General features: G+C 51.6%; 94 protein-coding genes and 3 pseudogenes (1 of these 97 only partly in view). 59 read left to right on the top strand and 38 right to left on the bottom strand.

Annotation, left to right across the window (positions count from 1 at the left end):
- Nucleotides 1-287, top strand: a 287-nt coding sequence (locus WC7_RS13355; RefSeq protein WP_016152729.1) for an IS3 family transposase, incomplete at its 5' end; no start/stop codon positions are given.
- A gap of 150 nt (nt 288-437) precedes the next feature.
- Here the strand turns inward: WC7_RS13355 and tpx are convergent.
- Complete coding sequence (gene tpx, locus WC7_RS13360; RefSeq protein WP_016153212.1) at nt 438-944, bottom strand: thiol peroxidase; 507 nt, start codon at nt 942-944, stop codon at nt 438-440.
- Between the two features lie 115 nt (nt 945-1059).
- Between tpx and ycjG the strand changes: the two genes are divergently transcribed.
- Entirely contained in the window at nt 1060-2025 is a 966-nt protein-coding gene (ycjG, locus tag WC7_RS13365) for an L-Ala-D/L-Glu epimerase (RefSeq protein ID WP_016153211.1), read from the top strand.
- Here the strand turns inward: ycjG and mpaA are convergent.
- The gene (mpaA, locus tag WC7_RS13370) at nt 2000-2728 is read right to left on the bottom strand and encodes a murein tripeptide amidase MpaA (RefSeq protein WP_016153210.1); all 729 of its coding nucleotides are present in this window, start codon (nt 2726-2728) and stop codon (nt 2000-2002) included. The two genes, ycjG and mpaA, sit on opposite strands and share 26 nt — an antisense overlap.
- A gap of 184 nt (nt 2729-2912) precedes the next feature.
- Between mpaA and mppA the strand changes: the two genes are divergently transcribed.
- On the top strand, nt 2913-4526 hold the full coding sequence (mppA, locus tag WC7_RS13375; RefSeq protein ID WP_016153209.1) for a murein tripeptide ABC transporter substrate-binding protein MppA: 1614 nt from the start codon (nt 2913-2915) through the stop codon (nt 4524-4526).
- Between the two features lie 107 nt (nt 4527-4633).
- On the opposite strand, the gene WC7_RS13380 is transcribed toward mppA, so the two are convergent.
- A complete protein-coding gene (locus WC7_RS13380; RefSeq protein ID WP_016153208.1) occupies nt 4634-5404 on the bottom strand; it encodes a DeoR/GlpR family DNA-binding transcription regulator in 771 nt (256 codons plus the stop codon).
- A 117-nt stretch (nt 5405-5521) separates the two neighbouring features.
- On the opposite strand from WC7_RS13380, the gene WC7_RS13385 reads away from it, so the two are divergent.
- On the top strand, nt 5522-5905 hold the full coding sequence (locus WC7_RS13385; RefSeq protein WP_016153207.1) for a VOC family protein: 384 nt from the start codon (nt 5522-5524) through the stop codon (nt 5903-5905).
- Nucleotides 5906-6119: 214 nt separating this feature from the next.
- Nucleotides 6120-6527, top strand: coding sequence for a cupin domain-containing protein (locus WC7_RS13390; protein ID WP_029139554.1), 408 nt, complete (start codon nt 6120-6122; stop codon nt 6525-6527).
- 201 nt (nt 6528-6728) lie between these two features.
- On the opposite strand, the gene WC7_RS13395 is transcribed toward WC7_RS13390, so the two are convergent.
- Nucleotides 6729-7760, bottom strand: a complete 1032-nt coding sequence (locus WC7_RS13395; RefSeq protein WP_016153205.1) for a mechanosensitive ion channel family protein — start codon at nt 7758-7760, stop codon at nt 6729-6731.
- Between the two features lie 243 nt (nt 7761-8003).
- On the opposite strand from WC7_RS13395, the gene WC7_RS13400 reads away from it, so the two are divergent.
- Nucleotides 8004-8264 carry a DUF2534 family protein gene (locus WC7_RS13400; protein WP_003020403.1) on the top strand — a complete coding sequence of 87 codons (261 nt, stop codon included), beginning with the start codon at nt 8004-8006 and terminating at the stop codon, nt 8262-8264.
- A 48-nt stretch (nt 8265-8312) separates the two neighbouring features.
- On the opposite strand, the gene uspE is transcribed toward WC7_RS13400, so the two are convergent.
- From uspE to ogt, 3 genes are all read right to left on the bottom strand, one after another.
- Complete coding sequence (uspE, locus tag WC7_RS13405; protein ID WP_016153204.1) at nt 8313-9263, bottom strand: universal stress protein UspE; 951 nt, start codon at nt 9261-9263, stop codon at nt 8313-8315.
- A 151-nt stretch (nt 9264-9414) separates the two neighbouring features.
- Complete coding sequence (gene fnr / locus WC7_RS13410) at nt 9415-10167, bottom strand: fumarate/nitrate reduction transcriptional regulator Fnr (RefSeq protein ID WP_003020397.1); 753 nt, start codon at nt 10165-10167, stop codon at nt 9415-9417.
- 194 nt (nt 10168-10361) lie between these two features.
- Nucleotides 10362-10877 carry a methylated-DNA--[protein]-cysteine S-methyltransferase gene (gene ogt / locus WC7_RS13415; RefSeq protein WP_016153203.1) on the bottom strand — a complete coding sequence of 172 codons (516 nt, stop codon included), beginning with the start codon at nt 10875-10877 and terminating at the stop codon, nt 10362-10364.
- A gap of 213 nt (nt 10878-11090) precedes the next feature.
- Here ogt and smrA point away from each other — a divergent pair, with 213 nt between their 5' ends.
- Complete coding sequence (gene smrA, locus WC7_RS13420; RefSeq protein ID WP_016153202.1) at nt 11091-11654, top strand: DNA endonuclease SmrA; 564 nt, start codon at nt 11091-11093, stop codon at nt 11652-11654.
- Nucleotides 11655-11666: 12 nt separating this feature from the next.
- On the opposite strand, the gene WC7_RS13425 is transcribed toward smrA, so the two are convergent.
- Entirely contained in the window at nt 11667-12899 is a 1233-nt protein-coding gene (locus WC7_RS13425) for a GGDEF domain-containing protein (protein WP_016153201.1), read from the bottom strand.
- A 67-nt stretch (nt 12900-12966) separates the two neighbouring features.
- The gene (locus tag WC7_RS13430) at nt 12967-15081 is read right to left on the bottom strand and encodes a putative bifunctional diguanylate cyclase/phosphodiesterase (RefSeq protein WP_016153200.1); all 2115 of its coding nucleotides are present in this window, start codon (nt 15079-15081) and stop codon (nt 12967-12969) included.
- A gap of 410 nt (nt 15082-15491) precedes the next feature.
- Here WC7_RS13430 and WC7_RS13435 point away from each other — a divergent pair, with 410 nt between their 5' ends.
- The 4 genes from WC7_RS13435 (at nt 15492) to dbpA (ending at nt 19586) form a co-directional block, all read left to right on the top strand.
- Nucleotides 15492-16601, top strand: coding sequence for a methyl-accepting chemotaxis protein (locus tag WC7_RS13435; RefSeq protein WP_016153199.1), 1110 nt, complete (start codon nt 15492-15494; stop codon nt 16599-16601).
- 156 nt (nt 16602-16757) lie between these two features.
- Nucleotides 16758-17741 carry a zinc transporter ZntB gene (gene zntB, locus WC7_RS13440; protein WP_016153198.1) on the top strand — a complete coding sequence of 328 codons (984 nt, stop codon included), beginning with the start codon at nt 16758-16760 and terminating at the stop codon, nt 17739-17741.
- A gap of 275 nt (nt 17742-18016) precedes the next feature.
- A complete protein-coding gene (locus WC7_RS26690; protein ID WP_016153197.1) occupies nt 18017-18184 on the top strand; it encodes a proline-rich small protein YnaL in 168 nt (55 codons plus the stop codon).
- 28 nt (nt 18185-18212) lie between these two features.
- Complete coding sequence (gene dbpA, locus WC7_RS13445) at nt 18213-19586, top strand: ATP-dependent RNA helicase DbpA (protein ID WP_016153196.1); 1374 nt, start codon at nt 18213-18215, stop codon at nt 19584-19586.
- Nucleotides 19587-19635: 49 nt separating this feature from the next.
- Here the strand turns inward: dbpA and ttcA are convergent, their stop codons facing one another.
- Together ttcA and WC7_RS25515 are read right to left on the bottom strand one after the other, a co-directional pair.
- Nucleotides 19636-20571 carry a tRNA 2-thiocytidine(32) synthetase TtcA gene (gene ttcA / locus WC7_RS13450; protein WP_016153195.1) on the bottom strand — a complete coding sequence of 312 codons (936 nt, stop codon included), beginning with the start codon at nt 20569-20571 and terminating at the stop codon, nt 19636-19638.
- 49 nt (nt 20572-20620) lie between these two features.
- A pseudogene (locus WC7_RS25515) lies at nt 20621-20975 on the bottom strand (tyrosine-type recombinase/integrase); the annotation flags it as partial.
- A 502-nt stretch (nt 20976-21477) separates the two neighbouring features.
- Between WC7_RS25515 and WC7_RS13455 the strand changes: the two are divergent.
- Both WC7_RS13455 and WC7_RS13460 read left to right on the top strand, forming a co-directional pair.
- Nucleotides 21478-21705 (top strand): hypothetical protein, encoded by a 228-nt coding sequence (locus WC7_RS13455; RefSeq protein WP_016153193.1) that lies wholly within the window; start codon nt 21478-21480, stop codon nt 21703-21705.
- Entirely contained in the window at nt 21702-22307 is a 606-nt protein-coding gene (locus tag WC7_RS13460; protein ID WP_016153192.1) for a serine acetyltransferase, read from the top strand. The genes WC7_RS13455 and WC7_RS13460 overlap by 4 nt, the downstream gene beginning before the upstream one ends.
- Nucleotides 22308-22430: 123 nt before the next feature.
- On the opposite strand, the gene WC7_RS27115 is transcribed toward WC7_RS13460, so the two are convergent.
- Nucleotides 22431-22682 carry a hypothetical protein gene (locus tag WC7_RS27115; protein ID WP_131345881.1) on the bottom strand — a complete coding sequence of 84 codons (252 nt, stop codon included), beginning with the start codon at nt 22680-22682 and terminating at the stop codon, nt 22431-22433.
- Between the two features lie 413 nt (nt 22683-23095).
- On the opposite strand from WC7_RS27115, the pseudogene WC7_RS25510 reads away from it, so the two are divergent.
- A pseudogene (locus WC7_RS25510) lies at nt 23096-23271 on the top strand (transposase); the annotation flags it as partial.
- Nucleotides 23272-23425: 154 nt separating this feature from the next.
- Here WC7_RS25510 and WC7_RS13465 read toward each other — a convergent pair.
- The 5 genes from WC7_RS13465 to nifJ all read right to left on the bottom strand — a co-directional run bounded on the left by WC7_RS13465 (nt 23426) and on the right by nifJ (nt 30732).
- Nucleotides 23426-24316: an EcsC family protein gene (locus tag WC7_RS13465; RefSeq protein WP_016153191.1), complete on the bottom strand. Its 891-nt coding sequence runs from the start codon at nt 24314-24316 to the stop codon at nt 23426-23428.
- A 516-nt stretch (nt 24317-24832) separates the two neighbouring features.
- Nucleotides 24833-25267, bottom strand: coding sequence for a universal stress protein UspF (uspF, locus tag WC7_RS13470; protein WP_016153190.1), 435 nt, complete (start codon nt 25265-25267; stop codon nt 24833-24835).
- Between the two features lie 81 nt (nt 25268-25348).
- Complete coding sequence (locus WC7_RS25505; RefSeq protein WP_016153189.1) at nt 25349-25561, bottom strand: KTSC domain-containing protein; 213 nt, start codon at nt 25559-25561, stop codon at nt 25349-25351.
- Between the two features lie 145 nt (nt 25562-25706).
- The gene (ompC, locus tag WC7_RS13475; RefSeq protein ID WP_016153188.1) at nt 25707-26840 is read right to left on the bottom strand and encodes a porin OmpC; all 1134 of its coding nucleotides are present in this window, start codon (nt 26838-26840) and stop codon (nt 25707-25709) included.
- Between the two features lie 367 nt (nt 26841-27207).
- A complete protein-coding gene (gene nifJ / locus WC7_RS13480) occupies nt 27208-30732 on the bottom strand; it encodes a pyruvate:ferredoxin (flavodoxin) oxidoreductase (protein WP_016153187.1) in 3525 nt (1174 codons plus the stop codon).
- Between the two features lie 274 nt (nt 30733-31006).
- Between nifJ and WC7_RS25495 the strand changes: the two genes are divergently transcribed.
- Nucleotides 31007-31273 carry a putative hemolysin gene (locus WC7_RS25495; RefSeq protein WP_003020360.1) on the top strand — a complete coding sequence of 89 codons (267 nt, stop codon included), beginning with the start codon at nt 31007-31009 and terminating at the stop codon, nt 31271-31273.
- Nucleotides 31274-31286: 13 nt separating this feature from the next.
- Here WC7_RS25495 and hslJ read toward each other — a convergent pair whose 3' ends face one another.
- Both hslJ and WC7_RS13490 read right to left on the bottom strand, forming a co-directional pair.
- Nucleotides 31287-31706 (bottom strand): heat shock protein HslJ, encoded by a 420-nt coding sequence (gene hslJ, locus WC7_RS13485; protein ID WP_016153186.1) that lies wholly within the window; start codon nt 31704-31706, stop codon nt 31287-31289.
- A 112-nt stretch (nt 31707-31818) separates the two neighbouring features.
- Nucleotides 31819-32808, bottom strand: coding sequence for a 2-hydroxyacid dehydrogenase (locus WC7_RS13490; RefSeq protein ID WP_003833196.1), 990 nt, complete (start codon nt 32806-32808; stop codon nt 31819-31821).
- Between the two features lie 690 nt (nt 32809-33498).
- On the opposite strand from WC7_RS13490, the gene WC7_RS13500 reads away from it, so the two are divergent.
- From WC7_RS13500 to WC7_RS13515, 4 genes are all read left to right on the top strand, one after another.
- A complete protein-coding gene (locus WC7_RS13500) occupies nt 33499-36138 on the top strand; it encodes a YdbH family protein (protein WP_016153184.1) in 2640 nt (879 codons plus the stop codon).
- Nucleotides 36135-36326 (top strand): YnbE family lipoprotein, encoded by a 192-nt coding sequence (locus tag WC7_RS13505; RefSeq protein ID WP_016153183.1) that lies wholly within the window; start codon nt 36135-36137, stop codon nt 36324-36326. Before WC7_RS13500 ends, WC7_RS13505 begins: the two co-directional genes overlap by 4 nt.
- Nucleotides 36327-36333: 7 nt before the next feature.
- On the top strand, nt 36334-36657 hold the full coding sequence (locus tag WC7_RS13510; protein WP_016153182.1) for a YdbL family probable chaperone protein: 324 nt from the start codon (nt 36334-36336) through the stop codon (nt 36655-36657).
- A 127-nt stretch (nt 36658-36784) separates the two neighbouring features.
- Nucleotides 36785-36970 carry a hypothetical protein gene (locus WC7_RS13515; RefSeq protein ID WP_016153181.1) on the top strand — a complete coding sequence of 62 codons (186 nt, stop codon included), beginning with the start codon at nt 36785-36787 and terminating at the stop codon, nt 36968-36970.
- A 43-nt stretch (nt 36971-37013) separates the two neighbouring features.
- Here WC7_RS13515 and azoR read toward each other — a convergent pair whose 3' ends face one another.
- Nucleotides 37014-37619 carry an FMN-dependent NADH-azoreductase gene (gene azoR / locus WC7_RS13520; RefSeq protein WP_006684422.1) on the bottom strand — a complete coding sequence of 202 codons (606 nt, stop codon included), beginning with the start codon at nt 37617-37619 and terminating at the stop codon, nt 37014-37016.
- 201 nt (nt 37620-37820) lie between these two features.
- Between azoR and hrpA the strand changes: the two genes are divergently transcribed.
- The 10 genes from hrpA to WC7_RS13570 all read left to right on the top strand — a co-directional run bounded on the left by hrpA (nt 37821) and on the right by WC7_RS13570 (nt 51983).
- The gene (gene hrpA, locus WC7_RS13525; RefSeq protein WP_016153180.1) at nt 37821-41723 is read left to right on the top strand and encodes an ATP-dependent RNA helicase HrpA; all 3903 of its coding nucleotides are present in this window, start codon (nt 37821-37823) and stop codon (nt 41721-41723) included.
- A gap of 85 nt (nt 41724-41808) precedes the next feature.
- Nucleotides 41809-42600 carry a YdcF family protein gene (locus WC7_RS13530; RefSeq protein WP_016153179.1) on the top strand — a complete coding sequence of 264 codons (792 nt, stop codon included), beginning with the start codon at nt 41809-41811 and terminating at the stop codon, nt 42598-42600.
- A gap of 199 nt (nt 42601-42799) precedes the next feature.
- Nucleotides 42800-44239, top strand: a complete 1440-nt coding sequence (gene aldA / locus WC7_RS13535) for an aldehyde dehydrogenase (RefSeq protein ID WP_016153178.1) — start codon at nt 42800-42802, stop codon at nt 44237-44239.
- Nucleotides 44240-44388: 149 nt separating this feature from the next.
- Entirely contained in the window at nt 44389-44919 is a 531-nt protein-coding gene (gene cybB, locus WC7_RS13540; RefSeq protein ID WP_016153177.1) for a cytochrome b561, read from the top strand.
- A gap of 171 nt (nt 44920-45090) precedes the next feature.
- On the top strand, nt 45091-45510 hold the full coding sequence (locus tag WC7_RS13545) for a translesion error-prone DNA polymerase V autoproteolytic subunit (RefSeq protein WP_016153176.1): 420 nt from the start codon (nt 45091-45093) through the stop codon (nt 45508-45510).
- Nucleotides 45511-45512: 2 nt separating this feature from the next.
- A complete protein-coding gene (locus WC7_RS13550; protein WP_029139549.1) occupies nt 45513-46781 on the top strand; it encodes a Y-family DNA polymerase in 1269 nt (422 codons plus the stop codon).
- A 278-nt stretch (nt 46782-47059) separates the two neighbouring features.
- Complete coding sequence (locus tag WC7_RS13555) at nt 47060-48361, top strand: AppA family phytase/histidine-type acid phosphatase (RefSeq protein ID WP_016153174.1); 1302 nt, start codon at nt 47060-47062, stop codon at nt 48359-48361.
- 337 nt (nt 48362-48698) lie between these two features.
- Nucleotides 48699-48974, top strand: a complete 276-nt coding sequence (locus WC7_RS13560; protein ID WP_003833178.1) for a metal/formaldehyde-sensitive transcriptional repressor — start codon at nt 48699-48701, stop codon at nt 48972-48974.
- A 32-nt stretch (nt 48975-49006) separates the two neighbouring features.
- Nucleotides 49007-50125, top strand: coding sequence for an S-(hydroxymethyl)glutathione dehydrogenase/class III alcohol dehydrogenase (locus WC7_RS13565; protein ID WP_016153173.1), 1119 nt, complete (start codon nt 49007-49009; stop codon nt 50123-50125).
- Nucleotides 50126-50294: 169 nt separating this feature from the next.
- Nucleotides 50295-51983 carry a methyl-accepting chemotaxis protein gene (locus WC7_RS13570; RefSeq protein ID WP_016153172.1) on the top strand — a complete coding sequence of 563 codons (1689 nt, stop codon included), beginning with the start codon at nt 50295-50297 and terminating at the stop codon, nt 51981-51983.
- Between the two features lie 45 nt (nt 51984-52028).
- Here the strand turns inward: WC7_RS13570 and pcaQ are convergent, their stop codons facing one another.
- Nucleotides 52029-52952, bottom strand: coding sequence for a pca operon transcription factor PcaQ (gene pcaQ, locus WC7_RS13575; RefSeq protein WP_003020288.1), 924 nt, complete (start codon nt 52950-52952; stop codon nt 52029-52031).
- Nucleotides 52953-53182: 230 nt separating this feature from the next.
- Here pcaQ and WC7_RS13580 point away from each other — a divergent pair, with 230 nt between their 5' ends.
- The 5 genes from WC7_RS13580 (at nt 53183) to rimL (ending at nt 58438) form a co-directional block, all read left to right on the top strand.
- A complete protein-coding gene (locus WC7_RS13580; RefSeq protein ID WP_016153171.1) occupies nt 53183-54085 on the top strand; it encodes a manganese-dependent inorganic pyrophosphatase in 903 nt (300 codons plus the stop codon).
- Between the two features lie 120 nt (nt 54086-54205).
- Nucleotides 54206-55549 carry a 2-oxoadipate dioxygenase/decarboxylase HglS gene (locus WC7_RS13585; RefSeq protein WP_016153170.1) on the top strand — a complete coding sequence of 448 codons (1344 nt, stop codon included), beginning with the start codon at nt 54206-54208 and terminating at the stop codon, nt 55547-55549.
- Nucleotides 55550-55742: 193 nt separating this feature from the next.
- Nucleotides 55743-57398 carry a glucan biosynthesis protein D gene (locus tag WC7_RS13590; protein WP_029139548.1) on the top strand — a complete coding sequence of 552 codons (1656 nt, stop codon included), beginning with the start codon at nt 55743-55745 and terminating at the stop codon, nt 57396-57398.
- Nucleotides 57399-57565: 167 nt separating this feature from the next.
- The gene (locus WC7_RS13595) at nt 57566-57790 is read left to right on the top strand and encodes an HP1242/YdcH family protein (protein WP_003833168.1); all 225 of its coding nucleotides are present in this window, start codon (nt 57566-57568) and stop codon (nt 57788-57790) included.
- 102 nt (nt 57791-57892) lie between these two features.
- Nucleotides 57893-58438, top strand: a complete 546-nt coding sequence (gene rimL / locus WC7_RS13600; protein ID WP_016153168.1) for a 50S ribosomal protein L7/L12-serine acetyltransferase — start codon at nt 57893-57895, stop codon at nt 58436-58438.
- On the opposite strand, the gene ydcK is transcribed toward rimL, so the two are convergent.
- Entirely contained in the window at nt 58430-59410 is a 981-nt protein-coding gene (ydcK, locus tag WC7_RS13605; protein ID WP_016153167.1) for a YdcK family protein, read from the bottom strand. The two genes, rimL and ydcK, sit on opposite strands and share 9 nt — an antisense overlap.
- A gap of 113 nt (nt 59411-59523) precedes the next feature.
- Here ydcK and tehA point away from each other — a divergent pair, with 113 nt between their 5' ends.
- From tehA to WC7_RS13620, 3 genes are all read left to right on the top strand, one after another.
- Nucleotides 59524-60525, top strand: a complete 1002-nt coding sequence (gene tehA, locus WC7_RS13610; RefSeq protein WP_016153166.1) for a dicarboxylate transporter/tellurite-resistance protein TehA — start codon at nt 59524-59526, stop codon at nt 60523-60525.
- Entirely contained in the window at nt 60525-61121 is a 597-nt protein-coding gene (gene tehB / locus WC7_RS13615) for a tellurite resistance methyltransferase TehB (protein WP_016153165.1), read from the top strand. The genes tehA and tehB overlap by 1 nt, the downstream gene beginning before the upstream one ends.
- Nucleotides 61122-61276: 155 nt before the next feature.
- Nucleotides 61277-61951, top strand: coding sequence for a DUF3313 domain-containing protein (locus tag WC7_RS13620; RefSeq protein WP_016153164.1), 675 nt, complete (start codon nt 61277-61279; stop codon nt 61949-61951).
- A 34-nt stretch (nt 61952-61985) separates the two neighbouring features.
- Here WC7_RS13620 and WC7_RS13625 read toward each other — a convergent pair whose 3' ends face one another.
- Nucleotides 61986-62894 carry a DMT family transporter gene (locus tag WC7_RS13625; protein ID WP_016153163.1) on the bottom strand — a complete coding sequence of 303 codons (909 nt, stop codon included), beginning with the start codon at nt 62892-62894 and terminating at the stop codon, nt 61986-61988.
- Nucleotides 62895-63078: 184 nt separating this feature from the next.
- Between WC7_RS13625 and WC7_RS13630 the strand changes: the two genes are divergently transcribed.
- Nucleotides 63079-63948 (top strand): AraC family transcriptional regulator, encoded by an 870-nt coding sequence (locus tag WC7_RS13630; protein WP_016153162.1) that lies wholly within the window; start codon nt 63079-63081, stop codon nt 63946-63948.
- Here the strand turns inward: WC7_RS13630 and WC7_RS13635 are convergent.
- Nucleotides 63931-65097: a benzoate/H(+) symporter BenE family transporter gene (locus WC7_RS13635; protein ID WP_016153161.1), complete on the bottom strand. Its 1167-nt coding sequence runs from the start codon at nt 65095-65097 to the stop codon at nt 63931-63933. The genes WC7_RS13630 and WC7_RS13635 overlap by 18 nt on opposite strands.
- Before the next feature lie 107 nt (nt 65098-65204).
- Between WC7_RS13635 and WC7_RS13640 the strand changes: the two genes are divergently transcribed.
- Both WC7_RS13640 and WC7_RS13645 read left to right on the top strand, forming a co-directional pair.
- Nucleotides 65205-65741 (top strand): helix-turn-helix domain-containing protein, encoded by a 537-nt coding sequence (locus WC7_RS13640; RefSeq protein WP_016153160.1) that lies wholly within the window; start codon nt 65205-65207, stop codon nt 65739-65741.
- A gap of 79 nt (nt 65742-65820) precedes the next feature.
- Nucleotides 65821-67782, top strand: a complete 1962-nt coding sequence (locus WC7_RS13645) for a peptidase U32 family protein (protein ID WP_016153159.1) — start codon at nt 65821-65823, stop codon at nt 67780-67782.
- Between the two features lie 3 nt (nt 67783-67785).
- On the opposite strand, the gene WC7_RS13650 is transcribed toward WC7_RS13645, so the two are convergent.
- The 4 genes from WC7_RS13650 to WC7_RS13660 all read right to left on the bottom strand — a co-directional run bounded on the left by WC7_RS13650 (nt 67786) and on the right by WC7_RS13660 (nt 70744).
- The gene (locus tag WC7_RS13650) at nt 67786-68016 is read right to left on the bottom strand and encodes a DUF2554 family protein (protein WP_016153158.1); all 231 of its coding nucleotides are present in this window, start codon (nt 68014-68016) and stop codon (nt 67786-67788) included.
- A 189-nt stretch (nt 68017-68205) separates the two neighbouring features.
- A complete protein-coding gene (locus tag WC7_RS25480) occupies nt 68206-68331 on the bottom strand; it encodes a DUF2474 domain-containing protein (RefSeq protein ID WP_003020230.1) in 126 nt (41 codons plus the stop codon).
- Nucleotides 68331-69341 (bottom strand): cytochrome d ubiquinol oxidase subunit II, encoded by a 1011-nt coding sequence (gene cydB / locus WC7_RS13655; RefSeq protein WP_016153157.1) that lies wholly within the window; start codon nt 69339-69341, stop codon nt 68331-68333. The genes WC7_RS25480 and cydB overlap by 1 nt, the downstream gene beginning before the upstream one ends.
- Nucleotides 69341-70744 carry a cytochrome ubiquinol oxidase subunit I gene (locus tag WC7_RS13660; RefSeq protein WP_016153156.1) on the bottom strand — a complete coding sequence of 468 codons (1404 nt, stop codon included), beginning with the start codon at nt 70742-70744 and terminating at the stop codon, nt 69341-69343. The genes cydB and WC7_RS13660 overlap by 1 nt, the downstream gene beginning before the upstream one ends.
- Before the next feature lie 310 nt (nt 70745-71054).
- On the opposite strand from WC7_RS13660, the gene WC7_RS13665 reads away from it, so the two are divergent.
- The 6 genes from WC7_RS13665 (at nt 71055) to patD (ending at nt 78162) form a co-directional block, all read left to right on the top strand.
- Nucleotides 71055-72464 carry an aminotransferase-like domain-containing protein gene (locus tag WC7_RS13665; RefSeq protein ID WP_016153155.1) on the top strand — a complete coding sequence of 470 codons (1410 nt, stop codon included), beginning with the start codon at nt 71055-71057 and terminating at the stop codon, nt 72462-72464.
- A gap of 329 nt (nt 72465-72793) precedes the next feature.
- On the top strand, nt 72794-73939 hold the full coding sequence (gene ydcS, locus WC7_RS13670; RefSeq protein ID WP_016153154.1) for a putative ABC transporter substrate-binding protein YdcS: 1146 nt from the start codon (nt 72794-72796) through the stop codon (nt 73937-73939).
- A 16-nt stretch (nt 73940-73955) separates the two neighbouring features.
- Nucleotides 73956-74972 (top strand): ABC transporter ATP-binding protein, encoded by a 1017-nt coding sequence (locus WC7_RS13675; protein WP_016153153.1) that lies wholly within the window; start codon nt 73956-73958, stop codon nt 74970-74972.
- Complete coding sequence (locus tag WC7_RS13680; RefSeq protein WP_016153152.1) at nt 74973-75917, top strand: ABC transporter permease; 945 nt, start codon at nt 74973-74975, stop codon at nt 75915-75917.
- Nucleotides 75907-76713, top strand: coding sequence for an ABC transporter permease (locus WC7_RS13685; protein WP_003020204.1), 807 nt, complete (start codon nt 75907-75909; stop codon nt 76711-76713). The genes WC7_RS13680 and WC7_RS13685 overlap by 11 nt, the downstream gene beginning before the upstream one ends.
- Before the next feature lie 21 nt (nt 76714-76734).
- Nucleotides 76735-78162, top strand: coding sequence for an aminobutyraldehyde dehydrogenase (gene patD / locus WC7_RS13690; RefSeq protein ID WP_016153151.1), 1428 nt, complete (start codon nt 76735-76737; stop codon nt 78160-78162).
- A gap of 195 nt (nt 78163-78357) precedes the next feature.
- On the opposite strand, the gene WC7_RS13695 is transcribed toward patD, so the two are convergent.
- Nucleotides 78358-79485, bottom strand: coding sequence for a multidrug effflux MFS transporter (locus WC7_RS13695; protein ID WP_016153150.1), 1128 nt, complete (start codon nt 79483-79485; stop codon nt 78358-78360).
- Between the two features lie 101 nt (nt 79486-79586).
- Here WC7_RS13695 and WC7_RS13700 point away from each other — a divergent pair, with 101 nt between their 5' ends.
- Nucleotides 79587-80366 (top strand): AraC family transcriptional regulator, encoded by a 780-nt coding sequence (locus WC7_RS13700; protein WP_016153149.1) that lies wholly within the window; start codon nt 79587-79589, stop codon nt 80364-80366.
- Nucleotides 80367-80485: 119 nt separating this feature from the next.
- Here the strand turns inward: WC7_RS13700 and yncL are convergent, their stop codons facing one another.
- Entirely contained in the window at nt 80486-80581 is a 96-nt protein-coding gene (gene yncL, locus WC7_RS25475) for a stress response membrane protein YncL (protein ID WP_071524268.1), read from the bottom strand.
- A gap of 192 nt (nt 80582-80773) precedes the next feature.
- Between yncL and WC7_RS25470 the strand changes: the two genes are divergently transcribed.
- Nucleotides 80774-80947, top strand: a complete 174-nt coding sequence (locus WC7_RS25470; RefSeq protein ID WP_016153148.1) for a GhoT/OrtT family toxin — start codon at nt 80774-80776, stop codon at nt 80945-80947.
- A 19-nt stretch (nt 80948-80966) separates the two neighbouring features.
- On the opposite strand, the gene WC7_RS13705 is transcribed toward WC7_RS25470, so the two are convergent.
- The 3 genes from WC7_RS13705 to WC7_RS13715 are packed head-to-tail and all read right to left on the bottom strand — an operon-like array spanning nt 80967 to nt 87422.
- Nucleotides 80967-83126, bottom strand: coding sequence for a virulence factor SrfC family protein (locus tag WC7_RS13705; protein ID WP_016153147.1), 2160 nt, complete (start codon nt 83124-83126; stop codon nt 80967-80969).
- Entirely contained in the window at nt 83123-86104 is a 2982-nt protein-coding gene (locus WC7_RS13710) for a virulence factor SrfB (RefSeq protein WP_016153146.1), read from the bottom strand. Before WC7_RS13710 ends, WC7_RS13705 begins: the two co-directional genes overlap by 4 nt.
- A gap of 4 nt (nt 86105-86108) precedes the next feature.
- Nucleotides 86109-87422, bottom strand: coding sequence for an SrfA family protein (locus tag WC7_RS13715; protein ID WP_016153145.1), 1314 nt, complete (start codon nt 87420-87422; stop codon nt 86109-86111).
- A 282-nt stretch (nt 87423-87704) separates the two neighbouring features.
- On the opposite strand from WC7_RS13715, the gene WC7_RS13720 reads away from it, so the two are divergent.
- Nucleotides 87705-89303, top strand: coding sequence for an ABC transporter substrate-binding protein (locus WC7_RS13720; RefSeq protein ID WP_016153144.1), 1599 nt, complete (start codon nt 87705-87707; stop codon nt 89301-89303).
- Between the two features lie 17 nt (nt 89304-89320).
- Nucleotides 89321-89554 (top strand): YdcY family protein, encoded by a 234-nt coding sequence (locus WC7_RS13725; RefSeq protein WP_016153143.1) that lies wholly within the window; start codon nt 89321-89323, stop codon nt 89552-89554.
- A gap of 66 nt (nt 89555-89620) precedes the next feature.
- Here WC7_RS13725 and WC7_RS13730 read toward each other — a convergent pair whose 3' ends face one another.
- Both WC7_RS13730 and mddA read right to left on the bottom strand, forming a co-directional pair.
- Complete coding sequence (locus WC7_RS13730) at nt 89621-90070, bottom strand: DMT family transporter (protein ID WP_016153142.1); 450 nt, start codon at nt 90068-90070, stop codon at nt 89621-89623.
- On the bottom strand, nt 90067-90585 hold the full coding sequence (mddA, locus tag WC7_RS13735) for a GNAT family N-acetyltransferase (protein ID WP_016153141.1): 519 nt from the start codon (nt 90583-90585) through the stop codon (nt 90067-90069). The genes WC7_RS13730 and mddA overlap by 4 nt, the downstream gene beginning before the upstream one ends.
- 37 nt (nt 90586-90622) lie before the next feature.
- On the opposite strand from mddA, the gene WC7_RS13740 reads away from it, so the two are divergent.
- Both WC7_RS13740 and WC7_RS13745 read left to right on the top strand, forming a co-directional pair.
- Nucleotides 90623-91198 carry a helix-turn-helix domain-containing protein gene (locus WC7_RS13740; protein WP_016153140.1) on the top strand — a complete coding sequence of 192 codons (576 nt, stop codon included), beginning with the start codon at nt 90623-90625 and terminating at the stop codon, nt 91196-91198.
- A gap of 58 nt (nt 91199-91256) precedes the next feature.
- Nucleotides 91257-92294, top strand: a complete 1038-nt coding sequence (locus tag WC7_RS13745) for an NADP-dependent oxidoreductase (RefSeq protein WP_016153139.1) — start codon at nt 91257-91259, stop codon at nt 92292-92294.
- Between the two features lie 30 nt (nt 92295-92324).
- Here the strand turns inward: WC7_RS13745 and pqqU are convergent, their stop codons facing one another.
- Nucleotides 92325-94445: a TonB-dependent receptor PqqU gene (pqqU, locus tag WC7_RS13750; protein WP_016153138.1), complete on the bottom strand. Its 2121-nt coding sequence runs from the start codon at nt 94443-94445 to the stop codon at nt 92325-92327.
- Nucleotides 94446-94705: 260 nt separating this feature from the next.
- On the opposite strand from pqqU, the gene WC7_RS13755 reads away from it, so the two are divergent.
- Nucleotides 94706-95767: a 7-bladed beta-propeller protein YncE gene (locus WC7_RS13755; protein WP_016153137.1), complete on the top strand. Its 1062-nt coding sequence runs from the start codon at nt 94706-94708 to the stop codon at nt 95765-95767.
- A gap of 136 nt (nt 95768-95903) precedes the next feature.
- Nucleotides 95904-96125, top strand: coding sequence for a YgdI/YgdR family lipoprotein (locus WC7_RS13760; RefSeq protein ID WP_003020157.1), 222 nt, complete (start codon nt 95904-95906; stop codon nt 96123-96125).
- Nucleotides 96126-96166: 41 nt separating this feature from the next.
- On the opposite strand, the gene ansP is transcribed toward WC7_RS13760, so the two are convergent.
- Nucleotides 96167-97609, bottom strand: a complete 1443-nt coding sequence (gene ansP, locus WC7_RS13765; protein WP_003833088.1) for an L-asparagine permease — start codon at nt 97607-97609, stop codon at nt 96167-96169.
- Nucleotides 97610-97889: 280 nt separating this feature from the next.
- Nucleotides 97890-99431, bottom strand: a complete 1542-nt coding sequence (locus WC7_RS13770) for a methyl-accepting chemotaxis protein (protein WP_032947101.1) — start codon at nt 99429-99431, stop codon at nt 97890-97892.
- 516 nt (nt 99432-99947) lie between these two features.
- On the opposite strand from WC7_RS13770, the gene WC7_RS13775 reads away from it, so the two are divergent.
- The 5 genes and pseudogenes from WC7_RS13775 to WC7_RS13800 all read left to right on the top strand — a co-directional run.
- Nucleotides 99948-100946 (top strand): MsnO8 family LLM class oxidoreductase, encoded by a 999-nt coding sequence (locus WC7_RS13775; protein WP_016153135.1) that lies wholly within the window; start codon nt 99948-99950, stop codon nt 100944-100946.
- The gene (locus WC7_RS13780) at nt 100946-102067 is read left to right on the top strand and encodes an amidohydrolase (RefSeq protein WP_016153134.1); all 1122 of its coding nucleotides are present in this window, start codon (nt 100946-100948) and stop codon (nt 102065-102067) included. Before WC7_RS13775 ends, WC7_RS13780 begins: the two co-directional genes overlap by 1 nt.
- A gap of 25 nt (nt 102068-102092) precedes the next feature.
- Nucleotides 102093-104351: pseudogene (locus WC7_RS26965) on the top strand (NtaA/DmoA family FMN-dependent monooxygenase).
- 10 nt (nt 104352-104361) lie between these two features.
- Nucleotides 104362-104871: a GNAT family N-acetyltransferase gene (locus WC7_RS13795; protein ID WP_016153131.1), complete on the top strand. Its 510-nt coding sequence runs from the start codon at nt 104362-104364 to the stop codon at nt 104869-104871.
- A 9-nt stretch (nt 104872-104880) separates the two neighbouring features.
- A protein-coding gene (locus WC7_RS13800; RefSeq protein WP_016153130.1) for an amino acid ABC transporter permease crosses the window boundary here: on the top strand, nt 104881-105046 show its 5' portion. The gene runs 761 nt beyond the window's last position; 166 of the gene's 927 nt are visible here — the first part of the coding sequence; it begins with the start codon at nt 104881-104883; its stop codon lies beyond the right edge, outside the window.

Genomic DNA, 105046 nt, shown 5'->3' with positions numbered 1-105046 from the left:
AGAAGGGCGTCCAGGGCTGGCAGTACCGGACGCCGATGTGGCGTTCAATGCTGGCAGATGCCGGAGTGACCCAGAGTATGTCACGCAAAGGGAACTGCCTGGATAATGCGGTGATGGAAAACTTCTTCAGCCATCTGAAGGTGGAGATGTATCACCGTAACCGGTATGACTCAGTGAATGTGCTGATGCAGGATATAGAAGGCTATATCTGTTACTTCAATAATGAAAGGATCAGCCTCAAAACAGGTATGAGCCCGGTGGAATACCGGGCATCAAGAGAAATGTAAAAAGTGTCCAGGTTATGGGGTTCAGTACAGCGATAGTACCCTTAACACGTTCACAGGTCGTATTGCCTCAGAGAAGTGACAAACATGAGGTGAACGTAGCAATACGCTGGAGGCAACAGATTCATTACCTCCGTATGTGCAAGACGTGGCTTAAGCTTTCAGTACGTCCAGCGCAGCAGTGTAGTCTGGCTCGTTGGTGATTTCATTGACCAGTTGGCTGAAAACGACGTTGTCATTTTCATCAATAACGACCACGGCACGTGCGGCCAGACCTTTCAGTGGGCCTTCAGCGATTTCTACGCCGTAGTTTTTCAGAAATTCTGCGTTGCGCAGGGTGGACAGCGTGATAACGTTGCTCAGACCTTCCGCGCCGCAAAAACGTGAATGGGCGAATGGCAGGTCGGCCGAAATGCACAGTACGACGGTATTGTCGATTTCTGTCGCCAGTTGGTTAAACTTACGTACCGATGCCGCACAAACGCCGGTATCGATGCTTGGGAAAATATTCAGCACTTTGCGCTTGCCTGCGAACTGGCCCAGCGTAACGTCAGACAGGTCTTTAGCCACAAGGGTAAAAGCCTGAGCTTTGCTTCCAGCCTGAGGAATTGAGCCGGCAACTGTAACCGGGTTGCCCTGGAAATGAACGGTTTGTGACATGGTTATCTTCCTGTTTACATATAGTTAACGTCGAGGCTAGTTTATGCCATCAGCAGTTAACACGGCAAACGCTATTTGCGGATATCCGCTTCAGGGACTGCATTAAGGAAAGCAAATGAGAACAGTTAAGGTGTATGAGGAAGCCTGGCCGCTGCACACTCCCTTTGTTATTGCCCGTGGGAGCAGAACCGAAGCGCATGTGGTGGTGGTTGAAGTGGCAGAAAACGGCGTCACGGGTATTGGCGAGTGCACACCGTATCCGCGCTATGGTGAAAGCGATGCCTCAGTGCTGGCGCAAATTATGAGCATTGCCCCACAACTGGAAAATGGACTGACGCGTGAAGAGCTGCAAAAGCTGCTGCCAGCGGGAGCCGCGCGTAATGCTGTGGACTGCGCGTTGTGGGATCTGAGTGCGCGTCAACAGCAACTGTCACTGGCAGAGTTGGTGGGAAGTGAGCTGGCGGAAGTGGTGACGACGGCGCAAACCGTGGTAATTGGCACGCCGGAACAAATGGCGGTGAGTGCGGCTGCACTGTGGGAAAATGGCGCGAAACTGCTAAAAGTTAAACTGGATGCGCGCTTGATTAGCGAGCGGATGGTTGCTATTCGTGCAGCAGTCCCTGATGCCACGATTATTGTCGACGCCAATGAATCCTGGCGGGCAGAAGGTCTGGCGGCACGCTGCCAGCTTCTGGCTGATTTAGGGGTGGCGATGCTGGAGCAGCCGCTGCCAGCGCAGGACGATGCCGCGTTGGAAAATTTTGTGCATCCGCTGCCGATCTGCGCAGATGAAAGCTGCCACACCCGCAGCAGCCTGAAAGCGCTGCACGGGCGCTATGAAATGGTCAATATCAAACTGGATAAAACAGGCGGCCTGACGGAGGCGCTGGCGCTGGCAACCGAAGCCCGCGAGCAGGGATTTGCGCTAATGCTGGGCTGCATGTTGTGTACTTCCCGGGCGATTGGCGCGGCGTTACCCCTTACGCCGCAGGTTAACTTTGCCGATCTTGATGGCCCTACCTGGCTTGCCAGCGACGCGGAGCCGGCCCTGCATTTTACGACCGGACAACTTCATCTCTAGGGTGCCAGCGCAGGAGATTGGACATGGCCAGCAGGTATTTCTCGCTCGCTTCATCTGAAGAGATGGGCGGAAATTCGGCGGTTATACAGTGTAAGTTCAGGTCTGCGCACCAGCTTCCAAATGAGCCGGGCGTTTCATAACCTACGCTGGTGACGAGAGGTAATTCAAACGACTGCGCCAGCCACGCGCCTAATTCGCTGCGCCTGGGATCTTCAATACAGGCCAGCGGATCGTGAAAAGAGACCACCCACGCAGGATGAATTCGGTGAATAAGCTGGCACAGCGCCTGGGTTTCTGGTTCTGAGCCCGGATTTTCGCCGGTCAACAACACCACATCGCGTTCTTCTGCGCTGCTGTTCCAGCGATACACCGTTTCACCCGCTTTCCAGTTGGCAGCGGGAAAGTTACGGTTTAGATCCACTCCGTTCGCATTTGCGCGCAGCCCGAGCTGGCAACCGTCAGGGTTAACCGCCAGCACCACATGGTGACGACGTAAGGAAGGGTTAAGCGTACGCAATGCGCAGGAAAGGGTGACGACCGATGCGTTTTCGTCGCCGTGCGTTCCTGCCAGTATCAGACCGCTTTCGCGATCGGCCGCCATTGCGGGAAACCAGATTAGCGGCGCGCCTAATAATGAACGTCCGTAATGTTCGGTTCCAGGTGGGAATGCGCCGCGCTCGGCACGGGGTCGGGTAACGGTCATAGTCATCTCTGAATGCGTGGATTGTTACTCGCAGTGTTGTGCAAAATGTATGGATAATCAAATCGTTTTCACACACTTATCTTTTCAGATGTAATATTATTTCCTTGTCGAAAGTTAATTGCATTTCCTGCTGGCGATACAAATAATTACACATTCACTTAGTAGCCGGAATTGAGGGTATTTTATGCAGCATTCTGTTTCAGTAACCTGTTGTGCGCTATTGGTAAGCAGCATTTCATTATCCTGGGCTGCTGATGTTCCCAGCGGAACGGTACTGGCAGAAAAACAAGAACTGGTGCGTCATATCAAAGACGAACCGGCGTCATTGGATCCGGCAAAGGCCGTCGGGCTTCCTGAAATTCAGGTTATTCGTGATTTATTTGAAGGGCTGGTCAACCAGAATGAGAAGGGCGAGATTGTGCCCGGTGTTGCCACTCAGTGGAAAAGCAACGATAACCGTATCTGGACGTTTACGCTGCGCGATAATGCGCAATGGGCAGATGGTACGCCGGTAACGGCGCAGGATTTTGTCTATAGCTGGCAGCGTCTGGTTGACCCGAAAACGCTGTCGCCGTTTGCCTGGTTTGCTGCGCTGGCGGGTATTAACAACGCACAGGCGATCATCGATGGAAAAGCCTCGCCAGATAAGCTCGGCGTTAGCGCGATCGATGCGCGTACATTGAAGGTCCAACTGGATAAACCGCTGCCCTGGTTTGCTAATCTGACGGCGAGTTTTGCTTTCTATCCGGTACAAAAAGCTAACGTTGAGAGCGGTAAAGATTGGACCAAACCAGGCAATCTAATTGGTAACGGCGCTTATGTGCTCAAAGATCGCGTGGTGAACGAAAAACTGGACGTTGTGCCGAACACGCATTATTGGGACAACGCCAAAACGGTGCTGCAAAAAGTCACCTTCCTGCCTATTAACCAGGAATCGGCAGCGACCAAGCGCTATCTTGCTGGTGATATCGATATTACCGAGTCGTTCCCGAAAAACATGTATCAGAAACTGTTGAAGGACATCCCGGGCCAGGTTTATACCCCGCCGCAGCTTGGCACTTACTACTATGCCTTTAATACCCAGAAGGGACCGACTGCCGACTCACGCGTGCGCCTGGCGCTCAGCATGACTATCGATCGTCGCCTGATGGCGGAGAAAGTTCTGGGTACCGGCGAAAAGCCCGCATGGCATTTTACGCCGGATGTAACGGCAGGGTTTGTGCCGGAACCTTCACCGTTTGAGCAAATGAGTCAGGAAGAGCTGAACGCTCAGGCGAAAACGCTGCTGCGTGCGGCGGGCTATGGTCCACAGAAACCACTTAAACTGACGCTGCTGTATAACACCTCTGAAAATCATCAGAAGATTGCTATTGCTGTCGCGTCTATGTGGAAGAAAAATCTCGGCGTTGACGTGAAACTACAAAACCAGGAGTGGAAAACCTATATCGATAGCCGCAATACCGGTAATTTTGATGTGATCCGCGCCTCGTGGGTGGGCGATTACAATGAGCCATCTACGTTCCTGTCGCTATTAACATCAACCCATACGGGCAATATCTCCCGCTTTAATAATCCGGCGTACGATAAAGTGTTGACCCAGGCAACCCTGGAGAATACGCAGAAAGCGCGCAATGCTGATTATAACGCCGCGGAGAACATTCTGATGGAACAGGCTCCCATTGCGCCGATTTATCAGTACACCAACGGGCGTTTAATTAAACCGTGGCTGAAAGGGTATCCGATTACTAACCCTGAAGATGTGGCTTATAGCCGCACAATGTATATTGTGAAGCACTGATATCGCTGGCCTGTTCGGGACGTTGCATTGGCGATTTCCCGAACAGGCAAGGCTGTGGGGAAGGTGAGTCATGAAAGCAATGGAAAAGTATCACCCAATAGAATGGGTTACACTGTATAAATACGAATGTCGTGCGCCTGAAACGCCGTGGCATACTCTTTGCTGATATTTTCCTCGACGACAATTACATCGATATTGCTGCTTTCGGTAACAACATAACGGGCGACGGCCGGGATCTTTTCAGCCGTCAGCGCGACAATAGTTTCATTACACTGTTTGATCACCGCTTTTTTGAACTCACAATCCGCGTAATCAAATCCGGTTAAGCCGGATTCTGGCGACATCGCGCAGCCGCCAATAAATCCCTGATCGAATAAAATGCCCTGCACCTGCGAGATAGCGGTGGCACCCACACACCCTCCAGAAGATCGTTGCACCGTGCCGCCCAGCATAATGACATCAAACAGTGGTTTTTTTAGTAAAACGGCGGCAATCTCCGGGGAATTTGTTACCACGGTTAACGCCAGCTCGGCGGGTAGGGCTTCAGCCATCGCCAGATTAGTACTGCCTGTGTCGATAAAAATGCAGCTTCCGGATTTGACCATCCGGGCGCATCTCTGCGCGATATTGCTCTTTTTCGCCACATTAATACTCTTGCGCACGGTGATGTCTTCGGATTCAGGGAGTGCAATGACCGCGCCGCCATAGACTTTTTTACACACGCCATCTTTACTCAGTTCATGCAGGTCGCGGCGGATTGTATGTTCCGAAACGCCTAACCTGCTGGCGAGTTCGGAACAGATGACTCTGCCGTTTTCCTGCAGGATCTGATAGATAAGCGCCTGGCGCTGTTCAGGGAATGCTGCGTAATCGAGCATCAATACTCCAGTGAAATAAACATCGAGCAATAACAAGCATAATTGTGCATTATGGTTCTCGATGTCAACATCCCTTTAGGGAACCTATTGTTTGGATACAACAAGAAGAGGTTAGCTATGAAGGTTGCGCATGTGGCGTTATGGACACGGGATCTTGAGCAACAAGCTCAATTCTGGGTCACGTTTTTTGACGCAAGGATCAACGAAAAATACTGCAGTAAAACCAATCCTGGATTTGAATCCTATTTTGTCAAAATTGGTGAGGATATCGCGATTGAGTTAATGACTAAGCCTGGACTGACAAAACATGCTCCCGACAATAACACCTCAGGCTGGGTGCATCTCGCCATTTCAGTTGGCGGCAGTGAAAACGTTGATGCCATGGCGATGCGTGCAAAAGAACAGGGAATATTAGTTTCTGGCCCGCGCACCACCGGTGATGGCTATTACGAAGCGGTGATACGCGATCCTGACGGCAACTTGATTGAAATTGTGGCCTAAGGCTTCACGCCATCTCCAGTAGAAACGTTGTACCTGTACCGACTATTGATGAGCATGATTCATAAGGTTGTCCTTCTTTTCACCTCTAATCACCCGCCTGTCGAGTCTCTATAATTTTTATAGTTTTCAGCATCGGTGGCGCGTGCTGCCACCGTTTTGGAGAGTCGAAATGCAAAATCAACGGAATACCGTCTCCAGCGCCGGCGCGGAAATTATGAGTCAACAATTTGATGGTAACAGCGTCTTTCCTCGCGGAGAGAAAAATGAAGCGTATGCGAAATATTTCACTGGCGACAGCTATCTGACCATGCTCTCCATGGAAGGCGTGGTCATTGGTAACGTAGCATTTGAGCCGGGCTGTCGTAACTTCTGGCATATCCATCATCAAGGGGGACAAATCTTGCTGGTGACCGGCGGCAGAGGCTGGTATCAGGCGTGGAATCAACCGGCGCGCGAACTGAAAACTGGTGATGTCGTACACATCCCGGCGGGAATGAAACACTGGCACGGTGCTGCGCGTGATAGCTGGTTTGCCCATATCGCTGTGGAAATCCCGGCAGCTGGCGCATCGAACGAGTGGCTTGAACCGGTAAGCGACACTGAGTACAACCTGCTCCCCTGAGCTGTGCGGGGCACGCGTTCTGCAGGTAAAGAATCCGATGCCCGAAGTGAATCAGTTTGAGCTGATTATTGATACAGTCCTGTATCTACATGACCTGAATCCGTATATTCCAACGCTGGCGCAGGTACTGCTTTGTCATTGATATTGCCTCATTGAAATAAGTGCAGAAAAAAGACGCGGATTTCCGCGCCTTTTCTTTTGTTAGTGTGTCGATGGCGATACTTCAGGATTATCCATATACAGCGTCTGGCTGGGGAACGCAAAGTCGGCGTCGTGTGCCTTGACTATCGAAATAATCTTTAAATAAACGTCCTGCTGTACCGCAAGCCATTCCTGCCACACGGTGGTTTTCGTGAAGCAATACACCATGATATTCAGCGATGAATCGGCGAATTCATTAAAATAAACCAGCAGGGTTTGTTTCTGGTCTATTCCCGGATGGTTTTGCAGCATTTCTCTGACCGACTCGACAACGGCACTGACTTTATCAGCATCTTCATATCGTAACCCGATCACCGTTTTGATGCGGCGGTTCGTCATCCTTCCTGGGTTTTCTACGCTGATAGAGGAGAAAATCGAGTTCGGGACATATAACGGACGATGATCGAAGGTGTTTATTTTGGTCATTCGCCAGCCGATTTCCGTAACTGTACCTTCAATATTGCGGTCCGGGGAGCGGATCCAGTCGCCGATGCTAAAGGGTCTGTCGAAGTAGAGCATAATCCCTGAGAAAAAGTTGCTCAGAATGTCTTTGCCTGCCATACCTACAGCGATACCGCCGATGCCGCCGAAGGTTAACAGGCCGGATAAGCTCATTCCGAAATGTTCGCCATACAGCAAAATGATGGCAACCACGATGGTAATCTTGATGATTCGCGACAGGATCCTCGCGCTGGTGATATCTCTGCCTTTATTAATCTGCGTCTTTTCAAACTGATTAATTACCAGAAAAAGTTTGATAGTAAGGATCAGCGCAATCAACGAGGTGCAGATAAAGTCGACCACGCTGGAGGAGATAAATTTCAGGCTGTAATTTTCGATAACGTTATTAGCAATACTGCCTAACGTCCCGATGATAATGGCATAGACAAGAAATTGCGCGGCATGAAATATGAATCCTTTGCAGCGACGCTCTCCACGATGATACCAGACGCTCATCAGAACCAGCGCGGCACAGCAGCTGAGAATTACCGTCAAATTAAACGCATTATTTATAAACAGTTCAGCGATCATGATTCTTCCAACAGCTCCGTGGTAGTGAAATATCTTCTGATATCCTAATCCTCGAATATTTTACTCAGTTCTGGCGGTCAGATCATTAATCCATAGGGGAGATATATAATGCAATTAGCGCTATTTTCGGCGAAATAGCGCTGGTATCCACCCTGAAAGCGGTTTATGTAGCAGACAGTCAGTTGATGTCATGGTATTGTTAGCGCAAAGTAACAAGGTTTTCATCTGCAAAAGGACAGTACTATGATCATGGCTAAGCTGAAGACAGCGAAGGGACGGAAGTTTCTGTTGTGCCTGCTTGGGGTGTTTATTATCGCAGCGTCGGTCGTGACGCGAGCGACGATCGGTGGTGTGATTGAACAGTATGACATTCCGCTCTCCGACTGGACCGCTTCAATGTACGCCATTCAATCGGCAATGATTTGTGTCTACAGCATGGTGTTTACGATTCTGTTGGCTATCCCGCTGGGAATCTATTTCCTCGGCGGCGAGGAGCAACACTAAGCGTTTGTTATGCCGGATGAGATCACCATCCGGCATTGAGTTGTGTGGTTAATCGTCTTCTTCGTCATCCAGTTCAACTGGCGTCTGATATTCATCCGGCTTGATGACCAGCAGGTCGCAGCGTAGGTGATCGATAACCTGTTCAGCGGTGTTACCAAGGAACGCGGCAGAAATACCGGTACGACCGACGGTACCCAGTACTACAATACCCGCCTGCAAGTGCTCGGCTAAATCAGGAATGACCTCTTCAGGCAATCCTTTTTCAACGTGCGTCACTTTCTCATCGATACTGAATTTCTGGCGCAACGCCTTCATGGCCAGCAGATGCTGTCCACGGATCGCGTCGTTATAAACGCTGGGGTCAAACTCAGGTAGTTCAATTGCGATATTGATTGGCGTAACAGGGTAGGCGCCAACCAGATGCACTTCAGTATGGTTAACCTGTTCTGCCAGTTGCAGCGTCTCTTTGACCAGTTTTTCATTGAGCGCGTTGTGATAAGGCTCTTCACTGGCGAGGTTCACCGCAACCAGCGCTTTACCCTCTTCAGGCCATGGCTGGTCTTTAACCATCCATACCGGGCTTGGACATTTGCGCAATAAATGCCAGTCGGTAGGCGTGAAAATTACGGCTTCGAGGCGGTCGTGTTGGTGTGCCATTTTGAGGACCAGGTCATGCTGAGCGCTAATGACTTCCTGGATGATGGCTTCAAAGGGACGGTTATGCCATACCACTTTAATTTCAAGAGGGATCCCTGCTTCGATGTAGTATTTTGCTTGTTCACGGATCCAGGCTGTTCGCTGGCTGATGACCCCCTGACGCATTGCCGTACGCTCATCGGGCGACAGCAGGGTAGTCATTTCGTAGGAAAAGTCATAGATTGGCAAAAAGGCTTTAATTTTGCCACCAATCCGTTGATGCAAATAAACAGCTCGCCGTAATGCTGGTTGATCGTCCTGGTTTGGATCGATGACGACCAGCATATTTTTATACATAGCCATACAGGGTCTCCTTACAACTGTCATCGCAGTTTGTAATTAAAAGAGTAACCCAATAATGTGGATTGAAACAGGGGAGAACCTCCTGCCAGATCAATAAATCGGGAAAATTTAGCGATTTGACAGAAGGATAATAGAAATGCTTGCGGAAAGATTACGCAACGTTACGCGTGTGGCCAGCAAGAACTGCCAGCGCGTCGCTATTCTCAATAGTTATGTATTTGCCTTTCACTGCCAGCATACCGCTTTTCTGGAAACGACCCAACAGGCGGCTGATGGTTTCAACCGTCAGACCCAGGTAGTTACCGATGTCGCCGCGGGTCATGGTCAGGCGGAACTCACGAGGCGAGAACCCGCGCTGGGCAAAGCGGCGAGACAAGTTGTAGATAAAGGCCGCCAGGCGCTCTTCTGCATTTTTCTTCGACAACAGCAGGATCATATCCTGGTCGCCTTTGATTTCGCCACTCATCAGACGCATCATCTGCTGACGCAGATTCGGCATTTTTCCGGACAGGTCATCAAGGGTTTCGAAAGGAATTTCGCAAACCATTGAGGTTTCCAGCGCCTGGGCAAAGCTCGGGTGATGTCCGCTGCCAATCGCGTCAAAACCGACCAGATCACCCGCCAGATGGAAGCCGGTAATTTGCTCATCGCCTTGTTCGGTAATGGTATAGCTTTTAATCGTTCCGGAGCGGATAGCGTAGAGTGATTTAAGTTCATCACCTGCTTTAAAGAGCGTTTGCCCCTTTTGGATAGGCTTTTTGCGCTCGATGATGTTATCGAGCTGGTCAAGCTCATGCTCGTTAAGTGTGAACGGGATGCAAAGCTGGCTGATGCTGCAATCCTGGCAATGGATAGCACAACCGCCAGACTGAATGCGCCGTATAATTCGCTTTTCCGGGATCATAGGTCTGCTCAAGCCGTAATTGATATTTGTCAATTTTAACATCTTTTTGGTGAGCACGTAAGCCTGAGCTACTCCCAATAGAGAATAATTCAGGTATAACCGGAATGAATGTTTGTATCTCCTTGATTAACCGCGTTTAATTTGTGGTCACATTATGCGAAAGTGTGACGAATAAGGCATTAATTGCCTGGAATCTAGAGTAGCAAATAGCCTTCGTGACGCAATAACCACTCTTTTCGCTGTACGCCGCCAGCATATCCAGTCATGGTGCCGTTACGCCCAATGACGCGATGGCAGGGGACCACAATGCTTACCGGGTTGGCGCCATTGGCCGCACCGACGGCTCTTGCAGCACCGGCGCGCCCTAACTGTTCGGCCAGTTGACCATAGTGCATGACCTGCCCACACGGGATAGTGCGTAATGCTTGCCAGACTTCACGCTGGAAAGGCGTGCCAGCCGTTGCCGTTTCCAGCGTGTCAATAATGCTGAGATTCCCGGCAAAATACTCCGACAGTTTATCGCTTAATCCGCCAGGGTTTTTGGCTGTAATACGCTGATAACCTTCTGTGCGGTAATGAATATCCAGCAATTGTTCCATGCGATCGCGGTGCTGATCCCATTCCACCGCGCGCAGGCGAAATTGCTCATCACAAATAACCCACAGCGGGCCCAGCGGCGTGTCGATGGTATCTTCCAGTAAGTTCAGCATCCGTTTCTCTCATTACAGCGTTCAGGCGAGGTTACACATTATCACGCCAGCGACAGTCGCAGCTATACCCCTAAAAACGGATATCTGTATGTCGTGAGTAGATCTTTTCAGCGGAGCGAGCCGGGTGAATTATTGGAAATAATCGTAAACCGTTGTCGGTATAATAGTGCGCGGTTATGATAATGCTCGTCGTAATTCGCTGGAGGAAGAAACATGAATCTTGATGATGCTTCGCTGTTTCTGGATGCTATGGGGGATGTCCAACCGCTGAAGGGCTGCGCCGATGTACACTGGCAGCCAACGCGTAATATCCGCACTCCGGCGCGTATCGATACGCTTCAACTGGATAACTTTCTCACGACGGGGTTTCTCGATATTATCCCGTTGAACGAGCCGCTGGAGTTTCGTCGCGAAGGTTTACAGCACGGCGTGACTGACAAACTGCGAACCGGAAAATATCCGCAGCAGGCGAGCCTTAATCTCATCCGCCAGCCCGTAGAAACATGCCGCCAGATGCTATTCAGTTTTATTCTGCAGGCACAGCAAGATGGATTACGTAACGTGCTGGTGATACACGGTAAGGGGCGTGACGATAACGCTCATGCCAATATTGTTCGCAGCTATGTGGCGCGCTGGCTGACAGAATTTGATGACGTCCAGGCTTACTGCGCCGCTTTGCCGCATCACGGCGGCAGCGGGGCATGCTATGTGGCATTACGTAAAACCGCGCAGGCAAAACAGGAAAACTGGGAGCGTCACGCTAAGCGCAGTCGCTGATCAACGTATTCATCAGGCGGCCAATACTCTGTTCCTGCCTTCGTGCTTGGCTTTGTACAACGCGTCGTCCACGCGTTTGAATAATTCATCAATACTTTCGTTCGTTTCGTGCCGCGCAACGCCAATGCTGACGGTAAAGCGGGGAAGACCAGGAAGAGTAACCTTGGCTACCGTCGCGCGGATCACTTCTGCAAGATTGAGGGCGACATCCAGCGAGGTTCGCGGCAGCAGCAGCACAAATTCTTCACCACCCCAGCGAAAAATAAGATCGTCTTTTCGTGCACAGGATTCCAGTGTGCGGGCCAGAGCGCAAAGCACTTCATCGCCTTTTAAATGACCGAAGAGATCGTTAATGCTTTTAAAACGATCGGTGTCGATCAACAACAGACTGTAGTCCTGCGTCAATGATACCGCATGCGTCTGCTCCGGCTCGGTTACCTGATAAAAATGTCGGCGATTAAGTAATCCCGTTAAAGGGTCACGCAGAGCGGCATGCTCAAGCTCCTGTTCCAGCCGTTTTTGTTCGGTGATGTCATGAATAATGCACAACATGAGTTTATTACCGTAAATTTCAATCGGTCCGGCGTAGGTTTGCACATGACGTGAGGTGCCGTCTGCCAGTTTATGGACAAAGTGCAAAGGCTTATGGCCGCCGGGCAGATGGGCGATTTCATGCATCACCGGCAATATATGGCGGCCCAGCATGTTGATCTCCCAGGTATGTTTCTGGCACATCACATCAAGGTTGTAACCATAAAAATTCAGGGCACTGAGGTTTGCATCAACGATCAGGCCATCGCGGGACGGATCAATCAGTAACATTGGCGCGGAGTTGGTCTGGAAAAAACGCGCATAAAAGCCCTGTTTTTTTCGTTGATAAGTTGCTGAACGGCTGGCTTTCAGACCTTGCGCAGTAGGCGTTTCAATGCCTTCGAAAAGGATAACATCCCCCACGCCAAGCAGAGATTTAATGGACAGGCGGCTGGCCAACGCGATTTCCTCACCATCGCGGTAAACCGTGAGGATCTCAACAACGTGATGATGATTGCTCAAGTCACTGAGATACATGGTTAAATCATTTTGAGAATGCGTTGAGAATATGCCCTTGCGCAGTGGGGAAAAACAGAGATCCTGCATTAGCTCACGTGCAACGATATTAGCGAACACCAGTTCTTCGGTTTGTGGCGAAACAATCCACACCGGAAAGGTTAACAAATCCAGTGAATGCAGCTCGGTTGTGCTCATCGATAATCCCGTTATCTTTATCTGCTGTGTTGCCCGTTTAATGGCGAATATTTTAGATATTACAGTCTCACAAAGTTATTGATTGTCGGTGAGACAAGGGTTGTACGACTGGCTTTTGTTTGATGCTGTTTTCTGATTGGATCAGTTCATGAATCTTATGCGCTGGCAGCGGTTTTGCAAACAGGAAACCTTGCAGCATGCTACACCCCATCTGGGTAAGAAGTATTTCCTGCTCCTGGGTTTCTATTCCTTCAGCCACCACGCGCATATTCATGGAGTGAGCTATGTCAATAATGGTAGACACAATTTTTGTATTTTTACTGTTCTCGCTAATATCTTTGACAAATATCCTGTCGATTTTTAATTCCCGTGCCGGGAGTGACTTCAACATCAATATATTTGAATAACCAGTACCGAAATCATCAATAGAAACGGTGATCCCCAAAGCCGAAAAAGCATTCAGGATTTCAATACTGCGTTTTAAATTTTTAAGTGCAGTGCTCTCCGTGAGCTCCAGCGTGAGAGAGGCAGGTGAAAGTTGGTATTGCGCCAGGGCGTTGCAAACAACATCAATAATATCATGCTGTTCAAACTGGGCGGGAGAGAGGTTAACGGCGAGCGTCCATTCTGTATTCCCTTGTAATGTCCACTGATGCAACTGCAAACATGCCTGTTGGATAACCCATTTGCCGACGGGAATAATCAGACCCGTTTCTTCCAGCGCAGGCAGAAATTCAGCCGGTAGCAGCATGCCGCGCTCCGGATGATGCCAGCGTAATAATGCTTCAAAACCAGTCAGGGAATGATCTCCGGCGGTATATTTAGGCTGATACCATAGCTCAAACTGGTTGCGTTCAAGCGCTTGTGAAAGTTCCTGTAGAAATGTCGGCGGCGTATCAGCGATAGCTTCCATCTGGGGACTATAAATAGCCCAGCCGTTTCTGCCCGCCTGTTTGACATGATACATCGCCATATCGGCCTTCACTTTTAGCTCATGCAGAGTCGAGCCATGTTCGGGATAAATACTGCTTCCCGCACTTAACGAAACCCGAATGGTATGACCGAATAAGGTAAAGGGGTCACCGATCGCATCTGAGATTCGCGCAAGCAAGGCGGAGATAGCCTGCTGGTTGCAGTCTGGAACCAGCAGGATAAATTCATCTCCCCCCAGTCTTGCCAGCGTCATTGAATCATCAAGGCAACTGTAGATACGCTGTGTACTGGCAATCAGCAGTTGATCGCCGATGTGATGCCCCCAGGTATCGTTAACGACTTTAAAACGATCGAGGTCGATAAATACCAACGCGAAATGCTGTTGATGCAATTTGGAATGCCGCAGGCAGGCCTGTAAGCAGGTATCTATTTGCGTTCGATTAGCAAGTCCCGTCAGCGCGTCGAAGTGGACCTGATGTTCAAGCTGGCAGTTCAACTGATGCAGGTTGTCAGCCAGTCGGGAAGTGCGCAGTTGTGAATCCACCATTGAGACGACCAGCATGATACCCAAAATAATCAGCGTGACGGCGCAGACCCAGACAGAGAGTTCCAGCGTACTGAGCCCATCGTGCGCAGTGTGTCCAAAATGGGTGAACGTTGCCGCTCCCATACCGGTGTAATGCATAGAAGCAATTGCCAGCGCCATAATAAGGGCAGCAATAAGTCGGTTAATCAGCACGCGACGGGTGTTTTGGCGTAAATGGAAGGCCAGCCATAAACCTACGCCAGACGCAACGACGGCAATAATTACAGAGAGCAAAATCAGCGAGCGATCCCATGAGATGGCCACATGTTCGATAATGGCATACATGCCAACGTAGTGCATCGTGACAACGCCGGCGCTCAATATGCTGGTGGCAATGACCAGTCGTTTTGTTGATAGCGTATTACCGGAAATAGCGATATTGATGGCGAGAGTTGCAGAAATGAGCGCAATAAAGAACGAAAACGCGGTGAGTGATAGGTGATAATTGATCGGCATAGTCATTTTCATGGCCAGCATACCGATAAAATGCATCGACCAGATCCCCATACCCAGCGTAGCGCCGCCAGATAGCCGCCAGAAGGTAGATTCACGTTTGCTGGAGATTGCTACCTTACCCGCGCTGTCGAGGGCAATAAAGGAGGCAATAAACGCGACAACAAAGGAAATCCCAATCAATACAGGGTCCCACGACACGTGCAACATCTTACTACCTATCGAAAAAAAGCCGTGATGATAAATCTAGCAGGTTTTGTCCAGTTAACCTGATAAAACCAGGAATGTTCTTGTGTTTTTACAATGAGTATTAGAGCGAAGAGCAAGATATTGAAAATGACAAGCCATTACTTATATAAACATTCATAAAAATTATGTTTCTGTGTGTTTTATGCTCGTCACGTGCTCGCCATCACAATAATCTGATGGTGGGGAACATTACCGCCATTGGCGGGATAAAGTGCTGACCTATTATGAATGGCTAGTGTAATTTATTGACTTAAGTAAAAGGTCTGCTGGCTCTCATTGAAAGTTCAGCTTTCGTCACAGAGCAATGGAAATCTGTATTGCAGATGCTATAAAAATAACATCCACGTTATTTCTTGGTGCACAGGGTTAAAATGTTAAATGATATTAGCGTCAGAACCTTTATTATTTTATTTCTGCTCATTACAGCGGTTGCGCTCAATGTTGTTGAAATGATTTTTTCGGCTACCCCAGAAATTATTATTGGCACTAATGCGGTAAGCATTATTTCTATATTATGTTTGTGGTGGTACATGACGAAATATCTGGTCATGCCGATTAATACGGTTAAAAGAAGCATTGAAGAGGTAACATCCGGAAATCTGGCAATCAGTATTCCCGAATTTGGTAATAACTGTGCGGGTAGACTAATTCCTGGCATCAATAGCTTATCAAGTAATATTTCAGCACTCGTTAATGAGATCAGAACATCCTCGCAAACGGCGATGGCGCTTTCTGAACAGCTGGCGGAACGCAGTGCCGAGCTTTCAGTGAAAACAGAACAGCAATCCGGAGCATTAATGCAGACGGCTGCCAACATGGATGAAATAGCGGTTAATACGCGGAATAATGCTGATAACACGCAAATAGCCAGCGCCCAGGCAACAATTGCCACGCAATGCGCCCGTCAGGGTGGCGAATTAATGGTGCAGGTTGCGACAAATATGCGTTCAATCACCGAATGCGCACAGCAAATGACAGAAATTATTACGCTGATAGATGGTATTGCATTCCAGACCAATATTCTGGCATTGAATGCTGCTGTGGAAGCTGCAAGGGCCGGTGAACATGGCAAAGGGTTTTCCGTGGTGGCCGGTGAGGTAAGAATGCTTGCACACCGTAGTGCAGATGCTGCTAAGAATATTAAGCAACTGATTGCCCAAACCCATCAAAATGTTCAGCAAGGCGCTGCTATTGTGCGTGAAGCTGAGAAAAACATGCATGATATTGTCGGGGGAGCCGGGCAATTAAACCAACTGATGGGCGAGATATTAACCACTACGCAGGAGCAGGAGAAAGGAATTATCAGAATTACCCATGCTCTGGCTGAACTGGAGAACGTCACCCAAAGTAATGCCATTATGGTTGATGAGCTTTCTGACTCATCAGGTATCCTGAAAAATCAGGTGATTGACCTTCAATCGCGAACGCATAAATTTCGCTTAAGTCATACGCTTGAATCAGAGAAACGCCAGCGGGCCTGAGAGGGGCATCTCTTAACCAGCGCCGCATTCGTCGGCGCTTTTCTTATTATCAGATACTTTTTATGAATCATTTCAGCACAATGGGACAATGAGATATTGCTTAACATATTCTGACAGCTAGACTAACGAAAAAAGCTGAATGTTTGTGGAGGCGCTGTGGAAGCCATTAAGGGAACGGATGTTAATGTGCCGGATGCCGTGTTTGCCTGGCTGTTGGATGGCCGTGGTGGGGTGAAACCACTGGAAGATAACGATGTTATCGACAGTCAACATCCCTGCTGGCTGCATCTTAATTATACCCATCCTGAAAGCGCGCAATGGCTGGCGACAACGCCTTTACTTCCCAATAACGTGCGTGATGCGCTGGCGGGTGAAAGCACGCGCCCACGCGTAAGCCGGGTAGGGGAAGGTACGTTGATTACGCTGCGCTGTATTAACGGCAGCACCGACGAGCGACCTGACCAACTGGTTGCGATGCGCTTATATATGGATGAACGTCTGATTGTCTCAACGCGTCAGCGTAAAGTCTTGGCGCTGGATGATGTGGTCAGCGACCTCCAGGAAGGCACGGGAGCGGCTGATTGTGGTAGTTGGCTGGTGGATGTTTGCGATGCACTAACCGATCATGCCAGTGAGTTTATCGAACAATTGCACGATAAGATTATCGATCTGGAAGATAACCTGCTCGATCAGCAGATTCCGCCGCGTGGTTTCCTGGCATTGCTGCGTAAGCAGTTAATTGTGATGCGCCGCTATATGGCGCCTCAACGCGATGTCTATTCCCGGCTGGCGAGCGAACGTTTTTCCTGGATGACCGACGACCATCGGCGGCGGATGCAGGATATCGCTGACAGGCTAGGGAGAGGGCTGGATGAAATAGATGCCTGTATTGCCAGGACCGGTATTATGGCGGATGAAATTGCGCAGGTTATGCAGGAGTCTCTGGCTCGCCGAACGTATACAATGTCATTGATGGCAATGGTTTTTCTTCCCAGCACATTTTTAACCGGGCTGTTTGGCGTTAACCTCGGCGGTATCCCTGGCGGCGGCTGGCAGTTTGGCTTCTCACTTTTTTGTATTCTGTTAGTGGTCCTGATTGGTGGTGTTACTTTATGGTTGCATCGTAGTAAATGGTTGTAACAACAACATTTTTTAGTGACTTTTGCGCATGAAAACGTCCTGGTTTTTGAGCGAAGTCAATAAACCATCTACCTATTCGGGGCAATATCTCTCTCGCAGGTGAATGCAACGTCAAGCGATGGGCGTTGCGCTCCATATTGTCTTACTTCCTTTTTTGAATTACTGCATAGCACAATTGATTCGTACGACGCCGACTTAGATTAGTCGGCTTTTTTTTGCCTGCAGGAAATCAGCGTCTACCCTAAAAGAGCCAACCTGAATAACTGGAGGGGTATATGAACTGTCTGATTGCAACGCCGCACACTGATTCGCTACCGACCGACCCGGTTCCCATTCCCGATCCCATACCTCGTCCGCAGCCAATGCCGGATCCGCCACCGGATGAAGAGCCGATTAAATTGTCGCATCGCGGGCGCAGATCTGCGAGGATACGCGCCTGCTGATTGTGAGTTTTTACCGCGAGATTAAATTGTGACCGCTTTTTCAACCCTGAATGTTTTACCTGCTGCCCAACTCGAGAATCTTAACGAGCTGGGTTATCTTGAAATGACGCCTGTTCAGGCTGCTGCGTTACCGGCAATTCTGGCGGGGAAAGATGTTCGCGTGCAGGCTAAAACCGGCAGTGGCAAAACGGCGGCTTTTGGTCTTGGATTGTTACAGCATGTTGATGTCGCGCTGTTTCAGACGCAGTCCCTGGTGCTGTGCCCAACGCGCGAGCTTGCTGACCAGGTGGCGGGTGAGCTGCGTCGCTTAGCGCGCTTTCTGCCAAACACCAAGATCTTAACGTTGTGCGGTGGGCAGCCCTTTGGCGCACAACGTGACTCCCTGCAGCATGCGCCACATATTATTGTCGCCACGCCGGGGCGTTTACTCGACCATCTGCAAAAAGGCACTGTTTCTCTGGAGGCCCTGAATACGCTGGTGATGGATGAAGCCGATCGCATGCTGGATATGGGCTTTAGCGATGCGATTGATGATGTCATTCGCTTTGCGCCGGCTTCGCGTCAGACCTTACTGTTTTCTGCGACCTGGCCGGAAGCCATTGCCGCCATTAGTGGCCGGGTGCAACAAAATCCATTAACGATCGAAATTGATACCGTTGACGCGCTGCCGGCGATTGAGCAGCAGTTTTTCGAAACTTCCAGCCACGGCAAAATTGCGCTGCTGCAAAAATTGCTCAGTCAGCATCAACCTGCATCATGCGTAGTTTTTTGTAATACCAAAAAAGATTGTCAGGCCGTGTGTGACGCGCTGAATGCGGCGGGGCAAAGCGCTCTCTCACTGCATGGCGATCTTGAGCAGCGCGATCGCGATCAAACGCTGGTCCGTTTTGCCAACGGCAGCGCGCGCGTTCTGGTTGCTACCGATGTGGCCGCGCGTGGTCTGGATATTAAATCACTTGAGCTGGTGGTTAACTTCGAACTGGCGTGGGATCCGGAAGTCCACGTCCATCGTATCGGGCGTACCGCACGTGCCGGCAACAGTGGTCTGGCGATAAGCTTCTGTGCACCGGAAGAAGCGCAGCGGGCCAATATTCTTTCTGAAATGCTGCAACTGAAGCTGAACTGGCTGCCAGCTCCAGCTAACGGCCCAATCCTGCCGCTGGAAGCAGAGATGGCGACGTTATGCATTGATGGCGGTAAAAAGGCTAAAATGCGTCCCGGCGATGTTCTCGGTGCGCTGACCGGTGATATTGGTCTGGAAGGCGCCGATATCGGCAAAATTGCCGTTCATCCGGCGCATGTCTATGTCGCGGTTCGCCAGACTGTAGCGCATAAGGCATGGAAGCAATTGCAAAACGGTAAGATAAAAGGCAAGACTTGCCGGGTTCGGTTATTGAAATAACCACTCGTCGGAGCGCCTGATGGCGCTCCGCTTATCCGGTACTATCGACTTACTTCACTTCCACGACGTTCAGGCGCAGCTCATCCAGTTGAGCATCATCTTCTTCTGGCTGCCAGCCCGCAGGCTGCAACGGAATCTCTTCACGATCGAACGCTAAATCACCGCCGTCCACAACCTCTGAACCGTGCCTGATGCCTTTAAAATCGAACAGATTGATATCGCTCAGATGTGAAGGTACAACGTTCTGCATTGCGCTGAACATGGTTTCAATACGCCCTGGATAGCGTTTGTCCCAGTCGCGCAGCATATCGGCAATGACCTGACGCTGCAGGTTAGGCTGTGAGCCGCACAGATTACATGGAATAATCGGGAAACCTTTCGCTTCGGAGAAACGCTCGATATCTTTCTCACGGCAGTAAGCCAGCGGACGGATAACGATATGTTTACCGTCATCGCTCATCAACTTCGGCGGCATACCTTTCATCTTCCCGCCGTAGAACATGTTTAAAAACAGCGTTTGCAGGATGTCGTCGCGATGGTGACCGAGCGCAATCTTGGTGGCGCCTAACTCAGTTGCCGTGCGGTACAGAATGCCGCGACGCAGGCGAGAACAGAGCGAGCAGGTCGTTTTACCTTCAGGGATTTTATCTTTGACGATCCCGTAGGTGTTTTCTTCGACAATCTTATACTCCACGCCCAGTTGTTCCAGATATTCCGGCAGAATATGCTCCGGGAAGCCAGGTTGTTTCTGATCGAGGTTAACCGCAACTAAGGAAAAACTGATCGGGGCGCTTTGCTGCAAATTACGCAGGATCTCCAGCATGGTATAGCTGTCTTTCCCCCCGGAAAGGCACACCATAATGCGATCGCCGTCTTCGATCATATTGAAGTCGGCAATCGCTTCGCCCACGTTACGGCGCAGACGTTTTTGTAATTTGTTCAGGTTGTATTGTTCTTTCTTTGTAACTTGTTGATTTTCTTGCATTATTTACTGTCTCTGACTCCAAAAGGGGCATATAAGGGGCAAAATTTTTTTACAGGGCAAGTTTGGCGTTGAGCATTTTCACCTGTTCGCCGTTCAGTTCTTCAATCCATGCACTGTAAATTTCGTATACCATCTGCGCGTTTACATGCCCCATCTGATTAGCTATAAATGATGGGTTCGCTCCAGCCGATAACAGCCAGGAAGCAAAAGTATGTCGCGTATGGTACGGATTACGGCGACGAATACCAGCACGTTTTACAGCGGCGTTCCATCTGGCACCTATGCTACTCATAGAGTAGTAAGTTTTTTGCTCTCCTTTTCGCATCCAGTGCAGGCTCCAGTAGTTTTATCGTTCTAATCCCGGCATCTGTCTTTGGTGATCCGAAATTTCCGATGATCAGGATGCGCACTCAAAACTAGCGACTATATACGCTGATAGTATTGGTGCATATATCATAATATTCCGAACGAGGAATATAGACCCAAACTTATGGGAAGTATAATCCCTATGACGTGGTATTTCATGACGGAAAGAATCTGGACAGATAAACGGATTCTTGTCGGACGTATCCTTCAATGGATAACTATGGTTGAAACTCAGCGCGCAGGCAATATTTACGACCCAAACGAACCTACAATACCTAAAAACGGGGGGCAGCCTACAATCAAGAGAATTGTGTACTATTGCTTAGTAAGTGATCAGGCTACAATTGTTTAGAATTTTGAAATAAGTGTTGAATGAGCTTAATGTTGATAAGTTAACTTTTATTGTGGCCTCCAATAAACGTAGTGCTGGGTGTGCTGATAAATCTATGTGCAGGGTAAAAATAAAAACTATTTTTTCTTCGCTATTATCTTTATGATATCGAAGGATGAAAATGATCGTATCTCACGTATGGAGATTATATGAAATATATTGCTGTAGCCATCGCGACGTTACTTTTTAGTTTTAACAGTTCTGCTGCTAATGAACTCATTATCGATAATTCACCATTAACAGTTGTTTTGAGTGATGGAAACCAGGCGAAATTATCATCCTGTTCAGATTTTGTCGCTTTGCATAATTCTGGTGAGAGTATCAAGGAGTTACCCGACCTATCCAGATTTGATTCGTTGTACAACGAGATAACATGATGGCATTAGACAAAATTAAAGCCGATACTCACCGCGAATTTGGTTATTTCTCATGGAGAAAACTCTTTGTTGGCACATTAACCCGCAGAACCTTCCGCATCATCGTATTCATGCGGTTATGCCAATTTTGCGCCGTTTCTAGAACACCATTCCGCCTAATGTTATACCCATTTAAAGTATTACATCGATGGTCTGCTCATATGGGGTCAATGGACTTTCCATCAAGAACACGGGTTGGTGCAGGGCTGGCGATTACTCATGGGTGGGGGATAGTAATATCACCGGAAGCCAAAATTGGAGAGAACGTTACTTTGTTTCATGGTGTAACTATCGGCCAACGCGATAAAGTTTTAGAAAATGGAAGCCGCGTAACAGGCTACCCAGTTATTGAGGATGATGTCTGGATTGGTCCAAATGCTGTCATTGTAGGTGGGGTTATTATAGGTCGCGGGAGTAAAATTGCTGCGGGATCATTTGTGACAGGCAATATCCCTCCCTATTCAGTTGTCGTTGGTAACCCAGGCATTATTGTTAAAACAGGGTGTGTTCCTGATGTTATGAATAAAGCTCCTCTGTTGCATAAAAGAGATAGCGAGAGTTAACTCGGCACTAGCGCCGTTCGTTGAGGCATTAGTGAGTGCCAATCAACCCGGATTATGCCGTCGAAACCAGTCGTGCCCTGAACAGTTAAACATGCCGCTTAATGCGGCATGTTTAACTTAGTTTTAATCTGGATTTACTTCATGGCATGTAGCATCTGATATGGAATCAGTCACTCTCTTCACCCAGGCCCAACCACTCATTTTATTACCCTCGTAATCCAGCTCAAGCTCAGTAGCGCTACCATCCGTGAAATGGCGAGCACTTGATTTCGTGGATGAAAAGTAGCATTCAGCATCTACTTTAACTTCTTTTTTTTCATCACACCCAGCTATGAGAATTAGTGATGATAACATCGTAACGAGGATGATTTTCATAATAACAACGGGTGAGCAGTCTATTTTTCTGAAGGAAGGCAATAGTACATATTTTATCCCCCTTGGTCTATACGAAAGGCCACCGCAACCAATCCTCACTACGGGGCATAAGAGTGAGAGAACAACACAATGTCCAAAAGTGACTAATTCCTATGTTTGAAGTGGTTATTCATATATGCAATAGTTAACTCGTAGTTATAATTACTATAATAAATTAGTTTATTTACCGCTGTGTACCGTGATAGCAGCGGTTTTTTTTTGTTTAATCGCACTGTAGTTTTGCTTAAGCATCACACTTCCAGGCAATCATCTGATGTGATTTTTGTCTGATAGTTGAAAATAGATAAATAATGGCTGCTACATGGCGGCCTTTTTCATTGTGCACAGAAAACCTCCAGCTAGGCTGGAGGTTCCGTAAAGCGATTGGCAGCATCTTAAGAAAGCTGTGCGAATAGAGAAGTGTGAATGTTCTAGAAGCAGAATGTGTGCGGATCACATCCATATACTTCTGGAAATCCTACCGAAGATGAGCGTATCCGGCTTTATGGGAGATCTGAAAGGGGAAAGCAGTCTGATGTTGTATGAGCAGTTATAACTCTCGTATCCGGATAGCCCGTTTACGGGCCGTAATTAACTAAGTTTGATGCAAATGTCAGATCGTATGCGCCTGTTAGGACGCGGCTGGTAACAGAGCCTGATAGGCGTATCAGAAAAACCTCCGGCTATGCCGGAGGATATTTTGCTCATTCGAAAACCGGATCGCCGTCGCCGGGGAAAAAATCATCCGCAGGCTTTACCGTGAGATCAATCACAGACGGATCGTATTTCATCGCCAGGAAGCGCTCACGATATAGATGGTAGGACGCTTCGCAGACGTTACTGGTGAAATAGGCGTTATAACCTCCGCCAACGGCCGCGCCTGCGACGGGAATCGTTTGAGCTAGTTTTGCTTTGGTGAGTCGAATCCCCAGACTGTTGGCAATCTGCTTAATAATCTTCACAAACACTTGTTTTTCCAACTCTTCCCAGACCACTTTCTTGGCGACCTGTTGCGATATTTTTACCAGTTGTGCCATGGCGACATTTTTCGCCATAGTCGATGAAGCAGAAGATAGCCCCAAAATATTAAAGGCAAAAAGTCGTTCTTCTTGACGGGTTATATCAAAACCGTAATACGTCGCATATTCGCCAATGGCTCGTAGATTCAATGTAATGAGAGTAGGTATATCGATAGCCATCCCTGCAATCCCCATCATGCCCGTGCCTGCACCTTCCGCCAGTGCGATGCCCTTATACTTAGCTGCCAGCCAGCCAACGGTTTTATCGATGTCCTCAAGACGTAACGTTTCAATATCTTCATATTGATTGATGTGGACATGCCCGTCATTACGGAACTCTTCGAAAATCGCCTCTGGTCGCACTGACCACAGTGCGGCATCGTTACAGACTCCCACCAGACCCTGCACAGAAGATTGAATGGCTTCGCCGACGACTGGTGTAGAAAGCATCAACTCTCCGGCGCTGTTAAGAGGTTTACTGATTAAATCAAATGATTTAGCCAGAAAACCGCGTTGTGGGTTTTTCCAGTCGTGGATTTGCTGAAGTGCATTTTTATCGTAATTGATCAGTTTCATGTTATTCCTTGCCTGCCGGCCATCAGTATTTTATGACGTGAGTTTGATACTAAAGTTATCGGCAATAAAAATGTGTAGATGAGTATTTTTAAGTCCTTTTGAAAACAGACGGCAAAAGCAAAGGAGGGGCTAAGAATCATACAGAATGGTGAGATTAGTTGATGGAAAAGAATACTTAAGATTAGGCATGTAATGCTGCGTCATATTGGCTGGATTAGCTGGGTGAGTGGTTTAAACATTTTGCTGGTGGCTGCAGTCTAAACGAGAGTATTAATGAGTGGCGGTTTATCCCAACTAATCTCTTGATTTTGCGACATTTAATAGAGGCTCAATGCATAGTGTGGCATCAGAAGAGTATGCATCACGCCGGATGGTCCGGCAAAAGAAGTCTGATATAAAAACTGTGGCGTGTATGGTACGGATAAGCGGGAAAAATGTCAGCACATTTAGGACGGGAATCGTGGGGTATAAGAGGTAGAAACAAAAAAGCCCGCAGCGATGTGCGGGCCAGACAGCTTAGCGGACTACCAGTACCGAACACTCCGCATGACGCACCACGGCTGCGGCGTTAGACCCCAGCAGGTAGGTGGTGATGTCAGGTCGATGTGAGGCAATAATGACCATATCAGCCGGTAATTTTTTGGCCATCTCCAGAATCTTATCTTTTGGCGCACCTTCTGTGACATGAACGTGCACTCTGTCCGTTGGGATATTGAACTTCTTGATAATCTCTTCCAGTTGAGATTTTGCTTCGGCTTTCAGATCTTCCATGGCCGGTAACTCTGCCGAGTAGGCCAATCCCAGGGAAGCATAATAGGGCAGTGACGGAATTACGGTCAAAAAATGAACCTGTGCATCGTCAATTTTTGCCTCTGCTTCAACATGGGCAATAACACGTTGAGTTAATTCTGAGTCTGAAATATCGATGGGTACAAGAATCGTTCTGTTCATAAAACCTCCTGTTTAAGTATCCACCCAAAGCTTACCGCGTAATGGCACTTTATGTACAATGACAAAGATCACATTTTGGCATCACTTTATTTTTATTTCAGGAAACTTTCCTTTTATTACTCCATCGTAAAATCGACCTTTAGAAACGACGCTCAGGAAATCACGAAAAATACGAGCAGGGACATGCTGATATTGCAGAGTAGACAACTGGTGAAAGCGAATTTCTAGCGTGCGGGAGGATTCGTCATAGCCGACGGATGCAATACGGGATGATTTTACAGGATGATGATTCATTGCAGGTATCCTCTACTACAGGTCTTAATGCAAGATATCATCTATCAGAGATGTGTTTTAGCGCAACAGATATAATGTTTTGATCTGGATAAAACAGAATTGTTAGAACATAAAGAGAGCCCGCTGTTGCCAGCGGGCTGACGGATTAGAACTGGTAAACCATACCCAGTGCTACTACGTCATCGGTAGAGATGTCGTTTTGGCTGTAGAAGTTTTTATCTTCATCCAGCAGGTTTATTTTGTAATCAACATAGGTGGAGAAGTTTTTGTTGAAGTAGTAAGTAGCGCCAACGGATGCATATTTCACCAGATCCTGGTCGCCATCAGATCCGTTTACACCCAGATCCTTACCTTTAGACATCAGGAAAGAAACTTCCGGACGCAGACCGAAGTCGAACTGGTATTGCGCAGTCACTTCAAAGTTCTGAGTTTTGTTGGCAATCGTATTATCACTACCGTTTGAGCCACCATAAGGGGTCATGTTGCGGGTTTCGGAGTACATGGTTGCCAGGTAGATGTTGTTCGCGTCGTATTTCAGACCGACTGTCCACGCGTCAGCTTTATCACCGCCCGCGGTAGAATCGTTAACCTGCTCGTTAGTACGGTCAGAAGAGGTATATGCTGCACCGAAGCTTACACCCATACCCAAATCGTAGGTCGAGGAGATACCGAAGCCGTCACCGTTGGAGTTCTTCATGTTACGATCGTCGCCACCGTTATTGGTGCCTTCCTGCTCTGGTGACTGATTTTCGTTCGCGCCCTGATACTGCAACGCCACGTTCAGACCGTCAACCAGACCAAAGAAGTCGGTATTACGGTAGGTCGCCACGCCGTTCGCACGACCGGTCATGAAGTTGTCTGCTTTGGTGTAAGAGTCGCCACCGAATTCTGGCAGCATATCGGTCCAGCCTTCAACGTCGTACATTACGCCGTAGTTACGGCCGTAGTCGAATGAGCCGTAGTCGCCGACTTTAATACCTGCGAATGCCAGACGAGTCCAGGAGTCGCCTTTATCACCTTCGGTGCCGTTAGCCTGAACCTGATATTCCCACTGGCCGTAACCGGTGATCATATCGTTAACCTGAGTTTCGCCTTTGAAGCCCATACGCATATAAGTCTGATCGCCATCACTGTTAGTGTCATCAGAGAAATAATGCAGGCCGTCTACTTTGCCATAGAGATCTAATTTGTTGCTGTCTTTATTATAAACTTCAGCCGCGTGAGCAGCGCCTGCAGCCAGCAGGGCAGGAATTACGAGAGCCAGTACTTTTCTGTTCATTGAAATAATCCTTTAGTTTTTTTATTAACCTGTGACTACCCATGTAGGGAGTAAAAGCATGCTAAAGGAGAAGTTCCGTAAAGGGATAAATATGAATTGTTACGCCTTAAGTAAAACCTTAAAGAAATAATTCTACGGAAATGATGATAATTGTGGTGAATGTATGGATGGTAAATATATAAAATAAAAATTATACAAGTGAATTGTGTTGGGCTATTCTGCGCCTGTTATATGCCTTTATTGTCACGTTTTATTTTTCGTTGACGTATTGATAGCTATTATTAATTAGCCAGCGAATAAATTGACAAGCCCGAACAACTGTTCGGGCTTTTTTTTTTGGTTCCAGGTTAATACTGAGATAAACGCATTACTCGGTACCGCTCTTTTCCGCTTTTCCTGCCAACTGCGCAAGGAAGTCGTAGCGTTTTTGCAGATCGGCTGCGGCGTCTTTCCAGAGCTGTTCTGCGACTTCTGGCTGTTGGGCATTCAGGCGACGGAAGCGCTGCTCGTTAAGCAATGTTTCGGCCAGGGCGTCTGACGGTGGGCGAGAGTCCAGCGCCAGCGGCAGCTTACCTTCATCTGCTCGACGTGGATCAAAGCGGTACAGCGGCCAGAACCCGGTTGCCGTGAGCTGACGCATCTGATCATGGCTTAGTGCGAGATCGTAACCATGCTCTTCACATGGGCTATACGCGATAATCAGCGACGGACCTGGATAGGCCTCCGCTTCCTGGATAGCTTTCACCGTCTGGTTCAACTGCGCGCCCAGAGAGATTTGTGCAACATATACGTGCCCGTACATCATCATACTGACGCCAAGATCTTTGCGAGCTTTGCGTTTGCCATGCTCACCAAATTTAGTGACGGCCCCGAGCGGCGTAGCTTTCGACGCTTGTCCGCCTGTATTGGAGTAACACTGGGTATCCAGTACCAGAATATTGACGTTCTCGGTCAGGCTCAGGACGTGATCCAGTCCCCCAAAACCAATATCGTAAGCCCAGCCATCACCGCCAATCAGCCAGATAGATTTCTCGACCAGCGCATCGGCATCGGTTAACAACTGCTGTGCGCCGTCGACATCTTTCAGGTGCTGGCGCAGTGCTGCAACTTGCTCACGGCGCACCTCTGGCGTAGCTTCAGCGTGCAGGGCGTCATTCAGTTCAGCCGGAATGTTATCGGCAAACTGTTCCACTAAACGCATGACGCGTACACGGTGCTGATCCACCGTCAGGCGGAAGCCCAGCCCAAACTCGGCGTTATCCTCAAACAGGGAGTTTGCCCACGCAGGCCCGCGACCATTGGCGTCGGTGGTATAAGGCGTTGAGGGCAGGTTACCGCCATAAATTGATGAACAGCCGGTCGCATTGGCGATCAGCATGCGGTCGCCGTACAACTGCGTAAGCAATTTGATATACGGCGTTTCACCACAGCCAGAGCAGGCCCCAGAGTACTCAAACAGCGGTGTTATCAACTGCGAGGTACGAATATCAATGCGTTCCAGTTTAGTGCGATCGATTTCCGGCAGATTGAGGAAGTAGTCATAGTTAACTTTTTCTTCTTCCACGTGCTCAAGGCGCGACATCATATTGATGGCCTTGATCTCCGGGTTCTGGCGATCTTTCGCCGGGCATACTTCGACGCACAGATTACACCCGGTGCAATCCTCTGGCGCAACCTGCAGGACATATTTCTGACCGCGCATATCGCGTGATTTCACGTCCAGAGAATGCAGGCTGGCAGGGGCATTTTCCATCGCTTCTGGTGAAACCACTTTGGCGCGGATAGCCGAGTGCGGGCAGGCGGCTACGCAGTGGTTGCACTGGGTACACAGCTCTTCTTTCCAGATGGGGATCTCTTCGGCGATATTGCGTTTTTCCCAACGCGTGGTGCCCATCGGCCAGGTGCCGTCTGGCGGCAGCGCTGAAACGGGGAGGGCATCGCCCAGACCGGCGAGCATCGCCGCGGTGACGGTTTTCACGAAATCAGGTGCGGCATCAGAAACCACCGGTGGGCGATTAGCGCTATGTGGATCAACTGGCTGAAGCGCCACTTCGGCGACGGATTCACGCGCCAGGGCCAGCGCCTGCCAGTTACGTTCAACCAGATCCTGCCCTTTGCTGCTGTAGCTTTTCGCAATCGCACCCTGCAATTCAGCCAGAGCGCTGTCGCCTGGTAAGATTTGCGTCAGATGGAAGAACGCCATCTGCATAACGGTGTTAATACGTGCAGCCAGACCGCATTCGCGGGCAATTTTGGCCGCATTAATCACGTAGAAACGCGCCTTCTTCTGATTTAGAACAGCCTGAACTTCCTGCGGCAGACGTGTCCAGACTTCATCCACACTGTACGGGGTATTAAGCAGGAATATACCGCCAGGTTTCAGGCGCTCAGCCATCTGATACTTATCGATAAATTGCAACTGGTGACAACCAACAAAATCGGCTTGCGACACCAGATACGCTGAGCGAATAGGTTGTTCACTAACGCGCAGGTGAGAAACCGTCAGACCGCCTGCTTTTTTCGAGTCATAGACGAAATAACCCTGCGCATACCACGGCGTAGAGTTACCGATAATCTTGATGTTATTTTTGGTGGCCGACACGCTACCGTCACTGCCCAGCCCGTAAAACAGTGCCTCGAGCTTCGCGGTACCGGGCAGGGTGTTTTCCGGTAACGGTAGCGACAGGTTGGTGACATCATCATAGATACCGACCGTAAAGCGAGATTTCGGCTTCGCGCTACTCAGCTCATTAAAGACCGCCATGACGCAGTCCGGGCCAAACTCTTTGGAAGAAAGGCCATAACGCCCGCCAATCACGCGCGGTAGCGTTTCTCGTTCGCCGCAGTTAAAGGCTTCCGCCAGCGCGGTCATTACATCCAGATACAACGGTTCAGCTTGCGCGCCGGGCTCTTTGGTGCGATCCAGGACGGCGATGCTCCGTACCGTTTCCGGCAGGGCGCGCAGTAAATGTCTGGCAGAGAATGGGCGGAACAGACGCACTTTCAGAACGCCAACTTTCTCGCCGCGTGCCAGCAGCTCTTCGACGACTTCTTCACTGGTTCCAATCGCCGAGCCCATCAAAATAATGACGCGTTCTGCCTGCGGATGACCGTAGTATTCAAATGGCTGGTACTGACGGCCCGTCGCAGCAGCGAAATCGTTCATCGCCTGTTCTACGTGATCGTAAACCGCGTTGTACCACGGGTTTGTTGCTTCGCGTGACTGGAAGTAGGTGTCCGGGTTCGCAGACGTACCGCGAATAACCGGATGCTCTGGGTTGAGTGCGCGCGCGCGGTGAGCATCAATTTCCGCCTGCGGCATCAGCCCGAGGATTGTGTCATCAGCCAGCGGCACTATTTTATTAATTTCATGCGATGTGCGAAAACCATCAAAGAAATGAATAAACGGGACCCGGCTTTTCAGGGTGGCCATTTGCGAAATTAGCGCAAAGTCCTGAGCTTCCTGAACGCTGCTGGCGCACAGCATTGCGCATCCCGTTTGGCGCACCGCCATCACGTCTGAATGATCGCCAAAGATGGATAATGCGTGAGTGGCAATCGTACGCGCCGCAACGTGCAGCACAAACGGAGTCAACTGACCGGCCAGTTTGTACAGCGTCGGGATCATCAGCAACAGGCCCTGCGATGAAGTAAACGACGTAGAGAGCGCACCGGTCTGCAACGCGCCGTGAACGGTCGCTATCGCACCGCCTTCCGACTGCATTTCTACGACACGAGGGGTATCCCCCCACACGTTTTTAAGCCCGTTCCCGGCCCAGGCATCCGCCTGTTCAGCCATCGTCGAACTGGGCGTAATCGGGTAGATGGCGATAACCTCGCTGGTACGAAATGCGACCGAAGCAACCGCACCATTACCGTCAATTGTGATCATACTGACACCCTTACATTGCGCAAAAAAAGGGACACGCGTAACAGCGGCGAATCCTGTAGTTATCCTTTTAGTTTAGCAAAAGCGCTAAAGACAGATTTTCGCTTTTGTGTCCCTCGAATAAACAGAATGAATGGTTTGATCAAAGGAGCAGCCAAAAAATTGCCAGAAAATGTAAACAGTGCGCATAAATGCGCATATTGCCTCTCGACGGCGGTGTTTCCGCTGCCTATTATTTATGGCTGTGTCGTTTGGTTAATATTCAGAGGGGAGTAAGATGCGCGCAGCGTTTTGGGTAGGGTGTGCCGCGTTATTATTATCGGCTTGTAGTAGTGAACCTGTTCAGCAGGCAACCGCCGCGCATGTCGCACCGGGGATGAAGGCCGCAATGTCCAGTTCTGGAGAAGCTAATTGCGCCATGATTGGTGGTTCGCTCTCCGTTGCCCGTCAGCTTGATGGTTCAGCTATCGGAATGTGTGCGTTACCCAACGGCAAACGCTGTAGTGAGCAGTCGCTTGCCGCCGGAAGCTGTGGCAACTATTAAGCCACCGCGTTTCCTACATTAAATCCGCGAGTTTATACGTCAGCGTTTGTTCTGCTGTCGCCAGTGTTAACTGGTCAGCAGTCAGATCGACCTGTGCGCCTTGCTTAAACATGTCGCTGACGATCCCGTCGAGCGCGTTAAGCTGCGGATCGGCGCACATCATGCGGGTCATCGCCATATCTTTAACCTTCAACTCGCCGTCGGACAGTTTGCCCTGACCGTGGAATTGATTACACATCTTTCCCGATACCGTCATGTTTTCGCCAAAACTCAATTCGGGTGGGTTATTAGCGACGGTGACGGCTTTACCATTCACGCTCTGCAAAACGAAGCGGTGATGCTGCAACTGTTCGCGATTGACGGAAACTTTTCCATTGCTCACACAGCCAGCCATCAGCATGCTGAGCGCAATCAACGTGACAACTTTTTTCATTCAATTTCTCTACGTTTGTGACGGGAATACATTCAATATAATAATGATACTGAAGATTTTAGCATCGGTGATTATCTGAAAATGCCCCCCTGAATCCAGGGGAGCACAGGGATTAGAAGAGGGCGTTTGGACAGGTTTCGCCTTTAGAGATCTGTGCCAGATTTTGCAGCGTGGTCTCAGAAATGCTGGTCAATGCTTCGGCCGTCAGGAACGCCTGGTGACCGGTGAACAGCACGTTATGACAGGCCGACAGGCGGCGGAACACATCATCCTGAATCACGTCATTGGATTTATCTTCAAAGAACAGGTCGCGTTCGTTTTCATACACGTCCATACCCAGAGAACCAATTTTCTGGTTTTTCAGCGCATCGATAGCGGCTTGCGAATCGATCAATGCCCCGCGGCTTGTGTTAATAACCATCACGCCATTTTTCATTTGCTCAAAGGCTTCGTGATTGAGCAGGTGATAATTCTCCGGCGTTAACGGACAGTGCAGGGAGATGACATCGGACTCCGCGAACAGCGTTTTAAGATCGACATATTCAACGCCTAACTCCAGTGCAGCAGCGCTTGGGTAGGGATCAAACGCCAGCAGGCGCATCCCAAAACCTTTCAGGATCCGCAGTGCCGCAATCCCAATCTTACCGGTACCGATCACCCCAGCTGTTTTGCCATACATGGTAAAGCCGGTCAGCCCCTCAAGAGAGAAGTTGGCATCACGAGTACGCTGATAGGCGCGGTGAATACGGCGATTCAACGTCATCATCATGCCAATCGCATGTTCAGCGACGGCTTCCGGTGAATAGGCTGGCACACGGACGACCTGCAGGCCGAGCTCTTTTGCCGCGTCGAGATCGACGTTATTGAAGCCGGCGCAACGCAGCGCAATATATTTCACGCCATGCTTTTTCAGCTCTTCCAGAACCGGGCGGCTGCCATCGTCGTTAACGAAGATACAGACGGCTTCACAGCCATGGGCTGTTTTGGCTGTTTTCTCCGTCAGCAGAAAGTCAAAGAATTCAAGTTCAAAACCAAAAGCCTCGTTAACCTGCTGCAGATACTTCTTGTCGTACTGTTTTGTACTATAGATGGCGAGTTTCATAAGACTTTCTCCAGTGATTTTGACGTCACATTAATCCAATTCAAATTATTTTACAAAATCTAAAAAGTTATTGATAGTCATAGGCGTAATGAATAATTTCAGCGCATCTGTTGTTAGTGTGGGCAGGTTACTCAATTTCAACAACTGGATATTTTTCCGTCCAACTCAATACCCGTAATCGATGCAGGTAAAAAGCCAGCCGAATCACATCCAGACAGCTACGCTTATACAGGTAGCAAATATCGGGAGGGGTCATGTTAACTCACTCTGAAGCAAAGCGATGGGCCACCTTAATGCTTAAGGCGGCATTATGTGATGGTATGAAACCTGAGGAGATTTCCCGGCAGGTACATCTGGTCTGCGATCATCATGGTAGGGAGTGCCTCGAAGAGCTCATTGAGGAAATTCTGATAGAAGCAGGTCGTTTAGGACCTAAACATAGCGATGGAGAACTGAGGCCTCATTGAGTCTGAGTTCTTTATATTCCCGACGGCACGTGTAACAGCGTGCCATATAAAATCATGCGTTATCTAATTGAATTAACTATTATTTTATTAATTCTCGTTGATTGATAAATAGTGCATATACTTCATGGGAATTTATTCTTAATGTGGGCATATCCTGTTAAACATGCCACAATACTGGCCTAAACCGGCTTAAATTTTCGCTAAATCAGGATATTAACTACCCATGAAGGGTAAATATAAAGCCGCTCTGGCACTTCTCTTATTATTGATTCTCGTGCCGCTGACGTTGGTCATGACGCTTGGCCTGTGGGTTCCTACGCTGGTGGGCGTCTGGTTACCTGTTGGCACGCGCATCGCGCTGGATGAGAGCCCACGGCTGACACGGCATGGGCTGCATATCCCGGAACTCCGCTATCTGGTCGATGATTGCCCGCTAGCGCGCATTACTCAGGCCGATCTTTCCCATCCCAGCCGCTGGTTGCTCAATGTCGGGACTATTGAGCTGGATTCCGCTTGCCTGGCTAAATTACCGCAGACAGAAGCGTCTCCGGCAGCGCCCAAAACGCTGGCTGAATGGCAATCGATGCTGCCCAATACCTGGATTAACATCGACAAAGTTATTCTCTCCCCCTGGCAGGAGTGGCAGGGAAAACTGTCTCTCTCGCTAACGCCATCGACCCAGCAACTGCGCTACCAGGGGGAAAAAGTGAAATTCCAGGGGCGTCTGCACGGGCAAAATCTCACGGTAAATGAGCTGGATATAGCCGCATTTGAAGGGCAACCGCCGGTAAAACTGGTCGGTGAATTTACCATGCCGCTGGTTCCTGATGGACTACCGGTGAGCGGTCATGCGGTTGCTACTCTGAGCTTGCCGCAGGAGCCCTCACTGGTGGACGCCGAACTGGAGTGGCAAGAAAACAGCGGACAACTGATCGTTATGGCGCGGGACAATGCCGATCCGTTGCTCGATCTTCCGTGGGAAATAACCCGCCAGCAATTAACCATCAGCGACGGTCGCTGGAACTGGCCTTATCAGGGATTCCCGCTCAGCGGGCGGTTGGGCATGAAAGTTGAAAACTGGCAGGCCGGGCTGGAAAATGCGGTGGTGAGCGGGCGTCTGAACATACTGACCCAAGGCGATGCAGGTAAAGGAAACGCCGTATTAACGCTGGGGCCGGGTAAGCTGGGTGTGGATAGTAGCGACATGCCGTTACAGTTGATAGGCGAGGCGAAACAGGGTGACCTGATCTTCTACGCCAAATTACCCGCCAGACTCACCGGAAGCCTGAACGACCCGCAGTTGGCTTTCGAGCCAGGAGCGCTGCTGCGTTCGCGTGGACGGGTGATTGACTCGCTGGATATTGACGAAATTCGCTGGCCGCTGGCGGGCGTAAAAGTAACACAGCGCGGCGTAGATGGTCGTCTGCAGGCTATATTACGCGCGCATGAAAACCAGATGGGCGGTTTTGAATTGCATCTGGATGGTCTGGCAAATGATTTTCTCCCTGACGCGGGTCGCTGGCAGTGGCGGTACTGGGGCAAAGGCAGCTTTACGCCAATGCATGCGCGTTGGGACGTGGCGGGTAAGGGCGAATGGCATGACAACACCCTGAAGCTTTTTGATCTCTCCACCGGATTTGACCACCTGCAATACGGCACCATGAAGGTGGAAACCCCACGCCTGGTGATGGACGAGCCGATCGTCTGGGTACGGGATGCCAACAAACCGACTTTCAGCGGCGCGCTGTCGCTGGACGCAGGGAACACTACCTTTACCGGGGGGAGCGTGTTACCGCCGTCAACCCTGAAGTTCAGCGTGGAAGGCACCGACCCGACGATTTTCCAGTTTAAAGGCCAGCTTCACGCGGGCGCGATAGGTCCAGTACAGGTAAATGGCCGTTGGGACGGGAGCCGTCTGCGCGGACAGGCCTGGTGGCCAAAACAATCGCTCACCGTATTCCAACCGCTCATCCCACCAGACTGGAAAATGAAGCTACGTGAAGGTGAACTGTATGCGCAGGTTGCGTTTTCCGCTGCCCCGGAACAGGGCTTTGAAGCGGGCGGCCATGGGGTATTAAAAGGCGGTAGCGCCTGGATGCCCGATAACCAAATTAATGGCGTCGATTTTGTGTTGCCTTTCCGGTTTAGTGAAGGCGCATGGCAACTGGGTACGCGTGGACCTATTTCACTGCGTATTGCGGAAGTGGTGAATCAGGTGACGGTGAAAAATATCGCCGCCGATCTACAGGGGGCGTATCCCTGGAGTGAAGACAATCCGTTACTGTTAAGCGATGTCAGCGCCGAACTGCTGGGGGGCAAAGTCATCATGCAACAACTGCGGATGCCGCAGCACGATCCGGCATTATTACGGGTGCAAAATATCTCTTCCAGCGAGCTTATCAGCGCGGTTAATCCCAAGCAATTCGCCATGTCTGGCCCGGTCAGCGGTGCGTTGCCGTTATGGCTGGATAACGAAAAGTGGATCATTAAAGACGGCTGGCTGACCAACCCGGGGCCTATGACGCTGCGTATTGATAAAGACACGGCGGATGCCGTCGTCAAAGATAATATGGCAGCTGGTGCGGCCATTAACTGGCTGCGTTATATGGAAATAAGCCATTCCTGGACGAAAATAAATTTGGATAATCTCGGTGTCTTAACCATGCAGGCAACCGTAACTGGCAATAGCCGGGTGGATGGCAAAGTGGGGACGGTTAATTTGAATTACACCCATGAGGAAAACGTCTTTACGCTATGGCGTAGTTTGCGTTTTGGCGACAATTTACAGGCATGGCTTGAACAAAATGCAGCGCTGCCGGAATCCCATTGCCCGGAAGGCAAGGAATGTGAGGAACAACAATGAAAACGATAGCTGCCATGCTGGGTCTGCTGGCTTCATCTCTGCTGAGCGGGTGCACACCCAGAATCGAAGTGGCTGCGCCTAAAGAGCCGATCACTATTAATATGAACGTCAAAATCGAGCATGAGATCCATATCAAAGTCGATAAAGACGTTGAGAGCTTATTAAAATCGCGCAGCGATTTGTTCTGAGGTCACGATGAAAATACAGCTTGCAGTGATCCTGGTGGCATTGAGTTTATTCAGTGGCAATGGGTGGGCATTGACCTTGAATGAAGCCAGAACCCAGGGGCGGGTGGGCGAAACGCTTAATGGTTATCTGGTGGCATTGCAAACCGACGCCGAAACGCAGGCGCTGGTGAGTGAGATTAATAAAGCACGCAGCGCCAGCTATCAGCAACTGGCTGAGAGCAATAACATTCCTCCAGATGAAGTGGCGAAAATGGCCGGACAAAAGCTGGTCGCTCGGGCTAAACCAGGGGAGTACGTCCAGGGCATCAATGGTAAGTGGTTGAGAAAATAATAAATCTTCTCTGCACACAACCGGAGAGGCACGACGCTGACTTATTCATCGACATCGCAATAGTTGCCACACGGCATCAAACTGAGGCTGATATAGTTCAACACCGGTCGCGTTGCGGAGTGAAATCATGTGGCTTTTCAAGTGGTATGTCTGGAATCGTTGGATATTCAAGCTGTTAAGCCGGGATGTTGCCGAGCCAGAACAATTTTTGCTGCATTGCTGGGAAGAGAATCTGGCGAAGTGCAGAGATTATGCAACCATCTGGCGCGATATTAACCGCATTCACGGCAAACAGGTGCAGGTAAAGAAGTAAATGCTGGAGAAACCCTCCCACCGGATGGTGAGAGGGTGAATTATCAGGCAGCGACGACGCTGTCGATAGCGGCTTTCGCATCGGACTGCGCTTTGGACGCCACTTCCGGGCCGTACGCAATGCCTTCAGCAAAGACGACGTTCACGTCGGTGATGCCAATAAAGCCCAGGAATACGTTCAGATACGGCGTGATCAGGTCGGTCGGCGTATCTTTATGGATACCACCACGGCTGGTCAACACGACTGCGCGTTTACCCGTCACCAGACCTTCCGGACCTTTCTCGGTATAACGGAAAGTCACACCTGCACGGGCAATCAGATCGAAATAGTTTTTCAGCTGGGTTGGGATGTTGAAGTTATACATCGGCGCGGCGATAACAATCACATCATGCGCTTTCAGCTCAGCAATCAGCTCATCGGACAACGCCAGCGCTTCCTGCTGACGCGGTGTCAGCGGCGCATCGCTCGGGCGCAGCGCACCCACCAGTTCGCCATCCAGTACCGGAACAGGATTTGCAGCCAGGTCACGGACGGTGATTTCATCAGCGGAGTGCTTTTCACGCCACTGTTCAACAAAATAATCAGACAACTGACCAGACTGAGAGTACCCTGCCAGAATACTGGATTTAAGAACTAATACCTTGCTCATGGGTGTTTCCTTTTATGTGTTTGAAGGGGGCGTGCCCCGTTGCTTGTTGACACTTTATTCACAATCCTGTCGCAGTGATAGCGCAATATATCGAATCCTATGTTCGAAATTATTGAACAACACATGAAAAGCGCTGATGTGGTACTCTATACCTATCATCTAAAAGAGATTTAACCCGGCAGAGCACTGCCTTTTAACGCTATGACAGAACAACAAAAATTAACCTTCAACATGTTGCAGCAACAGCTGGATTCACTGATGCTGCGTGACAGACAGCGTTTTGCCCGCCGCCTGCAGGGCGTGAAGAAGGTTAAAAATCCTGATGCACAACAGGCCATTTACCAGGAGATGGCAAAAGAGATTGATCACGCTGCAGGTAAAGTTGTGCTGCGTGAAGCCGCGCGTCCGGTCATCAGCTACCCGGAAAACCTGCCCGTCAGTCAGAAAAAACAGGATATTCTGGAAGCGATCCGCGATAACCAGGTGGTGATTGTCGCCGGGGAAACGGGGTCAGGGAAAACCACTCAGTTACCCAAAATCTGTATGGAGCTCGGGCGCGGGGTAAAAGGGCTGATCGGCCATACCCAGCCGCGTCGTCTGGCGGCGCGTACCGTGGCGAACCGTATTGCAGAAGAGCTGCAAACCGAGCCGGGCGGTTGTATCGGTTATAAAGTCCGTTTTAGCGATCATGTCAGCGACAACACCATGGTTAAGCTGATGACGGACGGTATCCTGCTGGCGGAAATCCAGCAGGATCGGCTGCTGATGCAGTACGACACCATCATCATCGATGAAGCGCATGAGCGCAGCCTGAATATCGATTTTCTGCTCGGCTATCTGAAAGAGCTTCTGCCGCGCCGTCCGGATCTAAAAATTATCATCACTTCGGCAACCATCGATCCGGAGCGTTTTTCAAAGCATTTCAATAATGCACCGATTATCGAAGTCTCTGGTCGAACCTATCCGGTGGAAGTTCGCTATCGTCCAATTGTTGAAGACGCAGATGACACCGAGCGTGACCAATTGCAGGCAATTTTTGATGCCGTAGATGAGTTAGGCCGTGAAAGTCAGGGCGACATTTTGATCTTCATGAGCGGCGAGCGCGAAATCCGCGATACCGCCGATGCGCTGAATAAGCTGGATTTGCGCCATACCGAAGTGCTACCGCTGTATGCGCGTCTTTCCAACAGCGAGCAGAACCGTGTGTTCCAGTCGCACAGCGGTCGCCGTATCGTGCTGGCGACCAACGTGGCGGAAACCTCGCTGACCGTTCCGGGGATCAAGTATGTGATTGATCCGGGTACTGCGCGTATCAGCCGTTACAGTTACCGCACCAAAGTTCAGCGCTTGCCGATTGAACCGGTGTCGCAGGCCTCTGCCAACCAGCGTAAAGGCCGTTGCGGTCGTGTTTCGGAGGGGATCTGTATTCGTCTGTATTCTGAAGACGATTTCCTGTCGCGCCCGGAGTTTACCGACCCGGAGATCCTGCGTACCAACCTGGCGTCCGTTATTTTGCAGATGACCGCCTTGGGGCTGGGCGATATCGCGGCGTTTCCGTTTGTTGAAGCGCCGGATAAACGTAACATTCAGGACGGTGTACGCCTGCTCGAAGAACTGGGGGCGATAACCACCGACGAACAGACAACCGCTTACAAACTGACGCCATTGGGCCGTCAGCTCTCGCAACTGCCGGTGGATCCACGCCTGGCTCGCATGGTGCTGGAAGCGCAAAAACATGGCTGCGTACGTGAGGCGATGATTATCACCTCGGCGCTGTCTATTCAGGATCCGCGCGAGCGCCCGATGGACAAGCAGCAGGCCTCCGACGAGAAGCATCGCCGTTTCCACGACAAAGAGTCTGATTTCCTCGCATTTGTGAATCTGTGGAACTATCTCGGCGAGCAGCAGAAAGCGCTGTCGTCAAACCAGTTCCGTCGTCAGTGCAAACTTGATTTTCTGAACTACCTGCGCGTGCGTGAATGGCAGGATATCTACACGCAACTGCGTCAGGTGGTGAAAGAGTTAGGGATTCCTGTTAACAGCGAACCCGCTGAATACAGAGAGATCCACGTCGCGTTGCTGACCGGTTTACTGTCACATATCGGGATGAAAGATGCCGATAAACAGGAATTTACCGGGGCGCGTAACGCTCGCTTCTCGATCTTCCCTGGCTCTGGTCTATTTAAAAAACCGCCGAAGTGGACGATGGTAGCGGAGCTGGTAGAAACCAGCCGCCTGTGGGGACGTATTGCTGCACGTATCGATCCTGAATGGGTCGAACCGGTTGCCCAGCATCTGATCAAACGTTCATACAGTGAACCGCACTGGGAACGTGCGCAGGGCGCAGTGATGGCAACAGAAAAGGTTACCGTCTACGGTTTACCGATTGTTGCAGCCCGTAAGGTGAACTACAGCCAGATCGATCCCGCGTTGTCGCGTGAACTGTTCATCCGCCATGCGCTGGTGGAAGGCGACTGGCAAACGCGCCATGCGTTTTTCCGTGACAATTTGAAGTTACGCGCTGAGGTGGAAGAGTTAGAGCACAAATCGCGCCGTCGCGACATTCTGGTTGATGATGAGACGCTATTTGAGTTTTACGACCAACGCATCAGCCATGATGTAGTCTCCGCGCGTCACTTTGACAGCTGGTGGAAAAAGATCAGCCGTGAAACGCCGGATCTGCTCAACTTTGAAAAGAGCATGCTCATCAAAGAGGGCGCGGAAAAAATCAGTAAGCTGGATTACCCGAACTTCTGGCATCAGGGCAATCTCAAACTACGGTTAAGTTACCAGTTCGAACCCGGAGCCGATGCGGATGGTGTGACCGTGCATATTCCGCTCCCGCTGCTCAATCAGATCGAAGAGAGCGGTTTTGAATGGCAAATTCCGGGGCTGCGCCGTGAACTGGTGATCGCCCTGATTAAGTCTTTGCCGAAACCGGTACGACGCAACTTTGTGCCCGCGCCAAACTATGCGGAAGCGTTTTTAGGTCGCGTCACGCCGCTGGAACTGCCGCTTCTGGACTCGCTGGAGCGTGAACTGCGCCGCATGACCGGCGTGACCGTTGACCGTGAAGACTGGCATTGGGATCAGGTGCCCGATCACCTAAAAATCACCTTCCGGGTAGTGGATGATAAGAACAAAAAGCTGCAGGAAGGACGTTCGCTGCAGGATCTGAAAGACGCACTGAAGGGTAAAGTTCAGGAAACATTGTCTGCGGTGGCGGATGACGGTATCGAACAGAGCGGGTTGCACATCTGGAGCTTCGGTCAGCTTCCGGAGAGTTACGAGCAAAAACGCGGTAACTATAAGGTCAAAGCCTGGCCAGCGCTGGTGGATGAGCGTGACAGCGTTGCCATCAAACTGTTTGATAACCCGCTGGAGCAACAGCAGGCGATGTGGTGCGGTTTACGCCGCCTGTTGTTGCTGAATATTCCTTCACCAATCAAATATTTGCATGAGAAACTGCCCAACAAAGCCAAGCTGGGGCTGTATTTTAACCCGTACGGTAAAGTGCTGGATTTGATTGACGACTGTATATCCTGTGGTGTGGATCAACTGATCGACGCCAACGGTGGTCCGGTGTGGACCGAAGAAGGCTTTGCGGCGCTGCATGAGAAAGTGCGGGCTGAACTGAACGATACGGTGGTGGATATTGCTAAGCAGGTCGAACAAATTCTGACCGCAGTGTTTAATATCAACAAACGTCTGAAAGGGCGCGTGGATATGACCATGGCGCTGGGGCTTGCGGATATCAAATCGCAGATGGGTGGGCTGGTGTACCGTGGATTTGTTACCGGCAATGGTTTCAAGCGTCTGGGCGATACGCTGCGTTATTTGCAGGCTATCGAAAAGCGTCTGGAAAAACTGGCTATCGACCCGCATCGTGACCGTGCGCAGATGCTGAAAGTGGATAGCGTGCAGCAGGCCTGGCAGCAGTGGTTCAATAAACTGCCTCCCGCGCGCCGTGAAGATGACGATGTCAAAGAGATCCGCTGGATGATAGAAGAGCTGCGCGTCAGCTATTTTGCCCAACAGCTTGGTACGCCGTATCCGATTTCCGATAAACGTATTTTGCAGGCGATGGAGCAGATTTCGGGATAAATCGGTACCAGACAGCATACCGGGTAAGGTGACGTCACCGCCCGGTATGCAACCCGATAAAGCATTAAGATCAGGAGTCATGAGTATGAGCCAGTTTCCGACACTTTCCTCAACCACGCTTGCGGCGATCAATACCGTAGGGCGATGGTTGGCGCAGAATGATTTTACGGGGAATATCACCGTTCAGTCAGATTGCGTGATTCTGGCAGGGAACGCGGTTATTCCGACCATCGATGCCGCCTGCCGGATCGCGAAAGAGCAACAGGTTCCCTTGTTGATTAGCGGTGGCATCGGTCACTCCACACGATTTTTGTATGACGCGATTGCAGAGCATCCTCGTTACAACATCATTCGTACCACCGGACGCGCGGAAGCGGCGATCCTTGCCGATATCGCACATCAGTTCTGGCAAATCCCGGGGGAGAAGATTTGGGTGGAAGACCAGTCAACAAACTGCGGTGAGAATGCCCGTTTTAGCTGTGCATTATTGAATCAGGCGACGGAAAGTATTCATACCGTCATTGTGGTACAGGATCCCACTATGCAACGTCGCACGATGGCAACCTTTCAGCGCGTAACCCGCGATGAGCCGCATGCGCCGCGCTGGTTGAGTTTCCCTGGATTCATCCCTGAGCTGGCCCAACAGCAAGACGGCGTGGATTTTGTGCCAGCAGCAGAAGGTTTGTGGTCAGTGGATCGCTATCTGTCTCTCATAACCGGTGAGCTTCCTCGCCTGCGTGATGATGCCACCGGTTATGGGCCGTGCGGCCGCGATTTTATTGCCCATGTTGATATTCCTCAGAACGTTGAGCAAGCCTGGCAGCAGTTGCAAAATGACATCGTGCTGACTGACTTACTGGAGAGCCGCTCTCTGTAATTCCTGTTGCCCGTTTGTCGGCGTTTTGCGGCAAACGGGCAAAAATCACACCTGTTTTTTCCCTTCATCATCACTTTGCCAGACGCTTTTATGAAGCCGCTCACAGAACAGCCACTCCAGCCATAATACGACCTGCATGATTGATATTAATTAACAATAGTTTTACTTGTTAAAAACAAATCAATCACAGGAGAGCCGCATGTCAGTACCCGTACAACATCCTATGTATATCGATGGGCAGTTTGTGACCTGGCACGATGATGCCTGGATTGATGTCGTCAATCCTGCCACGGAAGAGGTGATCTCGCGTATTCCCGATGGACGTGCCGAGGATGCGTGTAAAGCGATCGATGCTGCACAGCGCGCTCAGCCGCAATGGGAAGCGCTGCCCGCCATTGAACGGGCGAACTGGTTACGCAAAATTTCTGCGGGTATCCGTCAGCGAGCCAGTGAAATCAGCGCGCTGATTGTGGCGGAGGGTGGAAAAATACAGCAACTGGCTGAGGTCGAAGTCTCGTTTACCGCCGACTATATCGATTACATGGCGGAGTGGGCGCGTCGCTATGAAGGCGAGATCCTGCAAAGCGATCGTCCGGGTGAGAATATTCTGCTGTTTAAGCGCGCTTTGGGCGTGACTACGGGCATTCTGCCGTGGAACTTTCCATTTTTCCTGATTGCCCGCAAACTGGCTCCCGCACTGTTGACGGGTAATACCATTGTCATTAAGCCGAGTGAATTTACACCGAATAACGCCATCGCCTTTGCCAAAATTGTTGATGATATTGGCTTGCCGCGCGGCGTATTTAATCTGGTACTGGGACGTGGTGAAACGGTCGGTCAGGCGCTGGCCGCAAACCCGAAGGTGGCCATGGTGAGCATGACCGGTAGCGTCGGGGCGGGTGAGAAAATTATGGCTGCGGCGGCTAAAAATATCACCAAAGTTTGTCTGGAGTTGGGCGGCAAGGCCCCGGCTATCGTGATGGATGATGCCGATCTTGAACTGGCCGTAAAGGCAATTGTTGACTCGCGGGTGATCAACACCGGACAGGTATGCAACTGTGCCGAGCGCGTGTACGTTCAGAAAGGTATTTATGACCAATTCGTCAATCGTCTGGGCGAGGCGATGAAAGCCGTGCAGTTTGGCAATCCGGCTGAGCGCAATGATATTGCAATGGGGCCGCTGATTAACGCCGCTGCGCTGGAGCGTGTAGAGCAGAAAGTTGCACGAGCGGTGCAGGAAGGCGCCAGAGTGGTGCTGGGCGGTAAGGCCGTTTCCGGCAAAGGGTATTACTATCCACCGACGTTACTGTTAGACGTGCGCCAGGAGATGGCGATTATGCACGAGGAGACGTTTGGTCCGGTGCTACCGGTGGTAGCGTTTGATACGCTGGAACAGGCGCTGACGATGGCCAATGACAGCGATTACGGTCTGACCTCATCGATCTATACGCAGAATCTGAATACGGCGATGAAGGCGATCAAAGGGCTGAAGTTCGGCGAAACCTATATTAATCGTGAAAACTTCGAGGCGATGCAGGGCTTTCATGCTGGCTGGCGCAAGTCCGGGATTGGCGGAGCTGACGGTAAACACGGTCTGAACGAATATCTGCAAACGCAGGTGGTGTATCTGCAGTCCTAAGTTTTCGCCGGGTGAGCCTGTACGCCACCCGGCGCAATTCTCACACTTTGCTGGCGATCCATAAGAATAAGCCGGGTGAGCAAAAGTTAATGAATTTTTAACAAAAGCCCGTTATGGTGACGCATTATTGTTTTTATTCAGGAAGTGTTATGGGGAATAAGTATTCTGGCCTGCAAATTGGCATTCACTGGCTGGTCTTTTTGTTGGTCATTGTGGCCTACAGCGCTATGGAGTTTCGCGGATTTTTCCCGCGCAGCTATCGTCCCTTATTTAACATGGTGCACGTATCCTGTGGCATCACTATTTTAACGCTGATGGTGGCGCGTCTGCTGGTCAGGCTAAAATATCCGGCACCGCCGATTGTGCCAAAACCGAAGCCGATGATGACCGGAATGGCGCATCTGGGGCATCTGGTTATTTATCTGCTGTTTATTATTCTGCCGATTATTGGACTGGTGATGATGTACAACCGGGGTAACCCGTGGATTGCATTCGGCATCGTTATGCCGCATGCGGCAGAGGCCAATTTTGATGTAGTGGATATGCTGAAGTCCTGGCACGTGACGCTGGCAAATCTGGGCTATTTTGTTATTGCTCTGCATGCCGCTGCGGCCCTGATGCACCACTATTTCTGGAAGGACAATACGCTGCTGCGCATGATGCCGCGAAAACGCTCCTGATGTAATGCCCCGCAAATGCGGGGTATTTTTTTAGCCGATTATTTTTCCAGACATCATAAAAACTTACCGACAAGATGGTTAAACAACGTCCAGTTCATCACACTCGCTACTTGATTGCTGCTCTTATTAAAACTACTGTATATAAATACAGTAAATGAGAGGCAGATTATTATGTTGTTTTTCCAGCCTGCGGAACGCCGCGAAATTAAACACTTTCCGTTATTTAGCGATCTTGTGCCCTGCGGTTTTCCATCTCCTGCACAGGACTACGTTGAGAAACGTATCGACCTCAATGACCTGCTGGTACGGCATCCCAGCGCAACCTATTTTGTTAAATCATCTGGCGACTCCATGAGGGGGGCAGGGATCGGCGAGGGCGATTTACTGATTGTCGACAGCGCCAGAAAACCTGCCCATGGAGACATCGTTATTGCCGCCGTTGAGGGCGAATTCACCGTTAAACGCCTGCAATTACATCCGGTTGTGATGCTGAAGCCAGAGAACAGCGCCTACGCGCCGATCATGATTAGCAGCGAGGACACGCTGGATATATTTGGCGTGGTGACATTTATCATTAAAGCAGCGGGCTGATGATGTTTGCACTGGTGGATGTTAACGCGTTTTATGCCAGCTGTGAGTCGGCATTCCGGCCTGATCTGAAAGGGAAGCCCGTTGTCGTTCTTTCAAATAACGATGGTTGCGTTATTGCCAGCAGCGTAGAGGCAAAGGCGCTTGGCGTTAATATGGGCGCTCCGTACTTCAAACAGAAAGATCTGTTCAGGCGCTATGGCGTGTTCTGTTTTAGTTCGAACTACGAACTGTATGCGGATATGAGCAGCAGGGTGATGTCGATTCTCGAGGAGTTATCGCCACGCGTGGAGATATACAGTATTGATGAAGCCTTTTGTGATTTAACGGGCGTGCGAAACTGCAGGGATCTTACGGATTTTGGTCAGGAAATCAGAGCAACCATTTTGCAGAAAACACGTCTCACGGTTGGGGTCGGCATTGCTCAGACCAAAACCCTGGCCAAACTGGCGAACCATGCGGCCAAAAAGTGGCAGGAACAGACGGGCGGAGTCGTGGATCTCTCAAATATTGAACGCCAGCGTAAGCTGATGGCAGCACTCCCGGTTGATGAAGTCTGGGGCATCGGACGCCGTATCGGCAAGAAACTGGACGTCATGGGCATTAAAACGGTTCTCGACCTCGCGGATACCGATATTCGCTTCATTCGTAAACATTTCAGCGTCGTGCTTGAGCGAACCGTCCGGGAATTGCGCGGTGAGCCTTGTCTGGCGCTGGAAGAGTTTGCGCCGGATAAGCAGGAAATTATCTGCTCAAGATCGTTTGGTGAAAAACTCACGGATTACAACGCCATGAGAGAGGCCATTTGCACCTATGCTTCACGTGCTGCGGAAAAGCTGCGCAGAGAACACCAGTACTGCCGGTTTATCTCTACGTTTATCAAAACCAGTCCGTTTGCCCTGAATGAACCTTATTACGGTAACAGCGCATCGATAAAACTGCTGACGCCAACTCAGGATAGCCGGGACATTATTACAGCAGCCACGCGCAGCCTGGACGCCGTTTGGCGAGAGGGGCTACGTTATCAAAAAGCGGGCGTTATGCTGGGGGATTTTTTTAGCTCTGGCGTTGCACAGCTGAATCTTTTTGATAATAACGCCCCACGGCGTAACAGCGATAAATTGATGGACCTACTGGATACTCTTAATGCTGAAAAGGGGAAAGGAACGCTCTACTTTGCCGGGCAAGGGATACAGCAGCCGTGGGCGATGAAGCGAGACATGCTTTCACCACGTTATACAACGAGATACAGTGATTTGCTGCGGGTAAATTGATAGTCAAACAAGGCTTCCGCCCACCTTATTTATACCGGATCAATTATCCTTTCAATGACAGGACGTTGTAAATTGCCAACGATTCCATAACTTTGGATACCTTTCCAGCGCGGCTAAATTAGCGCTCCTTTAATACTTCGATAAGATACAAAGTTGATATTCAAAAAGTTGGATTGTTGTGAACTCAGGAGTAGGATTATTTCTATCTGATAGAACCAGTTATCGAACTGGCTTATACGAGTTGTTTGTTTTTCACTTACGAAAAGGTGGTGCTGGTAATGAGTACATTCATCATTCGTTTATTATTTTTCTCTTTCTTATGCGGTTCTTTCTCAATACATGCTGAAGAGCAGAACGGTATGAAACTTGAGCGGGTTGTGATAGTGAGCCGTCATGGAGTAAGAGCACCTACGAAGTTCACTCCAATAATGAAAGATGTCACACCCGATCAATGGCCACAATGGGATGTGCCGTTAGGATGGCTAACGCCTCGTGGGGGAGAACTTGTTTCTGAATTAGGTCAGTATCAACGTTTATGGTTCACAAGCAAAGGTCTGTTGAATAATCAAACGTGCCCATCTCCAGGGCAGGTTGCTGTTATTGCAGACACGGATCAACGCACCCGTAAAACGGGTGAGGCGTTTCTGGCTGGGTTAGCACCAAAATGTCAAATTCAAGTGCATTATCAGAAGGATGAAGAAAAAACTGATCCTCTTTTTAATCCGGTAAAAATGGGGAAATGTTCGTTTAACACATTGAAGGTTAAAAACGCTATTCTGGAACGGGCCGGAGGAAATATTGAACTGTATACCCAACGCTATCAATCTTCATTTCGGACCCTGGAAAATGTTTTAAATTTCTCACAATCGGAGACATGTAAGACTACAGAAAAGTCTACGAAATGCACATTACCAGAGGCTTTACCGTCTGAACTTAAGGTTACTCCTGACAATGTATCATTACCTGGTGCCTGGAGTCTTTCTTCCACGCTGACTGAGATATTTCTGTTGCAAGAGGCCCAAGGAATGCCACAGGTAGCCTGGGGGCGTATTACGGGAGAAAAAGAATGGAGAGATTTGTTAAGTCTGCATAACGCTCAGTTTGATCTTTTGCAAAGAACTCCAGAAGTTGCCCGTAGTAGAGCCACACCATTACTCGATATGATAGACACTGCATTATTGACAAATGGTACAACAGAAAACAGGTATGGCATAAAATTACCCGTATCTCTGTTGTTTATTGCTGGTCATGATACCAATCTTGCAAATTTAAGCGGGGCTTTAGATCTTAACTGGTCGCTGCCCGGTCAACCCGATAATACCCCTCCTGGTGGGGAGCTTGTATTCGAAAAGTGGAAAAGAACCAGTGATAATACGGATTGGGTTCAGGTTTCATTTGTTTATCAGACGCTGAGAGATATGAGGGATATACAACCGTTGTCGTTAGAAAAACCTGCCGGCAAAGTTGATTTAAAATTAATTGCATGTGAAGAGAAAAATAGTCAGGGAATGTGTTCGTTAAAAAGTTTTTCCAGGCTCATTAAGGAAATTCGCGTGCCAGAGTGTGCAGTTACGGAATAAGTAACTAATTATTATATATAGCGTATTAAAAAATAGAAACCCCCGGTTTGTAGTCGGGGGTATTCGTATTGTTCATAATTACATGAGTCTTCAACTGACTGCTCTTTGCGAGTGACAATCCAGTTACGCTGCTCCAGAAAAAATCCGGACTGTTCAGCGATGCAGAATACATCGAAAAGCGCTCGGTGTTGCGGCTCTAAAACCGCTTAACACGGTGATATGCCCACATATGTCTAAATGTGCTGTTTGTACAACGTATTAAATAATAACAAGTTATTTATTTTACAATTAGTTAAAAAGACTGATAGTATACCCCCCTATAGTATTTGGAGGGCGTATGCCGCATTCACCCGAAGATAAAAAACGCATTCTCACCCGTGTACGCCGTATTCGCGGTCAGGTTGATGCGCTTGAGCGCGCGCTGGAGTCCGGCGAGCCGTGTTTGGCTATCCTGCAACAAATTGCCGCCGTGCGCGGCGCATCCAATGGCCTGATGGGCGAAATGGTTGAGATCCACCTGAAAGACGAACTGGTCAGCGGGGAAACAACCCCAGACCAGCGTGCCGTGCGCATGGCTGAAATCGGCCATCTTCTGCGTGCTTATCTAAAATAACACCATCACCTCGCAATAATGGGAAGAGACAAATGAAATCACGTGCAGCAGTTGCATTCGGCCCTGGCCAACCGTTAAAAATTGTCGAAATCGATGTCGCACCGCCAAAGAAAGGTGAAGTGCTGGTTAAAATTACCCACACCGGCGTGTGCCATACTGATGCTTTTACGCTCTCAGGCGACGATCCGGAAGGGGTTTTCCCGGCGGTGCTCGGCCATGAAGGTGGCGGCATTGTGGTTGAAGTGGGTGAAGGCGTTACCAGCCTGAAACCGGGCGATCATGTGATCCCGCTATACACCGCAGAATGTGGCGAGTGTAAGTTCTGTAAATCGGGTAAAACTAACCTGTGTCAGGCCGTACGTGCGACCCAGGGCAAAGGTCTGATGCCGGATGGCACCACCCGTTTCTCGTATAACGGCGAGCCGATTTATCACTATATGGGCACCAGTACCTTCAGCGAATACACCGTATGTGCGGAGATCTCTCTGGCGAAGGTTAACCCGCAGGCTCCGCTGGACAAAGTGTGTCTGCTGGGGTGTGGCGTGACCACCGGTATCGGAGCGGTCCATAACACCGCAAAAGTGAAAGAAGGTGATACCGTCGCTGTATTTGGTCTGGGCGGTATTGGTCTGGCGGTGATTCAGGGCGCGGCGCAGGCGAAAGCCGGGCGTATTCTGGCCGTTGATACCAATCCGGAAAAATTTACGCTGGCAGGTGAAATGGGCGCGACCGATTTCATCAATCCGAAGGATTACGACAAACCGATTCAGGATGTGATTGTCGAGCTTACCGATGGCGGCGTGGACTTTAGTTTCGAATGTATCGGTAACGTTAACGTGATGCGCGCGGCGCTGGAATGCTGCCATAAAGGATGGGGCGAAAGCATCATTATTGGCGTGGCAGGAGCCGGACAAGAGATCAAAACACGTCCGTTCCAGTTAGTTACCGGGCGTGTCTGGCGCGGTTCCGCGTTTGGCGGCGTGAAGGGGCGTACTCAGCTTCCTGGTATGGTTGAAGATGCGATGAGCGGGAAAATTCAGTTGGATCCGTTTATTACCCACCGTTTACCGCTGGAGCAGATTAACGACGCGTTCGATTTAATGCATCAGGGTAAATCCATCCGTACCGTTATCCACTTTGGCGATAACTGATTCATTGGCCAGCGGATTTCGCCGCTGGCACTTTCCTGAATTTTTTAGAATTATGTTGTGAAAGTGTGACGAATCTGGCGCTTTTCACGGTAAGTAAACTTCCCGGATTGCCGATGACTATCTAACGGGCGTGTTTTCACGCATAAACCCTACAAGAGAGTCGACGGTCATGGACAACACTACATCGATGCAAGCTCAGCATAAACTGGGCTTTCTGCATCAAATCCGGCTGGTTCCGCTGTTTTCCTCCATTCTCGGTGGCATCCTTCTGCTGTTCGCCTTAAGTTCCGGGCTGGCAAGCTATTTTCTTATGCAGGCCGATCGCGATCAGCGCGACGTGACCGATGAGATTCAGGTCAGGATGGGGTTATCTAACAGCTCTAACCACTTGCGTACAGCGCGTATCAACATGATCCACGCCGGCGCGGCGAGCCGTATTGCCGAAATGGATGACATGAAGGCCAATATCGCCGAGGCAGAAAAACGGATTAAGCAGTCGCAGGACGGTTTCAATGCTTATATGTCACGCGCGGTAAAAACGTCTGCCGATGAAGCGTTAGACGCTGAACTGAGCGCCAGCTTCAAAGCCTATACCGACGGCTTACAGCCGATGCTGAAGTACGCTAAAAACGGCATGTTTGAGGCGATCATCAACCATGAAAATGAACAGGCCAGACCGCTGGATTCTGCGTACAACAAGGTGCTGTTAAAGGCGATCGACATTCGTACCACCAGGGCGCATCAGTTAAGCGAACAGGCGCATCAGCGTACACAGCTTGGTATGGCTTTTATGCTGGGCGCATTCGTTCTTGCGCTGGCGCTGACCGTGATGACGTTCATTGTTCTGCGCCGTACCGTCATTCATCCTCTGTTGCGTGCCGCCCAGCGTATTGAGCAAATTTCAGCGGGGGATCTCACCATGTCGGAGGAACCGACCGGGCGCAGCGAAATTGGTCGCCTGAGCCGCCATCTGCAAACAATGCAACGTTCGCTGGGGAAAACGGTAGGCACGGTGCGTCAGGGCGCGGAAGAGATTTATCGCGGTACCAGTGAGATTTCGGCGGGGAACACCGATCTGTCTTCACGTACCGAACAACAGGCTGCGGCGATTGAACAAACGGCGGCCAGCATGGAAGAGTTGACGGCGACGGTGAAGCAAAACGCCGACAACGCGCATCATGCGAGCAAGCTGGCAGAAGATGCTTCCGGCAAGGCCAGTCGGGGCGGTCAGATGGTTTCTGGCGTGGTCAAAACCATGGGCAATATCTCAACGAGTTCGAAGAAAATCTCCGAAATCACAGCCGTTATTAACAGCATTGCTTTCCAGACCAATATTCTGGCGCTGAACGCAGCGGTTGAAGCGGCGCGGGCAGGAGAGCAGGGCCGTGGATTTGCCGTGGTTGCCAGTGAGGTGCGCACGCTGGCAAGCCGCAGCGCTCAGGCGGCAAAAGAGATTGAAGGATTGATCAGCGAATCCGTCCGACTGATTGACCAGGGCTCCGGAGAAGTGGTCGCCGCGGGCAATACGATGACGGATATTGTCGATGCGGTAAAACGCGTCACCGACATTATGCTGGAAATTGCGGCGGCCTCTGATGAGCAGAGCCGGGGTATCGTCCAGGTGAGCCAGGCAATTTCAGAAATGGATAAGGTAACGCAGCAAAATGCCTCGCTGGTTGAAGAAGCCTCTGCCGCAGCGGCATCGCTGGAAGAGCAGGCGGCGCGCTTAACGGAAGCTGTTGGCACATTCCGTTTAACAGGGACAAGTGCTATTAAACGCGTTCCTGTGACGACAAAGCCTGACCATTCACGCCCGCAGGCGGCAACTGCCAGTGGCGATAACTGGGAAACGTTTTAACAATAAAATCAATTAAGGGACCTGATGGTCCCTTAATTTTTGGCATCAAAACGGTACGGTTTTGCGTATTGCGGCGATCAGGATCTGTGCGGCCTGAGAGAGCTGCACATCGACACGGGTAAGAATGCCGATGGGTTCACCCGCACCGTGGGTGGGTATCGGCAACGACACCAGCGTCGCCTGGCGTAAATCTTCTCTAACCGCGCCTGAAGGGACAAACCACACATAGTCGTAATCGACCGTCAGTTGGCGGGAGAGCGATGCTGACAGCGTTTCAATACAGCCCGGCGGCATTTTGCAGCCCTGACTTTGCAACAACGCCTCTGCGTGCTGGCGAGGGGCTGTTCCTTTTGGTGAAACCACCACCGGCCACTCCATCACCCGACTCAGCGTGATGGTTTCCTGCAACAACGGGTGGTTAGGGCGCACGACCAGTTTGAGCGATTCCAGAAATAACAGCTCGTAGTTCAGACCAACCATCAATTCCGGATCGGCCATACGGCCAATACCGAGATCAATTTCCCCTGACTTTAAACCCGCCAGGATCATGGGATTACTCATGGTGGCAACCTGCAGCGTGGTCTCCATTTGCTGCTTATGGAACGGGCCAATGACCGCCGGCAGAATGCCCAGGGCCGCGGTGGGTAAGGCGCCAATCCGTACGACATCCGTCTGTGACTCTTCGCGCTGGTTTAAGGCTTGTCCGGCGGTGTTGAGCGCATCCAGCACTCTGACTGCGTGGGTAAGAAACTGTTCTCCGGGCAGCGTTAATTGTGCGCCAAGGCGACCACGCTCAAAGAGCCGGGTACCGGTCAGTTGCTCCAGTTCATTCAGCGTTTTGGAGAGGGCTGGTTGGCTCAGGTTAAGGGTCTCAGCCGCGCGGCCCAACGTTCCCTGCTGTGCAACGGCGACAAAAGTATGAAGGTGGCGCAAGCGAATGCGCTGATTGAACAGAACATTTTTTTCCATAAGCGATGTTAAAAACAGAGTCGTATCGGTGACAAGTGAAGTTGTTCGATTTTGATAACTTGATAGCAAAATATTATTAACATTTATCCTATTTTACTTACAATTGATTTATTTTGCTTATGTTTTGTACAGCGCCACCGGGTGGTGGGATCATGGAAGAGAATCCGTCCAGTCGATATACTTTCGTTATTGTTTGCTTTTGAACCATTCTCTTCACAAGGCACTGATTAATGATAGATGTAATAGGGCACCTTAACCCCGATAGCGATGCCATTTGTACCGCCGCCATGACGGCGCGTTGGCTTACTTTACGTGGCCAGCAGGCGACGGCATGGCGTCTGGGCGAACCTAACCGCGAAACGCAATTTATCTTTGAGTATGCAGGACTGACGATGCCCGAACGGCTGACGTTTGAACTGACCGATCGTGATGTGTGGCTGGTCGATTTCACCGAGCCTGCCCAGGGGCCGGCATCGCTGGCAGAAAGCAACGTCGTGGGAATTATCGATCATCACCGACTCGGTGGATTAGTCACTCGTCTGCCACCAGAAGTGTGGGTGAAGCCAGTCGGCAGCAGCGCGACGCTGTTATGGCAACTGATGACGGAAGAGGAGCGCAGCCAGTTGTCTGCCGCTGAGGCCGTTTTATTGCTGGGTGCCGCATTGAGTGACACTGTCACGCTTCGCTCACCAACGACCACCTCTGACGATCGCCTGGCGGTGGAGGCCCTGGCCCAAAAAACCGGTGTGGATCTCGAGGCGTTTAGTCGCGACCTGCTGTCTGCTAAAACAAGCGTGGAAGGCATGAGCGCTCGCGAGCTTCTGCAGAAAGACATTAAAACCTTCACCATTCATGGACATTCGGTTTGTGTGGCGCAGCTTGAACTGTATGCGCTGCAACAGGTGGATGCGGTGCTGGACGATCTCCGTCTGGAAATGGCGCGCTATGCAGAGGAAAAGAATGCCGCGCTGGTTGTACTGATGCTCACCGATATTAATCTGGGCGACACCAGCCTGTGGTTTGCCGGCCCAGAGCTGTCAGACATCCCGCAACCCTGTAAGGTGGAGGGGATGCTCAGCCGTAAAAAACAGATGTTGCCCTGGCTGGAAAGTCATTTAAAACCACGCCTGTAGGTTCTGTTCACCGTCTGTAGGGGTGGGAAATTTACGCGGGGTCACACTTTGTAAATTCTTCCCACCGGAGTCAGCGGCGTTTTCTACACTCCAGGTAATATTCACTGGAGGCATGACATTATGGCGAACACCATCACGGCAGATGAGATTCGGGAACAATTTTCGCAGGCAATGTCAGCAATGTACCAGCAGGAAGTCCCGCAATATGGCACGTTGCTGGAACTTGTCGCTGATGTGAATCTGGCGGTACTGGAAAATAATCCTACGCTGCATGAAAAACTGGCGAATGCAGATGAGCTGGCCCGGCTAAACGTTGAGCGCCACGGCGCCATTCGGGTGGGCACTGCGCAGGAGCTTTCTACGCTACGCCGGATGTTTGCCATTATGGGCATGTATCCGGTGAGTTATTACGATCTCTCCCAGGCCGGTGTTCCCGTGCATTCCACCGCGTTTCGTCCCATTGACGATGCGTCGCTTTCGCGCAACCCGTTTCGGGTATTCACCTCGTTATTGCGGCTCGAATTAATCGAAAACGCCGCGCTACGGCAAAAAGCCGCGGAGATCCTCGCGAAACGCGATATTTTCACCCATCGTTGTCACGAACTGCTGGATGAGTTTGATGTGCAGGGCAGTTTTACGCCTGAGCAGGCGCAGGAGTTTGTGCAAGAAGCGCTGGAAACTTTCCGCTGGCATCAGCATGCCACGGTCGATGAGGCGACCTATCACGCATTGCACAATGAGCACCGGCTGATTGCTGATGTGGTGTGTTTCCCTGGGTGTCATATCAACCATCTGACGCCGCGTACGCTGGATATCGACCGGGTTCAGTCGATGATGCCGGAGTGTGGCATTGAACCCAAAATACTGATTGAAGGGCCACCGCGCCGCGAGGTGCCCATTTTATTGCGTCAGACCAGTTTTAAAGCGCTGGAAGAGCCGGTGTTATTTGCCGGTGAAATGCGTGGCACTCACACGGCGCGTTTTGGTGAAATCGAACAGCGCGGCGCGGCCCTGACGCCGAAAGGCAGAGCGTTGTACGACGAATTGCTGAATAAAGCGGGAACGGGAAAAGACAACCTGACGCATCAGCTGCATTTGCAGGAGGTGTTCAAAGCATTCCCGGACAGCGAATTTCTGCTGCGCCAGCAGGGGCTTGCCTGGTTCCGCTACCGGCTGACGCCGTCGGGCGAGGCGCATCGACAGGCGATTCGCCCGGATGACGATCCGCAGCCGCTCATTGAGCGGGGCTGGCTGGTTGCTCAACCCATTACTTACGAAGATTTTTTACCGGTGAGCGCCGCGGGGATTTTCCAGTCTAATTTGGGGAATGAAACTCAGGCCCGTAGCCACGGTAATTCCAGCCGCGACGCGTTTGAACAGGCGCTGGGGTGTGCGGTTTATGATGAGTTTGCGTTGTATCAGGAGGCGCAAGATCGCAGTAAACGTCGGTGTGGTTTACTTTAATTGAATTTACATGGGATTCGGTCTGTTCCCATCGACATAAAATATTTTCGATTTTGTACAGATAATCGGCGACCAACAATTGGATTATTAATGAATTTTGTCTAGAGTGAGCGGTCAGAAATGTGCACTCTCTTGCCGCTGATTATGGCCGGCGCGGGACCATTTACACGACCAGAAGGACTTACTTTCAGGCATGAATCGCAGACGATTTATTAAAGGTTCAATGGCAATGGCCGCCGTGTGCGGAACCAGTGGTATTGCATCACTCTTTTCCAGCGCCGCCTTTGCGGCAGAGTCTGACATTGCAGACGGAAAAACCGTACGTTTTGATTTTTCCGTTCTGCAATCGATGGCCCATGACTTAGCACAGAAGCCCTGGGGCGGCGCACCGCGCGCGTTACCTGACACGCTGGCCAAACTGACGCCTCAGGCCTACAACAGCATTCAATATGACGCAGAGCAGTCTCTGTGGAACAATGTTGAAAATCGTCAGCTTGATGCGCAGTTCTTCCACGTGGGAATGGGCTTCCGTCGCCGCGTACGCATGTTCTCGGTTGATGGCAGCACGCATATGGCGCGCGAAATCCACTTCCGTCCGGAACTGTTTAAATACAATGATGCGGGTGTGGATACCAAACAGTTGGAAGGGCAGACTGACCTCGGGTTCGCCGGGTTCCGCGTGTTTAAAGCGCCAGAATTAGCCCGTCGCGATATCGTTTCTTTCCTGGGCGCCAGCTATTTCCGCGCCGTGGATGACACCTATCAGTACGGTTTATCGGCCCGCGGTCTGGCGGTAGATACCTACACCGACAGCAAGGAAGAATTTCCTGATTTCACCTCTTTCTGGTTTGAAACGGTCAAACCGGGCGCAACCTCCTTTACCGTGTATGCGCTTCTCGACAGCCCCAGCGTAACCGGTGCATTTAAGTTCGTGATCCACTGCGAGAAAACGCAGGTGATCATGGATGTACAAAACCACATCTATGCGCGCAAAGACATCAAGCAGCTCGGTATTGCTCCGATGACCAGCATGTTTAGCTGCGGCAACAACGAACGTCGGATGTGTGACACCATTCACCCGCAAATTCATGATTCCGACCGTCTGGCGATGTGGCGGGGCAATGGCGAGTGGATCTGCCGCCCGCTGAATAACCCGCAAAAACTGCAGTTCAACGCCTATACCGATAACAACCCGAAAGGGTTTGGCTTGCTGCAGCTCGATCGCGACTTCTCCCATTACCAGGATATCATGGGCTGGTACAACAAGCGTCCGAGCCTGTGGGTCGAACCGCGTAACCAGTGGGGCAAGGGGACTATCGGCCTGATGGAGATCCCTACGACCGGCGAAACGCTGGATAACGTCGTCTGCTTCTGGCAGCCTGAAAGGTCGATCAAAGCGGGCGATGATCTGGAATTCAAATATCGCCTGTACTGGAGCGCACAGCCGCCGGTGCGTTCACCGCTGGCTCGCGTGATGGCGACCCGAACAGGCATGGGCGGCTTCCCGGAAGGATGGGCGCCGGGCGAGCACTACCCGGAAAAATGGGCGCGACGTTTTGCTGTTGATTTCGTCGGTGGCGATCTAAAAGCCGCCGCGCCGAAGGGTATTGAACCGGTGATTACGCTCTCCAGCGGTGAAGCGAAACAGATTGAGATCCTTTACGTGGAACCTATCGACGGTTATCGCATTCAGTTTGACTGGTATCCGACCTCTGACTCGACCGATCCGGTAGATATGCGTATGTTCCTGCGTTGTCAGGGCGACGCCATCAGTGAAACCTGGCTGTATCAGTACTTCCCGCCAGCGCCGGATAAACGTCAGTACGTTGACGACCGCGAGATGCGTTAATCACTCCCTTTACGGCTCTCCGAATGGGGAGCCGTATCTGTAATCCTCTTCACAACCATTCTGTACACTATTTACTCGATCCCGTTCGCATTTTTCTGTAAGTCAAGTGGGTACTCTGGAGGTGTGTATTTCTTATACACGTCCTTTTCCACTAACAGGGAGAAAGTATGTTTCCAGAATACAGAGACCTTATTTCCCGACTGAAATCCGAGAACCCTCGCTTTCTGTCCTTATTCGAAAAACACAACAGCCTTGATCATGAGATCTCCAGACTGGAAGGTTCGGATGGTCGGGGGTATAGTTTGGACATTGTTCGCCTTAAGAAACAGAAACTCCACCTGAAGGAAGATCTGCTCAAAATATTGCAAAAAGAGAGTGTCAGTGAGAGCTAAGTAAAACGGCGCTTGCTGTGTAAAAGGGCTTCCAAAAGGGAGCCCTTCCTGTTTTTATTTGATGAGCAGGGTGGCCTGCTTAACCATCATAATGGAATGAAAATGTCAGAAGTGATTACCATCAATGACACGCTGGAACTGCGTGCCGTAGAAGAGCAACACGTCACGCCTCTGCATCAGTTGGTGCTTAAAAATAAAAGCTGGCTCCAGCAGTCGCTTAACTGGCCGCAGTTTGTTGCCTGTGAGGAGGACACCCGCAAGAATGTGCAGGGCAATATGATGTTGCACCAGCGCGGTTACGCCAAAATGTTCCTGATTTTTGCGCAAGAAAATGTGGTCGGGGTTATCTCGTTTAACCAGATAGAACCGCTGAACAAAGCGGCTTATATCGGCTACTGGCTGGATGAGGAGCATCAGGGTAAAGGCATCATGTCCCAGGCGCTACAGGCCTTAATTCATCATTATTCGCAGCGTCAGGAGATTCGCCGCTTCGTGATTAAATGTCGCGTAGAAAACGTTGAGAGCAACCAGGTGGCGCTACGTAATGGCTTCCAACTGGAAGGATGTATGCAACAGGCGGAATTCCTTAATGGTGATTACTATGATGTGAATCTCTACGCCCGCATCATTGATGGCTCTTCAGAATAAACCTGCGATAGGCGTGCGCGTAATGCGCTGTTCACCGTTAATCACTTTCGGTCCGCGTAGGTGAATGGTATCGCCATCAAACGCCTGGATGTGCGCCTGACCGGTTATCTCAATGTGATGCTCGATCAGCACTTCGCCCAGCACGCAGACGTGGCCTTCAATCAGGATGTGGTCATCTAACTGGAGCGGTCCACCGCGTAATTGCGCATGACCGCCGACCAGCACGTGGTGTTTCAGCACGCAGTTACCTTCAACTACCGCGTGCTCCGCCACCTGCGAACTGTAGCGTAGGGTAGGTATGGCATCTTCTTCGCTCCCGGCGATGACGCGCGCATATCCATAGACTTTGGCGCAATCGCAAATCCAGACATTGTTCTCTTCATTACCTTCCACCTGTGCGAAATCAAAAACTTCCGCCCGATGTTCAATAAAGGCATAGTTGATTTTCGCATCGCCATAGATCTGCGCCTGATGCACCACTCGTGAGTGACTGACAAAAGCCCGATCATAAATTTGCAGGAACTGGTCGCTTTCACGGGTTAGCCCCCTGGCGGCGATGATTTCAGAGTCACACACCACGCGCGCATCACCAAAGAGAAGGCACTCGCCGCGAACCACAGAACCCTGAATGGTGACGTTGTCACGTATTTGCGCATTATGACTGATTTCAGCCTGGTCAATCCACACGGCATCGCTAATTTGCGCGCCATCTCTGACCACGCTTGCCTGAGTAATGCGGGCGTTTCCTGTAATCGTCGCGCCGGAAAATGCGAGCGCGTTTTCATCGTAAATCCAGCAATCACCGCTTTGTGACAGCACGCTTTCATTATCGATCCAGCCTCCGGGCGTACCGGCCTGGACATCATTAAAATCAGTGAGCGCAATGATTTGGCGTAGTAATACGCTTTTTTTATTGCCATTATCCTGGTAACTAAAGGATCGAGACTCATCGCCGAGACGATATTTGGTCATAGCTCATTTCCATGTTGCGCACCTTAGTTAAACGTAGCAAAGTTTTCCGCACTGGCTAAATCAGCGGAAATTCCATAAAATGCATTTCAAATATACTTTAAAAAATAAACAAAATGAGTAAGAACAAACAGAGTGAGCGGGTCCTCAATCTTCCGGCCGGTTATTTTGGCATGGTACTGGGCATCATTGGGATGGGGTTTGCGTGGCGTTATGCCAGTCAGGTGTGGCCAGTGAGTCACTTGATTGGCGACGGTTTAGTGATCCTCGCAATGGTCATTTGGGGGCTGCTGACGCTGGCTTTTCTGAGCCGTTTACTGCGTTTTCCGCATAGCGTATTGGCGGAAATTCGTCACCCGGTGATGAGCAGCTTTGTCAGTCTGTTTCCGGCCACAACGATGCTGGTCGCGATTGGTTTTGTCCCGTGGTATCGACCGCTGGCGATTGGGTTGTTCAGCATTGGCGTGGTGATACAGCTGGCCTACGCCGCCTGGCAAACGGCAGGGTTGTGGCGTGGATCGCATCCAGAGGAAGCCACCACGCCGGGTCTGTATCTGCCGACCGTCGCCAATAACTTTATCAGTGCAATGGCCTGTGGCGCACTGGGTTTCAACGACGCAGGATTGGTGTTTTTGGGCGCCGGGGTTTTTTCCTGGCTCAGTCTGGAGCCGGTGATTCTGCAACGTTTACGTAGCTGCGGCGAGTTACCTGCGGTGTTACGTACTTCACTTGGCATTCAACTGGCGCCTGCGCTGGTCGCCTGCAGCGCCTGGCTTAGCGTTAACGGCGGCGAGGGCGATACGTTAGCCAAAATGTTGTTCGGCTATGGTCTGTTGCAACTGCTGTTCATGCTACGGCTCATGCCGTGGTATTTGTCACAGCCATTTAATGCGTCTTTCTGGAGCTTCTCGTTTGGCGTGTCGGCTCTGGCGACAACAGGGCTGCATCTGGGCCAAGGTAGCGAGTCAGGATTTTTTCATACGCTGTCGATCCCACTGTTTATTTTTACCAATTTTATCATTGCATTATTACTGGTACGTACGTTTGCATTGCTGATGCAGGGGAAACTGCTCATCCGCACGGAGCGTGCTGCATTACTGAAATCTGAGGATAAATAATGACCCTTTGCGACGAAAACTACTTTACTGAGAAATACGATTTAACTCGTACGCATTCCGATGTTGTTGAAGCGGCAAAAATTGTTAAGCCAGGTAAAACGTTAGACCTGGGCTGCGGTAACGGTCGTAACAGCCTGTACCTTGCGGCAAACGGTTATGACGTGACAGCATGGGATAAAAATCCCATGAGCATCGCTAACCTTGAGCGTATCAAAGCGGCGGAAGGGCTGACCAATCTGCACGCTAACGTCGCGGATCTCAACGCATTACGCTTTGACGGCGAATATGATTTTATTCTTTCTACCGTTGTGCTGATGTTCCTTGAAGCCAAAACTATCCCTGGCCTTATTGAAAATATGCAGCGTTGCACTAAACCGGGCGGATATAACTTAATTGTCGCGGCGATGGATACCGATGATTTTCCGTGTACCGTGGGTTTCCCGTTCGCGTTTAAAATCGGAGAATTGCGCAACTATTACAGCGGATGGGATCTGCTGAAATATAACGAAGACGTGGGTGAACTTCATCGTACGGATGAAAACGGTAATCGAATTAAACTGCGCTTTGCCACAATGCTGGCACGCAAAACTGCCTGAACCTCCCGCTTGGGTTAACTCTTTCTGCGCTCAGCATTTTTTGTGCCGGGCGTAGAGAGAAAATTGTGCGGTGTTTACCATTTTTAGTACATCCAAAATGAAACGGTTTTGCTATCCTTTTTAAGCATCATTGCGAAAACTAAAGGGATCGTTTCATGCGTACTCAAACTTTATTTAAAGTTGCAGTGCTTACTGGCTTGTTGGCATTATCCGGCTGTGCGTCAAAAGTGACCGCGCCGGATAAATATTCTGGGTTTTTAAAAAATTACTCTGATTTGAAGGAAACACAATCAGCATCGGGACAAACCGTACTCCGTTGGGTTGATCCGAGCTACAACGAATCCAAATATGACAACATTGTATATAACCCGGTAACGTATTATCCGGTTCCTAAACCTACCACGCAGGTAGGGCAGCAGGTTCTTGATCAACTGCTGACCTACACCAATACCCAGTTGAAATCCGCCATCAGCAAGCGTAAGCCCCTGGTTACTACCCCTGGGCCACGTAGCCTGATTTTCCGCGGAGCGATTACCGGTGTTGCAACGAGCAAAGAAGGACTGCAGTTCTATGAAGTGATCCCGGTTGCGCTACTCGTTGCGGGAACACAAATGGCAACGGGTCACCGTACCATGGATACCAACCTCTATTTCGAGGGTGAGTTGATTGATGCTGCGACCAATAAACCGGTAGTTAAAGTTGTACGTAAGGGTGAAGGTAAAGATCTGAGCAACGAAAATACGCCGATGACATTCGAAACGTTGAAGAAAGTTGTTGATGACATGGCGACGGATGCCACCATGTTTGACGTGAACAAAAAACCACAATAATAATCAACGCACCATCTCAGGATGGTGCGTTTTTTTATGCCACCCGGCGTCGATAGAATAGTTTACCCATCAGCACTTCTGGTCGGGCAAACATCACCATATTCCCCAGTAAAATCAACACTAATCCGGCAATAGCGTTAACTTGCCAGACGTATCCTTCATACAATGTTGACAGCGTTAGCGCAACCAGCGGGAAAAGCAGGGTGCTGTATGCCGCCCTACTGGGACCAATGCGACCTACCAGTGTGAAATAAGCGCCGAAAGCAATCACTGAGCCAAAAATAGCCAGATATAACAGCGCGCTGAGATAGCTGAATGTCCACTGTGGCGTAAAATTGTCCCCGCGCATCAGCGCAATGGCAGCGATCAACAGCGTGCCGTACAGCATGGCCCAACTGTTGGTCGTTAACACTTCCAGCCCTTTTTTCTGGTGACGCATGCTGATCATATTACCCAATGAGAAACCGAAGGTTCCAAGGGCGCTTAAGCCGATACCCAGCAGCAAGGAATGATTGAATCCGCTGTTGAGCAAATCCTGCCAGAACAGAGTCACAATGCCCGTCAGTCCGAGACCAGCTGCGATATAGAAACGCAGCGGTGGTTTTTGCCCAAAAAAGATGAAGCTATTGACCGCATTGAACAGGACGGCCATTGAGAAAATCACCGACTCCAGGCCGGTATTAATCCAGGCCGCAGCCGTATAAAAACACCAGAAGTTGAAGCAAAAAACGCATCCACCCTGTAACAGACAAAACAGATGATCGCGACCAGACAGTTTGCGTAATTTACCGCTAACCAGCAGGATCACTATCATCAGCGAACTGGCAACGGCGAAGCGCCAAAAGATAGAAACCGGCGCAGAAACCGGGCCCTGCTGCAAATAAATCGCAATCCATGTCGTTCCCCAAATTACCACCACCAGGCAGTACAACAGTGCGTTCATACAACTCTCTCTTTTTTGGATTCAGGTTCACACTGTGTCATGTCTGGCGGCAGGAGGCTTTCATCGGTTTGCGGCGGACTTGCAAAATCTTGCGCTTTTTTAGCGTAAAAGCGAAAAGGAAGCTGTTAACAATATGTGGCTGTTATAGACTGAAAGCCTGCTAACTTATTTTGAATGTGATGGTATGCCTCAGCCCTACGATGCCTTTGAAAACTTACGCAAACATAATGCCGTGCTGCATGAATCGGTTGCGTTACATTCAGGGATCCAACTGGCGGCCTGGTCAAACAAGCGCGATACCATCACCCAGTATTGCGATCACCATACGCTCAGTTTATATATCGCGGATGGCTACGAGAGTTATCACAAAACGGCGGGGGGCTGGAAGAATGGCGGCGGACCGGACCGTTTTTGCCTGATGCCGAAAGAGAGCGAGTCAAGTTGGGATATCCGCGACGCTCTCTCCTTTGTTCATCTCTATTGTACCGACGAACATCTGCGCGAAGTGGGTGAAAAAGTCTGGGATAAAAGCCCCTATAGCTTCACGCTGGACGAGCACACGTTTGGCAGTGACCCGGGGATCACGGCGGTTTACCGTCAGTTTCTGCTTGATAACGACTGGCAGCAACCGGCCAATCACCTCACGCTCAGCGCGGCATCTTCGCTACTGTTAACGCATCTGATCCAGCATTACAGCAACGTCCAATGGCGACTGCCCACCGTCACCGGGGGACTCGCGCCCGTCACCTTGCGTAACGTGCTGGCCTATATTGACGCGCATCTGGCGTACCCAATCACCCTGAACGATCTCGCTAGCGAGGCGGCGCTTAGCGAATTCCATTTTGCCAGAATGTTTCGCCAGTCGATGAATATGGCACCGCATCAGTACGTGATGCAACGTCGTATGGCGCTGGCGCAGCATCTGGTCTGTTACACTTCACGCAGTTTGTCAGATATTGCGATGACCTGCGGATTCAGTTCGGCAAGCCATTTTAGTAACCGGTTTAAACAGGTAACCGGTAAAACGCCAACGCAGCTACGTGCGGCGAAATAACGTCAACACGGCGTAGCAGATACCGCCGACGACCAGCCCCCAGAATGCAGATCCAACCCCCAATAACGTCAGGCCGCTGGCCGTGACCAAAAACGTAACGATGGCTGCGTCGCGTTCCGCTTCATTATGCAACGCCTGATACAAACTACCGCTAATCGTCCCGAGCAAGGCCAGACCGGCCAGCATCTGGATCCAGCTTACGGGCAGTGCCGCCATTAGTCCTGTGACCGAACCGCCAAAAACCCCAGCCAGAAGATAGAAGATGCCAGCCGCGGCAGCTGCGAGCCAGCGTCGTTTGGCATCAGGATGCGCTTCGGGACTTTGGCAAATTGCGGCGGTTATGGCGGCAATGCAGATGGAGTAGACGCCAAACGGCGAAAACAGCAGCGCCAGCAGGCCGGTAAAGATAATGAGCGGTGAAACGGGTAATGAATAGCCCGACGCATTCATAGTGGCAATACCTGGGGCATTTTGCGAAGCCATAGTAACCAGAAACAGCGGCAGCGCAATGCTGATACTGTGGGCAAATGAAAAGTGTGGGGTAATAAACGCAGGCATGACCGGCGACAAATCCACTCCGCTTGTGACAATGTCACCTTTTATTAGCGCGATAGCGATACCCGCCAGCATCGCGGCGATCGTCGCGTACCGTGGGGCTGTGACTTTAAATACCAGCCATGCCACCAGCATACTACCGCACAAAATAAGCTCACTGTTGAGGCTATTAAAGGCCAGCAGACCAAAGCGCAGCAGGATCCCGGCCAGCATGGCTGATGCCAGTGAGTGGGGGATTATTTTCATCAGACGGGCAAACAATCCGGTTATGCCGCACAGCACAATCAACGCGTTAGCTACGATAAAAACGCCGATAGCATCCTGAATCGATACCCCGTGTAGACCCGTAACCAGCAGCGCGGCGCCAGGTGTTGACCAGGCCGTGAGCACAGGAGCGCGATACCATAACGTCAGCGCCAGCGTACTGACGCCCATTGCAATCCCCAGCGCGGTCATCCAGCCCGCGATTTGATCGGTGGTCGCACCTGCGGCCAGGGCCGCTTGCCAGATAATGGCAGCCGAGCTGGCGTAACCGACCAGGACAGCCACAAAACCCGATAATACGGTGGGTAGTGGGATGGAAAATGCGCGCATAGTCACTCCGTGTGCGTTATAACGGTCAATCAATGTAGCACTGTGCGTTATAGCGTACAAGTGCTAAGCTGTAGCCTTGAGAAAGGAGAGAGTCAGGAAGGCGAAAAATGGAAAACTTAACCCACTATCTGGCCACAACGCTCCGCACGCTACGTCACCAGCGGGAATGGAGCCTGTCACGTTTGGCGGAGGAAACCGGCGTGTCAAAAGCCATGTTGGGGCAGATTGAGCGCAACGAATCCAGCCCAACGGTGGCGACATTGTGGAAAATTGCCACCGGACTGAACGTGCCATTCTCGACGTTTATTTCACCGCCAGAGTCAGACGGCGCGCCAACATTCGATCCCCAGCAGCAGGCGATGGTCGTCACGCCACTGTTTCCGTGGGATCCACAGCTGTGCTTCGATCATTTTTCGATACAGCTGGCACCTGGCGCACTCAGTGAATCGACTCCGCATGAAACCGGCGTTATAGAGCACGTGGTGGTGATAAATGGGCTGCTGGATATGTGTATTGAGGGGCAGTGGCGCACCATGAAATCCGGCGAGGGGGTGCGTTTTGCGGGAGACAGGGCGCATAGCTACCGTAACAGTAGCGAACAAACGGTTCACTTTCATTCCCTGATCCATTACCCGCGCGGTTAATCGGGAAAACTATTCCGAAAATCCGCGCTTGTGACTACAATAGCCGCCATTTTTACCACTTGTGGATGGTAACAACTGTATGCGCCAGCAGCCTCATCACCTTGAATTGTTAAGCCCGGCCCGGGATACCGCCATTGCACGTGAAGCCATTTTGCACGGCGCTGACGCCGTTTACATTGGCGGACCGGGTTTTGGCGCGCGTCATAACGCCAGTAACAGCCTGAAAGATATCGCCGAACTGGTGCCGTTTGCGCATCGTTACGGGGCGAAAATCTTTGTGACGCTAAATACAATCTTGCATGATGATGAGCTGGAGCCCGCACAGCGATTAATTACCGATCTGTATCAGACCGGCGTTGACGCCCTGATTGTGCAGGATATGGGGATTCTGGAGCTGGATATCCCTCCCATTGAGCTGCACGCCAGCACCCAATGTGATATTCGCAGCGTCGAGAAGGCGAAGTTTCTTTCTGACGTCGGATTCACCCAAATTGTCCTCGCGCGCGAACTGAGCCTTGAGCAAATAAACGCCATCCATCAGGCTACGGATGCGACTATTGAATTTTTCATTCACGGTGCGCTGTGCGTCGCCTATTCAGGCCAGTGTTATATTTCACATGCGCAAACCGGACGTAGCGCTAACCGCGGTGACTGTTCTCAGGCTTGTCGCCTGCCGTATACCCTGAAAGACGATCAGGGGCGCGTCGTGTCCTATGAAAAACATCTGCTGTCGATGAAAGATAACGATCAGACCGGCAACCTCGGCGCGTTGATTGACGCAGGCGTGCGCTCCTTCAAAATTGAAGGGCGCTATAAAGACATGAGCTATGTGAAGAATATTACCGCGCATTATCGTCAGATGCTGGACGCCATTATTGAAGAGCGCGGCGATCTTGCCTGTTCTTCAGCCGGGCGTACCGAACATTTCTTTACCCCATCCACGGAAAAGACCTTCCATCGCGGCAGCACCGATTATTTTGTGAATGCCCGTAAAGGGGATATCGGCGCATTCGACTCACCAAAGTTCATCGGTCTGCCGGTTGGCGAAGTCCTGAAGGTGGCAAAAGATCATCTCGATGTTGAGGTAACAGAACCGCTGGCCAACGGGGATGGTCTGAACGTGTTAATCAAGCGTGAGGTCGTCGGATTTCGCGCCAACACCGTTGAAAAAACGGGGCACAATCGTTATCGGGTGTGGCCGAATGAAATGCCCGCCGATCTGCACAAAGTGCGCGCCAACCATCCGCTGAACCGCAATCTCGATCATAACTGGCAGCAGGCGTTGACCAAAACCTCCAGCGAACGCCGCGTCGCGGTCGATATTGAGCTGGGCGGCTGGCAGGAACAGTTGATCCTGACGCTCACCAGTGAGGAGGGGGTGAGTATCACCCATACGCTGGACGGCCAGTTTGAGGAAGCGAACAATGCAGAAAAAGCGTTGAGCAACCTAAAGGATGGCCTGGCAAAGCTGGGACAAACGCTGTATTACGCTCGTAATATTCAGGTGAATCTGCCGGGAGCATTGTTCGTGCCGAACGGTCAACTGAATCAGCTGCGACGTGAAGCGGTCGACATGCTGGATGCAGCTCGTTTGCAAAACTATCAGCGCGGTCGCCGTAAACCGGTTGCCCAGCCGGCGCCGGTTTACCCGCAAACGCATCTGAGCTTTCTGGCTAACGTCTACAACCATAAAGCGCGAGAGTTTTATCACCGTTATGGCGTGCAGTTGATTGATGCCGCCTATGAGGCGCATGAAGAAAAGGGCGATGTGCCGGTGATGATCACCAAACATTGCCTGCGTTTTGCGTTTAACCTGTGTCCGAAACAGGCGAAAGGAAATATCAAAAGCTGGAAAGCCACGCCGATGCAGCTGGTTAACGGCGATGAGGTCCTGACGCTGAAATTTGATTGCCGACCGTGCGAAATGCACGTGATCGGCAAGATGAAACATCACATTCTGAAGATGCCGTTGCCGGGCAGCGTGGTGGCTTCCGTCAGCCCTGAAGAACTGCTGAAAACGTTGCCAAAGCGTAAAAGCTAACGGTTAGCTCTGATGTGTATCGGGTTTGCGTGATTTTTGCCAGTAATGGTGTTCGCGAAGATCGGCGGCGGATTCTTCCGCCGTCATTCGTAGTTCATCGCTGTCGGCCGTGTGTCGTAATAAGTGATCGGCATCCTGCACCTGAAGATATTCATGTCCCTGATTAGTAGCGAGAAGCTGACCGGAAAAAAGCGCGCTGGCCAGCAATAACACCGTTAACCCTTTCTTAAACATCATGCACCCTCTGGTACGTTAGCTGCGGAATTGACGATAATTTCGCCAGGTGACTATTCAATATTTTAATCGGGTTAATGACAATCTCTGTTTTGTCATTTCGATGTTTTTTACATTTTTGTTTAGATAACGTTGGGATTTGTCACAACCGGGCAGTGCAGCGCTGCCCGGTTGTTATCAGAGAGAGAATCAGGATTTAAATCCGGCGGCCGTCATCAAGAGACGAAAGAACATACCAACGGCGGCCAGGGCCAGCACGCTGCCGCCCCAGAGGATCACCAGCCACATCAGGCGTTTCCAGATTGTTTGTTGCATCAATGATACCCCTCACCATGTTGAACTTTGCCGCGGAAAACGTAGTAGCTCCAGAAGGTGTACACCAGGATTATCGGGATAATCAGCAGCGCGCCAACCAACATAAAGCCCTGACTCTGCGCCGGAGCTGCCGCCTGCCACAGCGTAATGGACGGTGGAATGATGTGGGGCCAGATACTGATCCCCAGCCCGCTGAACCCGAGAAAAATCAGCCCCAGCGTCAATACAAAAGGCAGCGTATGGCTGTTTTGCTGACCCAGCGAGCGCCACAGCCAGAGGCTAATCAGCGCAACCAGGAGCGGAACCGGCATCAGGAACCACAGATTGGGCAGGCTAAACCAACGCTCGGCAATGGCGCTGTGCGCCAGCGGCGTCCACAGGCTGATAATGGCAATGACAACCAGCATCGCCAGCAGCAGTTTTCTTGCCACGCAGCGCATTTTATCCTGCAACGGATTTTCGCTTTTCATCACCAGCCATGTTGCCCCCAACAGGGCGTAGGCTACAACCAGGCCCACGCCGCAGAACAGGGTAAAGGGGGTAAGCCAGTCGAAAGGACCGCCGCTGTAGCTGCGTCCGGTGACGGAAAATCCATTGAGTACGGCACCGACCACTATACCCTGAGTGAATGTCGCGAGGATTGAACCGCCGAGAAAAGCTTTGTCCCAGAATGGTCGATGCGCCGGCGTGGCTTTGAAGCGAAACTCAAACGCGACGCCGCGAAATATCAGGCCGATGAGCATCAGGGTCAACGGGATCGTCAGCGCATCGACAATCACCGCATAGGCCAGGGGAAAAGCGCCGAATAATCCGGCGCCACCCAACACCAGCCAGGTTTCATTACCGTCCCATACCGGGGCGACGCTGTTGACCATCACATCGCGGTCATCCGCATCTGAAATCGCAGGGAATAAAATACCGATCCCGAGATCAAAACCGTCCATCACGATATACATCAGCGTGGCGAACACGATAATTACAAACCAGATAACTGATAAATCGATACCCATTAGCGGTGTGCCTCCGGTTGAGAATCGAGAACGACAGCAGAAAGCGGCCGTGCCGGCGTGCCTGTTGGTGGAATGGTCGGCTCATCTTCCTGTGGTCCTTTACGGATCAGGCGGATCATGTAGCTGTAACCCACGCCAAACACCGAGCTATACACCACAAAGAAAGACAGTAGGCTGATGCTCATATGTAAATCACCATGTGCGGAAACCGCATCCGCCGTACGTTGCAAACCGTAAACCACCCACGGCTGACGGCCAACTTCGGTGGTCACCCAGCCAGCAAGGATGGCAATCAGACCGGAGGGCCCCATCCACAATGCAAAACGCAGGAAAGGACGTGAGGTGTATAGCCGCTCCTTATAACGCAGCCACAGGGCAAACGCGCCCAGCAGGATCATCAGCATGCCTAACCCTGCCATAATGCGAAACGACCAGAACACGATGGTGGAATTGGGCCTGTCTTCCTTCGGAAATTCTTTTAACGCCGGGACCTGTTTATCCAGACTATGAGTCAGGATCAGGCTGCCCAGCGCCGGGATTTCCAGCCCATAGCGGGTGCGCTCCTGCTCCATATCCGGCCAGCCGAACAACAGCAGCGGGGTCGGTTCACCGGGCGGATTTTCCCAGTGTCCTTCAATCGCCGCAATTTTTGCAGGCTGGTGCTTCAGCGTATTCAACCCGTGCATATCGCCAATTAAGGCCTGCAGCGGAGCGACGATTAACGTCATCCACAGCGCCATTGAAAACATAGCGCGAATTGCTGGCGTGCTATTACCGCGCAATAAATGCCATGCGGCTGAAGCCGCGACAAACAGCGCGCTGCTCAGGAAGGCGGCAACGGACATATGCAGCAAACGATAAGGGAATGACGGATTGAAAATCACGGCGAACCAGTCGACGGGAACGACTTGCCCGTTAACAATTTCATAGCCCTGTGGCGTTTGCATCCAGCTGTTGGAGGCGAGGATCCAGAAGGTAGAAATAATAGTACCCAGCGCAACCATACAGGTCGCGAAGAAGTGAAGCCCTGGGCCAACCCGGTTCCAGCCAAACAGCATTACCCCGAGGAAGCCCGCTTCGAGGAAGAAGGCGGTTAATACTTCATAGGTCAGCAGCGGCCCGGTGATGCTACCGGCGAACTCAGAAAAACCACTCCAGTTCGTGCCGAACTGATAAGCCATCACCAGCCCGGAAACCACGCCCATACCAAAGTTTACGGCGAATATTTTCGACCAGAAATGGTATAGCGAGCGCCAGGTCGGATTTTTCGTTTTTAACCATAACCCTTCGAGCACCGCCAGATAACTGGCGAGGCCAATGGTAATCGCCGGAAAGATGATGTGAAAGGATACCGTAAACGCGAACTGGATCCTCGCCAGGTGAAACGCGTCAAGACCGAACATGCTTAGCTCCGCAGGCAAAATTGATTTGGCGCAATTCTAAGGCTGCGAAGCAATGGAAGGCAGAAACAGAACAGTTCTTTTTAACCATAACAGTTGTCGCGCTGTTATAGGTTGGACTGGCTGATATGAAATCTGGAACCTGGATTCCTGTTATCAAATAGCGTCCACATCTTGAAACACGCGCCTTAGGCAAGGAACTGTCAGTAACAATGTTGTAAAACTGTTAACTATAACAGTTATAAAAAATGCCCTGATTATGTAAACTGATATATACAGTGCTTGTCATCGACACCAATTATCAGGACGAAAAATGAAAAAATACCAGCGACTGGCTGAGCAAATTCGCGATCAAATCGCGTCTGGCGTATGGCAGCCCGGCGATCGCTTGCCATCCTTGCGCGAGCAGGTGGTCAGCAGCGGCATGAGTTTTATGACCGTCGGACATGCATATCAGTTGCTGGAAAGTCAGGGCCGGATTATCGCCCGGCCGCAGTCGGGTTACTATGTTGCCGCGCGCCCTGAACGTGAGCTGGCAGCGCCGCAGGCGCAGGTGATGCGCGATGAAGCGGTGGATATCAACACCTATATTTTTGATATGCTGCAGGCCAGCCGGGATGCGTCAGTGATGCCATTTGCCTCTGCATTCCCTGACCCGCGTCTGTTTCCCCTCCAGCAGTTGAACCGCTCGCTGGCGCAGGTCAGTAAAACCGCGACCGCCATGAGCGTGATAGAAAACCTGCCGCCGGGAAATGATGAGCTGCGCCATGCCATTGCCCGCCGCTATGCTCAACAGGGGATGATCATTTCACCTGATGAGATTGTCATCACTACCGGTGCGCTGGATGCCCTCAACCTGAGCCTGCAGGCGGTTACCGAACCGGGAGACTGGGTGATTGTCGAAAACCCCTGTTTCTACGGGGCGTTGCAGGCCCTGGAGCGATTACGGCTGAAGGCGCTTTCGATTGCCACCGACGTGAAAGAGGGGATCGATCTTACCGCGCTGGAGCAAGCGTTACAGGAGTATCCGGTAAAAGCCTGCTGGCTGATGACCAACAGCCAAAATCCGCTGGGTTTTACGCTCAGCCCAGAGAAAAAGGCGCACCTGGTCGCATTGCTGGAAAAATATCATGTAATGTTGATAGAAGATGATGTCTACAGCGAGCTGTACTTTGGTCGCGAAAAACCACTGCCTGCCAAAGCCTGGGATCGCGCCGACAGCGTTTTGCATTGTTCATCCTTCTCGAAGTGCCTGGTGCCCGGATTTCGCGTGGGCTGGGTGGCGGCCGGGAAGCATGCGCGGCGTATTCAGCGACTCCAGCTCATGAGCACGTTATCCACCAGTTCCCCCATGCAGCTTGCGCTCGTGGATTATCTGTCAACCCGGCGCTATGACGCGCATCTGCGCCGCTTACGCCGTCAACTGGCGGAACGAAAACAGCAGGCCTGGCAAACGTTGCTGCGCCATCTTCCGGCGGAAGTCAAAATTCACCATAACGACAGCGGCTATTTTCTGTGGCTGGAACTGCCTGAACCGCTTGATGCAGGCGTGCTCAGCACCCAGGCACTGGCGCACCATATCAGCATTGCACCGGGAAAAATGTTTTCGACCTCGGGGAGCTGGACTCGTTTTTTTCGCTTTAATACCGCATGGCACTGGGGAGAGCGTGAGGAACAGGCTGTGAAACAGCTGGGAAAATTAATTCGCGAGATGATGAAATAAAACGTAACGCGCTATTCAATATAAAAGAATAGCGCGTTCTTATTTTCGAAATAGAGAATACCTAACCCCGATGTTATTTATATCGGGTGCTACCATACAAAAAATCAATAGTTCTTACTATTGCCACCTTTGCACCTAACTCCTTGTCTATACTCCAGAAGATTAAAGCTCCCGATCAGCGTCAGTAGCGTAATGAGCGTTAGCTCACAACCTGATTAAATTTCCTTGCGCCAGCAGGAACGCTTACAACACCCCGACTATTTTTAGGAAAGGACATATATTTACGGCAAGGCTGCCGCTCAATATTTTTTAGACAGGAGTAAGACGTTATGAGCAAGCAGTTTGCCCTCAGTAGCCTGTGCGCACTCAGTATGACGCTGATGACTGCACAGGCAGCCGAACCCCCGACATCCTTAGATAAACCGGAAGGCCGTCTGGATATTATTGCCTGGCCGGGCTACATCGAACGTGGACAGACCGATAAACAATATGATTGGGTCTCGCAGTTTGAGAAAGAGACCGGCTGCGCGGTCAATGTTAAAACAGCGGCCACTTCTGATGAAATGGTCAGCCTGATGGCAAAAGGCGGCTACGACCTGGTTACCGCTTCCGGTGATGCCTCATTGCGTCTGATTATGGGAAAACGCGTTCAGCCGATTAATACCGCGCTGATCCCTAACTGGAAAAGTATCGATCCGCGCGTGGTAAAAGGCGAGTGGTTTAACGTTGGCGGAAAAGTTTACGGTACACCGTACCAGTGGGGGCCAAACCTGCTGATGTACAACACCAAAATTTTCCCAACACCGCCGGATAGCTGGAACGTGGTATTTGTTGAGCAAAAACTTGGGGACGGAAAAAGCAATAAAGGGCGCGTTCAAGCCTACGATGGCCCGATCTATATTGCCGATGCTGCATTATTCGTTAAGGCGACTCAGCCGCAACTGGGCATTACCGATCCCTATCAGCTCACCGAACAACAGTATCAGGCGGTGATCAAAGTTCTGAGCGATCAACACGCGCTGATCCATCGCTATTGGCACGATACCACCGTGCAAATGAGCGACTTCAAAAACGAAGGTGTGGTGGCGTCCAGCGCCTGGCCTTATCAGGCGAACGCCCTGAAAGGAGAAGGCCAGCCTATTGCCACGGTCTTCCCAAAAGAAGGGGTTACCGGATGGGCTGATACCACCATGCTGCACAGCGAAGCCAAACACCCGGTGTGCGCTTACAAATGGATGAACTGGTCATTAACCCCGAAAGTTCAGGGCGACGTCGCAGCCTGGTTTGGTTCTCTGCCAGTCGTGCCTGAAGGTTGTAAAGCCAGCCCGCTGCTGGGTGAAAAGGGCTGTGAAACCAACGGCTATAGCTACTTTGACAAAATTGCCTTCTGGAAAACGCCGATCGCAGAAGGTGGCAAATTCGTTCCTTACAGTCGCTGGACGCAGGATTACATCGCCATTATGGGCGGTCGTTAATTCCGCTGGGGGTTTTATGACGTACGCAGTGGAGTTTCATAACGTCTCGCGTCTGTACGGGGATGTTCGTGCAGTTGATGGGGTGAGTATTGCGATTAACGACGGTGAGTTTTTCTCTATGCTGGGGCCATCCGGCTCCGGCAAGACCACTTGTCTGCGCCTTATTGCAGGGTTTGAGCAACTGTCAGGCGGCGCAATCACCATTTTTGGTAAGCAGGCCAGCGAATTGCCGCCCTGGGAACGGGACGTCAATACGGTATTTCAGGATTATGCGCTATTCCCGCATATGTCGATTCTCGACAATGTCGCCTACGGGCTGATGGTCAAAGGTATTGATAAAAAACAGCGTCACGCTAAAGCACGTGAAGCGCTGGATAAGGTTGCGCTCGGTTTTGTTTATGAACGCAAACCATCGCAACTTTCCGGTGGCCAGCGGCAACGCGTGGCGATTGCCCGCGCGCTGGTCAATGAACCGCGCGTCCTGCTGTTGGATGAACCGCTCGGGGCATTGGATCTTAAGCTGCGTGAGCAGATGCAGCTGGAACTGAAAAAGTTACAGCAATCCCTGGGTATCACCTTCATTTTTGTCACCCACGATCAGGGTGAAGCCCTGTCGATGTCCGATCGTGTGGCGGTGTTTAATAATGGTCGCATCGAACAGGTGGATTCTCCGCGTGAACTGTACATGCGTCCGCGCACACCGTTTGTGGCAAGTTTCGTCGGGACGTCAAATGTTTTTGATGAAACGATGTCAGCGAACGTTTGCGGGCTACAGGGTATGTTTTCCCTGCGTCCGGAACACATTCGCTTGAATGATAGCAGTGGCGAAGTCCAGGCCCGGGGGGTTATCCAGGCTGTGCAGTACCAGGGTGCGGCGACACGTTTTGAGCTGAAACTTGTCGGCGGTGAAAAATTGCTGGTTAGCCAGGCGAACCTGACGGGAGAAATGCTGCCGACAACGCTGTCGCCGGGTCAACAGGTGATGGCATCGTGGTCACGCGACGTGATGGTACCGCTGGTTGAGGAGAGGTGAATGGCTATGAATGTCTTACATTCGCCTCCACAGTCGACAAGTCTGAACCGGATCTCAGGGTTCTTCTGGCGTAATCCAGGTCTGGGGCTGTTTTTGCTGCTCCTCGGACCGCTGATGTGGTTTGGGATCGTCTACTTCGGCTCATTACTGACGCTGTTGTGGCAAGGTTTTTATACCTTCGATGATTTCACCATGTCGGTCACGCCCGATCTGACGTTGGCGAATTTGCAGGCGCTGTTTAATCCCGCCAACTACGACATCATTTTGCGTACCCTGACGATGGCGGTGGCGGTCACCATTGCCAGCGCGATTCTGGCGTTTCCGATGGCGTGGTATATGGCGCGATATACCAGTGGCAAAATGAAAGCCTTTTTTTACATTGCTGTGATGTTGCCGATGTGGGCCAGCTACATTGTTAAAGCCTACGCATGGACGTTACTGTTGGCTAAAGACGGGGTGGCGCAGTGGTTTTTAACCCATCTGGGGCTGGAGCCTCTGCTGCTTTCGTTCCTGACGCTGCCTGCGGTCGGCGGCAATACGTTGTCGACTTCAGGGTTAGGGCGTTTTCTGGTGTTCGTCTACATCTGGCTGCCATTTATGATCCTGCCGGTACAAGCCGCGCTGGAGAGACTTCCGCCTTCGCTCTTACAGGCCTCCGCTGATTTGGGCGCTCGTCCGCATCAGACTTTCCGCTATGTGGTCCTGCCACTGGCGATACCCGGTATCGCGGCAGGGTCGATCTTTACCTTCTCTCTGACGTTGGGCGATTTTATCGTGCCGCAACTGGTGGGGCCGCCAGGCTATTTCATCGGCAATATGGTGTATTCGCAACAAGGGGCGATCGGCAATATGCCGATGGCGGCGGCATTTACTCTGGTGCCGATTGTGTTAATCGCACTGTATCTGGCGTTCGTGAAGCGTCTGGGAGCTTTCGATGCACTCTGAACGCGCGCCCTGGTTACTCAAACTGGCGGCATGGGGCGGGGTTATTTTCCTGCACTTTCCCATCCTCATCATCGCCACCTATGCTTTTAATACTGAGGAGGCTGCTTTTAGTTTTCCACCGCAGGGGTTAACGCTGAAGTGGTTTAGCGTTGCGGCGCAACGTAGCGATATTCTGGAATCGGTGACGTTGTCACTTAAAATCGCTGCATTGTCGACGGCCATTGCTCTCGTTCTGGGAACGCTGGCCGCTGCCGCACTGTGGCGCAGGGACTTTTTTGGTAAAAGCGCAATATCGCTGTTGCTGCTGTTGCCGATCGCGCTGCCGGGGATTATTACCGGTCTGGCGCTACTGACGGCGTTTAAAACTATCAACCTGGAACCCGGTTTTCTCACCATCGTGGTCGGCCATGCGACGTTTTGCGTGGTGGTGGTATTTAACAACGTCGTGGCGCGTTTTCGCCGTACCTCATGGAGTCTGGTTGAAGCGTCTATGGATCTTGGCGCCAACGGCTGGCAAACCTTTCGTTATGTCGTGCTGCCAAACCTGGCATCTGCACTGCTGGCGGGAGGAATGCTGGCGTTTGCTTTGTCGTTTGATGAAATCATCGTGACAACGTTCACCGCCGGACATGAAAGAACACTTCCTTTGTGGCTGCTCAATCAACTGGGTCGACCACGAGATGTGCCTGTCACCAACGTTGTGGCATTGCTGGTAATGCTGGTGACAACACTGCCAATTTTAGGGGCCTGGTGGCTAACGCGTGAAGGCGACACTCTCGCCGGAAACGGTAAATAAACGACGATATGGGAAATTGCTATGCAACATCAATTACTGATTAATGGCGAGCTGGTCAACGGTGAAGGTGAAAAGCAGCCAGTCTATAACCCTGCCACTGGAGAACGCATTCTGGAGATTGCCGAGGCGTCAGCCGGGCAGGTTGATGCGGCGGTACGTGCAGCAGACAGCGCATTTGCCTCCTGGGGACAAACCACACCGAAAGTCCGTTCCGAACTGCTGCTGAAACTGGCGGATGCTATCGCCGATAACGCGCAAACCTTCGCTGAGCTGGAATCGCTTAACTGTGGTAAGCCGCTGCACTGTGTCCTTAACGATGAAATTCCGGCAATCGTCGACGTTTTCCGCTTCTTCGCCGGGGCAGCTCGTACTCTACAAGGGCAGGCGGCCGGAGAGTATCTGGAAGGGCATACGTCGATGATTCGGCGGGATCCGCTGGGCGTGGTGGCCTCTATCGCGCCGTGGAACTACCCGCTGATGATGGCGGCGTGGAAACTGGCACCGGCGCTGGCGGCGGGTAACTGTGTGGTGATTAAACCGTCAGAAATTACCCCGCTAACGGCACTTAAACTGGCAGAATTTGCCAAAGATATTTATCCGCCTGGCGTTATCAACGTGTTGTTTGGCCGTGGCAAAACGGTGGGTGACCCGCTGACCGGTCATGAAAAAGTCCGGATGGTTTCCCTGACCGGCTCCATTGCGACCGGTGAACACATTATCCAGCACACCGCGCCTTCGATTAAGCGCACACATATGGAGCTGGGCGGCAAAGCCCCGGTCATCATTTTTGATGATGCCGATCTGGATGCTGTGGTGAGCGGCGTGCGAACCTTTGGGTATTACAACGCCGGGCAAGACTGTACCGCCGCTTGTCGAATCTATGCCCAGAAAGGCATTTATGACGCGTTGGTTGAGAAACTCGGTGCCGCGGTTGCCAGTCTGAAAATCGGTGCACCAAATGACGAATCGACGGAGCTGGGGCCGGTAAGCTCGCAGGCGCACCTCGATCGCGTGACTAAAGCGGTCGATGAAGCCAAAGCACTGGGGCATATCAAAGTCATCACCGGTGGTAAAAAAGTGGACGGCGCAGGCTACTACTTTGCTCCGACGCTACTGGCCGGGGCGAAGCAGGAAGATGCTATCGTGCAGCGGGAAGTTTTCGGTCCGGTGGTCAGCGTCACCGTATTTGAGGATGAAGATCAGGTGCTGGCGTGGGCAAACGATTCGAAATACGGCCTGGCATCCTCCGTCTGGACTCGGGATGTGGGGCGCGCGCATCGATTTAGCGCTCGCCTGCAGTATGGTTGCACCTGGGTCAATACCCACTTCACGCTGGTCAGCGAGATGCCGCACGGCGGACAAAAACAGTCTGGTTATGGCAAGGATATGTCGGTTTACGGGCTGGAAGATTACACGATTGTTCGCCATGTCATGATCAAGCATGAGTAATATCTGAAGCGCGAGCGATAAATGCGGCTCGGATAGCTAAATACTGGCAAACGTGTGTCTATATTATTCGCGCCACTGACCTCGTCGCCATCGGACGACGGTAAGTTGGAAATATCCGCGAGGTCAGGCTAATTGATACAACAAAGCCCCGGCTTATTAATGTCAGGGCTTTGTGCTTTCAGGAACGTCGTCCGGTTATCCGCGGCGCAAGCTGCAAATCCAGGCGAGTAGCGCACAGACGCTCAGAACCAGCCCCAGTTGTTGCACCATGCCTGCAACCCCTAGCATCATTCCCAGCAACAGGTAATAGCTTAATCCGAATAATGCACCGGCGGCCCCGGCCTGTTCACGATAGTGGCGTAGGGCCTGACTCAGCACATTGGGGATCGCGATGCCATAGGCAATCACCGCGCCGAAAACCGGTATCAGAATCCACGCGGAGTGCTGTACCCACCACGCGGCGAGGCCTGACAATGCTGCCAGCGCACAGGCATAACGTACCCTCTGTTCCGATGTCAGGTCTGTCGTCAATAATCTCCGGTTCAGCAGGCTGCCCGACAGCGAAGCAAATGCAAGTAGTCCCCCCGTCCAGCCAAAGGCTCTGGAACTCCATCCCAATTGCCCGAAAAGAAACGGAGCCAGGCTGTAATAGCTAAACAGCATGGTGTTCAGCAGCGCAACCAGCATGGTATTTTTCCACAGCTCGCGGTCACGCATCATGCGGGAGAGCAGTGCAGCAAGGCTGGGTCTGAGCGTATTTTCGGGCCGGGTTTCTGGCAGCAAAGTCGCAGTCAGTAGCAGCAGTAGCAGCGCCAGCAGCACAAGGGCAATAAATACACCGGTATGACCATACAGGCTGACCAGCCAACCTCCGCTTAGCAGGCCGAAAACGGGACTCAATGCCAGCGCAGCGCCCATCACGGAAAAGACGCGGGATAGCGCAGTTGATTCATACGTGTCCCGTAACATGGTCTGTACCACCACTGACCCGGCAGCCGCGCCGGTGGCTGAGATCATCCGCGCCAGCAGCAAAACGCTGAAGTCAGTGGCAACCACGGCCAGGGTACAACCTGACCCATAGCAGATAAGTCCTGCCAGCATCGCCCAACGTCGACCGATGCAGTCGCTCAGCCAACCCCACATCGCCACGCCGATGGCGAAGGCAATAAAATAAACGGAGAGTGTTTGCGCCGCGCGCTCACTGCTTACGTGAAAAGACGTGGCGATTCCTGGCAATGCCGGGCTATAAATGGTTTCCACCAGTTGCGGAAACATAATCAGCAAAGTAAGAAGCCACAGCGGCGGGCGGCGAAGAGTGTTCATAGCAATATCCAGAGAGACAGAAAACTGGCGGGCATTATTGCTGAAAGGGGGGTGTCGCATTACCATTATCAAGACTTTAAATATCAACTATCGGACAGATAATGGAAATTGCCCCGGATGATGATTTCGATGCGGATAGCTTTGATAAACCGGTAATCGGCATTGCCTCCGAGATGGGCGTACACGATTCCGGCCGGCATAGCCATCTTCGTCATCAGCTACTTTTTTCGGCTGCGGGAAGCATTACGATTGAGCTGGAGCATGCCCTGTGTCTGCTACCGCCACGGCGCGCGGTCTGGATCCCGGCTGGTACGGTACATCGCGCCATAATGCGCGGGGTGATGGCTTATCGTTCGTTGTATTTTTCAACTACATTGCCGTTATCTAAATTTCCGCTGCAGATAGTCGACGTTAATCCTCTCTTTTTTGAAGTAATAGAACGTATGGCTTTCTGGCCGTGGGAAATGCCTGCCGCGCAGCAGGCCAGTCTTATCACCGTTTTCTGTGAGGAAATGCGGGCCGCCCACAGTGAAAACTGGACGTTGCAGTTTCCCTCAGATCCACGGCTGAACGTGTGGCTTGAAGGAGTACGTATGGGCGAATTGCCACCACGACTAAATCAATTATCCCAACGGGTTGGGGCATGCGAGAGGACGATCAGTCGAATATTTACCAGGGATACCGGGATGAATTATCAGAGCTGGCGGCAGCAATTTAGACTATTAAAAGCCATGGAGATGCTGGCTGACGGGGGGCAGATCAGCCAGGTGGCGCAATATCTGGAATTTGTCAGTGACAGTGCTTTTATCGCTTTTTTCCATCAGCATACCGGCACAACACCGAGCCGTTATGCGGGCAATATAATGCCGCAGAAGGATTAGGGGGATTACATACTAAGGATAATTTACCGGGTGGCAGGAGAGTGGGAAAATCGTGTACTAATGGCAGAGAGAAGAGCCTCTCTGCCAGCGGACGCTGCAATTAATCAAGAAGAACGACATCAAGCAAACCAGCCAAACCTTGCGGAAATCAGACTGAAAAGTCCTACAGCAGCAAATATATTTATCAGCACCACAGTTTTACTGGAAACATTCATTTGTGCCACCTTTCGTTTTAACCCTTATGGGTATAGTACGGGTTATAACTATCCGCAATAGTACGGATTCTGAACATAATGAAAACGGCTTGTTTTACCGGCGTTTCTTTTAAAATAATTAATAAAACTTGATGTGGGTCATGAAAAAGAGCATATTGCGCGCGATTTTACCTTTCGGCCCGGATGCCTGACATGTCTCTGTACCAAAAAATGCTGGTTTTTTATGCGGTGATGGCCGCTATCACGGCAATCATCACCTGGTTTCTTTCCCGCGATAAAAAGCGGATTCGTTTTCTCAGCGCAGTATTAGTCGGGGCGACCTGGCCGATGAGTTTTCCCGTCGCGTTAATGTTTTCTCTCTTCTGATGACGGCGTAAACGCCGTTTCAGGAGGAAAGCAGGGCATCTAATCGTTTTTTGTCGGCTGCGCAAACATCCATTGGATGCTGATATCCCACGTTTTCATTGGCGCGGGTATACAAAGCGACCAGCCAGTCGTAAACGTAACGGCTTGCGCCATGCGAAGGTTGTTCATCCAGTTTCGTCAACCGTAACATCGGCTGTTGCGCCGGGGCACTAAAAATAGCCGATCCTTTTTGGATCCTGCTGGCCGGACGCTGTTCCTCTGCCACGCTGGCAAATCCAAGCCAGGTAATAAAATCCCCAATATCGGCGTGAAGCTGCGCGGCGCAGACGTTTTCTCGCTGCATAATGCGCTGTAAGCGTTGCGGCATCTCCAGCCGATAGCTGGTGGTAACGAGGATATCGGCAACCTGCCTTAGCGTACGCGGCTCGAGACGTAATCGGCGCGCATTATTTTCATCGCGACACCACTGGCGCACGTGGTTAACCCACATTTTGTGCGCCTGATACCCGGCCTCTTTGCTTTCCGGCGAGTGCGGTGTGTCACGCACCTCGGCAAACAGGTCAATCTCTTCATTAAATAATCCGCTCACCTGTTCCTCGCGCGGCTGCTGAACACGCAGCAGCGACTCAAAGAGGCGCATCGGCGGAAGCAAACCGTCCAGGAGTTCGCCATGCTTTGCCGCCTGGGCCTGGAGCTGGCGGATCACCGACTCATTGCTACCCGATTCGGTTTCAACGGGATTAATCCAGCCGATCAGGGTTTCGCGTACACGCTGCTGGTGCTGCTCACGCAGGGAGGTCAATCTCGCCTGGCGTTGCTGGGGCGAGGTTGCCTGAGTCAGCCATTCGACGAGGCGTTGTAAGCTGTGTTTATCCAGCGCCTGCAGCGTGCCCCAGTGCAGTCCGGGTTTGCCCATTAATTGCTGCACAGATTCATCAAGATTTTGCTGAGTGCTAAACCGCGCATCCTGCGGAGTAATGGCCCAGACCACTCCCGGCAATGCGGCGTCATGTACGGGCTGAGTGTCGTTAACCCAGCCCAGCAGCTTGCGGGTGATGGCGGGCGTCTGGGAGCGGGTAGAAACCGCATTACAGATTAAAAGTACATCCGGTTGCAGATGCTGGCGATAATGTTCCAGCATCCAGCCTAATTTGGCCTGCCACAATGGATGGGGATGAACATCCGGGGCGAGGGGAATATCCAGCAGATCGACATTCTCCAGTACCGCGTCTTCAACCGTCAGGACCAGCTCGCGCGTGAGCAGCGCCAGCGAAGCCTGAGAAAGGCTGACCGCATTGAGCAACTGATCATTTTCTATTGGATGAACCACCACATCGCTTTGCGCCTCATTTCCGTTCAATGCTACCTGAGTCAGGAAACTCTCGGCAGGTAAACCAAAATGGTCAACCAGCAGGCTCAGCGGAGCCGCGAGTTCTTGCGCGCTCCCGGTTTGTTGCAGCGTATGCGCCAGCGCCAACCACTGTTGCGTCAACTCTGGCTGTTCTCCCCACAGTAACGCCCAGGCGTTTGCCCGGGTAGTCAGATCCAGTGCGGGTAGCAGCGTGGCAAACTGATGCCATAGCGCGTCGTCAAATTGCTGTTGTCTGGCCGGTACGCAGGCGCGCCAGAAACGGCCAATTGCCGCGACATCATGCGCGGTAATGCCCGGCACCGGATGACGCTGGCGCAACGTTTGCCATTTTTCCAGGCGCGCCTCAATAATCGATTTCTCGACCTGGCGGTTGTCCGCAAGCGCACAGAACTGGGTAATAAATAGCTGTACCAGTTCGGCTTCACTGAGTAGCCGCAGGCGCAACGGCCATTCACCATCGAGCGGATTTTCATCACGCGTAAAGCGGATCGCCATATTGGTTGGCGCATGACCAGGATTAATATGTGAAAAGTAATCAAAGCTGCGATCCGGGGTAACGATATTCACTTTGCCATTGGCGTTGCTGCACAATGCTGTGAGCAGGTGCGCTTTTGCCGATTGCGAATGTCCGTAAAGCCCAACGCATCCTCGCGATGAAAAGGTTGTCTTCAATGCAGACTCATTAACGGCAGCCAGGGTGAGCTGTGCCAACAGGGCATCCGCTTCATCATCAAGACGCGCCGCACGCTGACGGGTATCAGTTACCCACTCGATGGCGGCCTGCGCGGTGTTTAACATCTTACTCATTTCAGGTACACGCTCCCGCTATCAATCCAGTAATGGCTCCCGCTATGGCGTCGGTCTGCCAGCGTATTCAGTTTTAACGTTAAGGCATTGGCGGCAACGGGAGTGCCATCCTGTAACCACGCATCGCTCAGTACGAAGAATTCCGGGCCGCTTTCTTTGCTACCACCGCGTAACTGCAGCCGTACATTCAACACGCCATCTCCGGCGATGGTTTTTGCCAGTTCGGCAGAGTTTATGCTGAGCGTATACAGCGGTGTGGCAGGCCAACGGCTGTTGGCCAGTTGGCGGAAACCTAACGTAACGTTGCCGCGCAATGGGAAGTGCAGGCGGGCATCCAGCTTCGCGCCGGGCTTATCCAGATCGATATCGTGATACCAGATGTTCTCATCACGCAGCGTATTGACCGTATTATCCAACACGCCGAGATAACGTACGGTCGAGTAAGCGCCGATATCGGCAGCTTTAAAGTTGAAACGCGGCAAGCGTAGATCCAGCGCCAGGCTACACAACATTGCACCAACTGCTGCGGTGGATTTGGGGTTACCAATCCGCCCTTGTTGGCTGAACGGATACCACTCATGTACGCGGTAGTTATCCATCCAGATCATACGATTAACCGGAACGGGCTGCAGATGGCGGATCAACGCCTGTACGCCCGGCAAACAGGCGGGTCTGCCGGTCACTAATAAAATATCGCAGCGATAGTGTGAAATAGCCTCACAGACCGCGTGCAGTGGGGAGGTCAGGGTAAACTGGCCCGCCAGTAACGCTTCTTGTAACTGCCTGAACTGCACCTGTAACGGCACGCTCAACACATCAAACGCTGGCGATCCCGCAGGTAACGCATGATCGATAGCCTGCTGGATGTAATTCAGTACGTTGCGCGTTGGTTGCTGGCTCAGGAGTTCGCCAAAGGTGGCATGCAGACCCGCTACCGGATCGTTAATATCACTTTGTTCCCAGGCTGAAAGTACCGCATGACCGAGCGGCATAAAGAGTTGTAACGCCGTTTGTTGACGCAAAATCGCCTGGGTGTCGATGCGCCCGGAATCGCCAAATAGCGTAGCCAGCAATGCGGCCGCGTCGGTCACGCCAGCCTGTTGCAGACGGGTTTGCAGCGCAGGCAACACGCAGCGCTGAATCACGTCCAGCAGCATGTCATCGCCCGCAACCTTAAAGCCTTCACGGAACAGCAGGTGCGGGGTAATTTTGACATTTGTACCCACGCCGTCATCAAGCTGGTAATGGACGACGGCCATATCCGTTGTCCCGCCGCCAATGTCGATCGATGCCACGCGCAGCGCACGACCTTTAGTCTCACCAGGCTCCGGCAGACGGTCCGGGCGGGCAAGGGCGTTAAAGAACGATTCGGTGTGACCATCGTAGTGAGAGATAGCTTCGTTATACAGCCACACCAGTTGCCCGCAGCTGGCCTCATCCCATTCCATCTGGATCTCAGGTACGGGAACCACGCTCTTTTCCTGCTGTTTACGGGTGGTGAAGTCTTCATCCTGCGGGTGCCAGCCCATTGCTTTCCAGACCAACGCAATGGCTTCAAACATGCGCAGGCGGAAAATCTCACGCTCCTGTTTGGGCATCGCCGAGGGCAGGGTCAGGATCAGCGTACGCAACTGACGAGGAGATGCCGGGAATCCGAGGCGCAAACGCGTCGCCACGCTGTTAATTTGCCCCAGCGCCTGGGCCAGTATTTCGCACAACATATGCGTCATCAGCGTACTGCGGCTGTATTGCGGTGAGAATACCGGCAGACGATCATCCTGCGGCAGGGTGAACAGCGGTTGCCCGTCATCGTTCATCAGGTTCATCAGCGGGAAGGCGGTAGCCAGTGGTTCGCGCTGGGTTTTGCCATTCATCTGGCTAAAGCGCCAGTCATGCAACACCGGCGTTTCGTCCCACAGATAACGGCGCGGGCTGGAGATCCCACTGCTGCCTTCAGTGCCCATGCGCTGCATCGCCAGCTTTCGGGCTTCATCGCCAACGCGGACAATCGACGGCCAGATAAAGGCATCATCACGACCGCTCTCCACGGAAAAGTGCTGCTTACCAAAACGCGCTTCGGAAAACTCCAGTCGGCTGGTGAACAACGGATCGTTGAGAAACTGTGGCTCGCTTAACGAACGCACCTGCAATTCGGCTGTCTGGCGCAGTCCGTCATTGGCATCCCCGTGATCTTCAATCAGGACGCCACAGGTATGGGTGTTACCGATATCCAGGATAAGATCAACGGGAATGGCGGGCGTGCTAAGGGTATGCGTGACCAGTTTCACTTCCGGAACGGAAAGCTGCTCGCCTAACAGGGTCAGCACATTCAGCCAGTGCGCCTGATATTCAAAGTTACGCAGCGCCTGCTGGATCTCTTGTTCTGAGCGGTTCTCATGCTGTGTGACATGATGCATAAAGGATTCGCGCAACCAGCCGTCAATCCAGGTCTGGTCGAGGAAATCGGCAATTTCGTTGTCATGCCAGGCCAGCGCAAATCGCGTACCGTTCAACAGGTCATTTTCGTTGGGGGTTAACGCCGCAGGGGCATTTTCAGTGAGCTGGCTGTCCAGCGCCACGGTGACGCGGTGGGTGTTGCCCGCGCTGTCAGGTTGCGCCAGCTTTCGCACCTGTACGCGCGCCCAGTTATCCGGGCCTTCAACGAACGTACGCGGCGGATTAAAGCGCAGGAACGGCAGCGGCAGCCAGACACCGTCGAGCACGTCCAGCGAATAATGCAGCTTCTGGGTGCTTTCCGGCTTCACCACTTCGGGCTGACCGCCGGTGCTGCCTGGTAAGGTATAACGTCCGGTTGTCAGATCGAAATCCAGCCGCAGCAGGGGACCGTTTGCCGTTTTGCGCACAAAGCGGCCATGATGCGCAGATTCCTGCGGCGTCAGGCCAAAATCCAGAAATTGCACACCGCTATTGGCGATGAGCGTCACGCTCTGTTTGTAGTCACACAGATTCACCAACATAAAATCAGGCACCTATCTTTTTGATCGTCAGAGGGATTTCCGCGTGATCGTCATAACGTGCGGTACAGGCTGCGACGTCATTGGTTCCCGCTTTGCAGGTAATTTCCGGCATCGGATAACGTGACCCGTCCGTACAACGGGCATTCCCGCGACTCTTAATCATTAATTCACCTGACTGATGCAAACCGGAGAAAATCTCGGCACGACAAACAATATTGTCGCCATGAACCACGCGCGCCGTGCCTTTATTGGCCTGGATCTGATAGCGCAGCGACGGCGCTTTACCGCTAACCGGATCTTTAACATCAACCATTACGCGCCAGTTACCGTTGAGAAAACGCGTCGTTCCTGCCTTCATCTGGTTGGCATCCATCACCAGCGCATCTTTTGGAATCGCGGCGATCACGACCGGTCCTTCGATAGGTTTTTCTTTTTTCGCAGCCGGAGCCACTTCAGCCCGATGCAGCGGCAGTGCAGATGTCAGTTCTGGCAGCGGTGCCATATCTGCCTTAGCGACGTCTCCAGGGGGAACAGCGGGTACGGGCTGGGTGGGCTGTTGCTTCCACAGCAGCGGCCCAACCATGGCTGCAATGATCACCGCGGCAACGGGCAGGCTCCACAGCGGCAGGCGGCGTGCGGGTTTCTTCTTTGCGAGCGGCGGCGAGACTTCCGGTTCGTTAACAACGACCGGGGGTTGTGGTTCATGTTCAGGTTCAGCCGGTTTAGGTAGCTCAACGACTGGAGTCAGCAAAGGTGCCTCGGCCTCGGCGAAGGTGATTGGGGCAGTGATTTCTTCTTCCGGCTCAGGCTCCGCTACGGTGACGGCCGGAGGAATATCGGCAAGGCGTAGGCAATCGAGCACATCGTCGCGAGGATTTTCATTCAGATTGACGAAACCCCAGAACGTAATAACGGGTTTACCTTCAACCAGAAACACGTGATTCTCACCAGGAAACTGGATGGCTTTTTCCAGCAGTGAGCCAAACAGTTGCAGGGAGGTTTTACCCGATTGCAGACTTTTACGGCTAAGCGCCGCCGCATTTTCCAGCGTGCTCCCCAGATAGCGCAGCGCACGAAAACGGGCCTCTTCATCAGCGGCTTTCCATGCAACGGCTTTCCCTTCAATCGGCGAATACCAGTCAACGCGATCGCCGTTGTCGTTAATTTGTGGGATCGCCAGACAATCCACCATCGCCTGCTGTTTACGCAGGCGAAGCGTTTCACGAATTTGCAATGCTGAATCAAACACGGCCTGACCACCGCCGCCCACGGCCTGATAGTCATCCAAATTGCCGCTGCGCAAGAGAGTTTTTGCCACGTTGTTACCCCTTAGACTTCTTCACGTATCTACTTTACGTTTTATAAAAACGAGCAAACGGTGGAAGAGAGGCAAAAAGGGGCGAATTTTCATGGCATAGAGTGCCGGGAAAAATCTTGACGTTTTGAAAAAGACTTAAGGGAAATTAATTCGCTTAGGGTGATGAATTATTCAGCGAAATACACCGGATTAGAATAACCTGATAGTGATTTGTTATTGGTCAGTTTTTGTCAGCTATGCTCTGATATCCCGGTTAATAATAAAATAAGAAGGCTTATAACCATGATTGCAAGGAAAACGTTACTCGCGCTGGCGCTCAGCGCCGTCTTACCATCAGGCGCGGCGTTCGCGGCCAATACTGACACTCTCATTTACTGCTCAGAAGCGTCGCCAGAGTCATTTAACCCGCAAATCGCCAGTTCCGGTCCATCGTTTGTGGCCAGCTCACAGGTGCTCTACAACCGACTCATCAATTTTGATCCGGTAAAAAATACGCCAGTTCCGTCTCTGGCAACGGACTGGACGATTTCGCCGGACGGTAAGACCTACACTTTTACCCTGCGTCAGGGCGTGAAATTCAACAGTAATAAATTTTTTAAACCAACCCGCGACTTCAACGCTGATGACGTGGTTTTCTCGGTATTACGACAGAAAGATGCCGATCATCCGTACCACAAAATTTCTCAGGGAAGCTACGAATACTTCAACGATGTCGGTTTGGATAAACTGATTAAAGAAGTGAAGAAGGTCGATGATTATCATGTTCAGTTTATCCTTAATGAACCTAACGCCGCATTTCTTGCCGACTGGGGAATGGATTTTGCCTCCATCCTCTCTGCGGAATATGCCGACGTGATGCTGAAAAAAGGCACCCCGGAAAACGTCGATAACTGGCCAATTGGCACCGGGCCATACGTGTTGCAGCAGTACAAGCAGGATTCGCAAATCCGCTATCTCGCCAACCCCAACTACTGGGACGGCGCCGTCCCCACGAAGCACCTGATCTTCTCAATCACGCCAAACGTACAGACCCGATTGGCGAAACTGCAAACCAATGAATGTCAGATAATTCCGGCGCCTGCGCCCGTACAGTTTGACGAGATTAAGAAGAATAAAGATTTGACGCTGCATTCGGTTGAAGCGCTGAACGTCGGGTATCTGGCGTTTAATACCGAGGAAAAACCGTTTGATAACGTGCTGGTGCGTCAGGCGCTTAACTACGCGACAGACAAAAAGGCCATTATTAACGCCGTCTTTTTAGGTTCCGGTACGGTGGCAAAATCGCCAATTCCGCCGAATATGTTGGGGTTCAATAAAGATCTGCAGGATTACGCTTACGACCCGCAGAAAGCGAAAGATCTGCTGAAACAGGCGGGACTGGAAAACGGCTTTGAAGCGACGCTGTGGTCAATGCCGGTTCAGCGCCCATACAACCCGAACTCCCGACGGATTGCCGAGATGATCCAAAGCGACTGGGCGAAGGTTGGCGTGAAGGCGAAAATTGTGTCGTACGAGTGGGGCGAATATCTCTCCGGAATGCGTAAAGGTGAGCATGACACCGCGTTGTTCGGTTGGATGTCAGACAACGGCGATCCGGATAACTTCGCCGATGTACTGCTGGGTTGTGACAGCATTAAAACCGGATCTAACGCCGCGCGCTGGTGCGATAAAGAGTATAATTCGCTGGTTCAAAAGGCGAAACTGGTGAGTAAACCGGAAGAACGCGCCGCGCTTTACCAGCAATCGCAAGAGATTTTCTACCAGCAGGCTCCGTGGATTGCGTTGGCAAACGGGAAAACGTTTTACGCGACGCGCAGCAACGTCAGCGGATACAGCGTTAGCCTGATGGGCAGCGATTTTTCAAAAGCAAAATTAAATTAATGAGTTAAGGAGAGGTTATGTCGCATCTGGATGAGGTCAGCGCACGTGTTGATGCCGCCATTGAAGAGAGCGTCATTACGCATATGAATGAATTGCTGATTGAACTCAGCGATGATGTCGTGCTGAGCCGGGAAGAACGTTACACCCAGCAACAGCGTTTGCGTACGGCTATCGCACATCATGGCCGTCAGCATAAAGAGGATATGGAAACCCGTCGCGAACAGTTGACCAAAGGCGGCACAATCCTTTAATTCGTTGTGGCCAGATGGCGAAGTAACACCTTATCCGGCCTGCATGTTCAGGCCGGATAAGCGCAATTAAAACGAACGTCTCGCCACCAGCCAGGCCCCAACGACCAGCAGCACCGCGCCGCAGATCGGCCCCACCAACGCCCGCAGCGGCACGCCATGACTGCGCAGAATATCCAGCACCAGTCCGCCGATTAACTGGCTGGCCACCAGCACCGCGATAGTGGTTGCTGCACCCACATTTTGGTATCCACTGATGCTGGCAAAAACAAAGAACGATCCCAGCAAGCCAGGGATTAGCGTCCACCAGCGCACGCTGGAAACCAGTTCCCCAAACCCCGCCATACCTTGCTTAAACCACAGTATGCTGACAAACAGCACGATCCCGACCAGCGAGTTAAGTAACATGGCGATGAGGATCGTCGAGGACGTCTGCGTGATGCGTACCATCAAGGTATTTTGCACCACCAGACCAATACCTGCGGCAATCAGAAAGGAGAGGGTTAGCGTCTGGTTCATCTGCTGGCATCCGGTTCGCGGCGATCGTCTAACTGCAACTGCATAAAAGTCAGATCCAGCCAGCGCCCAAATTTCGTGCCAACCTGTGGCATTTGCGCGGTGGTTTTAAAACCCAGCGTACTGTGCAGATGCAGCGACGCCTGATTCTGAGACTCAATGCCAGCAACCATCACATGCTTGCCGCACGCGCGGGCTTCTTCTATCAGTCTGCTGAGCAGCGCTCGTCCCAGGCCTTTACTCTGATGAGCAGGATGGACATATACCGAATGTTCAACGGTATGACGGAATCCATCAAAGTTACGCCAGTCGCCAAAGGAGGCGTACCCTGTAATCACGCCATTCTCTTCACTCACCAGCACCGGATAGCCCATCAACTGGCGGGCTTGATACCATGAGATACGGTTTTCGGCATCGACCGTTTGATCGTTCCAGATAGCCGCCGTATGCAGTACCGCGTGGTTGTAGATTTCTGCAATGGCGGCACAGTCTTCTTTGCTGGCAAATCGAATGGACATGTTGAACCTCAGGGATTGTTCACTATAGTATTACAATATGAATACTATTGAAGACAGCATAAATCAACGGATCGGTGCAAGAATTCGCATTGAGCGGGAGTCTCGCGGGTGGTCTCTGACGGAACTCGCTGAGCGCGCAGGCGTGTCGCGGGCGATGATCCATAAAATAGAGCGCGGTGAGAGCAGCCCAACGGCCACGCTGCTGGGCAGGCTCTCCGGTGCCTTTGGTATCAGCATGTCTATGCTGATGGCGCGGGCCGAAATGCAGGAGGGCAAGCTGCTGCGCTTCGCTGATCAGCCTGTCTGGCACGACCCGCAAAGCCACTATCTGCGCCGCCACGTTTCACCGCGCAGCGATCTGCCTATTGATCTGGTGCAGATAGAATTGCCTGCCGGAAGCGATATCCCGATGCCAGCCTCTTCCTACGTGCAGGCAAGACAACTTATCTGGCTACAGCAGGGGGAATTGGTCTTTGTGGAAGGGGACGTGCGTCATGAAATGCGGGCTGGCGATTGCCTGGAGCTTGGTCCGCCGAATGATTGTCGGTTTATCAATGAAACCGCACAACCCTGCGTTTACCTGGTTGTGCGGTTAAATCATGTCGTCAGCTAACTGGCGGGCACAGGCTGCTACTATTGATGGAATCATGCCAAAAGCAGAGGAGCACATCATGGGTCAACAGACTAATCGCAATCGCCGCTGGGTACTGGCTTCCCGCCCGCATGGCGCGCCGGTCCCGGAAAACTTCCGTCTTGAAGACGATGAGGTGGCAACGCCGGGTGAAGGCCAGGTTTTGCTGCGCACCATTTTTCTTTCCCTCGATCCCTACATGCGTGGACGCATGAGCGATGAGCCGTCTTACTCCCCGCCGGTAGAGATTGGCGGCGTGATGGTTGGCGGGACCGTGAGTCGCGTGGTGTCCTCCAACCATCCTGATTACCAGCCAGGCGAGTGGGTGCTGAGCTACAGCGGCTGGCAGGACTATGACATCTCCGACGGTAACGGGCTGGTGAAGCTTGGCGATAATCTTGAACATCCCTCCTGGGCGCTGGGAGTGATGGGGATGCCAGGATTTACTGCTTATATGGGGCTGCTGGATATCGGTCAGCCAAAAGCGGGGGAAACGCTGGTTGTGGCCGCCGCCACCGGCCCGGTTGGCGCAACGGTAGGGCAGATTGGTAAGCTCAAAGGCTGCCGGGTGATCGGGGTTGCAGGCGGGGCAGAGAAATGCCGACATGCCACCGAGGTCTTGGGCTTTGATGTCTGCCTCGATCACCACGCACAAGATTTTGCGCAACAGCTGGCAAAAGCCTGTCCGCAGGGGATCGATATTTACTACGAAAACGTCGGCGGCAAGGTATTTGACGCCGTTCTGCCATTACTCAATACCTCTGCGCGCATTCCGCTGTGCGGACTGGTCAGCGGTTACAACGCCACATCGCTTCCAGGCGGACCCGATAGATTACCTTTGCTGATGGCAACGCTGCTGAAAAAGCGAATTCGGATGCAGGGCTTTATCATTGGTCAGGATTATGGTCACCGCATTCAGGAGTTTCAGCGGGAGATGGGGCGCTGGGTTAAAGAGGGCAAAATCCATTACCGCGAGCAAATCACCGACGGTCTGGAAAATGCGCCGCAGACCTTTATCGGCCTGCTGACCGGTAAAAACTTCGGTAAAGTGGTGATTCGTCTTGCAGACGATGCGTAAAACGGATGGCGGGAGTTATTCCCGCCAGTGTTACTCAAAACGCCAGGCCAGATTAATCCCTACGCCATAGTTTCGTCCTGGCGCCGGTTCGTAATATCGACCATTTGCCTCATTCACTATCACCGAACCGACGTAGGACTTATCAAACAGATTATCCACCCGACCGAACAGGTCGATCATCAGACTGCGGTAATAAAATTTATAGCCGGTATTTAAACCCACTACGGTATAGGACGGGGCTTGCGCCGTATTTTCATCATTGGCCATAATGTTGCTCATATAACGAACATCAGTTCCCGCATACCAACCTTCATCAGGCACGTAGCCCAGCGAAGCAAATCCCATGTTTTGCGCAATGCCAGGCAGGCGGTTGCCGTTGCAGTTTTGATCGCCACAGACGTTGCTGCGGTAGGTCGCATCCAGCCAGGTCCATGCAGCTTTTACGCGCCAGCTTGCGGCAAAGCGTTGGTCCCAGGATAACTCACCTCCCTGACGGCGGGTTTTTCCAGCGTTTTTGTAGGTTGTCCGCCCGCCGCTACTGCTGTCAACCACGATCTCGTCATCGGTATCGGTCTGGAATAGCGCTGCGGTAAACAGCCCATCGCCGATACGCGTTTTACTGCCGATTTCCACGGTATCGTTTGTGGAAGGCTGTAGGTCAAAATTCATCCCACTTTGGCCGTCGGAGCGGTAAGACAACTCGTTGATGGTGGGCGTTTCGAACCCGCGTCCTGCGGCCAGGTAGACGTTCCAGGCATCGGTGATGGCGTATTTTAACGATCCAGCAGGTAACCACTGGTGATAGCTGGCGTCACCGCTGTCATCTGCGTTACCAGGCGTAATATAGCGATCGTTAGAATCAAACCACACCGAACTGTAGCGAACCCCGGCATCCAGCGAGAGTTTCTGCGTTAATTGCCACTGGGTTTGCAGATAGGGATCGACATTCCACATCAGGTTACGTTCGTTACGTCGTAAGTCGCCTTTCTGACCATATTCTGGCACGCCATCATCAAGGCGAAAGTTGTTGTAGCCTTTACGGTTTTCGCTCATGTTTTCGTAATTCAGACCGGTGGTGAAGGTCACGGGTACGCCCAGTTCGCCACGGTGAGTCCAGCGGTTGTCTATCCCCTGATAATGACGTTGCAGGGTAATAACGCCTCCGGCATGAGAGGGTTTTAACTGTGGGGCCATCGGGATTGACTGATACTGAGTGGTTTCACGCTCGCCCGCATAAGTCATGATGCTGATATCATCCCTCGCGCTAAGCTGGCGTTCATAGCGCAATCCTGCCTGGGTCTGCTTGATGGTTTTTCGCGTGTTGTATTGCTCAGCGCGGGGAGATTGCTGCGGATTGGCCTGCCACTCTGACTCGGTAAGACCACCAGGATCGTCAGCTTTACTCTCTACACTATTGAAAATCAGGGTTAGTTTGCTCGTATCGTCCATGCGCACGCCCAGTTTGGCATTGGCCATATTTTTTTGGGCGCTGCTGCGATCGCGATAACCATGGGTAGTAAACCGGGTTGTTGAAACGGTGTAATCCACATCCCCTCGCTGTGTGCCATCGCCCAGTGCGCCAGTTGCTTTTAACCCGTAGCGCCAACTGCCAAAACTGCCGTAATAACTGCTGGCTTCAATGGTTGGCGGCTCATGTCCCGTTTCAGTGCTGACATTCATCACTCCACCAGACGCATTGCCATACAGAGCAGAGAAGGGGCCGCGTAAAACCTCAATATTTTGTACGCTGCTGATATCAATGTTGGATGTTTGACCCTGCCCATCCGGCATGGTTGCCGGGATCCCGTCGACATACAAACGAATGCCGCGGATGCCATAAGTGGTTCGCGAACCAAATCCGCGAATCGACAACTGGAGATCCTGGGCGTAGTTCTGCCGATTTTGCACCTGTAGCCCAGGGACGCTGGTCAGGGATTCAGACAGATTAATTCGCGGCGTTGCCAGACGCATATCTTCTCCGTCAACGACGCTGACGGCGGCAGGGGTGTCCAGTTCAGAAACGGACTGTGGTGTCGCGCTAACGATCAGCGTTTGATCGTTTATCTCACTTTCTGCCACGGCATAAGGCGAGAGGAAGACAGGCAGTAAAGAAACAGGAAGTGCAGTGTAGCGGGATGCAAAAATCGTCATGAACAAGGCCAGTTAATGATGCTTACGCCGTAAAACCGGCGATAAGCGCGTGAATTTTTTTATAAAAGATGAATTTTAGCGCTGCTGAATTGCGCTAATTTTTCGGGCAATGACAACGATTGTAGTCAATATGTGAAGAAGTGCTCCACTTTGAGATGAATAATGATTACTATTCTCATTCTTAAAAAGGGCAAAACCATGATTTTGCTCATTGAAGCTATGTGAAGCAGTAACAAACGAATTTATCAAAGGGAGTCGTCATGTCTTTACGTCATCTGTTTTCGCCGCGTCTGCGTGGTTCTTTACTGTTAGGTTCACTGCTCGTTGCATCATCTTTTACTACGCAGGCTGCAGAAGAACTGCTGCGCAAAGCCGTGGGCAAAGGCGCCTATGAAATGGCATACAGTCAGCAAGAGAACGCGCTGTGGCTGGCGACTTCGCAGAGCCGCAAACTGGATACCGGCGGGGTGGTTTACCGTCTTGACCCGGTCACCCTCGAAGTGACTCAGGTTATTCATAACGATCTCAAACCGTTTGGCGCCACCATCAACAACGCCACGCAAACGCTGTGGTTCGGCAACACGGTAAACAGCGCGGTGACGGCAATGGATGCCAAAACGGGCGCGGTGAAAGGACGTCTGGTGCTGGATGCGCGTAAGCGTTCTGAAGACGTTCGCCCACTGCAGCCGCGTGAGCTGGTCGCCGATGACGCCACCAACACGGTATACATTAGCGGTATTGGTAAAGAGAGCGTGATTTGGGTGGTGGACGGTGATGCCATTAAATTGAAGGACACCATTCAAAATACCGGCAAAATGAGCACCGCTCTGGCTGTCGACAGCAAGGCTAAACGCCTGTACACCGCCAATGCGGACGGTGAATTCATCACTATCGATACCACCACCAACAAAATTCTCAGCCGTAAAAAGCTGCTGGATGATGGAAAAGAGCATTTCTTCATCAACCTGAGTCTGGACACGGCGGGCAACCGTGCCTTTGTCACCGACTCTAAAGCGGCGGAAGTGCTGGTAATCGACACCCGTAATGGCAACGTCCTGGCAAAAGTCGCCGCGCCGGAATCCCTGGCCGTGCTGTTTAACCCGGCGCGTAACGAGGCCTACGTGACCCATCGTCAGGCCGGCAAAGTGAGCGTGATCGACGCGAAAAGCTATAAAGTCGTTAAAACGTTCGAGACCCCAACATTCCCGAATAGCCTGGCGCTCTCCGCCGACGGTAAAACCCTGTACGTGAGCGTGAAACAGAAGTCCACCCGCGAGCAGGAAGCCACCCAGCCGGACGATGTTATTCGTATTGCGCTGTAATTAACAGGAGGGGGAAACCCCTCCTGTCACTTCTCTAAATCCCCCGATACGCCTCGTTACACCCCGCCAGTAGCCTGACCTACTTCAGGGACTTACACTACGCCCTCAACGGCTAACTGAATAACACGGGAATACCATGAAAAAGCCATTTATCTGTCTTTGTGCAGGCGTAATGCTGTTTACATTGGCAGGATGCACCACCGATTACGTTATGACGACCAAAAGCGGACAAACCATCACCACCCAGGGTAAGCCAAAACTGGATAAAGACACGGGAATGACCAGCTATACCGATCAGGATGGGAATGCGCGGGAAATTAACAGCAACGACGTAGCGCAGTTGATTGAAGCGAACTAAAAAAGAAGGCCTGAAGGATTAATCTGTCAGGCCTTCTGCCGTTATGGCGCGGTGCGGTGGATCTCTGCAACGCGTTTACGCACACCGAACCAGCCCGCGACCAGCAGGATGGCAATCAGCGGTAATGACGCGATGGTATAGGTGCCATTTGGATAGTCAAACGCCATCAATACCAGTACGCTCAGCAGGAACAGCAGCGTTAACCACGAGGTAAACGGTGCGCCCGGCAGTTTAAAGCTGACGTCTGCCGTTTTACCTTCTTTTATGGCCCGGCGCAGACGCATCTGACAGACCATGATAAATCCCCACGACGCAATAATGCCCAGAGACGCAAAGTTCAACACGATCTCAAACACCTGTGACGGCACCAGATAGTTCAGGAATACCCCAACGACATACACGACCAGCGTGGCGAGGATCCCGGCCCAGGGCACCTGTTGACGGCTCATTTTAGCCATGAATTTCGGTGCCGAACCGCCCATCGACATGGAGCGTAAAATACGCCCGGTGCAGTACAACCCTGAGTTAAGGCTGGAAAGCGCCGCGGTGAGCACCACAATATTCATGATACTGCCAATGTACGGCACGCCCAGTTTGGAAAAGAAGGTCACAAACGGGCTTTGCCCCGCCTGATAGGCGTTCCAGGGCAGTAGCAGAACCAGCAGCACGACAGAACCCACATAAAACAGACCAATACGCCAGATAACGCTATTGATTGCTTTCGGCACCATCGTTTGCGGATCTTTGCACTCACCGGCGGCGGTACCCACCAGTTCAATAGAGGCAAAGGCGAAAACCACACCCTGTACCAGTACCAGCGCAGGCAGCAGGCCATGCGGGAAGAAGCCGCCGTTGTCGGTAATCAGGTGAAAACCCGTGGCGTTACCATCCAGCGGCTTTCCGGTACCTAAAAAAACGGTACCCACCACCAGGAAGATCACAATTGCCAGTACCTTAACCAGCGCAAACCAAAACTCCATCTCCGCGAACCATTTCACGCCGATCATGTTCATGGTACCGACAATAGCCAGCGCGCCGAGGGCGAACACCCACTGCGGCACGTCGCCAAACGCGCCCCAGTAGTGCATATACAACGCCACCGCGGTGATATCGACAATGCCGGTCATCGCCCAGTTGATGAAGTACATCCAGCCAGCCACATAGGCGGCTTTCTCACCTAAAAATTCACGGGCGTAGGAAACGAAGCTACCGCTGGAAGGGCGATGTAAAACCAGTTCGCCGAGCGCGCGCAGTATAAAGAACGAAAAAATACCGCATACCAGATAGACCAGCGCCAAAGCCGGGCCGGCCATCTGCAGGCGTGCGCCTGCCCCTAAAAACAACCCGGTACCAATTGCGCCGCCAATGGCGATCATTTGTACCTGTCGATTGCCCATCGCTTTGTGATACCCCTCTTCGTGAGCATTCAACCAGCGTCGTTTCGCCGCATGTTGTTCCGCGGCTTGCGTGTTGTTTGTGTTCATTACGATTCCTGTTGACCTGACAAAAATACAACATCCTTTTTGCCGCACCTGCTGCGGCGAAAACAGCCTTACCCTTCATTGTGTTACGGGGGAAAACTGCCGGCCGAGCATCCTACATTCAATTGATTGGTTCCGCAAAGCCCCGGTAACAAGAATTCAGCATTTTTATGCAGCCGGTACTGGCGCGGTGTGGCCTCGATTCAGCCAATAAAAGAGAAAGGCGTTTATACCTGTAGAGGAGTGCGCTTATCGAGGCATTCACCCAATAAGCGCCGTAACGTTATGCCGATACGCCAAAGACCTGAACGGCCTGCTGTAAGCGTGATGAACGCTGGGTCAGATCGGCGGTGGCGTCGGTGACGCGCTCCACCATCTCGGCATTATTGTGTGTCATGGTGCCAACGCGCGAAATTGAATCGTTAATCAGATCCAAAGCCTGGGTTTGCTCACGCGTGGCCAGACTAATGTCTTTGATCATCATCGACATCTGCAGTACATCCCCAATCATCCCGGTGAGATGTGTTTCCGTTTGCTCCACCATTTTGACGCCGCTATTAACATTGGCGACGTTCTTCTCAATAAGCTGTTTGATCTCTTTTGCCGCAGACGCCGAGTGTTGGGCCAGATTGCGGACTTCTGCCGCGACAACGGCGAAGCCACGCCCGGATTCCCCGGCTCGCGCGGCTTCAACCGCGGCATTGAGCGCCAGAATATTGGTCTGAAAGGCGATGCTGTCGATCACGCCAATGATGTCAACGATCTGCCCGTTGTCACGCGATATCGCCTGCATCATGGCGATAGTTTGTTTCATGATATCGCCGCCTTCTGCAGCGTTGGCGCTGGTTTTATCGGCCATGGTCATGGTATGTGCCGCCGTCTCAGCGGTTTGCTGTACCGCGCTACCAATTTCTTCAATGGCCGCAGCGGTTTGTTGCAGGTCGGCAGAGGTTTCTTCTGAACGCTGATGCAGCGCCGTACCTTCTTTTGACACCCGCTGACTGATAGCGCGAATACCGGAAATTTGCGTACTGACGTCATCGACCAGAGAATTCAGATTAAGCCCGGACTGATTAACCAGTCGCATTAGCATTCCGATCTCATCCACCCGATTTAAATGACAGTTATCAGGTTTACGTCCGGACACCACTTTCTTCATTTGCGTCAGGAGCGTATTAACTGGCTGACAAATTTGATACTTAAGGTAAATAGCCAGCGCCATAAATAACACCAGCAAGCCACCCGACTGAATAAATGGATTAAACGGGGCGAAGATAAATAACAAAGCGAGCAGGGCCGTCACCCCTAAAGAATAATTGACGCGCTGGCTGATATTCAGCCATTTAAACATGGAAGTCCATGCCAATAAGCCGCGACGAATGACAATCCCTTTAAAAAGTCGAAAGCCTTTAAACTGATGACTATTCATTTTTTGGTATAAACTTTCGCTGTGAGTTATTTCATCACGCGAAGGAACGGTACGCACGGAGATGTAACCGGTGAGTTTTTCATTGTGCCAGACCGGCGTAACGTTGGCGCGAACCCAGTAATGGTCACCATTTTGGCGGCGGTTTTTCACCATACCCGTCCAGCTGTCTCCCTGCTGTAGCGTGTACCACATATCGGCGAATGCAGCGGGAGGCATGTCAGGATGGCGAATAATATTATGCGCTTCGCCCATTAATTGATCTTCGTTAAATCCGCTGGCATCGATAAAAGCAGAGTTAGCGTAGGTAATATGACTTTCTTTATCCGTCGTTGAAAGCAGCGTCGCTTTGTCGTTAAGTGCGTGCTCAATTTGTGTAACGGGCATGTTACTTTTCATAGAGGCCCCATAATGATATGTATAATCCATACAAAAATTCCCGCAATAAAATCGGGAGGAATATTAAAAAGCCGTTTTAAACCGTTTTAATAAGAAACGCTGCATTCTCTACTAATCATCATTTCTGTGGAAGTATTTAAATTAAAAAATCTCTGTGGAATATTCATTCAGGGTCATAAAACTGAAACATTTTATACAACCGCATAACGTTTTAAGTCATTTAACCTGACTTAACGTAAATCGCGTTAAAAAACGTTTTCGCAAAAAGAAAACTGGCATGAAATGATTTGGATGTTATTCCCGTGAGACCAACGACCCTATTATATTTTGTAGGCCATACATTCCGCGTGTTTTCAGTTTCGTGTTCCGACCAGTACAAGGCGATCCGAATTTTAACCCTGACAGCGTCAGGGCTGGTTATCTACTTTTTAGCTGAGTAAATGTAAATTAAATGTTTCTGCATGGTTATCTGATAATTTAATAATAATGACATGTTAACAAGCATAGGCCCGTAACATGTCATATCGCCTGAGTATTCTGGATAAAAGCCCCCTCGGGGAAGGTGAAACCGCCGCGATGGCGCTTGCCCGGACGTTGCGTCTGGCGCAGCGGGCAGAAGAGTGGGGATACCATCGTTTCTGGATCGCGGAACACCATAATACGCCACAGCTGGCCAGCCCATCACCGGAGCTGGTGATCGCCTGGATCCTCGGGCAAACCCAGCGTATTCGCGTAGGCTCCGGTGGCGTGATGCTGCAACATTACAGCCCGTACAAAGTGGCGGAAAACTTCAATCTTCTGGCCTCGCTGGCACCTGGGCGTGTCGATCTCGGCGTAGGGAAAGCCCCTGGCGGCTTACCACTGTCGACTCAGGCACTACAGCAAGGAGTGCATCAGGATGAAAAAGGCAGTTTTGCCGACCAACTTTCCCAGCTTAACGACTGGCTGACGCTGAGCGGCACGGAAAGCGGGGAAACGGTATTTCCGACGCCAATCCCACCGTTACCGCCGGAAGGATTTGTCCTGGGAGCCAGTGTGCAAAGCGCACAGTTAGCAGCGCAATTCAATTGGCATTTTATCTTCGCGGCACACCTCAACGGTGACCGCGCGTTATTGCGTGACGTTTTGTCCTTCTGGCAGGCCCACAGCGCACGTCCGACGATAGTTGCCGTCCAGGTGATTGTGGCTGACAGTAACGATACCGCCGCGCAGCTTGCGGAAAACGTGCAAATCTGGGGCGTGGAGCTGGAGAATGGTCAACGTGTCACGGTAGCCAGCGAAGAGCAGGCGCTGGCATTCGCCGCGCAGGCCGGCAGTCCGCCACGCAAAATCGCGCGTCGTGAGCAGGCGTTGTTACACGGCACGGCTCAGGAGGTGATGGCAAAGCTGAATGCCCTGCATACGCAATTTGGCATTGAGGAGTTCATTATCGACACGCCAGTCGCGGAAGGTCACGCGCGTATGACATCGCTGCGGTTGTTGGCGCAAGCCCATAACGCCGTGGAGGTGCTCTGATGACTCTGGCCTCAACGCTTATCAACTGGCGTCGTGAATTACACCAGCACCCGGAGCTTTCCCTGCAAGAGTCGGCAACGACGGCGCGCATTCACGCCTGGCTGCACGCAGCGGACGTCGAGATTTTGCCGTTCGACCTGAAAACCGGTCTGGTCGCGGAAATCGGGCAGGGAGAAGATGTCATCGCGCTGCGAGCGGATATCGATGCGCTACCGATAGAAGAAAGCGCCGATGTGCCGTTTCGCTCCCTCACGCCGGGAGTGATGCATGCCTGCGGGCATGACGTCCACACCAGCGTCATGCTGGGCGCCGCGCTGCTGCTTAAACAACAGGAAACACACTTACCGGGTCGAGTACGTATTTTGTTTCAGCCCGCTGAAGAGAGTTTCGGTGGCGCAAAAACGCTGATCCGCGCCGGTGCGCTGCACAACGTTGCGGCTATTTTTGGCATGCACAATGAGCCAGGTTTACCAGTGGGGGAATTTGCCACACGCGGCGGCGCGTTCTATGCCAACGTCGATCGCTTCGTGCTGCGTATTAATGGCAAGGGCGCACATGCGGCGCGTCCGCATGAAGGCAGAGATGCCATCCTGCTCGCCAGCCAACTGGTCACGGTGTTGCAAAGCGTTGCCAGTCGCGACGTTAACACACTGGATTCAGTGGTGCTTAGCGTGACCCGTATTCAGGGAGGAAATACATGGAATGTGTTGCCAGAATCCGTTGAGCTGGAAGGGACGCTCAGAACGCACCGGACTTCGGTGCAACAGCAGGTTAAAGCACGGGTTAATGACATCGCCGCCGGTTTTGCCCACGCCTTTGGCGCACAAATCGACGTTATCTGGCATGCGGGGCCGACCGCGTTGGTAAACGATGCTCGTTGGGCCGATATCGCCACCGCCGTGGCGAAACAATCAGGCTACACCACCCATCATGCCGACCTGCATATGGGCGGCGAGGATTTTGCTGTCTATCTGCAAAATACGCCTGGGGCATTTGTCAGTATTGGCAGCGCCAGTGAATACGGATTACATCACCCGGGCTTCAATCCGGACGAACGTTTAATTGAACCTGCCGCGCATTACTTTGCACAGTTAGCAAAAACGGCATTCGCACATCTTTAAGTTTACCTGTTGGGTAGGGGTTATTATGGCTGAAAATCGGCAACTACGGCTCGGCACTATTCTGCATGGCGCAGCGGGAAATATGTCCGCATGGCGCCATCCGGCGGCACAGGCCGATGCCAGTATTAATTTTGATTTTGTCAAAGAGACGGCGCTTATTGCGGAAAAAGGGAAGCTTGATTTTATTTTTGTCGCCGATGGTCTGTATATTAATGAAAAATCAATCCCACACTTTTTAAATCGCTTTGAGCCGCTGACGGTATTATCTGCTTTGGCCAGCATTACCCAGAATCTGGGATTGGTTGGCACGGTATCCACATCATACAGCGAGCCGTTTACTACCGCACGGCAGTTCGCCAGCCTTGATCATCTCAGCCAGGGGCGAGCCGGATGGAACGTGGTCACGTCACCTCTGGAGGGTTCGGCAAAGAACTATTCCCGTGCCCAGCATCCAGAACATGCCCTGCGTTATCGTATCGCCGATGAATATTTACAGGTGGTGAAAGGACTGTGGGATTCCTGGGAAGATGATGCTTTTACCCGTAATAAGGCAAGCGGAGAATTTTTTAATCCGCAAAAACTGCATACGCTTAACCATCATGGAGATTATTTTCAGGTCGCAGGGCCGTTAAATATTGGGCGCACGCCACAAGGCCGTCCGATTATATTCCAGGCGGGCGCTTCACAGGATGGTAAGAAATTAGCGGCGCAGCATGCCGATGCTATTTTTACCCATCAGGAGTCGCTGGCGGAGGCCAAAGAGTTCTATCAGGATGTAAAAAGCCAGTTGGCCTACGCCGGGCGACATCCCGAACAACTGCATATATTCCAGGGCGTCAGCGTGATTGTTGGCGACAGCGCAGAGGACGTTGAGCAGCAGTATCAGACTACCGCTGCGCTGGTCTCTATTACCGACGCGCTGAACTACCTGGGCCGCTACTTTGAACATCATGATTTCGCACAATATCCATTGGATGCACCGTTCCCGGATCTGGGTTCCCTTGGACAAAACAGCTTTCGCAGTACGACTGATGAGATCAAACGCAACGCGCGTGAGCGTGGCTTAACGCTACGCCAGGTTGCTCTGGAAGCGGCCAGTCCACGCCCACGTTTCAGCGGTACGCCGCAACAGGTTGCCGATGGCCTTCAGCAGTGGTTCGACGAAAAAGCCGCAGATGGTTTTATCATCCAGGGTGGAACACCAGATACCTTCCCGCGTTTTGTCGAACAGGTTGTCCCCGTGCTTCAGGCGCGTGGCCTGTTCCGCCATGAATATCCCGGTACGACCCTGCGCGCAAGCCTGGGACTCGCGACACCTGCAAACCAATTCACACAATAAGAGAAAAACGCTATGCAGAAAAAATCAGTCTTCCTCGCGCTGTCACTGGCTTTCAGCGCTAACGTCTGGGCAAATGATGTGACTATTAACGGTACGGGCGTAAGCCTGGAAGCCAATAAAACGCCAATCAATACGGCAAAAAATCCGCAGGCGATTGCGCAGTTGCCCGCGAACCTGCACCTGGCCGTACCGGGTAAATTCACCGTGGCGATTGCCGGGTTAAGCCAGCCCCCGCTGACCGTCTTTGCCGATGACAATAAGACACTGATCGGCAGCGAGGCGGACATCGCTCGTCTGGTGGCTGATAGTCTGGGGCTGGAACTCAACGTCGTGCCCACGTCATGGGAAGACTGGCCGCTGGGCGTCACGTCCGGCAAATATGATGCCGCGATCAGCAATATTACCGTCACCAAAGCCCGCAAAGAGAAATTCGATTTCGCGACGTATCGTAAGGACTCCCTTGGCTTCTATGTCAAAACCGGCAGTAAGCTGAAGAAAATCGAGCAGGCGGAAGATATCGCCGGTCTGCGCATCATCGTCGGTTCGGGGACAAATCAGGAAGCCATCCTGCTCGCCTGGAACGATCAGAACGTGAAGAAAGGGTTGCAGCCGTTTACGCCGGTGTATACCAAAGATGATGCCGCGCAAACCCTGGCTCTGCAGTCAGGCCGCGCCGATGCTTACTTCGGTCCTAACGTTATCGGCGCGTGGAAAGCTGCACTCAACGGTAAAACGCAACGGGTGGGCAGCGTTGATGGCGGTTGGCCAAAAGCGGCACACATCGCTGTGACGCTGAAAAAGGACAGCGGTCTGGTTCTGCCGGTACAAACCGCCCTCAACGGCGTAATTGGCAACGGCGACTATGACAAGGTGCTGAACCGCTGGGGAGAAGGGGTGGAACGTATTCCGCAATCTGAAATCAATCCAGCCGGTTTAGGCGACTAAGGAGGTCATCGTGAGCGATCAATTTCGCGTGGTCTCACCTGAAGCCAGCGAGCTGCAGCCAATTTTGAACGGTCTGTTCGGTGAATATGCCGCTCGCTATGGCGATTATTTTTCTCGCGACGCTGAAGTGGAGCTGACCGAATGGTATCTGGCACCGCAGGGACTTTTCGTGGTACTGGAGCGCAGCGGCGAGATTATCGCCACCGGGGCCTACAAACCTTACGACAAAGACACCGCCGAGATTAAGCGCATCTGGACGAAAAGCAGCCTACGTCAGCAGGGGCTGGCGGCGCGCGTGGTGCAGGAGCTGGAACGCAGGGCGCTGCTGGCGGGCTACAGCCGGATTTATCTGACCACGGGATTTCGCCAGCCAGAGGCCGTGCGACTTTATTTAAGCCAGGGCTACGATCCGCAATTTGATACAGCGCGCGATCCCGAAGAGTACAGCCTGCCACCGTTTGATGGCCGGCTGCGCTTTACCAAACTGTTGACCATCGCCGGTCAGGCCAGAATAGCCTGAGGAGAGAAGATGAAAACGACGGAGAGTATTAAAGTCGTACCGGCGCGCTATCCGATGCGCACCGCAGGAGCAGTCATTGCCTTGTTTGTCCTGGCGGTGATTATCCAGTCCGTGGCGTTTAATCCGCGCTGGGAATGGGGCGTGTTTGCCCGTTGGTTCTTTGATCCAGTTATCT

This window comes from Citrobacter sp. KTE151 (assembly GCF_000398845.1).
Lineage (GTDB): Bacteria > Pseudomonadota > Gammaproteobacteria > Enterobacterales > Enterobacteriaceae > Citrobacter > Citrobacter braakii.
Note: the sequence above shows the minus strand (reverse complement) of the source record. Positions and strands in the feature narration are given on the sequence as shown.

Coding starts and splice junctions, on each gene's coding strand:
- tpx (WP_016153212.1), bottom strand. CDS start 944: ATGTCACAAACCGTTCATTTCCAGGGCAACCCGGTTACAGTTGCCGGC.
- ycjG (WP_016153211.1), top strand. CDS start 1,060: ATGAGAACAGTTAAGGTGTATGAGGAAGCCTGGCCGCTGCACACTCCC.
- mpaA (WP_016153210.1), bottom strand. CDS start 2,728: ATGACCGTTACCCGACCCCGTGCCGAGCGCGGCGCATTCCCACCTGGA.
- mppA (WP_016153209.1), top strand. CDS start 2,913: ATGCAGCATTCTGTTTCAGTAACCTGTTGTGCGCTATTGGTAAGCAGC.
- WC7_RS13380 (WP_016153208.1), bottom strand. CDS start 5,404: ATGCTCGATTACGCAGCATTCCCTGAACAGCGCCAGGCGCTTATCTAT.
- WC7_RS13385 (WP_016153207.1), top strand. CDS start 5,522: ATGAAGGTTGCGCATGTGGCGTTATGGACACGGGATCTTGAGCAACAA.
- WC7_RS13390 (WP_029139554.1), top strand. CDS start 6,120: ATGAGTCAACAATTTGATGGTAACAGCGTCTTTCCTCGCGGAGAGAAA.
- WC7_RS13395 (WP_016153205.1), bottom strand. CDS start 7,760: ATGATCGCTGAACTGTTTATAAATAATGCGTTTAATTTGACGGTAATT.
- WC7_RS13400 (WP_003020403.1), top strand. CDS start 8,004: ATGATCATGGCTAAGCTGAAGACAGCGAAGGGACGGAAGTTTCTGTTG.
- uspE (WP_016153204.1), bottom strand. CDS start 9,263: ATGGCTATGTATAAAAATATGCTGGTCGTCATCGATCCAAACCAGGAC.
- fnr (WP_003020397.1), bottom strand. CDS start 10,167: ATGATCCCGGAAAAGCGAATTATACGGCGCATTCAGTCTGGCGGTTGT.
- ogt (WP_016153203.1), bottom strand. CDS start 10,877: ATGCTGAACTTACTGGAAGATACCATCGACACGCCGCTGGGCCCGCTG.
- smrA (WP_016153202.1), top strand. CDS start 11,091: ATGAATCTTGATGATGCTTCGCTGTTTCTGGATGCTATGGGGGATGTC.
- WC7_RS13425 (WP_016153201.1), bottom strand. CDS start 12,899: ATGAGCACAACCGAGCTGCATTCACTGGATTTGTTAACCTTTCCGGTG.
- WC7_RS13430 (WP_016153200.1), bottom strand. CDS start 15,081: ATGTTGCACGTGTCGTGGGACCCTGTATTGATTGGGATTTCCTTTGTT.
- WC7_RS13435 (WP_016153199.1), top strand. CDS start 15,492: ATGTTAAATGATATTAGCGTCAGAACCTTTATTATTTTATTTCTGCTC.
- WC7_RS26690 (WP_016153197.1), top strand. CDS start 18,017: ATGAACTGTCTGATTGCAACGCCGCACACTGATTCGCTACCGACCGAC.
- ttcA (WP_016153195.1), bottom strand. CDS start 20,571: ATGCAAGAAAATCAACAAGTTACAAAGAAAGAACAATACAACCTGAAC.
- WC7_RS13455 (WP_016153193.1), top strand. CDS start 21,478: ATGAAATATATTGCTGTAGCCATCGCGACGTTACTTTTTAGTTTTAAC.
- WC7_RS13460 (WP_016153192.1), top strand. CDS start 21,702: ATGATGGCATTAGACAAAATTAAAGCCGATACTCACCGCGAATTTGGT.
- WC7_RS27115 (WP_131345881.1), bottom strand. CDS start 22,682: ATGAAAATCATCCTCGTTACGATGTTATCATCACTAATTCTCATAGCT.
- WC7_RS13465 (WP_016153191.1), bottom strand. CDS start 24,316: ATGAAACTGATCAATTACGATAAAAATGCACTTCAGCAAATCCACGAC.
- uspF (WP_016153190.1), bottom strand. CDS start 25,267: ATGAACAGAACGATTCTTGTACCCATCGATATTTCAGACTCAGAATTA.
- WC7_RS25505 (WP_016153189.1), bottom strand. CDS start 25,561: ATGAATCATCATCCTGTAAAATCATCCCGTATTGCATCCGTCGGCTAT.
- ompC (WP_016153188.1), bottom strand. CDS start 26,840: ATGAACAGAAAAGTACTGGCTCTCGTAATTCCTGCCCTGCTGGCTGCA.
- nifJ (WP_016153187.1), bottom strand. CDS start 30,732: ATGATCACAATTGACGGTAATGGTGCGGTTGCTTCGGTCGCATTTCGT.
- WC7_RS25495 (WP_003020360.1), top strand. CDS start 31,007: ATGCGCGCAGCGTTTTGGGTAGGGTGTGCCGCGTTATTATTATCGGCT.
- hslJ (WP_016153186.1), bottom strand. CDS start 31,706: ATGAAAAAAGTTGTCACGTTGATTGCGCTCAGCATGCTGATGGCTGGC.
- WC7_RS13490 (WP_003833196.1), bottom strand. CDS start 32,808: ATGAAACTCGCCATCTATAGTACAAAACAGTACGACAAGAAGTATCTG.
- WC7_RS13500 (WP_016153184.1), top strand. CDS start 33,499: ATGAAGGGTAAATATAAAGCCGCTCTGGCACTTCTCTTATTATTGATT.
- WC7_RS13505 (WP_016153183.1), top strand. CDS start 36,135: ATGAAAACGATAGCTGCCATGCTGGGTCTGCTGGCTTCATCTCTGCTG.
- WC7_RS13510 (WP_016153182.1), top strand. CDS start 36,334: ATGAAAATACAGCTTGCAGTGATCCTGGTGGCATTGAGTTTATTCAGT.
- WC7_RS13515 (WP_016153181.1), top strand. CDS start 36,785: ATGTGGCTTTTCAAGTGGTATGTCTGGAATCGTTGGATATTCAAGCTG.
- azoR (WP_006684422.1), bottom strand. CDS start 37,619: ATGAGCAAGGTATTAGTTCTTAAATCCAGTATTCTGGCAGGGTACTCT.
- hrpA (WP_016153180.1), top strand. CDS start 37,821: ATGACAGAACAACAAAAATTAACCTTCAACATGTTGCAGCAACAGCTG.
- WC7_RS13530 (WP_016153179.1), top strand. CDS start 41,809: ATGAGCCAGTTTCCGACACTTTCCTCAACCACGCTTGCGGCGATCAAT.
- aldA (WP_016153178.1), top strand. CDS start 42,800: ATGTCAGTACCCGTACAACATCCTATGTATATCGATGGGCAGTTTGTG.
- cybB (WP_016153177.1), top strand. CDS start 44,389: ATGGGGAATAAGTATTCTGGCCTGCAAATTGGCATTCACTGGCTGGTC.
- WC7_RS13545 (WP_016153176.1), top strand. CDS start 45,091: ATGTTGTTTTTCCAGCCTGCGGAACGCCGCGAAATTAAACACTTTCCG.
- WC7_RS13550 (WP_029139549.1), top strand. CDS start 45,513: ATGTTTGCACTGGTGGATGTTAACGCGTTTTATGCCAGCTGTGAGTCG.
- WC7_RS13555 (WP_016153174.1), top strand. CDS start 47,060: ATGAGTACATTCATCATTCGTTTATTATTTTTCTCTTTCTTATGCGGT.
- WC7_RS13560 (WP_003833178.1), top strand. CDS start 48,699: ATGCCGCATTCACCCGAAGATAAAAAACGCATTCTCACCCGTGTACGC.
- WC7_RS13565 (WP_016153173.1), top strand. CDS start 49,007: ATGAAATCACGTGCAGCAGTTGCATTCGGCCCTGGCCAACCGTTAAAA.
- WC7_RS13570 (WP_016153172.1), top strand. CDS start 50,295: ATGGACAACACTACATCGATGCAAGCTCAGCATAAACTGGGCTTTCTG.
- pcaQ (WP_003020288.1), bottom strand. CDS start 52,952: ATGGAAAAAAATGTTCTGTTCAATCAGCGCATTCGCTTGCGCCACCTT.
- WC7_RS13580 (WP_016153171.1), top strand. CDS start 53,183: ATGATAGATGTAATAGGGCACCTTAACCCCGATAGCGATGCCATTTGT.
- WC7_RS13585 (WP_016153170.1), top strand. CDS start 54,206: ATGGCGAACACCATCACGGCAGATGAGATTCGGGAACAATTTTCGCAG.
- WC7_RS13590 (WP_029139548.1), top strand. CDS start 55,743: ATGAATCGCAGACGATTTATTAAAGGTTCAATGGCAATGGCCGCCGTG.
- WC7_RS13595 (WP_003833168.1), top strand. CDS start 57,566: ATGTTTCCAGAATACAGAGACCTTATTTCCCGACTGAAATCCGAGAAC.
- rimL (WP_016153168.1), top strand. CDS start 57,893: ATGTCAGAAGTGATTACCATCAATGACACGCTGGAACTGCGTGCCGTA.
- ydcK (WP_016153167.1), bottom strand. CDS start 59,410: ATGACCAAATATCGTCTCGGCGATGAGTCTCGATCCTTTAGTTACCAG.
- tehA (WP_016153166.1), top strand. CDS start 59,524: ATGAGTAAGAACAAACAGAGTGAGCGGGTCCTCAATCTTCCGGCCGGT.
- tehB (WP_016153165.1), top strand. CDS start 60,525: ATGACCCTTTGCGACGAAAACTACTTTACTGAGAAATACGATTTAACT.
- WC7_RS13620 (WP_016153164.1), top strand. CDS start 61,277: ATGCGTACTCAAACTTTATTTAAAGTTGCAGTGCTTACTGGCTTGTTG.
- WC7_RS13625 (WP_016153163.1), bottom strand. CDS start 62,894: ATGAACGCACTGTTGTACTGCCTGGTGGTGGTAATTTGGGGAACGACA.
- WC7_RS13630 (WP_016153162.1), top strand. CDS start 63,079: ATGCCTCAGCCCTACGATGCCTTTGAAAACTTACGCAAACATAATGCC.
- WC7_RS13635 (WP_016153161.1), bottom strand. CDS start 65,097: ATGCGCGCATTTTCCATCCCACTACCCACCGTATTATCGGGTTTTGTG.
- WC7_RS13640 (WP_016153160.1), top strand. CDS start 65,205: ATGGAAAACTTAACCCACTATCTGGCCACAACGCTCCGCACGCTACGT.
- WC7_RS13645 (WP_016153159.1), top strand. CDS start 65,821: ATGCGCCAGCAGCCTCATCACCTTGAATTGTTAAGCCCGGCCCGGGAT.
- WC7_RS13650 (WP_016153158.1), bottom strand. CDS start 68,016: ATGTTTAAGAAAGGGTTAACGGTGTTATTGCTGGCCAGCGCGCTTTTT.
- WC7_RS25480 (WP_003020230.1), bottom strand. CDS start 68,331: ATGCAACAAACAATCTGGAAACGCCTGATGTGGCTGGTGATCCTCTGG.
- cydB (WP_016153157.1), bottom strand. CDS start 69,341: ATGGGTATCGATTTATCAGTTATCTGGTTTGTAATTATCGTGTTCGCC.
- WC7_RS13660 (WP_016153156.1), bottom strand. CDS start 70,744: ATGTTCGGTCTTGACGCGTTTCACCTGGCGAGGATCCAGTTCGCGTTT.
- WC7_RS13665 (WP_016153155.1), top strand. CDS start 71,055: ATGAAAAAATACCAGCGACTGGCTGAGCAAATTCGCGATCAAATCGCG.
- ydcS (WP_016153154.1), top strand. CDS start 72,794: ATGAGCAAGCAGTTTGCCCTCAGTAGCCTGTGCGCACTCAGTATGACG.
- WC7_RS13675 (WP_016153153.1), top strand. CDS start 73,956: ATGACGTACGCAGTGGAGTTTCATAACGTCTCGCGTCTGTACGGGGAT.
- WC7_RS13680 (WP_016153152.1), top strand. CDS start 74,973: ATGGCTATGAATGTCTTACATTCGCCTCCACAGTCGACAAGTCTGAAC.
- WC7_RS13685 (WP_003020204.1), top strand. CDS start 75,907: ATGCACTCTGAACGCGCGCCCTGGTTACTCAAACTGGCGGCATGGGGC.
- patD (WP_016153151.1), top strand. CDS start 76,735: ATGCAACATCAATTACTGATTAATGGCGAGCTGGTCAACGGTGAAGGT.
- WC7_RS13695 (WP_016153150.1), bottom strand. CDS start 79,485: ATGAACACTCTTCGCCGCCCGCCGCTGTGGCTTCTTACTTTGCTGATT.
- WC7_RS13700 (WP_016153149.1), top strand. CDS start 79,587: ATGGAAATTGCCCCGGATGATGATTTCGATGCGGATAGCTTTGATAAA.
- yncL (WP_071524268.1), bottom strand. CDS start 80,581: ATGAATGTTTCCAGTAAAACTGTGGTGCTGATAAATATATTTGCTGCT.
- WC7_RS25470 (WP_016153148.1), top strand. CDS start 80,774: ATGTCTCTGTACCAAAAAATGCTGGTTTTTTATGCGGTGATGGCCGCT.
- WC7_RS13705 (WP_016153147.1), bottom strand. CDS start 83,126: ATGAGTAAGATGTTAAACACCGCGCAGGCCGCCATCGAGTGGGTAACT.
- WC7_RS13710 (WP_016153146.1), bottom strand. CDS start 86,104: ATGTTGGTGAATCTGTGTGACTACAAACAGAGCGTGACGCTCATCGCC.
- WC7_RS13720 (WP_016153144.1), top strand. CDS start 87,705: ATGATTGCAAGGAAAACGTTACTCGCGCTGGCGCTCAGCGCCGTCTTA.
- WC7_RS13725 (WP_016153143.1), top strand. CDS start 89,321: ATGTCGCATCTGGATGAGGTCAGCGCACGTGTTGATGCCGCCATTGAA.
- WC7_RS13730 (WP_016153142.1), bottom strand. CDS start 90,070: ATGAACCAGACGCTAACCCTCTCCTTTCTGATTGCCGCAGGTATTGGT.
- mddA (WP_016153141.1), bottom strand. CDS start 90,585: ATGTCCATTCGATTTGCCAGCAAAGAAGACTGTGCCGCCATTGCAGAA.
- WC7_RS13740 (WP_016153140.1), top strand. CDS start 90,623: ATGAATACTATTGAAGACAGCATAAATCAACGGATCGGTGCAAGAATT.
- WC7_RS13745 (WP_016153139.1), top strand. CDS start 91,257: ATGGGTCAACAGACTAATCGCAATCGCCGCTGGGTACTGGCTTCCCGC.
- pqqU (WP_016153138.1), bottom strand. CDS start 94,445: ATGACGATTTTTGCATCCCGCTACACTGCACTTCCTGTTTCTTTACTG.
- WC7_RS13755 (WP_016153137.1), top strand. CDS start 94,706: ATGTCTTTACGTCATCTGTTTTCGCCGCGTCTGCGTGGTTCTTTACTG.
- WC7_RS13760 (WP_003020157.1), top strand. CDS start 95,904: ATGAAAAAGCCATTTATCTGTCTTTGTGCAGGCGTAATGCTGTTTACA.
- ansP (WP_003833088.1), bottom strand. CDS start 97,609: ATGAACACAAACAACACGCAAGCCGCGGAACAACATGCGGCGAAACGA.
- WC7_RS13770 (WP_032947101.1), bottom strand. CDS start 99,431: ATGAAAAGTAACATGCCCGTTACACAAATTGAGCACGCACTTAACGAC.
- WC7_RS13775 (WP_016153135.1), top strand. CDS start 99,948: ATGTCATATCGCCTGAGTATTCTGGATAAAAGCCCCCTCGGGGAAGGT.
- WC7_RS13780 (WP_016153134.1), top strand. CDS start 100,946: ATGACTCTGGCCTCAACGCTTATCAACTGGCGTCGTGAATTACACCAG.